Origin of the sequence: Nocardioides epinepheli (genome assembly GCF_037936805.1) — a bacterium.
Taxonomy (GTDB): Bacteria; Actinomycetota; Actinomycetes; order Propionibacteriales; family Nocardioidaceae; genus Nocardioides.
Genome location: NZ_JBBMMC010000009.1, coordinates 56,168 through 169,136 on the forward strand (window position 1 = coordinate 56,168; position 112,969 = coordinate 169,136).

Annotated in this window: 110 protein-coding genes and 2 tRNA genes (2 of these 112 cut by a window edge); 31 read left to right on the top strand and 81 right to left on the bottom strand. The window is 71.7% G+C overall.

Annotated elements, in window-relative coordinates:
• The 5 genes from WMR31_RS13525 to WMR31_RS13545 all read right to left on the bottom strand — a co-directional run.
• Positions 1-783, bottom strand: partial view of a M1 family metallopeptidase gene (locus tag WMR31_RS13525; protein WP_340539376.1) — the 5' portion only. 657 nt of this gene lie to the left of the window's left edge; the window shows 783 of its 1,440 coding nt (coding positions 1-783); it begins with the start codon at positions 781-783; the stop codon falls past the left edge of the window.
• A gap of 49 nt (positions 784-832) precedes the next feature.
• Positions 833-2,599 carry a hypothetical protein gene (locus tag WMR31_RS13530; protein ID WP_340539377.1) on the bottom strand — a complete coding sequence of 589 codons (1,767 nt, stop codon included), beginning with the start codon at positions 2,597-2,599 and terminating at the stop codon, positions 833-835.
• A gap of 632 nt (positions 2,600-3,231) precedes the next feature.
• Positions 3,232-4,491 (bottom strand): saccharopine dehydrogenase family protein, encoded by a 1,260-nt coding sequence (locus WMR31_RS13535; RefSeq protein ID WP_340539378.1) that lies wholly within the window; start codon positions 4,489-4,491, stop codon positions 3,232-3,234.
• On the bottom strand, positions 4,484-5,917 hold the full coding sequence (locus WMR31_RS13540) for a gamma-aminobutyraldehyde dehydrogenase (protein ID WP_340539379.1): 1,434 nt from the start codon (positions 5,915-5,917) through the stop codon (positions 4,484-4,486). The genes WMR31_RS13535 and WMR31_RS13540 overlap by 8 nt, the downstream gene beginning before the upstream one ends.
• Before the next feature lie 108 nt (positions 5,918-6,025).
• Positions 6,026-7,651 carry an amidohydrolase gene (locus tag WMR31_RS13545; RefSeq protein WP_340539380.1) on the bottom strand — a complete coding sequence of 542 codons (1,626 nt, stop codon included), beginning with the start codon at positions 7,649-7,651 and terminating at the stop codon, positions 6,026-6,028.
• 94 nt (positions 7,652-7,745) lie between these two features.
• Between WMR31_RS13545 and WMR31_RS13550 the strand changes: the two genes are divergently transcribed.
• On the top strand, positions 7,746-9,110 hold the full coding sequence (locus WMR31_RS13550) for an aspartate aminotransferase family protein (RefSeq protein ID WP_340539381.1): 1,365 nt from the start codon (positions 7,746-7,748) through the stop codon (positions 9,108-9,110).
• A gap of 365 nt (positions 9,111-9,475) precedes the next feature.
• On the opposite strand, the gene WMR31_RS13555 is transcribed toward WMR31_RS13550, so the two are convergent.
• Genes WMR31_RS13555 through WMR31_RS13575 form a run of 5 tightly spaced genes read right to left on the bottom strand, consistent with a single transcriptional unit; the run spans position 9,476 to position 15,025 of the window.
• Positions 9,476-10,882, bottom strand: coding sequence for an NAD(P)/FAD-dependent oxidoreductase (locus WMR31_RS13555; RefSeq protein ID WP_340539382.1), 1,407 nt, complete (start codon positions 10,880-10,882; stop codon positions 9,476-9,478).
• The gene (locus tag WMR31_RS13560) at positions 10,879-11,748 is read right to left on the bottom strand and encodes an ABC transporter permease (RefSeq protein ID WP_340539383.1); all 870 of its coding nucleotides are present in this window, start codon (positions 11,746-11,748) and stop codon (positions 10,879-10,881) included. The genes WMR31_RS13555 and WMR31_RS13560 overlap by 4 nt, the downstream gene beginning before the upstream one ends.
• Complete coding sequence (locus tag WMR31_RS13565; protein ID WP_340539384.1) at positions 11,745-12,605, bottom strand: ABC transporter permease; 861 nt, start codon at positions 12,603-12,605, stop codon at positions 11,745-11,747. The genes WMR31_RS13560 and WMR31_RS13565 overlap by 4 nt, the downstream gene beginning before the upstream one ends.
• Complete coding sequence (locus tag WMR31_RS13570; RefSeq protein ID WP_340539385.1) at positions 12,598-13,806, bottom strand: ABC transporter ATP-binding protein; 1,209 nt, start codon at positions 13,804-13,806, stop codon at positions 12,598-12,600. The genes WMR31_RS13565 and WMR31_RS13570 overlap by 8 nt, the downstream gene beginning before the upstream one ends.
• Positions 13,790-15,025, bottom strand: coding sequence for an ABC transporter substrate-binding protein (locus WMR31_RS13575; RefSeq protein WP_340539386.1), 1,236 nt, complete (start codon positions 15,023-15,025; stop codon positions 13,790-13,792). The genes WMR31_RS13570 and WMR31_RS13575 overlap by 17 nt, the downstream gene beginning before the upstream one ends.
• A gap of 171 nt (positions 15,026-15,196) precedes the next feature.
• Here WMR31_RS13575 and WMR31_RS13580 point away from each other — a divergent pair, with 171 nt between their 5' ends.
• The 6 genes from WMR31_RS13580 (at position 15,197) to WMR31_RS13605 (ending at position 20,353) form a co-directional block, all read left to right on the top strand.
• Positions 15,197-15,664: an Lrp/AsnC family transcriptional regulator gene (locus WMR31_RS13580; RefSeq protein ID WP_340539387.1), complete on the top strand. Its 468-nt coding sequence runs from the start codon at positions 15,197-15,199 to the stop codon at positions 15,662-15,664.
• 152 nt (positions 15,665-15,816) lie between these two features.
• Positions 15,817-17,184 carry a rhodanese-like domain-containing protein gene (locus tag WMR31_RS13585; RefSeq protein ID WP_340539388.1) on the top strand — a complete coding sequence of 456 codons (1,368 nt, stop codon included), beginning with the start codon at positions 15,817-15,819 and terminating at the stop codon, positions 17,182-17,184.
• A gap of 253 nt (positions 17,185-17,437) precedes the next feature.
• Positions 17,438-18,337: a serine protein kinase RIO gene (locus tag WMR31_RS13590; RefSeq protein ID WP_340539389.1), complete on the top strand. Its 900-nt coding sequence runs from the start codon at positions 17,438-17,440 to the stop codon at positions 18,335-18,337.
• Between the two features lie 72 nt (positions 18,338-18,409).
• Positions 18,410-19,018, top strand: a complete 609-nt coding sequence (locus WMR31_RS13595; RefSeq protein ID WP_340539390.1) for a DUF2975 domain-containing protein — start codon at positions 18,410-18,412, stop codon at positions 19,016-19,018.
• On the top strand, positions 19,018-19,242 hold the full coding sequence (locus tag WMR31_RS13600; protein WP_340539391.1) for a helix-turn-helix domain-containing protein: 225 nt from the start codon (positions 19,018-19,020) through the stop codon (positions 19,240-19,242). Before WMR31_RS13595 ends, WMR31_RS13600 begins: the two co-directional genes overlap by 1 nt.
• A gap of 25 nt (positions 19,243-19,267) precedes the next feature.
• Positions 19,268-20,353, top strand: a complete 1,086-nt coding sequence (locus tag WMR31_RS13605; protein WP_340539392.1) for an LOG family protein — start codon at positions 19,268-19,270, stop codon at positions 20,351-20,353.
• 10 nt (positions 20,354-20,363) lie between these two features.
• Here the strand turns inward: WMR31_RS13605 and WMR31_RS13610 are convergent, their stop codons facing one another.
• The 12 genes from WMR31_RS13610 to rpsB form a co-directional block, all read right to left on the bottom strand.
• Positions 20,364-21,506: a glycosyltransferase family 4 protein gene (locus WMR31_RS13610; protein WP_340539393.1), complete on the bottom strand. Its 1,143-nt coding sequence runs from the start codon at positions 21,504-21,506 to the stop codon at positions 20,364-20,366.
• An 86-nt stretch (positions 21,507-21,592) separates the two neighbouring features.
• Positions 21,593-22,192 (bottom strand): LysE family translocator, encoded by a 600-nt coding sequence (locus WMR31_RS13615; protein WP_340539394.1) that lies wholly within the window; start codon positions 22,190-22,192, stop codon positions 21,593-21,595.
• Between the two features lie 10 nt (positions 22,193-22,202).
• Positions 22,203-22,979 (bottom strand): GNAT family N-acetyltransferase, encoded by a 777-nt coding sequence (locus WMR31_RS13620; protein ID WP_340539395.1) that lies wholly within the window; start codon positions 22,977-22,979, stop codon positions 22,203-22,205.
• Positions 22,976-24,139, bottom strand: a complete 1,164-nt coding sequence (rlmN, locus tag WMR31_RS13625) for a dual-specificity RNA methyltransferase RlmN (RefSeq protein ID WP_340539396.1) — start codon at positions 24,137-24,139, stop codon at positions 22,976-22,978. The genes WMR31_RS13620 and rlmN overlap by 4 nt, the downstream gene beginning before the upstream one ends.
• Before the next feature lie 151 nt (positions 24,140-24,290).
• On the bottom strand, positions 24,291-26,009 hold the full coding sequence (locus tag WMR31_RS13630) for a glycerol-3-phosphate dehydrogenase/oxidase (RefSeq protein WP_340539397.1): 1,719 nt from the start codon (positions 26,007-26,009) through the stop codon (positions 24,291-24,293).
• Positions 26,010-26,036: 27 nt separating this feature from the next.
• Positions 26,037-27,554 carry a glycerol kinase GlpK gene (gene glpK / locus WMR31_RS13635; protein ID WP_340539398.1) on the bottom strand — a complete coding sequence of 506 codons (1,518 nt, stop codon included), beginning with the start codon at positions 27,552-27,554 and terminating at the stop codon, positions 26,037-26,039.
• A 56-nt stretch (positions 27,555-27,610) separates the two neighbouring features.
• Positions 27,611-28,093, bottom strand: coding sequence for a hypothetical protein (locus WMR31_RS13640; protein WP_340539399.1), 483 nt, complete (start codon positions 28,091-28,093; stop codon positions 27,611-27,613).
• Positions 28,094-28,172: 79 nt separating this feature from the next.
• The gene (locus WMR31_RS13645; protein WP_340539400.1) at positions 28,173-29,051 is read right to left on the bottom strand and encodes a phosphatidate cytidylyltransferase; all 879 of its coding nucleotides are present in this window, start codon (positions 29,049-29,051) and stop codon (positions 28,173-28,175) included.
• 21 nt (positions 29,052-29,072) lie between these two features.
• Positions 29,073-29,627, bottom strand: a complete 555-nt coding sequence (gene frr / locus WMR31_RS13650; protein ID WP_340539541.1) for a ribosome recycling factor — start codon at positions 29,625-29,627, stop codon at positions 29,073-29,075.
• A gap of 65 nt (positions 29,628-29,692) precedes the next feature.
• The gene (gene pyrH / locus WMR31_RS13655) at positions 29,693-30,406 is read right to left on the bottom strand and encodes a UMP kinase (protein WP_340539401.1); all 714 of its coding nucleotides are present in this window, start codon (positions 30,404-30,406) and stop codon (positions 29,693-29,695) included.
• Positions 30,407-30,683: 277 nt separating this feature from the next.
• Positions 30,684-31,493 carry a translation elongation factor Ts gene (gene tsf / locus WMR31_RS13660; protein WP_340539402.1) on the bottom strand — a complete coding sequence of 270 codons (810 nt, stop codon included), beginning with the start codon at positions 31,491-31,493 and terminating at the stop codon, positions 30,684-30,686.
• 64 nt (positions 31,494-31,557) lie between these two features.
• On the bottom strand, positions 31,558-32,568 hold the full coding sequence (rpsB, locus tag WMR31_RS13665) for a 30S ribosomal protein S2 (RefSeq protein ID WP_340539403.1): 1,011 nt from the start codon (positions 32,566-32,568) through the stop codon (positions 31,558-31,560).
• Positions 32,569-33,000: 432 nt separating this feature from the next.
• On the opposite strand from rpsB, the gene WMR31_RS13670 reads away from it, so the two are divergent.
• On the top strand, positions 33,001-33,684 hold the full coding sequence (locus WMR31_RS13670) for a murein hydrolase activator EnvC family protein (protein ID WP_340539404.1): 684 nt from the start codon (positions 33,001-33,003) through the stop codon (positions 33,682-33,684).
• A 56-nt stretch (positions 33,685-33,740) separates the two neighbouring features.
• Here the strand turns inward: WMR31_RS13670 and WMR31_RS13675 are convergent, their stop codons facing one another.
• From WMR31_RS13675 to rpsP, 14 genes are all read right to left on the bottom strand, one after another.
• On the bottom strand, positions 33,741-34,694 hold the full coding sequence (locus WMR31_RS13675) for a tyrosine recombinase XerC (protein ID WP_340539405.1): 954 nt from the start codon (positions 34,692-34,694) through the stop codon (positions 33,741-33,743).
• A gap of 28 nt (positions 34,695-34,722) precedes the next feature.
• Positions 34,723-35,901 (bottom strand): DNA-processing protein DprA, encoded by a 1,179-nt coding sequence (dprA, locus tag WMR31_RS13680; RefSeq protein ID WP_340539406.1) that lies wholly within the window; start codon positions 35,899-35,901, stop codon positions 34,723-34,725.
• Entirely contained in the window at positions 35,898-37,508 is a 1,611-nt protein-coding gene (locus tag WMR31_RS13685; protein ID WP_340539407.1) for a YifB family Mg chelatase-like AAA ATPase, read from the bottom strand. The genes dprA and WMR31_RS13685 overlap by 4 nt, the downstream gene beginning before the upstream one ends.
• Positions 37,508-37,891 carry a YraN family protein gene (locus WMR31_RS13690; RefSeq protein ID WP_340539408.1) on the bottom strand — a complete coding sequence of 128 codons (384 nt, stop codon included), beginning with the start codon at positions 37,889-37,891 and terminating at the stop codon, positions 37,508-37,510. Before WMR31_RS13690 ends, WMR31_RS13685 begins: the two co-directional genes overlap by 1 nt.
• A 107-nt stretch (positions 37,892-37,998) precedes the next feature.
• Positions 37,999-39,681 carry a pilus assembly protein TadG-related protein gene (locus tag WMR31_RS13695; RefSeq protein WP_340539409.1) on the bottom strand — a complete coding sequence of 561 codons (1,683 nt, stop codon included), beginning with the start codon at positions 39,679-39,681 and terminating at the stop codon, positions 37,999-38,001.
• A 1-nt stretch (position 39,682) separates the two neighbouring features.
• Positions 39,683-40,204 carry a TadE/TadG family type IV pilus assembly protein gene (locus tag WMR31_RS13700; RefSeq protein WP_340539410.1) on the bottom strand — a complete coding sequence of 174 codons (522 nt, stop codon included), beginning with the start codon at positions 40,202-40,204 and terminating at the stop codon, positions 39,683-39,685.
• Positions 40,205-40,341: 137 nt separating this feature from the next.
• Positions 40,342-40,650 carry a DUF2469 domain-containing protein gene (locus WMR31_RS13705; RefSeq protein ID WP_340539411.1) on the bottom strand — a complete coding sequence of 103 codons (309 nt, stop codon included), beginning with the start codon at positions 40,648-40,650 and terminating at the stop codon, positions 40,342-40,344.
• On the bottom strand, positions 40,647-41,351 hold the full coding sequence (locus WMR31_RS13710; protein ID WP_340539412.1) for a ribonuclease HII: 705 nt from the start codon (positions 41,349-41,351) through the stop codon (positions 40,647-40,649). Before WMR31_RS13710 ends, WMR31_RS13705 begins: the two co-directional genes overlap by 4 nt.
• A 10-nt stretch (positions 41,352-41,361) precedes the next feature.
• A complete protein-coding gene (gene lepB, locus WMR31_RS13715) occupies positions 41,362-42,129 on the bottom strand; it encodes a signal peptidase I (RefSeq protein ID WP_340539413.1) in 768 nt (255 codons plus the stop codon).
• Positions 42,130-42,163: 34 nt separating this feature from the next.
• Positions 42,164-42,514, bottom strand: a complete 351-nt coding sequence (rplS, locus tag WMR31_RS13720) for a 50S ribosomal protein L19 (protein ID WP_340539414.1) — start codon at positions 42,512-42,514, stop codon at positions 42,164-42,166.
• A 185-nt stretch (positions 42,515-42,699) separates the two neighbouring features.
• Positions 42,700-43,863 carry a tRNA (guanosine(37)-N1)-methyltransferase TrmD gene (gene trmD, locus WMR31_RS13725; RefSeq protein ID WP_340539415.1) on the bottom strand — a complete coding sequence of 388 codons (1,164 nt, stop codon included), beginning with the start codon at positions 43,861-43,863 and terminating at the stop codon, positions 42,700-42,702.
• A 10-nt stretch (positions 43,864-43,873) separates the two neighbouring features.
• The gene (gene rimM / locus WMR31_RS13730; RefSeq protein WP_340539416.1) at positions 43,874-44,413 is read right to left on the bottom strand and encodes a ribosome maturation factor RimM; all 540 of its coding nucleotides are present in this window, start codon (positions 44,411-44,413) and stop codon (positions 43,874-43,876) included.
• Between the two features lie 152 nt (positions 44,414-44,565).
• Complete coding sequence (locus tag WMR31_RS13735) at positions 44,566-44,808, bottom strand: RNA-binding protein (protein WP_340539417.1); 243 nt, start codon at positions 44,806-44,808, stop codon at positions 44,566-44,568.
• On the bottom strand, positions 44,808-45,362 hold the full coding sequence (rpsP, locus tag WMR31_RS13740; protein WP_340539418.1) for a 30S ribosomal protein S16: 555 nt from the start codon (positions 45,360-45,362) through the stop codon (positions 44,808-44,810). The genes WMR31_RS13735 and rpsP overlap by 1 nt, the downstream gene beginning before the upstream one ends.
• Positions 45,363-45,588: 226 nt before the next feature.
• Here rpsP and WMR31_RS13745 point away from each other — a divergent pair, with 226 nt between their 5' ends.
• Positions 45,589-46,464: a VanW family protein gene (locus WMR31_RS13745; RefSeq protein ID WP_340539419.1), complete on the top strand. Its 876-nt coding sequence runs from the start codon at positions 45,589-45,591 to the stop codon at positions 46,462-46,464.
• 5 nt (positions 46,465-46,469) lie between these two features.
• Here WMR31_RS13745 and WMR31_RS13750 read toward each other — a convergent pair whose 3' ends face one another.
• Positions 46,470-47,549 (bottom strand): amidohydrolase family protein, encoded by a 1,080-nt coding sequence (locus tag WMR31_RS13750; RefSeq protein WP_340539420.1) that lies wholly within the window; start codon positions 47,547-47,549, stop codon positions 46,470-46,472.
• A gap of 164 nt (positions 47,550-47,713) precedes the next feature.
• A complete protein-coding gene (locus WMR31_RS13755) occupies positions 47,714-48,094 on the bottom strand; it encodes an NYN domain-containing protein (protein WP_340539421.1) in 381 nt (126 codons plus the stop codon).
• Positions 48,095-48,156: 62 nt separating this feature from the next.
• Between WMR31_RS13755 and WMR31_RS13760 the strand changes: the two genes are divergently transcribed.
• Entirely contained in the window at positions 48,157-48,999 is an 843-nt protein-coding gene (locus WMR31_RS13760; protein ID WP_340539422.1) for a GH25 family lysozyme, read from the top strand.
• Positions 49,000-49,060: 61 nt separating this feature from the next.
• Here the strand turns inward: WMR31_RS13760 and WMR31_RS13765 are convergent, their stop codons facing one another.
• The 3 genes from WMR31_RS13765 to ffh all read right to left on the bottom strand — a co-directional run bounded on the left by WMR31_RS13765 (position 49,061) and on the right by ffh (position 51,507).
• Positions 49,061-49,414 (bottom strand): hypothetical protein, encoded by a 354-nt coding sequence (locus WMR31_RS13765; RefSeq protein WP_340539423.1) that lies wholly within the window; start codon positions 49,412-49,414, stop codon positions 49,061-49,063.
• Between the two features lie 145 nt (positions 49,415-49,559).
• Entirely contained in the window at positions 49,560-49,853 is a 294-nt protein-coding gene (locus WMR31_RS13770) for a hypothetical protein (protein ID WP_340539424.1), read from the bottom strand.
• A gap of 82 nt (positions 49,854-49,935) precedes the next feature.
• Complete coding sequence (gene ffh, locus WMR31_RS13775) at positions 49,936-51,507, bottom strand: signal recognition particle protein (protein ID WP_340539425.1); 1,572 nt, start codon at positions 51,505-51,507, stop codon at positions 49,936-49,938.
• A 90-nt stretch (positions 51,508-51,597) separates the two neighbouring features.
• Between ffh and WMR31_RS13780 the strand changes: the two genes are divergently transcribed.
• Positions 51,598-51,927 (top strand): hypothetical protein, encoded by a 330-nt coding sequence (locus tag WMR31_RS13780; RefSeq protein WP_340539426.1) that lies wholly within the window; start codon positions 51,598-51,600, stop codon positions 51,925-51,927.
• 11 nt (positions 51,928-51,938) lie between these two features.
• On the opposite strand, the gene WMR31_RS13785 is transcribed toward WMR31_RS13780, so the two are convergent.
• The 4 genes from WMR31_RS13785 to WMR31_RS13800 form a co-directional block, all read right to left on the bottom strand.
• On the bottom strand, positions 51,939-54,185 hold the full coding sequence (locus WMR31_RS13785; protein WP_340539427.1) for a [protein-PII] uridylyltransferase: 2,247 nt from the start codon (positions 54,183-54,185) through the stop codon (positions 51,939-51,941).
• Between the two features lies 1 nt (position 54,186).
• A complete protein-coding gene (locus WMR31_RS13790; RefSeq protein ID WP_340539428.1) occupies positions 54,187-54,525 on the bottom strand; it encodes a P-II family nitrogen regulator in 339 nt (112 codons plus the stop codon).
• The gene (locus WMR31_RS13795) at positions 54,522-55,820 is read right to left on the bottom strand and encodes an ammonium transporter (protein ID WP_340539430.1); all 1,299 of its coding nucleotides are present in this window, start codon (positions 55,818-55,820) and stop codon (positions 54,522-54,524) included. Before WMR31_RS13795 ends, WMR31_RS13790 begins: the two co-directional genes overlap by 4 nt.
• 150 nt (positions 55,821-55,970) lie before the next feature.
• Positions 55,971-58,085 (bottom strand): DUF6077 domain-containing protein, encoded by a 2,115-nt coding sequence (locus WMR31_RS13800; RefSeq protein ID WP_340539431.1) that lies wholly within the window; start codon positions 58,083-58,085, stop codon positions 55,971-55,973.
• A gap of 94 nt (positions 58,086-58,179) precedes the next feature.
• On the opposite strand from WMR31_RS13800, the gene WMR31_RS13805 reads away from it, so the two are divergent.
• Genes WMR31_RS13805 through WMR31_RS13830 form a run of 6 tightly spaced genes read left to right on the top strand, consistent with a single transcriptional unit; the run spans position 58,180 to position 66,305 of the window.
• Positions 58,180-59,010 (top strand): glycosyltransferase family 2 protein, encoded by an 831-nt coding sequence (locus WMR31_RS13805; RefSeq protein ID WP_340539432.1) that lies wholly within the window; start codon positions 58,180-58,182, stop codon positions 59,008-59,010.
• Positions 59,007-59,420, top strand: a complete 414-nt coding sequence (locus tag WMR31_RS13810) for a DUF2304 domain-containing protein (protein ID WP_340539433.1) — start codon at positions 59,007-59,009, stop codon at positions 59,418-59,420. Before WMR31_RS13805 ends, WMR31_RS13810 begins: the two co-directional genes overlap by 4 nt.
• 4 nt (positions 59,421-59,424) lie before the next feature.
• Complete coding sequence (locus WMR31_RS13815; protein WP_340539434.1) at positions 59,425-60,459, top strand: glycosyltransferase family 2 protein; 1,035 nt, start codon at positions 59,425-59,427, stop codon at positions 60,457-60,459.
• Positions 60,460-60,481: 22 nt separating this feature from the next.
• Positions 60,482-61,060: a hypothetical protein gene (locus WMR31_RS13820; RefSeq protein WP_340539435.1), complete on the top strand. Its 579-nt coding sequence runs from the start codon at positions 60,482-60,484 to the stop codon at positions 61,058-61,060.
• Entirely contained in the window at positions 61,057-63,753 is a 2,697-nt protein-coding gene (locus tag WMR31_RS13825) for a CDP-glycerol glycerophosphotransferase family protein (protein WP_340539436.1), read from the top strand. Before WMR31_RS13820 ends, WMR31_RS13825 begins: the two co-directional genes overlap by 4 nt.
• A complete protein-coding gene (locus WMR31_RS13830) occupies positions 63,750-66,305 on the top strand; it encodes a CDP-glycerol glycerophosphotransferase family protein (RefSeq protein WP_340539437.1) in 2,556 nt (851 codons plus the stop codon). Before WMR31_RS13825 ends, WMR31_RS13830 begins: the two co-directional genes overlap by 4 nt.
• A gap of 184 nt (positions 66,306-66,489) precedes the next feature.
• Here WMR31_RS13830 and WMR31_RS13835 read toward each other — a convergent pair whose 3' ends face one another.
• The 9 genes from WMR31_RS13835 to WMR31_RS13875 all read right to left on the bottom strand — a co-directional run bounded on the left by WMR31_RS13835 (position 66,490) and on the right by WMR31_RS13875 (position 77,522).
• Positions 66,490-67,089: a class I SAM-dependent methyltransferase gene (locus WMR31_RS13835; RefSeq protein ID WP_340539438.1), complete on the bottom strand. Its 600-nt coding sequence runs from the start codon at positions 67,087-67,089 to the stop codon at positions 66,490-66,492.
• A 47-nt stretch (positions 67,090-67,136) separates the two neighbouring features.
• On the bottom strand, positions 67,137-67,433 hold the full coding sequence (locus tag WMR31_RS13840) for a hypothetical protein (RefSeq protein ID WP_340539439.1): 297 nt from the start codon (positions 67,431-67,433) through the stop codon (positions 67,137-67,139).
• A gap of 18 nt (positions 67,434-67,451) precedes the next feature.
• Positions 67,452-70,565: a glycosyltransferase gene (locus tag WMR31_RS13845; RefSeq protein WP_340539440.1), complete on the bottom strand. Its 3,114-nt coding sequence runs from the start codon at positions 70,563-70,565 to the stop codon at positions 67,452-67,454.
• 19 nt (positions 70,566-70,584) lie between these two features.
• Entirely contained in the window at positions 70,585-71,772 is a 1,188-nt protein-coding gene (ftsY, locus tag WMR31_RS13850) for a signal recognition particle-docking protein FtsY (protein WP_340539441.1), read from the bottom strand.
• 161 nt (positions 71,773-71,933) lie between these two features.
• Positions 71,934-72,137 (bottom strand): hypothetical protein, encoded by a 204-nt coding sequence (locus tag WMR31_RS13855; protein ID WP_340539442.1) that lies wholly within the window; start codon positions 72,135-72,137, stop codon positions 71,934-71,936.
• An 80-nt stretch (positions 72,138-72,217) separates the two neighbouring features.
• Positions 72,218-72,697, bottom strand: coding sequence for an acyl-CoA thioesterase (locus WMR31_RS13860; RefSeq protein ID WP_340539443.1), 480 nt, complete (start codon positions 72,695-72,697; stop codon positions 72,218-72,220).
• Entirely contained in the window at positions 72,697-76,284 is a 3,588-nt protein-coding gene (smc, locus tag WMR31_RS13865; protein WP_340539444.1) for a chromosome segregation protein SMC, read from the bottom strand. Before smc ends, WMR31_RS13860 begins: the two co-directional genes overlap by 1 nt.
• A 74-nt stretch (positions 76,285-76,358) precedes the next feature.
• Positions 76,359-76,826 (bottom strand): VanZ family protein, encoded by a 468-nt coding sequence (locus tag WMR31_RS13870; RefSeq protein ID WP_340539445.1) that lies wholly within the window; start codon positions 76,824-76,826, stop codon positions 76,359-76,361.
• A 66-nt stretch (positions 76,827-76,892) separates the two neighbouring features.
• Positions 76,893-77,522: a DUF2867 domain-containing protein gene (locus WMR31_RS13875; protein ID WP_340539446.1), complete on the bottom strand. Its 630-nt coding sequence runs from the start codon at positions 77,520-77,522 to the stop codon at positions 76,893-76,895.
• Between the two features lie 6 nt (positions 77,523-77,528).
• Here WMR31_RS13875 and WMR31_RS13880 point away from each other — a divergent pair, with 6 nt between their 5' ends.
• A complete protein-coding gene (locus WMR31_RS13880; RefSeq protein ID WP_340539447.1) occupies positions 77,529-78,311 on the top strand; it encodes a helix-turn-helix domain-containing protein in 783 nt (260 codons plus the stop codon).
• Here the strand turns inward: WMR31_RS13880 and WMR31_RS13885 are convergent, their stop codons facing one another.
• From WMR31_RS13885 to fakA, 9 genes are all read right to left on the bottom strand, one after another.
• Positions 78,312-78,524, bottom strand: a complete 213-nt coding sequence (locus tag WMR31_RS13885) for a hypothetical protein (protein WP_340539448.1) — start codon at positions 78,522-78,524, stop codon at positions 78,312-78,314.
• A 267-nt stretch (positions 78,525-78,791) separates the two neighbouring features.
• A complete protein-coding gene (gene mutM, locus WMR31_RS13890; RefSeq protein WP_340539449.1) occupies positions 78,792-79,667 on the bottom strand; it encodes a bifunctional DNA-formamidopyrimidine glycosylase/DNA-(apurinic or apyrimidinic site) lyase in 876 nt (291 codons plus the stop codon).
• 14 nt (positions 79,668-79,681) lie between these two features.
• Entirely contained in the window at positions 79,682-80,317 is a 636-nt protein-coding gene (gene rnc / locus WMR31_RS13895; protein ID WP_445321633.1) for a ribonuclease III, read from the bottom strand.
• Positions 80,318-80,427: 110 nt separating this feature from the next.
• Positions 80,428-80,613: a 50S ribosomal protein L32 gene (rpmF, locus tag WMR31_RS13900; RefSeq protein ID WP_340539450.1), complete on the bottom strand. Its 186-nt coding sequence runs from the start codon at positions 80,611-80,613 to the stop codon at positions 80,428-80,430.
• A gap of 25 nt (positions 80,614-80,638) precedes the next feature.
• Positions 80,639-81,280: a YceD family protein gene (locus WMR31_RS13905; protein ID WP_340539451.1), complete on the bottom strand. Its 642-nt coding sequence runs from the start codon at positions 81,278-81,280 to the stop codon at positions 80,639-80,641.
• Between the two features lie 66 nt (positions 81,281-81,346).
• Positions 81,347-81,829: a pantetheine-phosphate adenylyltransferase gene (gene coaD, locus WMR31_RS13910; protein ID WP_340539452.1), complete on the bottom strand. Its 483-nt coding sequence runs from the start codon at positions 81,827-81,829 to the stop codon at positions 81,347-81,349.
• Complete coding sequence (gene rsmD, locus WMR31_RS13915; RefSeq protein ID WP_340539453.1) at positions 81,826-82,413, bottom strand: 16S rRNA (guanine(966)-N(2))-methyltransferase RsmD; 588 nt, start codon at positions 82,411-82,413, stop codon at positions 81,826-81,828. Before rsmD ends, coaD begins: the two co-directional genes overlap by 4 nt.
• A complete protein-coding gene (locus WMR31_RS13920) occupies positions 82,410-84,644 on the bottom strand; it encodes an ATP-dependent DNA helicase RecG (protein WP_340539454.1) in 2,235 nt (744 codons plus the stop codon). Before WMR31_RS13920 ends, rsmD begins: the two co-directional genes overlap by 4 nt.
• A 14-nt stretch (positions 84,645-84,658) precedes the next feature.
• Positions 84,659-86,341, bottom strand: a complete 1,683-nt coding sequence (gene fakA, locus WMR31_RS13925) for a fatty acid kinase ATP-binding subunit FakA (RefSeq protein ID WP_340539455.1) — start codon at positions 86,339-86,341, stop codon at positions 84,659-84,661.
• A 174-nt stretch (positions 86,342-86,515) separates the two neighbouring features.
• Here fakA and rpmB point away from each other — a divergent pair, with 174 nt between their 5' ends.
• A complete protein-coding gene (rpmB, locus tag WMR31_RS13930) occupies positions 86,516-86,701 on the top strand; it encodes a 50S ribosomal protein L28 (RefSeq protein ID WP_134767345.1) in 186 nt (61 codons plus the stop codon).
• A 93-nt stretch (positions 86,702-86,794) separates the two neighbouring features.
• Here rpmB and WMR31_RS13935 read toward each other — a convergent pair whose 3' ends face one another.
• Entirely contained in the window at positions 86,795-87,760 is a 966-nt protein-coding gene (locus WMR31_RS13935; RefSeq protein ID WP_340539456.1) for a thiamine-phosphate kinase, read from the bottom strand.
• Positions 87,761-87,901: 141 nt separating this feature from the next.
• Here WMR31_RS13935 and WMR31_RS13940 point away from each other — a divergent pair, with 141 nt between their 5' ends.
• Both WMR31_RS13940 and WMR31_RS13945 read left to right on the top strand, forming a co-directional pair.
• Positions 87,902-88,138 carry an Lrp/AsnC family transcriptional regulator gene (locus WMR31_RS13940; protein ID WP_340539457.1) on the top strand — a complete coding sequence of 79 codons (237 nt, stop codon included), beginning with the start codon at positions 87,902-87,904 and terminating at the stop codon, positions 88,136-88,138.
• 2 nt (positions 88,139-88,140) lie between these two features.
• Complete coding sequence (locus tag WMR31_RS13945) at positions 88,141-88,659, top strand: DUF3515 domain-containing protein (RefSeq protein ID WP_340539458.1); 519 nt, start codon at positions 88,141-88,143, stop codon at positions 88,657-88,659.
• Positions 88,660-88,914: 255 nt separating this feature from the next.
• Here the strand turns inward: WMR31_RS13945 and WMR31_RS13950 are convergent, their stop codons facing one another.
• Complete coding sequence (locus WMR31_RS13950; protein WP_340539459.1) at positions 88,915-90,030, bottom strand: D-alanine--D-alanine ligase family protein; 1,116 nt, start codon at positions 90,028-90,030, stop codon at positions 88,915-88,917.
• A 39-nt stretch (positions 90,031-90,069) separates the two neighbouring features.
• Here WMR31_RS13950 and WMR31_RS13955 point away from each other — a divergent pair, with 39 nt between their 5' ends.
• From WMR31_RS13955 to WMR31_RS13965, 3 genes are all read left to right on the top strand, one after another.
• Positions 90,070-91,146 carry a trans-sulfuration enzyme family protein gene (locus WMR31_RS13955; RefSeq protein ID WP_340539460.1) on the top strand — a complete coding sequence of 359 codons (1,077 nt, stop codon included), beginning with the start codon at positions 90,070-90,072 and terminating at the stop codon, positions 91,144-91,146.
• Between the two features lie 14 nt (positions 91,147-91,160).
• A complete protein-coding gene (locus WMR31_RS13960) occupies positions 91,161-92,735 on the top strand; it encodes a PucR family transcriptional regulator (RefSeq protein ID WP_340539461.1) in 1,575 nt (524 codons plus the stop codon).
• Positions 92,736-92,807: 72 nt separating this feature from the next.
• The gene (locus tag WMR31_RS13965; protein WP_340539462.1) at positions 92,808-94,043 is read left to right on the top strand and encodes an NAD(P)/FAD-dependent oxidoreductase; all 1,236 of its coding nucleotides are present in this window, start codon (positions 92,808-92,810) and stop codon (positions 94,041-94,043) included.
• A 103-nt stretch (positions 94,044-94,146) separates the two neighbouring features.
• Here WMR31_RS13965 and WMR31_RS13970 read toward each other — a convergent pair whose 3' ends face one another.
• Positions 94,147-95,172 carry an NAD(P)H-dependent glycerol-3-phosphate dehydrogenase gene (locus tag WMR31_RS13970; protein ID WP_340539463.1) on the bottom strand — a complete coding sequence of 342 codons (1,026 nt, stop codon included), beginning with the start codon at positions 95,170-95,172 and terminating at the stop codon, positions 94,147-94,149.
• Complete coding sequence (locus tag WMR31_RS13975; protein ID WP_340539464.1) at positions 95,172-95,939, bottom strand: lysophospholipid acyltransferase family protein; 768 nt, start codon at positions 95,937-95,939, stop codon at positions 95,172-95,174. The genes WMR31_RS13970 and WMR31_RS13975 overlap by 1 nt, the downstream gene beginning before the upstream one ends.
• An 82-nt stretch (positions 95,940-96,021) precedes the next feature.
• On the opposite strand from WMR31_RS13975, the gene cofC reads away from it, so the two are divergent.
• Complete coding sequence (cofC, locus tag WMR31_RS13980) at positions 96,022-96,699, top strand: 2-phospho-L-lactate guanylyltransferase (protein WP_340539465.1); 678 nt, start codon at positions 96,022-96,024, stop codon at positions 96,697-96,699.
• Between the two features lie 75 nt (positions 96,700-96,774).
• Here cofC and WMR31_RS13985 read toward each other — a convergent pair whose 3' ends face one another.
• The 3 genes from WMR31_RS13985 to leuC all read right to left on the bottom strand — a co-directional run bounded on the left by WMR31_RS13985 (position 96,775) and on the right by leuC (position 99,780).
• Positions 96,775-97,494, bottom strand: coding sequence for an HU family DNA-binding protein (locus tag WMR31_RS13985; protein ID WP_340539467.1), 720 nt, complete (start codon positions 97,492-97,494; stop codon positions 96,775-96,777).
• Between the two features lie 255 nt (positions 97,495-97,749).
• Complete coding sequence (leuD, locus tag WMR31_RS13990; protein ID WP_340539468.1) at positions 97,750-98,349, bottom strand: 3-isopropylmalate dehydratase small subunit; 600 nt, start codon at positions 98,347-98,349, stop codon at positions 97,750-97,752.
• Between the two features lie 3 nt (positions 98,350-98,352).
• Positions 98,353-99,780 (bottom strand): 3-isopropylmalate dehydratase large subunit, encoded by a 1,428-nt coding sequence (gene leuC, locus WMR31_RS13995; protein ID WP_340539469.1) that lies wholly within the window; start codon positions 99,778-99,780, stop codon positions 98,353-98,355.
• Between the two features lie 141 nt (positions 99,781-99,921).
• Here leuC and WMR31_RS14000 point away from each other — a divergent pair, with 141 nt between their 5' ends.
• A complete protein-coding gene (locus tag WMR31_RS14000; RefSeq protein ID WP_340539470.1) occupies positions 99,922-100,644 on the top strand; it encodes an IclR family transcriptional regulator in 723 nt (240 codons plus the stop codon).
• Positions 100,645-100,665: 21 nt separating this feature from the next.
• Here WMR31_RS14000 and WMR31_RS14005 read toward each other — a convergent pair whose 3' ends face one another.
• Positions 100,666-101,151, bottom strand: a complete 486-nt coding sequence (locus WMR31_RS14005; RefSeq protein WP_340539471.1) for a methylated-DNA--[protein]-cysteine S-methyltransferase — start codon at positions 101,149-101,151, stop codon at positions 100,666-100,668.
• Position 101,152: 1 nt separating this feature from the next.
• Positions 101,153-102,661 (bottom strand): AlkA N-terminal domain-containing protein, encoded by a 1,509-nt coding sequence (locus tag WMR31_RS14010; protein WP_340539472.1) that lies wholly within the window; start codon positions 102,659-102,661, stop codon positions 101,153-101,155.
• 103 nt (positions 102,662-102,764) lie between these two features.
• Here WMR31_RS14010 and WMR31_RS14015 point away from each other — a divergent pair, with 103 nt between their 5' ends.
• Positions 102,765-103,988, top strand: coding sequence for an LCP family protein (locus WMR31_RS14015; protein WP_340539473.1), 1,224 nt, complete (start codon positions 102,765-102,767; stop codon positions 103,986-103,988).
• 76 nt (positions 103,989-104,064) lie between these two features.
• On the opposite strand, the gene WMR31_RS14020 is transcribed toward WMR31_RS14015, so the two are convergent.
• The 5 genes from WMR31_RS14020 to WMR31_RS14040 form a co-directional block, all read right to left on the bottom strand.
• Positions 104,065-104,137 (bottom strand) — tRNA-Glu (locus WMR31_RS14020).
• Between the two features lie 89 nt (positions 104,138-104,226).
• Positions 104,227-104,298 (bottom strand) — tRNA-Gln (locus WMR31_RS14025).
• A gap of 242 nt (positions 104,299-104,540) precedes the next feature.
• A complete protein-coding gene (locus tag WMR31_RS14030; RefSeq protein ID WP_340539474.1) occupies positions 104,541-105,518 on the bottom strand; it encodes a CPBP family intramembrane glutamic endopeptidase in 978 nt (325 codons plus the stop codon).
• Positions 105,515-107,002 carry a glutamate--tRNA ligase gene (gene gltX, locus WMR31_RS14035; RefSeq protein WP_340539475.1) on the bottom strand — a complete coding sequence of 496 codons (1,488 nt, stop codon included), beginning with the start codon at positions 107,000-107,002 and terminating at the stop codon, positions 105,515-105,517. The genes WMR31_RS14030 and gltX overlap by 4 nt, the downstream gene beginning before the upstream one ends.
• Positions 106,999-107,808 carry a fumarylacetoacetate hydrolase family protein gene (locus WMR31_RS14040; RefSeq protein ID WP_340539476.1) on the bottom strand — a complete coding sequence of 270 codons (810 nt, stop codon included), beginning with the start codon at positions 107,806-107,808 and terminating at the stop codon, positions 106,999-107,001. Before WMR31_RS14040 ends, gltX begins: the two co-directional genes overlap by 4 nt.
• A 151-nt stretch (positions 107,809-107,959) precedes the next feature.
• Here WMR31_RS14040 and WMR31_RS14045 point away from each other — a divergent pair, with 151 nt between their 5' ends.
• Both WMR31_RS14045 and WMR31_RS14050 read left to right on the top strand, forming a co-directional pair.
• Positions 107,960-108,865 (top strand): 3-methyladenine DNA glycosylase, encoded by a 906-nt coding sequence (locus tag WMR31_RS14045; protein ID WP_340539477.1) that lies wholly within the window; start codon positions 107,960-107,962, stop codon positions 108,863-108,865.
• A 68-nt stretch (positions 108,866-108,933) separates the two neighbouring features.
• On the top strand, positions 108,934-109,578 hold the full coding sequence (locus WMR31_RS14050; protein WP_340539478.1) for a maleylpyruvate isomerase family mycothiol-dependent enzyme: 645 nt from the start codon (positions 108,934-108,936) through the stop codon (positions 109,576-109,578).
• A 10-nt stretch (positions 109,579-109,588) separates the two neighbouring features.
• On the opposite strand, the gene WMR31_RS14055 is transcribed toward WMR31_RS14050, so the two are convergent.
• Positions 109,589-109,945, bottom strand: a complete 357-nt coding sequence (locus WMR31_RS14055; RefSeq protein WP_340539479.1) for a hypothetical protein — start codon at positions 109,943-109,945, stop codon at positions 109,589-109,591.
• A gap of 163 nt (positions 109,946-110,108) precedes the next feature.
• Here WMR31_RS14055 and WMR31_RS14060 point away from each other — a divergent pair, with 163 nt between their 5' ends.
• On the top strand, positions 110,109-110,342 hold the full coding sequence (locus tag WMR31_RS14060) for a hypothetical protein (protein ID WP_340539480.1): 234 nt from the start codon (positions 110,109-110,111) through the stop codon (positions 110,340-110,342).
• Between the two features lie 51 nt (positions 110,343-110,393).
• On the opposite strand, the gene WMR31_RS14065 is transcribed toward WMR31_RS14060, so the two are convergent.
• Positions 110,394-111,398, bottom strand: a complete 1,005-nt coding sequence (locus tag WMR31_RS14065) for a cation diffusion facilitator family transporter (protein ID WP_340539481.1) — start codon at positions 111,396-111,398, stop codon at positions 110,394-110,396.
• A 64-nt stretch (positions 111,399-111,462) separates the two neighbouring features.
• On the opposite strand from WMR31_RS14065, the gene WMR31_RS14070 reads away from it, so the two are divergent.
• Positions 111,463-111,774, top strand: a complete 312-nt coding sequence (locus tag WMR31_RS14070; protein ID WP_340539482.1) for a hypothetical protein — start codon at positions 111,463-111,465, stop codon at positions 111,772-111,774.
• 10 nt (positions 111,775-111,784) lie between these two features.
• On the opposite strand, the gene WMR31_RS14075 is transcribed toward WMR31_RS14070, so the two are convergent.
• Both WMR31_RS14075 and WMR31_RS14080 read right to left on the bottom strand, forming a co-directional pair.
• Entirely contained in the window at positions 111,785-112,324 is a 540-nt protein-coding gene (locus tag WMR31_RS14075) for a GNAT family N-acetyltransferase (RefSeq protein ID WP_340539483.1), read from the bottom strand.
• Between the two features lie 8 nt (positions 112,325-112,332).
• Positions 112,333-112,969: the end of an amidase gene (locus WMR31_RS14080; RefSeq protein ID WP_340539484.1), read on the bottom strand. 788 nt of this gene lie beyond the right edge of the window; the window shows 637 of its 1,425 coding nt (coding positions 789-1,425); its start codon lies beyond the right edge, outside the window; it ends in the stop codon at positions 112,333-112,335.

The window sequence follows — 112,969 nt, forward strand, 5'->3', positions numbered from 1 at the left end:
GCGGTACTGCTTGGAGACCGCGACGTACCACGGCACGCCGGCGGTCTTGCCCTGGGCGATCCGGTAACGGCCCAGGGCGAAGAACGCCAGGTAGGTCGCCATCGGGTCCCGGGCGCTCCAGTGCGTGGTGGCCTGGTCGCCGGAGACGGTGCGGCTCTGCAGCAGCCCGTTGGAGACCACCTGGTGGGTCTTCGGACCGGTCACGGTGATGTCGAAGGTGGCCTTGTCGCTGGGGTGGTCGTTGGAGGGGAACCACCACGGCGCCATGTGCGGCTCGTTCATCGTGACGACCTCGACGCCGTCGGCGAGCCAGTTCCCCTCGCCGGCGTAGGTGTAGTCGCTCGGCTTGCCGCCGTACTCCACGACGACGTCGACGACGTCCCCCTTGGCGAGCGCCGTCGCGGGCTTGATCCGCAGCTCGTGCTTGTTCGGCTTCCCGAACGACGCCGGCTGTCCGTCGACGAGGACGCTGGACACCGGCAGCAGCAGATCGAGGTGGAAGAGCGGCAGGGACTTGGTCGCGCGCAGGGTGACGGTGGTGGCGCCCTCGAGCCGACCGGTGTCGAAGTCGTAGCGGTCGTGGATGTCGTAGTGCTTGACGTCGATGCCGCCGTTGCCGTCCAAGGGCCAGTACGGATCGCCGATCCCGGAGACGGTGGCACCCCGGTCGACGCCGGGCCCCGGTTGGGTGCCGGGGTCCGCCGACGCGGCCACCGGAAGACCGGAGAGGACGAGGGAGGCCAGGGCGACGGCTGAGACCGTGCGGATCCGCGAGTTCGACATGCCGGAACCGTAACCCGGCGCGGCATCCGGCGTCAGGGGGCAGGTCAGCTCAGCTCAACCACGTGGAGCGGTCGAGGACGACCCAGTTTCCCTCGGCGTCCCGGAACCGGAACCGCACCCACGCGTACGGGCGTGCGCCCGACCGGTCCCGGCGCCACTGACGCAGCTTCTTGAGCACGAAGGCGTTCCCGGCCTTGGTCTTCATGGTGACCCGAACCGAGGCCAGTCCGTCGCCGACCTTCACCGTCCGCGGCTCGAGCGCACGAGACCAGCGCGCGTTGCGGGTGGTCACACTGCCGGTGATCTGGACCGTGGTGCCCTTCTCTCGGGTCCCGGCCCACACCCGATACCGGACGGCGTCGCGCACCTTGACCTGCTGGGGCGCAGCCCGGGTGGGCCAGCAGACGCTGTCGGGCGCGGTCACGGCGGCGGGAGGGCTTCCCGGGCGAGCCACCGCGCGCCACCAGGCCAGCGGGCGATCGGGGCTGTCGGCGGTGAAGAACAGTCGCGAGCCGCCTGCGGCCAGCTCGTAGGGGCGGCTGCCTCGCGGTCCGGGCCAGGCGTCGACCACCGGCTGCGTGCCACGCGACGTCCCGTCGGTCATCCAGACCTCGGCCCCCAGGCCCGGGAACTGCTGGATGAAGGCCAGCCCGCCCGCGTACGGCAGGTAGCCCGGCCCGAAGTCGCTCGTCCTGGACCCCGACACGTCCAGGAGCTGGTGGTCACACGTCGAGACCGACGTGGCGCGGACGGCGCCGGGAGTCAGGGACCAGAGCCACTCGCGCATGGGGGCGTGCCCCGAGCGGGCGAAGTTGGGCTTCTGGAGCCGCTGCTTGAACAGCACCCGGCCGTCGACGGTCCCCATGATGGCGAGCCCCAGACCCGCGGCCGGGTCGAAGTCGGTCACCTGCCGCGTGCGACGGCCGTTGCTCACCCAAAGATTGGCCTGAGCGGTGGGCGTCCCCTTGACGGCGAAGGCGACCTGGTCGGCACCGAGGGAGACCAGCGAGCTCACCCGCTGCGGGGAGGGGAATCCGGGGGCCTTGCGGGTTCCGGCCCGGGTGCCGTCGCTGACCCAGAGGGCGCCCCTGGCCGGCCCGGGGAAGTAGGGCTCGTCGAGCCACCAGAGCCGGCGTCCCTCGGTCGCGAACTGCTGGACGCTGATCGGTCCGCACTTCCGGGCCGGCGAGACCCGGCGGGTACCCGAGGCAGTGCCGTCGGAGACCCAGATGTGGCAGGAGCCCACCCGGAACACGGCCCGGTCGCGCCAGACGCCCTTGAGCTCGATCTCGCGTGGTCCGTCGACGGTGTGGGCCCGTCTCGTGCCATCAGGGGTGCCGTCGGTGACCCAGAGGCCCTGCGCCCGGGAGGAGCGGTACGGAGAGCCCGAGAAGTACATCCGCTGGTTGCCGACGTAGACGTCGCGCAACAGGTTCGGGACGCTCGGAGCCAACACGACCTTGTCTCCCTGGGCGTCCAGGGTGAACAGCTCGCTGTCGTCGTCGACCACGAGCCGGTCGCCGACGGCGTACAGGCGTCCGGAGCTCGACTCGATCTCCATCAGCCGCACCGGCGTCTCGCCGTCCATCCGCCACAGAGTGCTCGGGGCGTTGAGCCGGTTGAGCACGTAGTAGAGCGTCCCGGCCACGACGACGGAGTCCCGAACGTTGACGTCGCCCTGCGGGTCCTGCACCGACGGCAGCGGGGTGACATCGACGTCGGTCGCCACCGCCGGCGTGCCCCCGGCCGCCAGGCACAGCACCAGCCCTACCGCGACGCCCATCGTCTGGACCCGCGCGCGCAACGATCTGCCCATATTCGTCTCCTCCGTGGGGATGCCACCGTGCCCGCTCGGGGCGACGACCCTCTACCCCATGACGGGTGAGGTGGCCCAGAAGGTTCCCCGTGCCTACGCACGCGTGCCCGTCGCGGGCACCAGCCCTTGGACGTTGAGCAAGCCGGGAGGGCGAGGAACGAGCCCGACCGGCGCCGACGAGACCTCACAACCGACCTCGCCAACGCTGGCAGCGACGGTCGCCGGGGTTCGATCAGTCAACGAGCGCCCGCTGACGCTCGCCTGCTCAACCTCCGGCCGCAGACACCAAGCCCTCGGAGGTTGAGCAAGCCGGGAGGGCGAGGAACGAGCCCGACCGGCGCCGACGAAACCTCACAACCGACCTCGCCAACGCTGGCAGCGACGGTCGCCGGGGTTTCGTCGGCGCTCGCTGACGCTCGCTTGCTCAACCTCCGGCGGTGGCAAGGACCCGTTGCCGGGGTTCGATCAGTCACCGAGCGCTCGCTGACGCTCGCTTGCTCAACCTCCGGCCGTGGCGAGGACCGTTGCCGGGGATTCGTCGGCGCTCGCTGACGCCCGCTTGCTCAACCTCCGGCGGTGGCAAGGACCCGTTGCCGAGGTTCGATCACGAGCGCCCGCTGACGCTCGCCTGCTCAACCTCCGGCGGCCGGCTGCTCGCGTATCCCCCAGGGGGAGCCGTAGGCGGTGAGCAGGTCGAGGAAGGGGACGGCGTCGAAGGCCTCGGGCCCGAGCACACCGGTGCCGCTCCACACGCCGGTCGCGAGCAGCTCGAGCGCGATCACCGGGTTCACCGCCGTCTGCCACACCACGCACTGGTGTCCGTACTCCGCCATCGTCCACTCGTTGTCGACGACGTGGTACAGGTACGTCGAGCGCGGGCCGGTGGGGTTGCCGTCGGCGTCCTTGCCGGTGCCGGTGACCCACAGCCCCGCGCAGGTCTTGCCGCGCATGCGCGGCCCGACCGTGGCCGGGTCGGGCAGCACCGCCGCGACCACGTCGCGCGGGCTGACCTCCAGGCCCTTCACCAGGACCTTCTCGGTGCGGTCGAGACCGAGGGTGTGCAGCACCTTGAGGATGGTGATGAACTCCTCCCCCAGGCCGTACTTGAACGTCGCGCGCCTGCAGTCGATCCAGCGCGGCATGAGGAGCACCTCCTCGTGCTCGACGTTGACGCACTCCACCGGCCCGATGCCCTCGGGGAAGTCGAAGACCTCCGGCTCGCTGAACGGCGCGGTGGTGTGCCACTCGCCGTCCTGCCACACGATCGGCGGGTTGAGGCACTCCTCGATCGTGGTCCACATCGAGAACGACGGCGCGAAGATCTCCACGCCGTCGTCGTCGGTGACCACGAGGTTGGCGCCGTCGCGGGTGCCGAGCTCGTCGATGTCGGCGAAGAGGTGGTCGGCGGCGTACCGGGCGAAGACGTCGGAGAGCCCCGGCTCGACGCCGATGCCGACGAGCGCGAGGCGCCCGGCCTCCTCCCACTCCCCCGCCACGGCGAACTGCTCGTCGCCCAGCTTGACGCCGGGTCTCTTGTACGGCGTCTGCGGATGCGGCTTCGACAGCGACATCGCCATGTCGAGGTAGTCGGCGCCGGCGGCCAGCGCGCCGTCGAAGATCGGCATGTTGAAGACCGGGTCGACGGCGTTCATCACGTGGGTGATGGCGTGCTCGCGGCACAGGGCCGCCACGGCATCGGCGTCGGAGGCGTCGATCCGGGTCGCGACGAAGCGGTCCCCGGCGGCGTCGGCGGCACGCTCGGCGCGGGCGAGGTCGTAGTCGGCGACCACGACCGTCTCGAAGAAGTCACGCCGCGCGGCGATCGCGGTGAACGCCCCGCCGACGCCGCCTGCGCCGACCAGCAGGATCCGCATCGGCTTGGCCTCAATCACCGTAATAGCTCATCACGTGCTTGATGCGCGTGTAGTCCTCCAAGCCGTACATCGACAGGTCCTTGCCGTAGCCGGAGTGCTTGAAGCCGCCATGCGGCATCTCGGAGACGAACGGGATGTGGGTGTTGATCCACACCACCCCGAAGTCGAGCTTGCGGCTCATCCGCAGCGCCCGGCCGTGGTCCTTGGTCCACACGCTCGAGGCCAGGCCGTACTGGACGCCGTTGGCCCACCGCAGCGCCTCGGCCTCGTCGGAGAAGCGCTGCACGGTCATCACCGGACCGAAGATCTCGGTCTGGATCTGCTCGTCGTCCTGCTGGAGGCCCGAGAGGACGGTCGGCTCGTAGAAGTAGCCGCGCTCGCCCTTGCGCAGGCCCCCGGTCTCGATGGCCGCATGGTCGGGCAGCCGGTCGACCATCGCGGACACACGGTCGAACTGGGCCTGGTTGTTCAGCGGGCCGAAGTAGGTGTTCTCGTCGTCGGGTGCGCCGGTGGGCATGTTGCGAGAGGCCTCGGCGAGCGCGGCCACGAACTCGTCGTGGATGCCGTCCTGCACCAGGACCCGGGTGGCGGCGGTGCAGTCCTGGCCGGCGTTGAAGAGACCGGCGCCGGCGATCCCCTCGGCAGCCTTGGCGACGTCGGCGTCGTCGAAGACCACGACCGGCGCCTTGCCGCCCAGCTCGAGGTGCACCCGCTTGAGGTCGCTGGCAGCCGACTCGGCCACCTCCATGCCGGCGCGGACCGATCCGGTGATCGCGACCATCTGTGGGGTCTTGTGCGCCACGATCGCGCGGCCGGTGTCGCGGTCGCCGCACACGAGGTTGAGGACGCCGGGCGGCAGGAACTCCTGGCAGATCTCGGCCAGCAGGCTCGAGCTGGCCGGCGTGGTGTCGCTCGGCTTGAGGACGATCGTGTTGCCGCCGGCCAGGGCCGGGGCGATCTTCCAGATCATCATCATCAGCGGGTAGTTCCAGGGGGTGACCTGGCCCACGACGCCCACCGGCTCCCGCCGGATCCACGAGGTGTGCTCGGCGAGGTACTCCCCGGCCGACTTGCCTTCGAGCAGGCGCGCGGCACCGGCGAAGAACTTGAAGTGGTCCGAGGCGTAGGGCATCTCCTCGGCCATCGTGACGCCCAGCGGCTTGCCGGTGTCCAGGCACTCGACGGAGTTGATCTCCTCGATGCGGTCCTCGATGGCGCCGGCGATCTGCAGCAGCGCGTTCGAGCGGTCCTGCGGCGTCGTGTCGCCCCAGGTCTCGAAGGCCTCGGCCGCGGCGGCGTAGGCGCGGTCGACGTCCTCGGCTCCGGAGAGCGGCGCGGAGGCGTAGATCTCTCCGGTGGTGGGATCGATGACGTCGTAGGTCTCCCCCGACAGGGAGTCGACGAGCTCACCGTTGACGACGTTCTTGAAGGTCTTGTCGGCCATGCGGGGAGCCTAGCCACAGCACAACCGAATCGGTAGTGCACTGTCGCTTCGTTCACCGATTTCGTTGTCGAACCACCGCATCACCGACGATCCGGCTATTGCCGAGGTTCAGCTGACGCGTTCGCCGGCGATCCAGGTGCTGGCCACCCCGGCCGAGCCGATCTCGCTCGGCTCGCCGGCGAAGGGATCGGCGTCCAGCACGACCAGGTCGGCCACCGCGCCCGGCTCGATCCGGCCGGCGCCGTCGAGCCTGTCGCGGTGGTTGATCCAGGCACTGCCGGAGGTGTAGGCGGCGAAGGCGGTCTCGAGGGCCAGGGCCTGCTCGGGCAGGAAGGCCTCCGAGCCGGCCGGACCGCTCTCGCCGTAGGCCCACCGGTTGACCGCGACATGGATCGCCTGAAGCGGGTCCGGGCTGCTCACCGGCCAGTCGGATCCGGCGGCCAGGTGGGCTCCGGCGCGGTGGAGGTCACCGAACGGGTACTGCCACCGGGCGCGCTCCTCGCCCAGGAAGGGCAGCGTGAGCTCGACCATCTGTTCATCCAGGCAGGCCCACAGGGCTTGGAGGTTGGCACTCACGCCGAGCTCGGCGAAGCGCGCGACGTCGTCGGGGTGGACGAGCTGGAGGTGCGCGATGTGGTGGCGGCGCGCGCCACGCCGAGCAGGGTCGGTGCCGGCGAAGGCGTCGAGCGCCTCGCGGACCCCGCGATCGCCGATCGCGTGGACGTGCACCTGGAATCCGGCGAGGTCCAGCGCGCGGACGGCCTCGCCCAGTGCGTCCGCGGCGAGGAAGGAGTGCCCGCTGTTGCCGGTGCTGTGACCGCACCGGTCGAGGTAGGGGGAGCCGAGCGCCGCCGTGCCGTTCTCGGCGACGCCGTCCTGCATGATCTTCACCGTCGTCGCCCGGAACCGGCCAAGACTCATCTCCTCACGCCGTGCGACGAGGTCGGCGACCTGCTCGACCCCACGCGCGCGGTCCCACCACAGCGCTCCGACCACGTCGGAGCGCAGCGCGCCGCTGCGGGCCGCCGCGGTGTAGGTGGAGGCGGTGTCGTCCATGCCGGAGTAGGCACCGACGATCGCGTCCTGCCATCCGGTGACGCCGAGGGAGTGCAGGTAGGCCTGCCCGGTCATGAGCGCGGCGGCGTAGTCGTCGTCGGTGGTGGGCGGCAGGTGCCGGCTGACCAGCGCGGTGGCGCCCTCGTGCAGCGTGCCGGTCGGGACGCCGTCGGCGTCCCGCTCGATCCGGCCGTCGGCCGGGTCCGCGGTGTGCTGATCGATTCCGGCGATCTCCAGGGCGCGGGAGTTGACCCATGCGCCGTGGTGGTCGCGGTTCGGGAGGAAGACCGGACGGTCGGGGACCACGGCGTCGAGCGCGGCCGCGGTGGGAGTTCCGCCGGGGAAGGCCGGCATCGCCCAGCCGCCGCCGAGGATCCACTCGGCGTCGGGATGCGCGGCCGCGTAGGCGGCCACTGCGGCGAGGTACTCCTCGGCCGTGTCGAGCTCGGAGAGGTCGCAGCGCATCCGCTCCAGACCGCCCTGCACGGGATGCACGTGGGCGTCGATGAAGCCCGGCGACACCAGGCCGCCGCCGGCGTCGACGACCTCGGCGCCCTCGGGAGCCTCGAGCTCCCGCCCGACCGCGACGACCCGCCCACCGCTCACCAGGACGTCGTGGCCGGGGCCGCGGTGGCGGTGGCCGTCGAACAGGGCAGCGTTGCGGAAGATCGTCGTCACGCCAGACAGTCTGGCACGACTGATTCCGCACCATCCAGGTCTCCACGCGACGGATTCACTTGCGAAACTCGGATCCGACCCTCAGGATGGACACATGGACGCCGCAGAACTCCAGCACGCAGCGAAGAACAACCTCTGGATGCACTTCACCCGGATGGGCACCTACGCCGACAACGACGTTCCGGTGATCACCCGCGGCGAGGGCGCCTACATCTACGACAGCTCCGGCAAGCGCTATCTCGACGCGCTCGCGGGCCTGTTCGTCTCCCAGCTCGGCCACGGACGCACCGAGCTCGCCGAGGCGGCCGCCGCGCAGGCCAAGGAGCTGGCGTTCATGCCGCTGTGGTCCTACGCGCACCCCTCGGCCATCGAGCTGGCCGCGAAGGTCGCCGACGCGGCACCGGGCGACCTGAACCGGGTGTTCTTCACCAGCGGCGGCGGCGAAGCCGTCGAGACCGCGTGGAAGCTGGCCAAGAACTACTTCAAGCTCGTCGGCAAGCCGATGAAGCACAAGGTGATGAGCCGCACCATCGCCTACCACGGCACCACGCAGGGCGCCCTGTCGATCACCGGGCTGCCCGCCCTCAAGCAGCAGTTCGAGCCGCTGGTGCCCTCGACGTTCCGAGTGCCGAACACCAACATCTACCGCGCCCCGATCCACGGCGACGACCCGGAGGCCTTCGGCCGATGGGCGGCCGACCAGATCGCCGTCGCCATCGAGAACGAGGGTCCCGACACCGTGGCCGCGGTGTTCCTCGAGCCGGTGCAGAACGCCGGCGGGTGCTTCCCGCCGCCCCCCGGCTACTTCCAGCGGGTCCGCGAGATCTGCGACGAGTACGACGTCCTGATGGTCTCCGACGAGGTCATCTGCGCCTTCGGCCGGCTCGGCCACCTCTTCGGCGCCGAGCGCTACGGCTACCAGCCCGACATCATCACCTGCGCCAAGGGCATCACCTCCGGCTACGCCCCGCTCGGCGCGATGATCGCCAGCGACAAGCTGATGGAGCCCTTCCTCGACCCCGACGCGATGTTCGCCCACGGCTACACCTTCGGCGGCCACCCCGTCTCCACGGCGGTCGGCCTACGCAACCTCCAGCTGTTCGAGGAGGAGAAGGTGCTGGAGAACGTCCGCGACAACGAGGGCGCCTTCCGCGCCACACTGGAGAAGCTCAAGGACCTGCCGATCGTCGGCGACGTCCGCGGCGACGGCTACTTCTACGGCATCGAGCTGGTGAAGGACAAGGCCACCAAGGAGACCTTCACCGAGGAGGAGTGCGAGCGCCTGCTCTTCGGCTTCGTGTCCAAGCAGCTCTACGCCGAGGGCCTCTACTGCCGCGCCGACGACCGCGGCGACCCGGTCGTCCAGCTCGCTCCCCCGCTGATCTGCGACCAGACCCACTTCGACGAGATGGAGCAGATCCTGCGCACCGTCTTGGAGAAGGCCGGCCAGATGATCTGAGGGGGGTACGGGGGCAGATCCTGGTCAACGACGCCGAGTCGGCTTTCGAGCCGGCTCGGCGTCGTCTCCTTTTCCTCCCGACGAGCCACCGCGTCGACTGGGCGGCCGAAACCTGAACTTGTCGGCCGGGGTATCGGCCGTCAAGTTCAGATTTCCCCGGTCGACCGGGGAAATCCCGGCGACGAACGGTGCACCAACCCACGCCGACAAGCAATCCGACTCACCCTCACCACGCGTCCCACTGGGCGGCCCAAACCTGAACTTGTCGACCGGGATATCGGCCCCCAAGTTCAGACTTCCCCGGTCGACCGGGGAAATCCCGCCCCCGCCGGCCCGCAGCCCCACGCGCGAGGCCGACCACCAGCTCAGCTGTCGAAGCCCAGCCCGGCCTTGTCGAGTGCGCGGAGCCACAGGTTGCGGCGGCCCTCGTTGCGGTCGGCCCGGGCCATCGCCCAGCGGGTGAGGTTGATGCCGATCGCGCGGGCGGGCTCCGGGGGGAAGGGCAGGGGCTTGCGGCGGACCATCTCCAGCTCGGTGCGCTCGGTGGGCTCGCCGGCCAGCAGGTCCAGGACGACGTCGGCGCCGAAGCGGGTCGCACCCACGCCGAGTCCGGTGTAGCCCAGGGCGTAGCCGAGGCGGCCGTGCAGGGCGGTGCCGTAGAAGGCGGTGAAGCGGGTGCTGGTGTCGATGACGCCGCCCCACCGGTTGCTGAAGCGCAGGCCCTCGAGCTGAGGGAAGGTCTCGAAGAACTGCTCGGCAAGCAGGTTATGGGTGCGCTCGGACTGCTCCAGCGAGCGGGCGATGTGCGAGCCGAAGTGGTAGACGGCGTCGTAGCCGCCCCACAGGATCCGATGGTCGCGGGTCTGGCGGTAGTAGTGGAACTGGTTGGCGGTGTCGGCGAGCCCCTCGCACCCCTCCCAGCCGATCGCCGCACGCTGCTCGGGCGAGAGCGGCTCGGTCATCAGCACGTGGTCGTAGACCGGGACCACCATCAGCCGCAGCCGCCGCAGCAGCGGACGGAACGCGTTCGTGGCGAGCGCGACCTGCCGCGCGCGCACGCTGCCGTGCGCGGTCCGCGCGCGGACGCCGTCGGGCTCGTCGTGGATCGAGAGCACCTGGGTGCCCTCGTAGACCGAGGCGCCGAGGTCGGTGCAGGCGTGCCGCAACCCCCACGCGAGCCGGGCCGGCTCGACCAGTGCCGTACCGGTCGAGTCGAGAAGTCCGGCGAGATAGGTCGGGCTGTTCACCTTGGCTCTGACCTCGTCGCGGTCGAGCAGCTCGACGTCGTGACCGGCCTCGCGCATCAGCGCGCCGAACTCGGTCAGCTCGCGCACCTGGTGCGGCGCGGTGGCCACCGACAGCTCGCCGGTCTCCTCCCAGTTGCAGTCGATGTCGTAACGGGCGATGGTGTCGGCGATGCCGCGCAGATTCTCAGCGCCCAGCCGGTCGAGCTCGGGGAGCTCGTCGGGCCAGCGCTCGAGTCCGTTGCCGAAGCCGTGGGTCAGCGACGACGAGGCGAACCCGCCGTTGCGCCCGCTGGCCTCGTTTCCGCAGCGGCCGGCCTCCAGCACCACCACACGACGTCCGGGCTCTCGTTCGAGCGCGCGCAGTGCCGTCCACAGACCGCTGTAGCCGCCGCCGATGACGAGCAGGTCGGCGTCGACGTCACCTCGTAGAGCCGGCAGCTGATCGGGGCGCATCGGATCCTCGAGCCAGTACACCGACGGCGAGGCGTCGGCCAGCGCGCGGGACGCTGCGTGAGCGGCGCTCACCGGACGGCGCGGCGCCGAGCACGGGACTGCCCGATCAGGACGATGGCGAGAGAGATCACGATCATCACCGTACCGACGACGTTGATCTGCATCGGCACCGTGCGGCGGCTCACACCCCATACGTACATGGGGAACGTCGTGGTGTTGCCGGAGTTCAGGTTGGTGATGATGAAGTCGTCGAAGGAGAGCGAGAAGCTCAGCATCGCCGCACCGAGGATGCCGGGGAAGACCAGCGGGAAGGTGACCTTCCAGAAGGTCTGCGACGGCGTCGCGTACAGATCGGAGGCGGCCTGCTCCAAGGCGTCGTCCATGCCGGCCAGGCGGGCACGCACCGTGACCACCACGAACGACAGGCAGAACATGATGTGGGCGATGAGGATCGTCCAGAAGCCGAGCTGACCGGCGAGACCGGCAGCCACGAACATCGCCAGGAGCGAGGAGCCCAGCACGATCTCGGGGGCGGCCATGGGCAGGAAGATCAGCAGGTTGCTCGTGGAGCGTCCCCAGAACTGGTGGCGCACCAGCGCGAAGGCGGCCAGGGTGCCGAGCAGGGTGGCGACCAGCGTGGCGAGCAGGCCGATCTGGACGCTGCGGCCCAGCGCCTCGCACATGCTGGGGTCCTTGCACGGGTTGAGCCAGTTGTCGAGGGTGAAGCCGTTGAACTTGTAGAGCTTCGACTGCTCGCTCAGCGGCTTGTTGAAGCTCATCAGCACCACGACCGCGATCGGCACGAACGTGTAGGCGAGCACCAGCAGACCGAGGATCAGGACCAGGTTCTCGCGCAGCCACGCCAGCGGGCTGCGCCGCGGCAGCTTCGTCGGACGGCGCCGCGGGCTGGTCGCGGGCGTGGCGGTCGAGGCGCTCACAGCAGCTCCTCCGTCCCGGCGCGGCGGACGTAGACCAGGACCATCACCAAGATCAGCAGCATCAGGATCACCGAGAGCGCACCGGCGGCCGGGTAGTCGTTGGCGTCGGTGAACAGGCTCTGGATGACGTTGCCGATCATCCGGGTGTTGGTGTTGCCGAGCAGCTCGGCGTTGATGTAGTCGCCGACCGCCGGGATGAACGTCAGCAGCGTGCCGGACACCACGCCGGGCAGCGACAGCGGCCACGTGACCTTGAAGAACGACACGATCGGGTTGCCGTACAGGTCGTTGGAGGCCTCGATCAGCCGGTAGTCGATCTTGTCGAGGCTGGCGAACAGCGGCAGCACCATGAAGGGCAGGAAGTTGTAGGTGAGGCCGGCGATCACCGCGAACGGGGTGGCGAGCAGCCGGCCGTCGCTGCCGAGGATGTGCAGGAACTGCAGGGTGTTCACGATGAAGCCGTCGTCGGCGAGCAGCAGCTTCCACGACAGGGTGCGCACCAGGAAGCTGGTGAGGAAGGGGGCGATCACCAAGACGAGCATGAGGGTCTTCCACTTGCCGGACTTGAAGGCGATCGCGTAGGCGAGCACGTAGCCCAGGATCAGGCACAGCAGGGTCGCGATCCCGCCGTAGGCCAGCGATCGCACCAGCGGCTTCCAGTACTCCTGGACCACGTCGACGTAGTTGCCGAAGGCGTACGTCATGTCGTAGCCGCGGAAGTCGGAGCCTGCGGGGTCGTAGAGGCTGGTCGCGATCAGGGAGTAGAACGGGAAGGCGAAGAAGACCAGCAGCCACAGCGCGGCCGGCAGGATGAGCAGGTAGCCGGTGCGTCCCCGCTTGCGCACCATCTCAGCCATCGGCGCCGACCTGCTCGGCACCGGCGTGGGCGTCCTGACTCGGGTCGAGCAGGAAGGCGTACTCGGGGCGCCACGACAGCTCGACGTCGTCACCCACCCGGAACATCTGGGCGCGACCGGTGTTCTGCTGGAACACCTGGAGCTCCTGGCCCCAGGGCATCTTCACCAGGTACTGGGTGCTCACTCCGACGAAGCTGACGTCGGTGACGACCCCGCCGGGCACGGTGTTGCCGGGCGCGTCGAGCTCCTCGCCGGGAGCGCCGATCAGCACCTTCTCCGGCCGGATGCCGATCCACCCGCGTTCGCTGTCGGTGTGGGCGCGGTCGGCGGGTACCGACACGGGGACACCGTGCATGTCGAGGTTCACGACGTCGCCCGAGCGGCCGGTGATGCGGCCCTCGACCAGGTTCGACTGGCCGAGGAAGTTGGCGACGAAGGTGCTCTGCGGATTCTCGTAGAGCTCGGCGGGCGCGCCCATCTGCTCGATGATGCCCTTGTTCATCACCGCCACCGTGTCGGCCATCGTCATGGCCTCCTCCTGGTCGTGGGTGACGTGGATGAAGGTGAGGCCGACCTCGGTCTGGATCCGCTTGAGCTCGATCTGCATGTTGCGGCGCAGCTTGAGGTCGAGCGCCCCGAGCGGCTCGTCGAGCAGCAGCACCTCGGGCTTGTTGATGAGCGCTCGGGCGAGAGCGACCCGCTGCTGCTGGCCGCCGGAGAGCTGGGCGGGCTTCTTGCGCGCCTGGCTGCCGAGCTCTACCAGGTCGAGCATCTCCTTGACCTGGGCGTCGACGTTCTTCTGCTTGCGGCGGCGTAGCCCGAAGGCCACGTTCTCGAAGATGTCCAGGTGCGGGAACAGCGCATAGCTCTGGAAGACGGTGTTGACCGGGCGCTGGTAGGGCTTGCTGCGGGTGATGTCCTTGCCCGCAAGCACGATCGAGCCGGAGGTGGGCGTCTCGAGACCGGCGACCATCCGCAGGGTCGTGGTCTTGCCGCAGCCGGAGGGTCCCAGCAGCGCGAAGAAGGAGCCGCGCGGCACGTCGAGGTCGAGGTCGTCGACGGCGGTGAACGTCGCGAACGACTTGGTGAGCCCACTGAGGCGCAGTCCGTCGAACTCGCCGTTCGCACGGGACCTGACGCCGCCTGCGCCGTCCTTGGCGAGTGCCGGCGTGGCCGGATCCTTCTCAGCCGCCTGTGACATTGGCCCAGTCCCTCTCGTAGTCGATGGTCTGCCGGTCATCGAGCGGCATGAAGTCGAAGGTGTCCTTGAGCATCGCTTCGTCGGGGAAGATCAACGGGTCGTCGACCAACGAGGGGTCGACCTTCTCCATGGCCTGGCGAGCCCCCTCGACCGGGCAGATGTACCAGACCCAGGCGGCGAGCTTGGCGGCCACTTCGGGCTCGTAGTAGTAGTTGATCCACTCCTCGGCGTTGGCCTGGTGGGTCGCCTTGTTCGGGATGAGCATGTTGTCGCTCCACAGCGACAGCCCCTCCTCCGGGGCGACGAACTTGATGTCGGGGTTGTCGGCAGCGACGGCGATGACGTCGCCGGACCATGCCTCGCAGGCCAGGGTGTTCCCTGCAGCCAGGTCGCTGAGGTAGTCGTTGCCGGTGAAGGAGCGGATCTGTCCGCTGTCGACGACCTTGCGCAGATGGTCGATGGCGTTGTCCCACTGGTCCTGGGTGAAGTTGTCGGGATCGGCGCCGTCGACCCGCAGCATGAACGCCATGGTGTCCCGCATCTCGCTGAGCAGGGTGACCCGGCCCTTGAGGTCGGACCTAGTGAGCAGCTCCTCGAACGAGCGGACCTCGCCGGTCAGCGAGGAGTTGTAGGCCAGTCCGGTCAGTCCCGACTGCCAGGGTGCGTGGTAGGTCAGGTCCGGATCCCACTGGACGCCGCGCAGCGGCTTGATGAGGTTCTTGTGCAGGTTCGGAACCGCCGCCTTGTCCAGCGGCTGGATCCACCCCAGCGAGATCATCCGCGCGGCCATCCAGTCGGTGAGCATGAACATGTCGGTGTTGATCGGCTGGCAGTCCGCCAGCTGGTTGCGGACCTTCGCGTAGTACTCCGCGTTGTCGTTGACGTCGTCGGTGTAGGTGACGTCGATGCCGGTGCGCTCCTCGAACACCGAAACGGTGGAGGTCTTCTTGCGCACGGGGTCGATGTAGGCCGGCCAGTTCGAGATCAGCAGTCGCTTGTCGCTGCTGGACACGTCGGCGGCCTTGCAGGTGGCGGGGTCCTGGGTCGCCCCCGCGGTGCCGAAGAAGGGCAGCTTGAGCGCCGCACCGCCGATGCCCAGGGCAGCCAGACCGCCCCCGGCCTGCAGCAGCCGGCGTCGGGTGAGCGCACCCCGCCCACTGTGCCCACTGTGCCCAGCGGCTGGCGTGCCGGCGGTCTCTCCTGACGGCTCTGGCGGCATCCGACCCCCTCGTCTGGCCTGGGCCCACACCTGTGGGTCCTGCCGGATCGTGTCATGTGACGTGCCCCACGACAAGGGATTCCTTCGATCGAATCGGCATCAACAACGGAATTCGTAGTTTTCGGCCCCTTTGGGGGTGCTTCCCAGCCCATACGTCGGTACCTTGCGGTCATGACCCGCTCCCCCTCGAACCCGGCGCTCGACGACGTCTCCAAGGCGATCATCGAGCAGCTCCAGCAGGACGGGCGGCGCTCCTACGCCGCGATCGGCAAGGTCGTGGGCCTGTCCGAGGCGGCCGTGCGGCAGCGGGTCCAGCGGCTGGTCGACAGCGGCACGATGCAGATCGTGGCGGTCACCGACCCCATGCAGCTCGGGTTCGCCCGGCAGGCCATGATCGGCATCACCACCAGCGGGCCGATGGAGCCGGTAGCCGACGCACTCGCCGACCTCGACGAGGTCGACTACGTCGTCATCACCGCCGGTCGCTACGACCTGCTCGCCGAGATCGTGTGCGAGAGCGACGACCGGCTGCTGGAGCTGATCTCGGCGAAGATCCGCACCATCCCCGGGGTGGCGAGCACCGAGACGTTCATGTACCTGCGCCTGGAGAAGCAGTCCTACTCGTGGGGCGTGCGCTGAGTTCGGATCCAGGCTGAGCTCACGCACGGCCGGCAGGAGGTGGCCGGGTCATCGGGCGTGCCGGCTTGGGTGGGACGCCGTCGTCGGATATAACTAGAGTAATTCACTCTACTTTAGTCCTCGACGCGCCTACTCACCCCCCGGGAGCCCCCATGCCGGTCCTCACCATCGACGTCCCCGCACTGGGCAACCGGTGTCATCTCGTGCACGACGGCCGGGTGGCGATCGTCGTCGACGCGCCGCGCGACCTGACCGCCGTCGAGGCCGCCGCCGAGGCCGCCGAGCTGGAGATCGTCGCGGTGGCCGACACCCACATCCACAACGACTACGTCTCAGGGGCGCTCGGGCTGGCTCGTCGGCACGGAGCCGACTACCTGCTCTCCGCGGACGAGAGCGTCGACTTCGAGCGGGTCGGTGTGCACGACCGGGACCGTCTCAGCTACGGCTCCATCGACCTCGAGGTGCTCTCGACGCCGGGCCATACCCGGCATCACCAGTCCTTCCTCGCGCGGATCGGCGCCGAGGCACCCGCGCTCCTCAGCGGCGGCAGCCTGCTCGTCGACACCGTCGGTCGTACCGACCTCGTCGACCACCGGCTGGCCGGGATGCTCGCCGGATCGCAATGGGAGAGCGCCCGGCGCCTGGGCGCCCTGTCGCCGTCGACCGTGCTGCTTCCGACCCACGGATTCGGCAGCTTCTGCTCGAGCGCGAGCGTCGATCCGGACGCCGCCGACGGCGTCGCGACGATCGGCGCTCAGCTCCTGCGCAATCCCGCACTGCTCCAGGACAAGGAGACCTTCGTGAACGACCTGCTCGCCGGCCTCGGCCCGATCCCGTCGTACTACCAGCACATGGATCCGCTCAACCGCGCCGGTCGGGGCGCCGTCACCCCTCCCCCGGCGCGCCCGGTCACCGCCGACGAGGTGAGCGATGCGATCCTCGGCGGCGCGTGGGTCATCGACCTCCGCTCGCGCGACGACTTCGCCGCCGGACACGTGGCCGGCACGGTCAGCGTGGAGTACAGCCACCAGTTCGCCACCTACGTCGGCTGGCTGGTGCCGTGGGGCGACGACATCGTGCTGCTCACCGACTCCGCCGACGTCCTCGACCCGGCGCTGCGGCAGCTCGCCGACATCGGCATCGACCGCGTGGACGCACACGTCGTCGACGCCGACGCGCCCCTCACCGCGCGCTACCGGCGTGCGGACTGGGCGGCCTTCCGCGATGCCGCGCGGATCGGCTCAGCGACCGGACGCCCGCCGGTGGTCATCGACGTCCGCCAGCTCGACGAGTGGCGCGCGGGCCACCTGGCCGGTGCCCTCCACATCCCGATCCAGGACGTGGAGGCCAGCGTGCGCCGGCTGCCGCCGGGCGAGCTGTGGGTCCACTGCCGCTCGGGCTATCGCGCCGGCATCGCCGCCAGCCTCCTGCACCGCGCCGGCCGCGACGTCGTCCACCTCGACGACGCCTGGGACCGCGTCGGCGACCTGCGCATCGAGACGTTCTCCACAGCCGCCTGACCCCCACCCCCGCTGACCCGTCCGCTATAGCTGACGGGTCAGCGCACATTTCACGCTGACCCGTCCGCTATGGCTGACGGGTCAGCGTCGATTTAAGGAGTTGCGGCGCGGGTGGGTGGTGCCGCAGCATGTGGGCGATCCAACAGCCATCGGGATCGGCCCGGTGCCCGTCGAGAGGAGCGTGACATGTCCATGACTGTCCTCGGCCTGTCCGCAGACCGCCCCTCATCTCTCGAAACGAGCACCGCTACCGATGACTTCGCAGGACTTCACTCCTGACTCCTCGCACCACCTCGCACCCGGCACCCCCGCCGGAATCCCCGACGACGTCGATCCGGCCTTCGCCTTCGACTGGACCACCTACGACGACGTCGACGACTCCCACCAGCGCTGGTCGACCTGGCTCAGCGTCGAGCCGCTCTCGCGGGGACCGGAGCCGCGTCCGGACTGGGTCGTGACCTCGCAGGGCGCGATCGACACCGAGCTGGGCATCCTCAAGACCGGCAAGGAGGCCGACGTCTTCCTCCTCGAGCGCGCCGATCCCCTCGACCCCGAGGGCGGCGTGGTGATGGCCGCCAAGCGCTACCGCACCCCCGACCACCGCAGCTTCCACCGCTCGGCGTCCTACACCGAGGGCCGTTCGATGAAGCGCTCGCGCGACGAGCGCGCGATCAAGCGCAAGTCGACCTTCGGCCGCCAGGTCGCCGCCGGCGAGTGGGCGGTCTCGGAGTGGGACGCGCTCAAGCGGTTCTGGTCCCTCGGCCTCCCCGTGCCCTACCCAGTGCAGATCGACGGCACCGAGATCCTGATGGAGTGGATCACCGTCGACGGCGACAGCGCACCTCGCTTGGCGCAGACCCGTCCGGACGCCGACCTGCTGGCCTCCTACTTCGACCAGCTGCGCGACGCCCTGGCCACGATGGTCCAGGCCGGCGTCGTCCACGGTGACCTGTCTGCCTACAACATCCTGGCCGCGGGCGAACGCCTCGTGATCATCGATCTCCCGCAGATCGTCGACCTCGTCGGCAACCTGAACGGCATGGACTTCCTCATGCGCGACTGCGCCAACATCTGTGCGTGGTTCCGCGGCAAGGGGCTGCCGACCGCCGACGAGCACGAGCTCTTCGGGGAGCTGATGGCCCACGCGTTCTGAGCCGACCCTGGACTTATCGACATTCGATGTTATCGTTCTTCGACAATCCGAGGAGAGGAAAAGGGGACGTCGATGAGCGTGCTGAGCTTCAACCGATGGGACTACCTGGCCACCAAGGTCCTGGTCGGCGGCGCGGTCCTGGTGACCGCAGCGACTGCGGTGATCGCGCCGCTGATCCAGTGGCTGCGTGACGAGCCGCTCCACTGGGACCTGACCGTCGCGCACGACGCACCCGTACCGCGTGGCGTCGAGGCCCAGTCCGGCGTCACGCTCAGCGGCACCGACGGGCTGCGCGTCACGCTGCCGCAGGCCGATGCGGGCCCCTGGATCGCCTCGTTGCTACCGGGGGCTCTCCTCGCCGTCGCCGTCGCCGTGGTCGGCTGGCTGCTGCTGCGACTCCTCCGGGCGACCGAGGCCGGGCAGCCCTTCACGCGTCAGACCGTCCGGTCGCTGCGAGTCATCGCGATCACCGTGTTCGTCGCCACGCTCGCGATCACCTTCGCCGAGGCCGTCGCCGACTCGGTCATCGCCGGCGCAGCCCTGCTCGACTCGGTCTCGACGGTCGGACTCACCTTCTCGATCCCCTTGGTCCCGCTCGCGTTCTGTGTGCTGCTGACCGCTCTGGCCGAGGCGTTCGCCCGCGGCGCGGTGCTGCAAGACGACGTCGAGGGCCTGGTCTGATGCCTGTCGAGGAGCCGCACCGCGTGGTGTGCCACCTCGACCGGATCCTCGCCGAGCGGGGACTCACGGTCACCGCGCTCGCCGAGCGGATCGGCGTCACGAACGTGAACCTCAGCGTCTTGAAGAACCAACGGGCCAAGGCGATCCGCTTCTCGACGCTCACCGCTCTGTGCGAGGTACTCGAGTGCCAACCCGGCGACCTCTTCTCGGTCGAGGAACTGTGAGGCGTGAGCCGGTAGGTTCGCGGCCGTGAAGCAGACTCACGGCCGCGTCGTCCACATCGAGACCCTCACCGAGCTCGACCGGCGCCTGGACGCCGGCGCCCGCCGCCTGGCCTCGTGGCGGGTGCACCGGCTCGACCTCACCGAGCGCGGCGGCCGGCTGCTGGAGTGCCGGGTGGCGGGTGCGGCCTTCCTCGGCTGCACCTTCGCCCCCGGCGACGACGATGCGCTAAGCACCATGGGCGCGCTCGTGCTGCCGGTGGTCGGCACCACCCCGCTCGACGTGTACCGCCCGGGGCTCTACACGGCCGACGAGCTGTACGACCAGACGCCCTACCTGCGCAGCCTCGACGCCCGCGCCTACGCCTGGGCGCAGCGGGTGCCGAGCCGTGACGACGCCCTGGCCGCTGCTCTGCACGACCACGCGGTCAGCGAGGCCCTCGACGCGTGGGTGCGCGATCGGCGCCTGGTCGGCGTGATGGGCGGGCACGCCGTCCAGCGCGGCGACGCCGCCTACGCCGGTGCGGCCCGGCTCGGCTGGCTGCTCGGGAGCGAGTACACCGTCGCGACCGGCGGCGGCCCGGGGGCGATGGAGGCTGCCAATCTCGGTGGCCGTCTTGCCGGCCAGGGCGAGGAGGTCCTCGACCGCGCGCTCGACGTGCTGGCCACGGTGCCGTCGTTCCGGCCGTCTATCGACGAATGGGTGCGCACCGCGCGCGAGGCGGTGGCCGGGCTTCCGGCTCGCGACAACCTCGGGGTGCCCACCTGGCACTACGGGCACGAGCCGCCGAACCTCTTCGCGACGGCCGTGGCCAAGTACGTCGACAACCCGACCCGTGAGGCCGTCCTGCTGGAGGTCTGCCGCTCGGGCATCGTGTTCCTTCCCGGTGCCGCCGGCACCGTGCAGGAGGTCTTCCAGGACGCCTGCGAGAACTACTACGCCGACGAGACGTCGGTCGCGCCGATGGTGCTGGTCGGCCGGGAGTACTGGACGAAGACTCTCCCGGCGTGGCCCCTGCTCCGGTCCCTCGCCCACGATCGCGCCATGGAGGACCAGGTGCACCTCGTCGACTCGGTCGAGGAGGCCGCGGCGCTGTTCGTGGCCGCGGGCTGACCGCTCCGCGTCAGGCGGCCGGGCGCGCCAGACCGTGCCGGGCGAGCTCGAGGTAGTGCCCCATCAGCGAGTCGTTGACCGAGGCCCAGTCGCGCCCGCGCACCGATCGCCGTGCCGCGAGCGCCATCCGGCGACGGAGCAGCGGGTTGCCGGCGAGCAGATCGACGTAGCCGGCCAGGTCGGCGGCGTCCCCTGGCCGATAGAGGAAGCCGGCCTCGCCGTCGGCGACGACGTCGATGGGACCGCCCGCGCGTGGCGCCACCACCGGCACCCCGGAGGCCAGAGCCTCCTGAGCGGACTGGCAGTAGGTCTCGTGGCGTCCGGTGTGCACGAAGACGTCGAGGCTCGCGTAGGCCGCGGCCAGGTCCTCGCCGTGCAGGACGCCGAGGAAACGCGCCCCGGGGAGCAGCGAGCGCAGCCGCTGCTCCTCGGGGCCACCGCCGACGACGACCAGTGCGTAACGAGGGTCGTCGGCGAGGATCGTGAGGAGCTCGAGCTCCTTCTCGGGGGCGAGGCGACCGACGTAGCCGACCAGCAGCCGGTCCTCGTGGGCGCCCGCGCCCAGCAGCCGCCGGCGGAGCGCGTCGTCCCGCTTCGAGGGGTGGTAGCGCTCCAGGTCGACGCCGCGAGGCCACAAGGCGGTCGCGGTGACCCCGAGTCCGCCCAGGAGCGCGAGGCTGGACGACGACGGCGCGAGGGTCCGGTCGACGCTGGTGTGGATGCGGCGGGTCAGACCGGCGGCCAGCCGGGCGGCGCCCGGGACGCCGTATCGCTCGGCGAATCCGATCAGGTCGGTCTGGAAGATCGCCAGCGCCGGGATGCCGAGCTCGCTCGCGGCGCGGGCCGCCTGATAGCCGAGGGTCGCCGGCGAGGCGATGTGGACGACGTCCGGGGCGAAGCGCAGCATCTCGGCGCGCAAGCGTCGTCGCGTCTCCAGGCCGAGGCGGAAGTCGCGGTAGAACGGCAGCGCCGCGCCGCGGGCGTGGTGCACCGGGAAGCCGGCGTAGGTCTCGGGACCGGTCGGGGCGACCACCGTGGCGTGGTGCCCCTCGGCAGCCAGGTGATCGAGGACCCGGCACACCGAGGTGGTGACCCCGTTGACCTGCGGGAGGAACGACTCGCTGACGATCATGACGCGGAGCGTTGCGGCCATGTCCGGGACGCTAGGGAGCGCCGGGCAACGCCGGCCGAGATCGGTGTGACCGTCGCGTGAACGGCGGGCGAGACCTCAGGTGTGGGTCAGCGGGACTCGAAGGCCAGCTTGGCGCCGAGTGCGGCGAAGGTGCCGGCGAAGACGCGTCGCAGCCAGTCCATCACCTTCGGCTGGCGCAGCACGCGGTCGCGCATCGCGGCGGCGAAGGCGCCGTAGGCGGCGAAGACGACGAAGGTCGCGGCCATGAACACCGCCGAGAGCGCCAGCATCTGCGGGACCGAGCCGGACGGGACGAACTGCGGCAGGAAGGCGAAGAAGAACAGCGTGAGCTTGGGGTTGAGCAGGTTCAGCGTGATGCCGCTGGCCAGCACCCGCCGCACCGGCACGGCCGGCTGCTCCTCGACCGTGAGCGTGCCGCGGTCGCGCCAGGTGCCCCACGCCATGTAGAGGAGGTAGGCGACGCCGAGCCACTTGATGACCGCGAACGCGACGCCGGAGGCGTGCAGGACGGCGGCGAGGCCGGTGATGGCGGCGACCAGGTGCGGCACGATCCCGAGCGTGCACGCGAACGCCGCGAGCATGCTCGCCCGGGCACCGCGGCCCAGGCCGGTGGCGATCGTGTAGAGCGCACCGGTGCCGGGAGTGGCGACGATGACCAGGGTGGTGAGGAGGAACGCCAGGCTCACCCGCGGCACGCTATCCCACCGGGACGAGGTAGGAGCGCTCCTGTCCGTACACGCCGAAGCCGGCCCGGCGCAGGATCGGGCCCGAGGTGTCGACCCGGCCCTTGACCAGGGCGAGCTGCGCACCACGCCTCCGGGCCAGGTCGAGGCGAGCTGCCAGGACGGCACGGTAGACGCCTCGGCCGCGTGCCGCTGGGATCACGCCGCCTCCCCACAGCCGGGCGACGCCGTCCTCGAAGGTCACGCCGCCGGAGCCGGCCGGTTCTCCCTCGAGGTAGCCCACCGCCTGACTCGCACGACCCGCGGCGTGGTCGGCGGCGGCCTGTGCGGCCAGCTCACGGACCCGCTCGGGCGGGGGGATGCTGCCCTCGTCGAACGCGGCCACGCCGATCTCCAGCGCTGCGCGGGTGGTCTCCTCGTCGTCCTGCCAGCGGATCTCGACGTCGCCGGGTGCCGCGAGGTCGGTGGCGGGTGCGGTCAGGTCGAGCGCGAAGACGTCGACGGTCTCGTGAGCGGTGCCGCCGTGCTCGGTCAGCGCCCGCTCCCACCCGTCGGGGGCGGCCAGGGGGACCCAGGCGAGCAGCGTCCGCGCACCCCAGGCCGCGCACCGCTCGCGCGCCCATGCGAGGACCGCGTCGGCGTCGGCGTCGGCGGAGACCCACAGGACGCTGGGCGGGGCCCGGAAGTAGTCGGGCCAGCCCACGAGCAGGGCGTCGTCGCTGCGGACGGCGTCGGCGTCGTCGGGGTACCAGAGCCAGGCCGCGGACGCGGCGGCGACGCGCTCGTTCACTCCGCTGCGGCCAGCTGCCCGCAGGCGGCGTCGATCTCGCTGCCGCGGGTGTCTCGCACCGTCACCGGGACGCCCTTGGCCTCCAGGCGGCGCACGAACTCCTCCATGTCGGCGTCGTGGGAGCGGGTGAAGCGCGACCCGGGCACCTCGTTGAGCGGGATCAGGTTGACGTGGACCCAGCCCCAGTCGCCGCGCGCCTGCAGGACGTCGGCGAGCAGGTCGGCGCGCCAGGCCTGGTCGTTGATGCCGCCCATCATGGCGTACTCGATGGAGACGCGACGCTTGGTCTTCTCGGCGTAGTGCCAGGCGGCGTCGACGGTCTCGTCGACGGAGAAGCGGGTGTTGATCGGGACCAGGTCGTTGCGCAGCTCGTCGTCGGGGGCGTGCAGGCTGAGCGCGAGGGTGACCGGGATCCCCTCGTCGGCGAGCTGGAGGATCCGGGGAACCAGCCCGACCGTGGAGACAGTGATGCCCCGCGCCGACATGCCGAGCCCGTCGGGCGTGGGGTCGGTGAGCCGGCGGACCGCACCGACCACGGCCTTGTAGTTGGCCAGCGGCTCGCCCATGCCCATGAACACGACGTTGGAGACGCGGCCGGGGCCGCCGGGCACCTCGCCGCGAGCCAGCGTCCGCGCGCCGGCGACGACCTGCTCGACGATCTCGGCGGTCGACATGTTGCGTTGGAGACCGCCCTGACCGGTGGCGCAGAACGGGCAGGCCATGCCGCAGCCGGCCTGGCTGGAGACGCACATCGTCGTGCGGTCCGGGTAGCGCATCAGCACCGACTCGACCAGGGCGCCGTCGAAGAGCCTCCACAGGGTCTTGCGGGTGGTTCCCTTGTCGGCCTCGGAGACCCGGATCGGGGTCATCAGGTCCGGCAGCAGCGCGCTCACCAGCTCGCCGCGCTGCGCGGCCGGGAGGTCGGTCATCTGCTCGGGGTCGTCGACCAGGCGGGAGAAGTAGTGCGTGGAGAGCTGCTTGGCGCGGAAGCCCGGCAGCCCGTGCTCCTCCAGCAGCGCCTTGCGCTCGGGGGCGGCGAGATCGGCGAGGTGCCGCGGCGGCTTACGGCGTCCGCGGGGCTCGTCGAAGACCAGCGGCAGCGAGGTCGCGCCTGCGGGTGCCTCGGCGGCGGCTTCGGGGGTGGGGGTGTTCTCGGCCATCAGGTGCCCCATTCTCCCATCCGCCCGACTCCCAGCCCAACCCTCGGCGTCGGAGTTGCCTGACAAGAGGGATAGTCCCTGGCGATCGGGTTGCTTGCGGCGCGTCCTGGCAACCGGAACGCCAGGGACTATCCCCTCCCCCGGCCGGGCTTCACGACAGCGGGACGACGTCGGCGGCACCCAGGCGGGCGGCGTCGGCGGTGGCGTCGTCGGGCATCTGCTGGCTCTCCAGCTCCGCCTCCACGCGCTTGAGGTAGTGGTCGATCTCCAGCTCGCGCTGCTCGGGGCTCCAGCCCAGCACCGGGCCGATCAGGTCGGCGACCTCCTCGGCTGCGCCGACGCCGCGGTCGAAGGTCTCGATGGAGATCCGCGTCCGGCGGGTCAGGACGTCGTCGAGGTGGCGGGCGGCCTCGTGACTGGCGGCGTAGACCGCCTCGACGCGCAGGTAGTCCGGGGCGCCCGCGAGCGGCTCGCCGAGCGAGGGGTCGGCGGCGACGAGGTCGAGCAGCTCCTGGATGAGCGAGCCGTAGCGGCCCAGAAGGTGGTCGATCCACACCTCGTGCAGGCCCGAGGCCTCCGCGAGGAGGTGCCGCGAGTTCACCACCGCCGGGTAGCCCTCGGCCCCCAGCAGCGGCACCGTGTCGGTGACCGACGGCCCGACCTTGCGGTCGAACATCGAGGAGAGCCCGAAGACCGCCTCGTCGACGGCGTCGGCGGCCATCACCCGGTAGGTCGTGTACTTGCCGCCGGCGACGACCACCAGCCCCGGCGCCGGGTGCCCCACGGCGTGCTCACGGGAGAGCTTGGACGTCGCCTCGGACTCCCCCTCCAGCAGCGGACGAAGGCCCGCGTAGACCCCCTGGACGTCGGCGTGGGTGAGCGGCGTCTCCAAGACGGTGTTGACGTGCTCGAGCAGGTAGTCGATGTCGGCCCGGCTGGCCGCCGGGTGGGACTTGTCGAGGGTCCACTCGGTGTCGGTGGTGCCGATGATCCAGTGCTGGTTCCACGGGATCACGAACAGCACCGACTTCTCGGTGCGCAGGATCAGCCCGGCCTCGGAGCGGATCCGGTCGCGCGGCACCACCAGGTGCACGCCCTTGCTGGCTCGCACGTGGAACAGGCCGCGCTGCCCGCCGAGGTCCTGGGTCTCGTCGGTCCACACCCCGGTGGCGTTGACGATCTGCCGGGCCCGGATCGTGACCGTCGTGTCGGTCTCCAGGTCGCGGACCACGGCACCGGTGACCCGCTCGCCCTCACGCAGCAGCTCCACCACGCGGGCGCGGGTCGCCACCCGCGCTCCGTACGCGGCGGCCGTGCGAGCGAGGAACATGGTGTGGCGGGCGTCGTCGACCTGGGCGTCGTAGTAGCTCAGGGCGCCGACCAGGGCGTCCTTGCGCAGCGACGGCGCCACCTTGCGGGCGCCGCGGCGGGTGAGGTGCCGGTGCATCGGGACGCCGGTACGGCCGGCGGCCCGCGCCATCACGTCGTAGAGGGCCACCCCGGAGCCGGCGTAGAACCGCTCCCACCCACGGTGTCGCAGCGGGTAGAGGAAGCGCACCGGGCGCACCAGGTGCGGCGCGAGCTTCTGCAGCAGCAGGCCACGCTCCTCCAGGGCCTCGGCGACCAGCCCGAAGTCGAGCATCTCCAGGTAGCGCAGACCGCCGTGGACGAGCTTGCTCGAACGGCTGGAGGTGCCCGACGCCAGGTCGCGGGCCTCGACCAGGCCGACCCGCAGGCCGCGGGTGGCGGCGTCCAGCGCGCTCCCGGCGCCCACGACGCCGCCGCCGATGACCAGGACGTCGAGCTGCTCCTCGGCCATGTCCTCCAGGGCCTGGGCGCGGTACTCGGGCGAGAGGGCGACGGGTCTCATGACCTCATGCTCTCTCGCGAGCGGGGCTCACTCGACGTCGACCCAGTCGAAGGTGCGCTCGACCGCCTTGCGCCAGCGGGCGTAGCCCTCCTCGCGGCGCTCCTCGTCCCACTCGGGACTCCACCGCTTGTCCTCTGCCCAGTTGGCGCGCAGCTCGTCGGTGTCGCGCCAGAAGCCGACCGCGAGCCCGGCCGCGTAGGCCGCACCGAGAGCAGTGGTCTCCGGGACGACCGGGCGCACGACGTCGACGCCGAGCACATCGGCCTGGATCTGCATGCAGAGCTCGTTGAGCGTGACGCCGCCGTCGACCTTGAGCACCTCGAGCTCGACCCCGGAGTCCTTGGCCATCGCCTCGGCAACGTCGCGGCTCTGGTAGCAGATCGCCTCCAGCGTGGCGCGGGCCAGGTGGGCGTTGGTGTTGTAGCGCGAGAGGCCGACGATCGCGCCGCGCGCGTCCGAACGCCAGTACGGGGCGAACAGGCCCGAGAACGCCGGCACGAAGTAGACCCCGCCGTTGTCGTCGACCTGCCGGGCCAGCGCCTCACTCTGCGCGGCTCCGCTGATGATGCCGAGCTGGTCGCGAAGCCACTGGACCGCCGATCCGGTGACCGCGATCGACCCCTCGAGTGCGTAGACCGGAGCGTCGTCGCCGAAGCGGTAGCAGACCGTGGTGAGCAGTCCGGACTCCGACCGGACCAGATCGGTGCCGGTGTTGAGCAGCATGAAGTTGCCGGTGCCGTAGGTGTTCTTGGCCTCCCCCGGCTCGAAGCAGACCTGACCCACGGTGGCTGCCTGCTGGTCGCCGAGGATGCCGGTGAGCGGCACCTCCCCCCGCAACGGCCCGTTCTTGCGGGTGACGCCGTAGGCGTCGGGCTCGCTGGAGGAGCGGATCTCGGGCAGCATCTCGCGCGGGATGTCGAACAGGGCCAGCAGCTCCTCGTCCCACTCGAGGGTCTCCAGGTCCATGAGCATGGTGCGGCTGGCGTTGGTGGGGTCGGTGACGTGGACGCCGCCGTCGGTGCCGCCGGTGAGGTTCCACAGCAGCCAGGAGTCGGTGGTCCCGAAGAGGGCGTCGCCTCGCTCGGCGGCCGCCCGGACGCCGTCGACGTTCTCCAGGATCCATCGGATCTTCCCGCCGGAGAAGTACGTCGCCGGCGGGAGCCCGGCGCGCTGCCGGATCAGGTCGCCGTGACCCTCGCGTTCCAGGCGGCTGGCGATCTTGTCGGTGCGGGTGTCCTGCCACACGATCGCGTTGTGCAGCGGGCGCCCGGTCGTGCGATCCCAGACCACGGTGGTCTCGCGCTGGTTGGTGATGCCGAGCGCGACCAGGTCGGAGGCGTCGAGGTCGGCCTTCCCGAGCCCGGAGAGGAGCACCGAGCTGGTGCGCTCCCAGATCTCCACGGGGTCGTGCTCCACCCATCCCGCTCGGGGCAGGATCTGCTCGTGCTCGAGCTGGTGGCGAGCCACCTCGCGCCCGTCGTGATCGAAGATCATGAAGCGGGTGCTGGTGGTGCCCTGGTCGACGGCTCCGACGAACTCGGCCATGCAGATCTGTCTCCTCTTCTCTCTCCCTCGGGCGCGCTCTGGGTCGGTATCAGTGCCTATCGGTCGCTCTTGAGCAGCAGATAGGTGGTCAGCGCCGCGGAGACGACGATGACCAACGGAGTGAGAAGCACCCCGAAGAGCATGTAGCGCGCGAACCGGCGCGAGCGCGGAAGCGCCACGAGCACCAGATTCACCACGAGCACGACGCCGACCGCCACGAGGAACACCCACGGGTGCTCGGAGATGTCGTAGCCGACCGTCGTGTCGAGGATCCAGCCCAGCGCGGCCAGCGCGATGAGGATCGCGACCAGGCCGGTGAAGAACCCCACGAGCGGGGTGAACACCGGGTGCTCGCGATGCCAGAACCGCGGCGCGTCGTCGGCTGTCCCGACCGCACCGTCGGTGGGCTCGGCGGGCGCCTCGTCGGGCGCCTGGTCGACTGGTCCGTCGGCAGTTCCGGCGGTCGGCTCGGAGCCGGCGTCGGCCGGCGTGGGGGGATCGACGTCCTTCTCGAGGCGGACGCCGTCGTCGGTGCTCATCACCGCGATCGTAGGCGCTGGCCCCTACCTGGCGGCTCACCCTCGCGCATTCGACCCGGCTGGTTCGATCTGCCGGGCGTCAGGTGAACACCAGATAGTGGAGCAGCAGCCAGATCGGAGCGATCGTGGCCAGGATCGAGTCGAGCCGGTCCATCAGGCCGCCGTGGCCGGGCACGACCTGGCTCATGTCCTTGATCCCGAGGTCCCGCTTGATCACCGACTCGCACAGGTCGCCGAGGGTCGCCATCACCACCGCGATCAGGCCGAGGCACAGGCCGACCCACCACTCGCCGTCGAGGAGGTAGACCACCAGGGCCCAGCCGGCGGCCAGGCAGAACACCATCGACCCGACGAAGCCCTCCCACGACTTCTTCGGGGAGATCACCGGTGCCATCGGGTGCTTGCCGAACAGCACGCCGGCGACGTAGCCGCCGATGTCGGAGGCGATCGTGACCAGGATGAACGCGAGGATGCCCTGGACGCCCTCGTTGTCCAGGCCGCCGCCGGTGCGGCCGCCCTCGGCGAGCATCAGCGCGACGAACGAGCCGAGGAAGGGGATGTAGATCAGGGTGAAGACCGAGGCGGTCGCGGTCTTCACGTAGCCGTCGATGCCGCGGTGGAGCAACCACAGCATCACCGCGAGCGCCGAGACCGCCGTCGCGGTGACCAGGGCGTCGGTGCCCCACACGTAGGCGACGACGACCATCACGATGCCGCCGGCCATCAGCGGCTGCTCGGGCAGGTCGATGCCCTTGGCGAGCATGCCCTGGCGCAGCTCCCAGATGGCCACGACCACGGCGATCGCGACGATCACCATGAAGGCCGGCTTCCAGAACGCCAACGACGCCGCCACGGCGCCGAGCAGCACCACCGCCGAGGCGACCGCGGCCTTCAGGTCGCGACCGGCACGGCCGTGGTCCTTCGCAGGCGGTGGGGTCTGGGAGATGGGTGCGGGCATCGGGGGCGAGCCGGGAGGTCCTCAGACCTCGAGCAGCTCGGCCTCCTTGTTCTTCAGCATCTCGTCGATCTCGTCGGTGTGCTTCTTGGTGACCGAGTCCAGGCGCTTCTCGGCGCCGGTGACGTCGTCCTTGCCGACCTCGCCGTCCTTCTCGAGCTTCTCCAGCGCCTGCTTGGCGTTGCGGCGCAGGTTGCGCACCGCGATGCGGCCGTCCTCGGCCTTGCTGCGGGCGAGCTTGATGAACTCTTTGCGGCGCTCCTCGGTGAGCTCGGGGAACACGCAGCGCAGCACCTTGCCGTCGTTGGCGGGGTTGACGCCGAGGTCGGAGTCGCGGATCGCCTTCTCGACGTTCGGCATGGCGCTGATGTCGAAGGGCTGGATCATGATGACCCGGGCCTCGGGCGCGGTGAACGACGCGAGCTGCTGCAGCGGGGTCGGGGTGCCGTAGTAGTCGACGAGGATCTTGCTGAACATCGCCGGGGTCGCTCGGCCGGCGCGGATGGCGGCGAACTCCTCACGGGTGGCCTCGACCGACTTGTCCATCTTGGAGTCGGCCTCGTTGAGGATGCTGTTGATCACGTCTGTCCTGCTTCCCTGGTTGCGGCTGCCTAGGTCGATCGCTGGGCGGACCGGCCGATCGCTCAGCCGACGCTGACGAGCGTCCCGATCTTCTCACCTTGCACCGCGCGAAGGATGTTGCCCTCCGGCTCCATCCCGAACACGATCATCGGCATCTGGTTCTCCATGCACAGCGCGAACGCCGTCGCGTCGGCCACCCGGATGCCGTCTTGGAGCGCGTCGGCGAAGGTGAGGCGGTCGAGCTTGGTGGCCTGCGGGTCGATCTTCGGGTCGGCGGTGTAGACGCCGTCGACGCCGTTCTTGCCCATCAGCACGACCTCGGCCTTGATCTCCAGGGCGCGCTGCGCGGCGACGGTGTCGGTGGAGAAGAACGGCATGCCCATGCCGGCGCCGAAGATGACCACGCGCCCCTTCTCCATGTGCCGGATCGCGCGCCGCGGGATGTAGGGCTCGGCGACCTGCCCCATGGTGATCGCGGTCTGCACCCGCGTCTCGACCCCCAGCTTCTCGAGGAAATCCTGGAGGGCCAGGCAGTTCATGACGATGCCGAGCATGCCCATGTAGTCGGCGCGGACCCGGTCGATGCCGCGCTGCTGGAGCTCTGCGCCGCGGAAGAAGTTGCCGCCGCCGGTCACGACGGCGATCTGGACGCCGGCATTGGCGACCGAGGCGATCTCGCGGGCGATCGTCTGGACGACGTCCGGGTCGACCCCGACCTTGCCGCCGCCGAACACCTCTCCCGAGAGCTTGAGCAGCACGCGCTTGTAGCCGGTCATCGGGTCCTTCCGTCGGTGCCCATCGCAGGCTGATCGGGCGATCGTTGATGAGTCGGAGCGAGGCTACCGCTCGACCCCGTGGTCTGCACTGCTCGGGTGGCTCGCTGACCCGTCAGCCATAGCGGACGGGTCACCCTCCCATTTGCGCTGACCCGTCAGCTATGGCTGACGGGTCAGCGTCCCTGGGCGGGTCGAGGCTGTGGAAAATGGCAGCAGCGCCGCGTCCCCGTGGTAGGGGTGCGGCGCTGCTGGCGGGTGAGGTGGGCCGAGCTGTGGCTCAGGCGCCGACCTCGAAGCGGGCGAACCGGGTGAGGGTCGTGCCCGCCTCGTCGAGGACGGCCTTGACCGTCTTCTTGTTCTCGGTGACCGAGGGCTGGTCGAGGAGGACGACCTCCTTGAAGAAGCCGTTGAGGCGGCCCTCGGTGATCTTGGCGATCGCCTGCTCCGGCTTGCCCTCCTCGCGCGAGGTCGCCTCGGCGATCTCGCGCTCCTTGGCGACGATGTCGGCGGGGACGTCGTCACGGGTGAGGTACTGCGGGCGCATCGCGGCGACCTGCATGGCAGCGGTGCGGGCGGCGTCGGCGTCGCCCTCGTACTGGACCAGCACCCCGACGGCGGGCGGCAGGTCGGCGGCACGCTTGTGCATGTAGGCGACCACGTTGCCGTCGAAGTAGACGTACTGGCCCAGCTCGATCTTCTCGCCGATGCCGACGGCCAGGGAGTCGACGAGCTCGCCGACGGTCTGGTCGCCGAGCGAGACGGCCTTGAGGGCCTCGACGTCGGCGGGCTTGGCCTCCGAGGCGGCGTCGGCGATGCGCTGGGCAGCAGCGACGAAGTCGGCGTTCTTGGCCACGAAGTCGGTCTCGCTCTTGAGCTCGATCAGGACGCCGGGGGCGTGGGCGACGAGGCCGGCGGAGGCCTCGCGCTCGGCGCCGCGCTTGGCGGCCTTGGCCTCGCCCTTGATGCGCAGCAGCTCGACGGCCTTGTCGAAGTCGCCGTCGGTCTCGTCGAGCGCCTTCTTGCAGTCCATCATCCCGGCGCCGGTGAGCTCACGGAGCTTCTTGACGTCGGCCGCGGTGAAAGCCATGGGTACTCCTTCGTACGGTTGCGGGGAATGCGCGGGAATGCCGCGGATGCGGTGGAGAGCCCGATCAGGACTCGGTGGACTCCTCGGTGAGGGTGGCCTCGACCTCGGCCGGGGTCTCCTCGACGGTCTCGGAGACCGACTCCTCGAGGGGCGCCTCGGTGGCGGCCTCGGCGGGGGCGTCCTCGACGACCACGGCAGTGGCGTCGGGGGCCACGACGACCTCGGTGTCGGCGGCGACGACGTCGGGGCTGGCGGTGGGCTCCTCGACGGCCACGGCGGTGGCGTCGGGGGCCACGACGACCTCGGTCTCGGCACCCAGGAGCTCACGCTCCCACTCGGCCAGAGGCTCCTCGGCGCTCGCGGCGGCGTCGCCGGACTTCGCGCCCGAACGGGCGATGAGGCCCTCGGCGACGGCGTCTGCGACCACACGGGTCAGCAGGCCGACCGCGCGGATGGCGTCGTCGTTGCCGGGGATCGGGAAGTCGACCTCGTCGGGGTCGCAGTTGGTGTCGAGGATGCCGATGATCGGGATCCGCAGCTTGCGGGCCTCCTCGACGGCCAGGTGCTCCTTCTTGGTGTCGACAACCCACACCGCGGCGGGGGTGCGGACCATCTCGCGGATGCCGCCGAGGGTCTTCTCGAGCTTGTCGCGCTCCCGCTTCATCTGCAGGAGCTCCTTCTTGGTGCGACCGGAGCCGGCGACGTTGTCGAAGTCGATCTCGTCGAGCTCCTTGAGCCGGTTGATCCGCTGGTGCACGGTCTGGAAGTTGGTGAGCATGCCGCCGAGCCAGCGCTGGTTCACATACGGCATCCCGACGCGGGTCGCCTGCTCGGCGATGGCCTCCTGGGCCTGCTTCTTGGTGCCGACGAACATGATCGTGCCGCCCTTGGCCACGGTGTCCTTGATGAAGGCGTAGCTGCGGTCGATGTAGGCCAGCGACTGCTGAAGGTCGATGATGTAGATGCCGTTGCGCTCGGTCATGATGAAGCGCTTCATCTTCGGGTTCCAGCGTCGGGTCTGGTGTCCGAAGTGGACGCCGCTCTCGAGGAGCTGGCGCATGGTCACGACTGCCATGAGGTTCTCTTCTCCTGTGGTGGAGGCACCGCCGTGTGCTCGCCCTTGCGGCAGGACGCGCCGGGGTGACTCCGGTTGGGTTTCAGTTCGTTGCCGCCGGCGGGTGCCGGTGGCCCTGACGCCCTCGCGGGATCCGACCTGCCGGAGTTGGTGCGGCCCGGCAGGACCGAGGGTCCTCGCCCGCGGGTGGTCGGCCGCCCGACAGGAGCCGGGGACCGTCGCGGTCTGAGAGCGTGCGAATTTCACTCCCGAGGGAGTGATGGGCCCAGCGTAGTCGAGGGGCGCATACCGCGGCGAATCCCGAGAGGACCCCCCGCGCCCGGCCCGTCCGGTCGGCGTCGGGTTGTCCACAGGCCGGCGACGGCGGGAGTTGTCCACAGGCCCGCGCCGAACAGGGACAGACTGTCGGTGCCGTGGTCCATCGTCGCAGGCATGACCACCTCTCCGATCACCCACGCCGCGGTGTCGCGGAGGATCCCGCGGCGCACCGGCCCGCGCACCCCCGGCCGGACGTGGGTGCTCACGGCGGTCGCGCTGATCGCCCTGGCGCTCGCGCTGCTCCTCGTCGGTGCACTGGCGCCGCCGTCGGCTGCGGGGGCCAGAGCGACGGCCGATCCGGTGGGCGTGTGGCCCCTGCGGCCGGAGCCGGAGGTCGTGGCGCCGTTCGATCCGCCCGACTCGCCCTACGGCCCCGGCCACCGCGGGGTCGACCTGCAGGGCTCTCCCGGGCAGGCCGTCCGCTCCGCGCTGCCAGGCACGGTGTCGTTCGCCGGACCGCTCGCCGGGCGCGGTGTCGTGGTGGTCGACCACGGCGGCACCCGCACCACCTACGAGCCGGTCGCCGCGACCGTCTCGGTCGGCGACCCGGTGGCCGCCGGCGACCGGATCGGCACGCTCCAGGTGCCCGGCTCCCACTGCTTCCCGGCCGCCTGCCTGCATTGGGGCTGGATCCAGGGAGCCTCCACCTACCTCGATCCGCTGCGCCTCGTGGGGCTCGGCCCGATCCGGCTGCTCCCACTGTGGCGCGACGCACCGGTGGCCCGCGTGCCTCCGGGCCCGGTCGCGGGGCGCGGCTCGGTGGTCGGCTGGACGATCCTGCTCGGGCTGTTCGACTGACCCCGACGACTCGCTCGGCGAGACACCGGACGGCTGTCGAACGACTGCCGAACGGCTCAGGCGCGCGGGTGCGCCTGCTGGTAGGCCCGCCGGAGCCGGTCGGTGGTCACGTGGGTGTAGCGCTGGGTGGTCGCCAGCGAGGCGTGACCGAGCAGCTCCTGGACCGAGCGCAGGTCGGCCCCGCCCTCGAGCAGATGGGTAGCGGCGGTGTGCCTCAGCCCGTGCGGCCCGATGTCGGGCGCCCCGGGCACGTCGGCGATCCGGCGGTGCACGAGCGTGCGGACGGCGCGTTGGTCGATCCGTCTCCCGCGGGCGCCGAGGAAGAGCGCGCCCCCGGCGCCGTCGGCCATCAGCGCCGGCCGGCCCCGGCGGACCCAGGCGTCCAAAGCGTGGGCTGCTGGATGGCCGAACGGCACCGTGCGCTCCTTGCGGCCCTTGCCGAGCACCCGGATCACGTTCCGGTCGCGATCGACGTCGTCGACGTCGAGGCCGACGAGCTCACCGACCCGGATCCCGGTGGCGTAGAGCAGCTCGAGCATGGCGACGTCGCGCAGCCCGACCGGGCTGCCGTCGTCGGCGGCCTCGACCGCGGCGGCGATCAGGTCGCCGGCCTCGTCGGCGCGCAGCACCGACGGCAGGGTGCGGTGCGGCTTGGGAGAGCCGAGGCTCGACCCGACGTCGGTCGGCGCGCGGCCGGTGCGGGCCAGCCAGGCGGTGAACACCCGGACCGCGGTCGCGCGCCGGGCCAGCGTCGTGCGGGAGCGTCCCATGCTCTGCTGCTTGGCCAGCCAGCTGCGCAGGGTACGAAGGTCGAGGTGGGCGACGTCGTCGCAGCCGAGCCGCGAGGCGTGCTCGAGCATGCCCGCCAGGTCGCCCAGATAGGCACGCACCGTGTGCGGGGTGAGGTCGCGCTCCAAGGTGAGGTGGCGCTCGTAGTCGCCGAGGACCCGCGCCAACGACTCCGGCAGCGCCTGTGTCGTCTCGTCGGATGTCGGGTCGGCCTCACTCACGCAGCGATCGTAGGCACCGCGACCCCGATCAGGCGCGAGCCAGCGCGGTGAGCCGCCAACCGGCGCCAGCGGCCTCGACCAGACCGGCGTCGCGTAGCCGCGTGAGAGCCGAGCGCACCTCGAGGAGTCCGAGACCGGCGACCCGGGCGATCGAGTCGGCGCCGGCGGCGCGCCCGACCGGCACCGCATCGAGCACCTGTCGCTGGCGAGTGGTGAGCCGGTCCCTCGCGTCGGGGGGAGCGCTCACCTCGGCTCGGAGGCATTCCCCGACAGCACCGACCAGCTCGAGGACGTCGGCGCCACCGGTCACCAGGGCCATCGCGCCGGTGTGAATCTGCTCGTGCACGCCGGCCGACCCGGCACTGGTGACCGGACCGGGCACTCCCATCAGCACCCGGTGCAGCCGGCCGGCCCAGTTGGCCGTGTTGAGCGCGCCGCTGCGGCGGGCGGCCTCGACGACCACCGTCCCGCGGGAGAGCGCGGCGATGAGGCGGTTGCGCGCGAGGAAGCGCACCCGCTGCGGTGCGCACCCCGGCGCGGCCTCCGACACCACCGCGCCGGTGCGCCCGAGGTGCTCGAGGATCTCGCGGTGTGCCTGGGGATAGACCCGGTCGGCACCGCAGGCGAGCACCGCGACGGTCGGACGATCCGCGCTCAGCGCGCCGCGGTGAGCAGCGATGTCGATCCCGAAGGCGCCGCCCGACACGATCGGGCGCCCGGAGCGGGCGACCACCGCGCCGATCTCGCGGGCGACGTCGGCGCCGTACTGGGTGGCGGCCCGTGAGCCGACCACAGCGACGGCGTCGGCCAGCTCGTCGAGCCGCAAGGGCCCCTTCACCCACAGCCCGACCGGGACGCCACCGCGGTCGTGCAGCGCGCCGGCGGCCGCGAGATCACCGAGCTGATCTGGCCACTCGGCGTCTCCGGGGATCACGAAGCGCAGCCCGAGCCGTGCCGCCTGCTCGAGCTCGCGCTCCGGGTCGAGCGCGGCGAGTCGGGCGCCGAGGTCGGTACGAAGTCCCTGGGGGTCGACCTCCCCGAGGAGCAGGTCGTGCAGCCGGACGGCACCGAGCTCGGCCGCAAGCGAGGTGAGCTTGACCTCGCCGGGCTCACCGAGCCGGTTGAGTGCGACCCGAGCAAGCCGCTCCCGCTCCCCTGCGATCCGGCCCGAACCCATCTGGCCCGAACCCATCTGGTGCGCACTCATCCCGCGCGCCGTTCGAGAGTGGAGACCAGCAGCGGCTCGCCTGCGCGGAGCCGGAGCGCGACGTCGACCTCGGCCACGCCCGGCGTGCTGTCGACAGCCGGGTCGGCCTGGCCGACCGCACCCAGGTCGGCGACCGTCCAGGCCAGGCGATGCACCCGGACCGCGCCGCGGCTACTCAGCTTGCCGGCATAGAGCCGGTCGTCGATCAGCCGCTGTGCGGCGGCCGGCAGCGGCCAGCGCTCGCGCAGCACAGGACCGGGGACCTGACCGTTCAGCCGCCAGCCACACTCGGCATAGCGCTCGGCCTGCCGCTGGCGCGCCGCCGTGACCCGCAGCCGGACCTCGGCGGAGGACTCACAGTGCGAGAACCGGTCGTGGTCGTGTGGCTGGAGGGGGCCGACGTAGCGGGAGATGTCGATGCGGTCGGCGATCGGGGCTCTCATCTTGCGGCGGTAGTCGCGCAGCTCGACCGGCCGGCAGGTGCACCGGTTCTTGCCGCGGTCCTCGGCGTAGTCGCCGCACGGGCACGGATTGCAGGCCAGGACGACGAGGGTGCGCGCCGGCAGCGTGGCCGACTCGTCGGTGCGGGCGATCGTGATCTCGCCGCTCTCGAGGGGCTGACGCAGGGCATCGATGATGTCGGCGCGGAAGAGCGGCCACTCGTCGAGAAGGAGCACCCCGGCGTGGGCACGGCTGATCTCGCCCGGGCGCACCTGGCCGGTGCCGCCGCCCACGATGCTCACCTTGCTCGCATCGTGATGCGGCGCCGAGAACGGCGGCCGGGTGATCAGCTCGTCGCCCGGTTCGAGGGCGCCGGCGAGCGAGTGCACCGCGGTGAGCTCCAGTGCCTCCTCGGCGCCGAGGTCGGGCAGGATCGTGGGGATCCGCTCGGCGATGCTGGTCTTGCCCGAGCCCTTGGGGCCGGACAGGTGCAGGGCGTGCCCGCCGGCCGCGGCGACCTCGATCGCGAAGCGGGCGTCGGTCATGCCGCGCAGGTCGGCCAGGTCGACCTCGTCGAGGCGGTCGTCGCCGCGCCACGACAGCAGCCGGGTGCCCGACATCGCGGCGACCGGCGGGGCGGCCGGCACCTCCTCGCCACGCAGCTCGGCGACGACCTGCAGCAGCGAACGCATGCCGAGCACGGTCATCGAGGGCACCATGGCGGCCTCCCGCGCCTGCGGCTCGGGCACGAAGACATGACGGACGCCGCGGTCCGCCGCGGCGAGCACCATCGGCAGCACGCCGGGGACCGAGCGCAGCCGTCCGTCGAGCGTCAGCTCACCGATGAAGGCGACGCCGGCCAGCGCCGCCGCCGGGATGCGGCCGTCCGCGGCCAGCACGGCCACGGCGATCGCGAGGTCGAAGTGCGGCCCGCGCTTGTGCAGGTCGGCCGGGGAGAGGAGCAGCGTGATCCGCTTGGTGGCCGGCCACTCGAGCTCGCTGTTGAGGATCGCCATCCGGCACCGATCGCCGGCCTCGCGCAGCGACAGGTCCAGCCGGCCGCCCATCACCAGGCCCGCCTGGCCGGGCGAGACGTCGGCCTGGACGTCGATGAGGTGACCCAGCGCACCGTGCAGGGCGACGGTATGGGTCGTGGCGAAGGGCATCAGCCGACACCCCGGACGTGCTCGACCACCGCGGGGCCGCGACGGGGTCGGAGGATCGCGACGAGGTCGACCCGCATCTCCGGCGGGTCCACCTGGTGGCTTCGCGCCCAGAGCACGCCGAGCCGTCGCAGCCGATCGCGCTTGGTGTCGGTGATCGCCTCATGCGGGGTGCCGTGTGCGGTGCTGCTGCGCGTCTTCACCTCACAGACGACCAGCACCGATCCCTCCCGCAGCACCAGGTCGATCTCGCCCTCGCGACAGCGCCAGTTCGCATCGAGCGGCACCATCCCCTGCGCGCTCAGGTATCGCTCGGCCACCCGCTCGCCGTAGGCACCGAGCGCCTGGCGCCGGGTGTCGCGCCCGGTCACATCACCTGTCGTCATCTGCCGACCTCCTCGGGTCAGCGTGGGCCAACCCGGGCCTGCGAGATCGAGGTGAGCTACGGCCTGTGCATAACTGGCAGGAGGCGCGGCCTGTGGATAGCGGCCGGTCAGCCGACCAGGGACGGCCCGGCGCACGACGGCGTCCGCACCGCCGTCAGGGTCACTCCGGAGACCCGGAGCCCGAGCGCCGGAGCGACCTGCTCGAAGGCGAGACCGTCGAGCGCCCGGACCAGCGGGTTCAGCGCTCCGCGCAGCACCGGGCCCTCCACCGCGGCGAGGTCGATCCCGAGAGCGTCCAGGTCGGCGGCGGTGACCTCCGGGAGCGAGCGGTTCGGCGACGCGGCGACCACCGCGCCGAGCGCGTAGGCCCGAGGCAGGTCGAGGAGGAAGTCGTGCTCGGTCACCCGCTGTGCGGCGGAGACGATCAGGCCCTCGAGGGGAGTCGTGGCGCCGCCGTCGCCCAGCTCGACGACGCGCAGTCCGCTCAGATCCGCATCGACCCGCGCGGGCGCGGCCTCGTCGACCGAGACGCTCATGGTCCGCGGTAGGCCGCGCTCGTCGCAGGTGACGGCCTGCAGCCCGGCCACGACGTCGGCGAGGGTGAGGCTCAGGCGGACCGGGCCCCGCACCCGCGCGACCGGGTCGGTCTCCGGCACCCGGACGTCGAGCCCCCCGGTCACCTCCAGTCGCACCCGGGAGGACTCGGCGGTCGCGGTACCGGGGCTGCACCCGACCTGAGTGCGCTGCCCCACCGACAACGTCGCCTCGACGTCGGTGAGGTCGGGAAGGCCGCTGGCTGCGGGGAACGCGAGGTCGAGACCCGGCACGGCGATCGGGTCGGTGCCGTGGACGGCGAAGGCGGCGCCGGCGAGCAGGTCGAGCACGTCGACGCGGAGGGTGCTCGTGGACCCGGCGCCCTGGCTGAGCCCGAGCAGTGCCGCGACGTCGATGCGCGCCGCGGCGACGTCGGGCGCGAGCTCGTTCGCGAGCTCATCGAGGAGGTCGCGGGCCGGGGACGTGGCGGGCAGCGCGCCTCGGAGCGCGACGACCAGACTGTCGAGCGGGACGGTGGCGAGGTCGGCGGCGCCGCCCGGGGCCAGCTCATCGAGTCCTCGATCGAGATCGCGAAGGGCGACCTCGGCGCCGACGAGCACGTGGAAGTCGAGCCGGTCGGTGCCCAGCGCCTCGCTCAGGACCGCGTCGACCGAGCCGGTCTCCCGGGCCAGGCCCAGGGCGAGAGTCCCGATGCGCAGGCAGGCGGACTCGCCGTTGGCGCCGACCGACTCGCGCGCCACTCCGCCCTCGCTGATGCCGAAGATCGGCGCGAAGCCGAACCCGACCGAGGCGTCGGCGACGACGACCACGGCGTCGGGTCGATCCAGCGCGCCCACCTGCAACGGCGCGCCGTCGGCGTCCCGCTCGAACTCACCGGCGTCGTCCAGCTTGACGAGGTAGGCACGCACCTCGAGGTCCTCCCCGACGACGTCGGCCGAGTTGCGCTCCACGCTCGCGTCGCGGGCGGACTCGAGCGGCGCGAAGCCTGGTGTGCCGCTGCGGATCTCCTGAGCGGTGCGGCCGTTGACCAGCCGGGCCAGGTCGAGAGATACGATGTCGGCGATCGCCTGCATGTCGCGCCGGCCGACGCGCTGCATGCCGGCGTCGACGGTGATGGCGGCGATGCCGAGGATCACCACGATCAGTGCGGCCGCGAGCAGTGCGATCGCACCCCGCTCCTCTGCCGACTCGGCGGGCCGTGGTGCGCACCGTCCCCGGGTGAGGAGGTGGCGCACCTCAGCTCACCTGCACTTCGGAGGCGAACTTCAGGTGGTCGGGCAGCACGATGCCGTAGCCGACGTCGGGCAGCAGGGGGTCGTCGGCGTAGGTGTAGTCGAGCTCTACGCGCATGCACTGGGCGCCGGTGGTCGATCCGGAGCAGGTGACGGGGCCGGTGATCTGGCAGGTGCCGGACTCCTCGTCGCCGTGCATCAGCAGCCCGGACGTCACCTCGCAGCTGACGTCGTAGCTCTCCAGGGCACCGTCGACGGCCTCGGCGGCGCGTTGGCGCAGATCGGCCTCGGGCAGGCCGGCCGGGGCGACGGCGGCGGCGCGCGCCCCCTCGGCGGCGGCCTGGCTGACCGACTGCCGGAAGGCGAGCATGTAGCCGTAGTTGATGATGCCGAAGACGAGATACAGCAGGGGGATGACGACGATGGCGAACTCGACCGCCGCCGCTCCGCGGTCCTCGCGACGGAAGGTCGGGGTCGTGTCCTGGGCACGCCGGGTCAGGGCGCGGCGCAGTCCGCCTACGACCATTGCTCCCCACCTCGTGCCCACACGCGGCCGCACGGCCACTGACTGGGCGTCAGGATACGACCTCCGGCGCGTTTCGACCGCCTCAACGACGAGATCCCGCGCACACGCAGACCCGTGCCGGATCGGCGGGCGATCGCTCAGCGCTTGGGTGGGTCGACGTCGGGCTGGACGAGCTCCTCGACGTTGACGTCCTTGAAGGTGAGCACCTTGACGTTCTTGGCGAACCGCGCCGGCCGGTACATGTCCCACACCCAGGCATCCGACATCGACACCTCGAAGAAGACGTCGTCGGCCTCGGTGCGGGCCTTCACGTCGACCTGGTTGCACAGGTAGAAGCGGCGATCGGTCTCGACGACGTACTTGAAGATGCCCACCACGTCGCGGTACTCGCGGTAGAGGGTGAGCTCCTGTTCGGTCTCGTACTTCTCGAGGTCCTCAGCGCTCATGCCTCAGACTCTAGAGCTTCGCTGGTGGTTCCTCCGACGTCTGGTGGTTCGATCCCGGCGGCCCGCCGGACGTTGACGAAGCGCATCCGGTGCACCTCCGAGGGTCCGTGCTCTCGCAGCGCGGCGCTGTGGTCCTCGGTGATGTAGCCCTTGTGGGTGGCGAAGTCGTAGGCGGGGTACTCGTGGTGCAGGTCGACCATGATCCGGTCGCGCGTCACCTTCGCCAGCACCGACGCCGCCGCCACGCACGCGGCCACCTTGTCGCCCTTCCACACCGCCAGGCCCGGGACGCCGAGGCCGTCGACGGGGAAGCCGTCGCTGAGCACGTAGTCGGGCCGGACGTCGAGGAGCGCGACCGCGCGGCGCAGGGCCTCGACGTTCGCGACGTGCATGCCGAGCCGGTCGCACTCCCCCGGCTCGATGACGACCACCGCCCAGGCGAGGGCCCGACGCACGATCTGGGCGTAGCAGCGCTCACGCGCCGCGGCGGTGAGCAGCTTGGAGTCGGCCAGTCCGGGCACGATCCCGGCCTTGCCCGCGGGCAGGATCGCCGCGCCGGCCACCAGCGGGCCGGCGCAGGCGCCTCGACCGGCCTCGTCGACGCCGGCGACCAGACCGACGCCGTGGCGGCGCAGGGCGCGTTCGAAGCCGTAGATCCCGGCGTCGCGGCGGACGGTCAGGCCGCGGGGCAGCGAGCTCATCGCACCGGCCTCACTGAGGGTCGGGGACGTCGGCGAAGCTGTCGGGACGGTGCAGGAAGGTCGCCCGGCTCGGCGGCCAGGCCACCGCGAACACCTTGCCCACGACGAGCCCGAGGTCGACGTAGGGGTCCTTGGCGCAGTCGACGGCGTCGGGCAGGCACATGTGCATGGTGGAGTCGGCGGAGTCGTCGCGGTGGTCGCCCATCACGAACACCGACCCTTCCGGCACCGGCCCGGCGCTCCACTCGCACCCGACCATCGGCCCGTTGCAGTCCGAGGCCGCCGAGGTGAGCTCGAGGTAGTCCTCGTCGAGCGGCTGGCCGTTGACCAGGATCCGGCCCTGGTCGTCGCAGCACTCGATGGTGTCGCCGGCGATGCCGACGACCCGCTTCACCAGGTGCCCGCCCTCCGGATAGAGCCCCACCTTCGCCAGGGCGCCCTGGACCGGGTTGGTGGACTCCTCGAAGTCGTCGAGCCAGCCGCCGGGATCCTCGAAGACGATCACGTCGCCGCGCTGCGGGCTGCCGCCGAACCAGTAGGACACCTTCTGCACCAGGATCCGGTCGTCCTTGACCAGGCCCGGCTCCATCGAGGCCGACGGGATGTAGAACGCCTGGAGGAAGAACGACTTCACGACCAGGGCGAGCACCATCGCGAGGACCAGCAGGAAGGCGGCCTCCTGCCACAGCGGACGCCGCGGGCGCTGCCGTGGACGACGTCGTCCGGGAACGACGGACGCCCCGTCCGCGGGGGACGGGGCGCTCTCGTCGGTGGTCACACCGGAAGTGTAGGAGGCTGTGGTGCGGGCGCACTCAGCTCTCGCGGCGCTCCTTGATCTTGGCGGCCTTGCCGCGCAGGTTGCGCAGGTAGTAGAGCTTGGCGCGGCGCACGTCACCGCGGGTGACGACCTCGATCTGGTCGAAGATCGGGGAGTTGAGCGGGAAGGTCCGCTCGACGCCGACGCCGAAGGAGACCTTGCGGACGGTGAAGGTCCGGCCGATGCCCGAGCCGTGGATGCGGATCACGACGCCCTGGAAGATCTGGACGCGGGAGCGGTTGCCCTCGACGACCTTGACGTGGACCTTGATCGTGTCGCCGGCGCGGAAGTCGGGGACGTCGTCGCGCTTGTGGACGTTGCCGAGCTCGGCAATGACGTTGCTCATGGTGTCTCCTCGCGAGTGCCACAGGTCAGCCGCGGAACGGATGGATGTTCAGGTGTCGAGTCGCGACCTGGTGGCCGGCGGCGTGAGGCGTCCCCTGTGGCAGGCGCCCGACGCAGTCCCCCCGTGCGTTCCTCGGAGCGGACCTTCGGCCGGTCGGACCGAGGCTCGAGTTTGCCACAGCGCGGTCAGGTGGAGGAAATCGGCTTGACGAGGACCGCAGGACCGGAGCGGCCGTCCAGCACCTCGCGCACGCGATAGCCCGCCTTGCGATACATCCGCAGGTTCGCGGTGCTGTGCTTTCCGGTGAGCAGGCGGTACGACGTCGCCCCGGCCGGCGCGGCCTGCTCGATGAACTCCAGGAGGACTCGCCCGTAGCCGCGACCGCGCAGGTCGGGGGCGATCATCAGGCGACCGATGTCCCACGCCCCGTCGTCGAGCCGGCCGCGGACCGAGCCGACCAGTCGGCCGGCGACGCGCACGACGTAGGTGTCCCAGGACTCGATGGTGGCGACGACGTCGTCGAGGGTCTCGTGGAGCGTCGGGATGCCGAGGTCGTCGTTGACGAGCGCCTCGGTGACCCAGCAGGCCAGTTGCAGGGTGTAGAGCTCCGCGGCGTCGCCGCGGGTGGCGCGCACGATCGGCCACTCCCCCGCCACGGCACTCGGGTGCAGCAGATCGGGTCGGCGCGCCGCCGTCCGGGTGCGCTGCTGCTCGTGGCGCCAGGCGGCGATCCGGCCGTGGTCGCCCGACCGGAGCACGTCGGGGACGTCGAGGCCACGCCAGGAGGCGGGCTTGGTGTAGACGGGGTACTCCAGCAGGCCGTCCTCGTGGGACTCCTCCACCAGGGACTCCGCGTTGCCCATGAAGCCGGGCAGCAGCCGGACGACGGCCTCGGTGATCGCCAGCGCGGCCACCTCTCCCCCGTTGAGCACGTAGTCGCCGAGGCTGACCTCGATCACCTCGGCGACCTCGGCGCGAGCAGCGGCGTGGTCGAGGACGCGCTGGTCGATGCCCTCGTAGCGACCGCAGGCGAAGACCAGCTGGTCGCGGGTGGCCAGGTCGCGGGCCAGCGCCTGGGTGAACGGCCGGCCGGACGGGCTCGGGACGACGAGCGTGGCGCCGGGCCGCACCACGGCGTCGAGGGCCTCGCCCCACGGCTCGGGCTTCATCACCATGCCGGCGCCGCCCCCGTAGGGGGTGTCGTCGACGGTGCGGTGCCGGTCGTGGGTCCACTCGCGCAGGTCGTGGACGGCGACGTCGAGGAGTCCGGACTCGATCGCCTTGCCCGGCAGCGAGAGCGTGAGCGGGGCGAACCAGTCGGGGAAGATGGTGAGGTAGTCCAGGCGCACGGGCCCGTCCTCAGTCCGGGAGGGGGCTGACGAGCCCGGGGCGGTCGGCGACCACGACGCGCCCGCCGGCGACGTCGACCTCGGGCACCAGGACGGCGACGAACGGCACCAGCGTGGCGCGGCCGTCGGTGGCCTTGACGGCCAGCAGGTCCTGGGCGCCGTGGACGACGCCGGTGACCTCGCCGATGACGGTGCCGTCGAGGTCGTGGACCGCGAGCCCGACCAGTTGGTGGTCGTAGAACTCCTCGGGGTCCTCGGGCACCTCGTCGGCGTCGACGCTCGCGTGCAGCACGACGCCGCGCGCGGTCTCGGCGGCGTTGCGGTCGGGGATCTCCTCGAAGGCCACCAGCAGCACCTGCTGGTGCCAGCGGGTCCGGGCCACGGTGAGCGTGGGGTGCGCGAACGCCGACCCGCGCGGCGCCTGTGCCCGCAGCACCGAGCCGTCGGCGAACCGCCGTTCGGGCTCGTCGCTGCGGACGTCGACGGTCACCTCGCCGCGGATGCCGTGGGGCTTGCCGATCCGGCCGACCACGACCTCGATGCTCTCCACGCTGGCGACTCCTGTGACTCGTGCGGTACTTGTGACTCCTGCGGCGTTGCCCGTCACCCATTTTCGCTGACCCGTCAGCTATAGCGGACGGGTCGGCGTGAAATCGACGCTGACCCGTCAGCTATGGCGGACGGGTCAGCGTGGGTGGTACGTCAGCGGCGGCGGTCGACGTCGACGAAGTCGATCTTCGCGCCGTCGCGGCCGGCGAGGGCCGAGATCACGGTGCGGAACGCGGACGCCGTGCGCCCGCCTCGGCCGATCACCTTGCCGAGGTCGTCGGGGTTGACCCGGACCTCGAGGATCGACCCGCGACGCAGCTGCTTGTCGCGGACGGTGACGTCGTCGGGGTTGTCGACGACGCCGCGCACCAGGTGCTCGAGCGCGTCGGCCAGCATCAGCTGTCCGACTCCGCGGACGCGTCGGCCTCAGCGGCCTTGTCGTCCGCCTTCTCGGCCTTCTCCTCGGCGTCGGCAGCCTTCTCGTCGGCCTTCTCGGCCTTCTCCTCGGCCTTCTCAGCCTTCTTGTCGGCCTCGGCAGCCTTCTCGTCGGCCTTCTCGGACTTCTTCGAGGCGGACTTCTTGGTCACCGCGGCGCCACCGGACTCGCCGCCGGCCTCCTTGAGGGCCTCGTTGAAGAGGTCCTGCTTGCTCGGCTTCGGCTCGGCGGTCTTCAGGGTGCCCTCGGTGCCGGCGATGCCCTTGTAGGTCTGCCAGTCGCCGGTGATCTTGAGGATCTTCTCGACGGCGTCGGAGGGCTGCGCCCCCACGCCGAGCCAGTACTGCGCCCGGTCGGAGACCACGCTGATGTAGCTGGGGTCCTCCTTCGGGTGGTACAGGCCGATCTCCTCGATGACCTTGCCGTCGCGCTTCTTGCGCGAGTCGACGACGACGATGCGGTACTGCGGCACCCGGACCTTGCCCAGGCGCTTCAAACGGATCTTGACGGCCACGGTTGTGGTGTCTCCTCAAGGATGTGGTGTGCGGGGTGAAGGCACCGGACACGGGTGGGGAACACCAGGTCGGAGCCTCCGAGGGGCCACGACGCGCCGGAGAGAGGGTCCGGGCACGCGGGACTCAACGCCGAAGTCTGCCAGACGAGGCGGTGGCTTACGAATCTGCGTCGGATCGAGCGCCTCGGCGCGGCAACCAACCGGGCTCGCCGATCATCTCAACGCCATGACCACCCTCGACGCCGTCTCCCCCGCCACCCGCGCCGGCGCACAGATCCCGCGGCGGCTGCGTCTCAGCCAGCGCTACCGCTGGCTCTTCCCGTGGGCGGTGCGGGCGCACCGCGTCCGCAGGCACCTGCAATGGCTGACGTCGTCGAACCGGTGGGCACGTGCTCGCTCGGTCGAGAGCCTGCCCCAGCGCGCCTTCAAGCACGGATCGCTGCTGATGCGCGAGCTGTCGGAGGAGGAGATGGTCCTGCAGCGCAACAAGGTGGTGAATCTGCGCCTCGCCGCGGCGCGCACCGACGGCGTCCTGATCGGTCCCGGAGAAACGTTCAGCTTCAACAAGGTGGTCGGGAACTGCACCCGGCGTCGCGGCTACGTCGAGGGCATGCGCCTCTCGAACGGCGAGGCGGTCGCCGGGGTCGGCGGCGGGATCTGTCAGCTGGCCAACCTGCTGCACTGGATGGTGCTGCACTCGCCGCTGACGGTGGTCGAGCGCAGCGAGCACTCCTTCGACCCCTTCCCCGACAAGGGCCGCGTGCTGCCCTGGGGCGTGGGCTGCTCGATCGTCTACAACTACGTCGACCTGGTGTTCCGCAACGACACCGAGCACACCTTCCAGCTGCGCACCTGGGTGGGCGAGCACCATCTGCGCGGCGAGCTCCGCGCCGACGGGCCGATCGCGACCAGCTACCACGTCGAGGCCCGCGCCGAGGAGTTCGTGGCGGTCGGCGAGGACGTCTACCGCTGCAACGAGATCTGGCGCACCACCGTCGACAAGCGCACCGGGACCACACTCGCCGACGAGTGCGTCAAGAAGAACTGTGCCCTGGTGAAGTACGTGCCCGACGAGAGCCTGGTGCGGCGTCTTCCCCTCTGAGTGACCTACCGGGAGGCGACGACGGCGCCGCGCAGCACCACGCACGCCGGGCGGGTCAGGGTCGTGAGGTCCTCGCGCGGGTCGGCGTCGAAGACCACGAAGTCGGCCGGGTCGCCCTCGTCGAGGCCGGCGTTCCAGCCGAGCCACTCACGCCCCTTCCACGACGCCGCGGCGACGACGTCGGCGGCCGGCAGGCCGAAGTCGATCATGGCCCGGATCTCCTCCGACAGGGCGCCGTGGCGACCCGAGCCGCCGCCGTCGGTGCCGACGTAGAGCGCGACGCCGGCCTCGTGCGCGGCGAGGAGCACGTCGCGGCGGCGTCGGTAGAGGTCCTCCATCGTCGCTGCGTAGTCGGGGAACTTCGCGCGGCCGGCGTCGGCGAACTCGGGGAACTTGGCGGTCTGGAGGACCGTCGGGACCAGTGCGACGTCGCCGGCGACCATCTGCTCGAGGTGGTCCTCGCTCAGGCCGGTGCCGTGCTCGAGGCAGTCGATGCCGGCGTCCAGGAGGCCGCTGAGCACGTCGGTGCCGAAGCAGTGGGCGGTCACCTTGGCGCCGTTCTCGTGGGCCGCCGCGATCGCCGCGGCGAAGTCCTCCGCCGGGAACGACGGCGCCAGGTCGCCGGTGTCGCGCGAGATCCAGTCGCCGACCAGCTTCACCCAGCCGTCGCCGGCTCGGGCCTCCCCCGCGACGGTCTCGACGAGTTCGTCCGGCTCGACCTCGTGGGCGTAGTTGCGGATGTAACGGCGGGTGCGCGCGACGTGCCGGCCGGCCCGGATGAGCCGGGGCAAGTCGTCGCGCTCGTGGACCCATCGGGTGTCGGCCGGCGAGCCGCAGTCGCGCAGCAGGAGCGCACCGCTGTCGCGGTCGGCGATCGCCTGCTGCTCGGTCTCGGCGTCGTCGACCGCGCCGTGGTCCTCCAGGCCGAGGTGGTTGTGCGCATCGACCAGGCCAGGCACGATCCAGCCCTGCGCGACCGTCTCGGCGCCGGTCTGCGGCTCGTAGGTGATCCGCCCCTCGATCACGTACACATCGCGTGCCTCGCCGTCGGGCAGCACCGTTCCGCGGAAGCGTGGAGCCGTCATGGCTCGACCCTAGAGGACCCCGGCCGCCGGTGGTCCGACCCGACGGGCGCTGCTCCGGGCGGTGGCTTGTTACTGACCGTTGTTACCTCTGACCTGCTCTTGCAAGCGCAGGTCAGAGGTAACAACGGTCAGTAACATGCCGGTTCGCTCGCCGACTCCCAGGTTCAGTCGATCTCGCCGAGCAGCCACGAGGGCGTCATGACCGACGCGCCGTAGTGCTCGACCCGGCCCATCAGGATCCGGTCGGCGGTGACGACGGTGACCCGGTCGCCGCGCTCGGCGGCCGACTTGGCCTCCGCGACGATGGTGTCGTCGCCGCTGCCCTTGGCGTGGACGGTGAGCACGTGCCCGTCGCGGCCGGCCCGCACGCCCGGCTTGGCCGCCCCCTCCAGCACGAGCACCACGAGGTCCTGCGGCAGGTCGGCGGTCATGAGTCGCTCGTGGAGCCGCTGCGCGGCGCCGGCGCGGTCCTTCCACCAGCCGTCGGGGCGCGAGCCCACGACGTTCGCTCCGTCGACGATCAGGACCGTGCTCGATGCTGGCATGGCGCCAACCTAACGCGAGACCAGGCCTTCGATGCGTCGCCGCTCCTGCCATCCTGGGCCCCATGACTCGGGCGAGGACGCGGCACGTCCTGACGACGACGGTGCTGCTGCTCGCGCTGACCGCCTGCGGTGACGACGAGCCCGGGTCCGTCGACACCGCGACGAGCAACAGCAGCTCGGCGGCACCGGCGACGCCGTCGACCACCGAGCCCCTGCCCACGTCGCCCACGCCCACATCGCTTACGCCGACACCGACGCCGACGCCGGATCCGACCACCCCCACGACAACCCCACCACTGCGCCCACCACCGCGCGAGGCGTGGGTGCGAGGCGTCGACGCCTCGCACCACCAAGGCGACATCGACTGGCCCCGAGTGGCGCGTGACGACATCGCCTTCGCCTATCTCAAGGCCAGCGAGGGCAGCACGTTCGCCGACCCGCGGTTCGCCGAGAACGCCGAGGGCGCCCGCGAGGCCGGCCTCCGCGTGGGGGGCTACCACTACTTCAGCCTCTGCTCCCCCGGCGCCGCGCAGGCCGACCACTTCGTCGAGGTGCTCCGCGAGGCCGGCGCCGATGCCGGGCCCGCGACGATGCCGCCCGCGGTCGACCTCGAGATCCAGGGGCAGTGCTCGACGCCGCCGGGCCGCGACGACCTGCTCGTGCAGGTGCGGACCTTCCTCGACGACGTCGAAGAAGCCACGGGCTCGAGGGTGGTGGTCTATGAGTACCCCGACTTCGAGGAGGAGTACCGCTTCGCCGACGAGCTCCAACGTCGTCAGTGGGTGCGCCGGCTCGGCGACACGCCACCGGACCGCGCCTGGTGGATCTGGCAGCGTGCCGACGACGCCAGCATCGACGGGATCGACGGCCCGGCCGACCTGAACCTGATCAGAGAGCTCCCGTGACGGCCGTGCGATACACCGGTCGGCTGCGTTGGTGCGCCACAGCCCACCCGCGCCCCGAAGTTCAGGACTCCTCGTCCCGCGCCGGCCGCAAGATCGGCGCTGCGAGTTCGCCGTCCGCGTGCATTGCGTGGATCTCGTCCACCGAGGCACGCAACGCCGACAGCGCACCGGCTCGCAGTCCGGCGCCGTATCTCACGTCGATGCTTCCTTGATGAAGCCGCTCGTAGGAACCGGCCGCGGGCCGATACGACTTGAGGACAAGCTCGTTGATACCCCACTCCTTCGCATGCCCGGTGCGACGACGCCGACCATGATGACGACTGGTGAACCGGTCGTCCGGGATCAGATCGGCACTGATCGCCTGGAGTGCGCGCAGATCGCTCCAGATCGGATCGACCAACAGCGCTGCCTTCACCAGGTGGTAGGCGCTGTAGAACCACGGCACCGCGGCCCATTCGTCACCAGCATCGGCAAGCAAGTCACCGATGCGTCGGTGCCGAGCCGAACGTCCCAGGTGCTCGGCCTCACGCAGTGGAGTGTCGGGCATGGGGCGACGCGGATCAGACCATGCTGAAGTCAGGCTGGCGAGCCGCTGTCGCCTCGGCGGACGAGCTGTCGGGTGTGACGAACCGATAGGAGATCGATACCTCGTCGAGGAACATCTCGCGGATCTCGATCAGCTTGTCGATCGCGTGCTGCTGGAACTCCCACGTGTTCTCCGCGAGACCCAGCTCGATCGCCGCAGCCATGTCGCCTGGATCACCGAACACGTACAGACTCTGCAGTCGGTCCTTCCCGACGTAGGTCACGACGCTCTCGCCGAGCGAAGAGATGAGCGCCTGGAAGTCGTCCATGCCTCGATTCTCCATCAGTCCACCAAGATGCGCGCGACCAGACCGGTGGCCTGTGGATGACCGAATCGCGGCGAGGCCAGCCTCACTTCAAGAACTTGGAGAAGTCCTTGGGCAGGTTGAGGTTGGCCGCGGCGGCCTCGTAGTCGATCTCCTCGTTCGGGACGCCGAAGGCGTTGCCCTTGGCTGCCTCGGCGCGCTCCTTGGCCGCGGCCGCCTCCTGCGCGGCCTTGGCGGGGTTGCCGGAGACGCGGCGGCCCTTGCCCTTCTTCGGCTGCTGCTTGGACTTGCCGCGCTTGCCGCCGCCCATGCCGGGCATCCCGGGCATGCCCGGCATCCCGGGCATCCCGCCACCGCGGGCCATCTGCTGCATCATCTTGCGCGCCTCGAAGAAGCGGTCGACGAGCTGGTTGACGTCGGAGACCTGGCGGCCCGAGCCCTTGGCGATCCGGGCCCGGCGGGAGCCGTCGATCATCTTCGGGTTGTTCCGCTCGGCCGGCGTCATCGACTGGATGATCGCCTGGATCCGGTCGATCTCGCGGTCGTCGAAGTTCTCCAGCTGCTCGCGCATCTGGCCCATGCCGGGCAGCATGCCGAGGATCTTCGACATCGAGCCCAGCTTGCGGACCTGCTGCATCTGGGCGAGGAAGTCGTCGAGGGTGAACTCGCCGCCCTGGCCGCTCAGCTTGGCGGCCGCCTTCATGGCCTCCTCCTGGTCGAAGGCCTTCTCGGCCTGCTCGATCAGGGTGAGGATGTCGCCCATGTCCAGGATGCGCGAGGCCATCCGGTCGGGGTAGAAGATGTCGAAGTCGGTCATCTTCTCCCCCGAGGAGGCGAACATGACCGGGCGTCCGGTGACCTGGCGGATGGAGAGCGCGGCACCACCGCGCGCGTCGCCGTCGAGCTTGGTGAGGACGACGCCGTCGTAGCCGACGCCCTCGAGGAAGGCCTGCGCGGTGGTGACGGCGTCCTGGCCGATCATCGCGTCGACGACGAAGAGCACCTCGTCGGGCTGCACGGCGTCGCGGATGTCGGAGGCCTGCTGCATCAGCTCGGCGTCGACGCCGAGGCGACCGGCGGTGTCGACGATCACGACGTCGTGCAGCTTGCGCTTGGCCTCCTCGATCGAGGCGCGGGCCACGGTGACGGGGTCGCCGGTGCCGTTGCCGGGCTCGGGGGCGAACACGGGGACGCCGACCCGCTCGCCGTTGACCTGGAGCTGGTTGACGGCGTTGGGTCGCTGGAGGTCGCAGGCGACCAGCATCGGGGTCTTGCCCTGCTCCTTGAGCCAGAGCGCGAGCTTGGCGGCGAGGGTGGTCTTACCGGCGCCCTGGAGACCGGCGAGCATGATGACGGTCGGGCCGGACTTGGCGAACCGCAGCCGGCGCTCCTCGCCGCCGAGGATCGTGACGAGCTCGTCGTGGACGATCTTGATGACCTGCTGGGCCGGGTTGAGGGCGGCGCTGACGTCCTCCTCGCGGGCGCGCTCCTTGACGGCGGCCACGAACTCCTTGACCACCGGCAGTGCGACGTCGGCCTCGAGCAGCGCGATGCGGATCTCGCGCGCGGTGGCGTCGATGTCGGCCTCGGAGAGCCGTCCCTTGCCGCGCAGGTTCTTGAAGGTGCTGGCGAGACGGTCGGAGAGAGTGGCGAACACAGAAGTCCTCAGGCAGTGGCTCTAGGCGGCGGCTCCGGCGGAGCACACGTCAAGACACCAGACTAACTGCGCTTGCCTTAGGTTGAGGACGTGACCGTGTTCCTCGCCATCGTCGGCGGCCTCGCCCTGGTCGTCCTCGCGGTGTGGTTCGGCCATCGCTCGCTCGGCTCGGCCGGCCCGACGAGCAGCGGCGGGAACGCGTTGGGCGGCTTCGACGTCTTCGATCCCGGCCGGGCCCGTGCTCGCGACGACCTCGACTCCAAGGAGCACGAGGGCGAGGCGCTTCCGGCCCCGAACGACGAGGACCTGCCGGTGCGGGTCGACCTGGGCTCGGGCACTGTGCGCATCCGTAAGCCCTCTCCCGCTCCGGGCTCCGAGCCCGACCCCGAGACCCCTGAGGACGCCGGCTCGGCCGAGTGAGCCCGGCCACCTCAGCCGCCCAGCGCCTCCCGGACGGCGTGCGCCGCCTCGGCCGCGCGGGTCTCCGAGAGCGCACCGGCGGCGTTCTCGCGCAGGTAGAACACGTCGACCGCCTGCGGCCCGAGTGTCTCCACGTGGGCCGAGGCGATCGTGACGTCGAGTCGCGCCAGCGCCGCGCAGACCAGGTGGACGACGCCGGGCCGATCGGCCGCGCGCACCTCCAGGACGGTGGAGCGTCGACTGGCCTCGGGCCGGACGACGACGCCGGGCTCGGGCTCGCCGGCCGGGCGCAGGCCGCCGAAGCGGGCCCCGGGGTCAACCCGGCCTGCCCGGACCGCGGCGTAGCGCCGCCGCACGAGCGCCGCGTCGACCGGGACCAGCGGGTCGGCTGCCAGCTCCCAGGTCGAGCTGCACCAGTGCCCGTGGGTCCACACGCGGGCCGACCGGATCGGCATCCGGAGCAGCGCGAACGTCGCGGCCAGGTCGGCGAGCAGGCCCACCTGGTCGGCGGCGGTGACGGTGACCCGGGTGCCGTCCTCGCCGGGCTCGACCGCGACCGCGACGGAGTCACGGTCCGGGTCGACGGGCACCGCCCGGAGGTCTCGGGGGTCGGGGTACGGCGGCGGGTCCCCCGACATGACGGCGCCGGCCCGAGCGGCGAGAGTGCGCACCAGACCGGCCCGCCACGACGTCCACGCCTGAGGGGCGGTGGCGCGCGCGTCGGCCTCGGTGAGGGCGAGGAGCAGGGCGAGCGCCTCGCGTGCCGGCACGGCCGGGGGGACGTGCTCGGTGATCAGGTCGACGGTCGCGGGGTCGTCCGGGTCGCGTGTCGTGGCGACCGAGGCGAGGAGCAGGTGCCGGCGCACCAGGAAGGCGACCAGGTCCACGCCCTCGGCGTCGAAGCCCATCCGGGTGGCGGCCGCGCGGGCGATCGGCTCGCCGGCGACGCTGTGCTCGAGGAGACCGCCCTTGCCGATGTCGTGCAGCAGCGCGGCGACGAGCAGGACGTCGGGGCGCCCCACCGTACGGATCAGCGCGGCAGCCTCGATGCAGGTCTCGACCAGATGGCGATCGACGGTGAACCGATGGATCGCAGAGGCGTGCGGCAGCAGGCGGACCCGCTCCCACTCCGGCAGGATGCGCCGCAGCGCGCCGGTCTCCTCCAGCGTCTCCCACACCTCCAGCAGGCCCGGCCCCGCGGCCAGGAGGCGCACGAGGAGACGACGGGCCTCCTCGGGCCAGGGGTCGGGCAGCGCAGCGCCGTCGCGGACCAGCCGGGCCGCGGTGGACGGCGCCAGCGCGACGCCCCGCTCGGCGGCCGCCGCGGCGGCGCGCAGCAGCAGCAGCGGGTCGGCGGCCGGGTCGGCCCGCCGGTCGAGCACCACCTCGCCACCGGACAGCGCCACGCCCGGGGCCAGCGACTCGAGCAGCGGACGACGGGCGCGCCCGGACGCCGGGCGCGCCAGGACGCCGTCGATGCGACGCCACGCGAGCCGGTTCAGGTGGGTGATCAGCCGTCCGGCCTCGCGGACCCGGCGCTGTGCGGCCGTGGCGGCGACCTCCCCCACCCCGAGCCCGAGCGCCTCGCCGAGCGGTTCCCAGGTCTCCGGGGCGATCCGGTCGGTGGCTCGCCCGGCGACCTCGTGGACGACGTCACGCACGTCGAGCAGCACCTGCCGCGCCCGCTCGAGATCGGTGTGCGGCACGTCGACCAGCCAGGTCGCCACCACCCCGCGCAGGGCGGTGGCATCGCGGAGCCCGCCGGCCGCCTCCTTGAGGTCGGGGACCGACCGGTGGGCCAGCTCCCCGATCACCCCGTGCCGCTCGCGCATCGCGCGCCGGCTCTCCGGGAGTCGCTCGCGGGCTCCGCGCCGCCATTCGGCGAGCATGGTGGTGCGCAGCCGCAGCGTGAGAGCTGGGTCGCCGGCCAGGTGCCGGGCGTCCAGCAGGCCGGAGGCGACCCGGTGGTCGGCCGCGGCGGCCTCGACCATCTCGGGCAGCGAGCGGACCGCATGGTCCAGACGCGCGCCGGCGTCCCAGATCGGGTACCAGACCTCCTCGGCCAGCGTCGCGAGCCCGACCCCGACGTCGTGGACGAGCACGACGTCGAGGTCGGAGTACGGCGCGAGCTCGCCGCGGCCGTAGCCGCCGACCGCCACCAGAGCCACTCCCGAGTCGGGCCCGGCGCACTTCTCGTAGGCGGCCGCGCACAGCGCGTCGGCGGCCTCGGTCCGGGCGGCGCGGTCGGCGGCGGTCACGTCACAGGGCGTCGACGTCGCGGTCGCCGGTGCGCACGCGCAGCACCGTCTCCACAGGGCTCACCCACACCTTCCCGTCACCGATCCGCCCGGTCTGGGCGGTCTTGGCGATGATCTCGACGACGTCGGCGGCATCGGCGTCGTCGACCACGATCTCGATGCGGATCTTGGGCACCAGGGCGATGTCGTACTCCGCGCCGCGGTAGACCTCGGTGTGACCCTTCTGACGGCCGTAGCCGCTCACCTCGCTGACCGTCATGCCGGCGACGCCGAAGGTCTCCAGCGCCTCGCGGACGTCCTCCCACTTGTGCGGCTTGATCACCGCGGTCACCAGCTTCATGCCTGGGCTCCTTCCTCGGTACGGGCGATGGGCGGGGCGGAGCGGGTCAGGACGCTGCCGGGGGTCCCCGACCGACTGCCGGCGTGCAGGTCGTAGGCGCTCTCGCCGTGCTCGGCGAGGTCGATCCCGCCGACCTCGTCCTCCTCGCTGATCCGCAGGCCGAGCGTGTACTTCAACGCCAGCCCGATGATCGTGGTGAGGACGCCGGAGTAGGCGACGGCGACGAGCACCCCGAGCACCTGGTCGGTCAGCGAGCCGAAGCCGCCGCCGTAGAGCAGGCCGTCGACGCCGCCCGCGCCCTCGGCGGTGGAGAAGATGCCGATCAGGACGGTGCCGACGATGCCGCCGACCAGGTGGACGCCGACGACGTCGAGCGAGTCGTCGTAGCCGAGCCTGAACTTCAGGCCGACCGCCCAGGCGCAGACCCCGCCGGCGATCGCGCCGATCGCGACCGCGCCGCTGAGGTCCACCGCTCCGGCGGCCGGGGTGATCGCGACCAGACCGGCGACGATCCCGGAGGCGGCACCGAGCGAGGTGGCCTTGCCGTGCAGGACCCGCTCGACCAGCAGCCAGCCGAGGATGGCCGCCATGGTGGCCAGGGTCGTGTTGGCGAACGTGCGCCCCATCTCGGCGGTGATGTCCTGGTCGCCGACCACGACGGAGCCGACGTTGAATCCGTACCAGCCGAACCACAGCAGGCCGGCGCCGAGCATCGTCAGGGTGAGGTTGTGCGGTCGCATCTTGTCCTTGGGCCATCCGTGCCGGCGGCCGAGCAGCAGCACCAGGACGAGCGCGGCGACACCGGCGTTGATGTGGACCGCGGTGCCGCCGGCGTAGTCCTGGGCGCCGATGCGGCCGCAGATCAGCGAGTCCTCGGTGCAGCTGAACACCATGTGCGCCATCGGGAAGTAGACGATGACCGCCCAGATCGGCACGAACAGCACCCAGGCCGAGAACTTCATCCGGTCGGCCACCGCGCCGCTGATGAGCGCGCAGGTGATGATCGCGAAGGTCATCTGGAACATGACGCCGATGTAGCCGGCGGTGCCGACGCCGTCGAGCCAGAACAGCTTGAACGGATCGGCGAAGAACGTGCCGTCGCCGCTGAAGCCCATCGACCAGCCGACCGCGACGTAGGCGATGCCGACGATCGCGGCGGCGACGTAGGACATCATCATCATGTTCAGCACGGACTTCGAGCGGGTCATCCCGCCGTAGAAGAGTGCGAGTGCGGGCACGGTCATCATCAGCACGAGCGCCGTCGCGACGATCATGAAGGCGGAGTAGCCGTCCACAGGACCTCCATCGGTGTGTCGGTGGGGCCGTGGAGGTGCGCGACGGCGTTGTCGACTCCGCTGCGGCCCGGATGCACCGAACCCTCGCGCCGGCACGTTTCGGTCGACGCCGCCGCGTGTTGCGGGCAGGTAACGGACTCCGGTGGGGTGTTACGAGTCGGTGTCCGGGTCGGTGTCCGGGTCGAGGGTCGGGCCCACGTGGCACAGCATCGGCCCGACCTGCTCCAGGTCGGCCTTCACGGCCTGCTCCAGCCGCTCGGTGAGCCCCTCGGCGTCGTCGGGCACGCAGGCCAGCCCGACGTCGAGTGCGATCAGGTCCGCGCGCAGCAGCTTCGGGGAGGGCCTGCGCTGGCCCGTCCACGTGCGGTAGAGCCGCACGCGCGACTCGGTCAGCTCGTCCGCCTCGGGCACGTTGCTCAGGTAGAACTGGCGCGGCACGACCGGGAACCGCTCGGTGGTGTAGATGTTCAGGGCGCTCATCAGCTCAGGTGGCAGCATCCACGGACCTGCGGCGGTCTCGTGCTCCATCCGATCCATCAGCAGGGCGACGTCGTCGAAGGCGTCGGGAGGTAGCTTCCACTGCGGCGATGCGGTCAGCCGGGCCCCCACCGACGCCGACCACTGCGGCGTCCCGACCAGCGCCAGAGCCGTCGCCGCACCGGCGACCACCGCGATACCGGCCATGGCCGCGCGAGAGGGACCGACCTCGCCGAGCCACGAGATCGCTCGTGCGCCGAGAAGGCCGACGAACGCGGCGAGCGGCGCGACGAGGAACAGCCGCCAGGCGACAGGCCCGGCGCCGGTGACCACGTTGACGAGATCGAAGACGCCGGGAAGCAGCGCCGCGAGCGCGGCGAGGGCACAGCATCCCGCGAGCAGTGCCACCTGGGCCCGCACCGCCAGGACCGCGCCGACCAGGGCGGCGATGCCGACCAGCGCGAAGGCCGTGTGCGGCCCCACCAGCACCGCGAACGCCTGTGCGCGCGGCATCGGGATCGGCGCCTCGCCACCCACGGCGGGACCGAGGGCGACCACGACGCCCGCGACCAGCGGACCGACCAGGAACGCCACTGCGCCGAGGGCCAGCCGAGCGGAGCGGGCGAGGGCGGCAGCGACGAGCGCGGCTCCGGCTACCGACATCGCCATCAACGGGGCGGCGCTGGTGAGGCCGACGAACGCGATGCCTGCGGCGAGCAGCAGCCCGTATCGGTACCGGTCGTGGTCGCGCCCCTCGAGGAGCCGTCCCAGGTGCACCAGGACGATCGGGATCAGCACGCACGTGGCGATGACCTTGCCCTGCCAGATGCGTCCGATGGAGTAGTTGCCGACGACGTGCTGGGCGCTGATCAGCAGGTATCCGACGGCGATCGCGAAAGCGGCCAGCGGCAGCGCCGGGGCCCAGGCCCGGATCAGTCGCCACAGCGCCCAGCCGAGGAGGAAGGCCAGGAAGGGCACCGCCCACAGGTAGGTGACCGCACCGTTGCGGACGCCCGCGAGGTCGGCCAGGGCGCCGAACAGGGTCTCGATCGAGGACAGCGGGAGTCCCCCGCCGTAGATCGAGTCGAGCGTCTCGGGGCCGAACATGGTGTCGCGCAGGGCCGGGACGCCGTGTTCGGCGACCCAGGTGCCGCGGTTGACGTAGAACACGTCGTCGGCATCCGGTCGCACCAGCAGGGACGCCAGCACCCCGAGCCCGAGGCAGATCGCGCCCGCGACGGCCTGCTCGACGCGCGCCCAGGAGCCGTCGGGGATCGGGTCCTGCGCGGTGACGGTCGTCGCAGCGGGCGTGCGCCGCCGGTTCCACAGGAGCAGGATCGACCCGGCGACGGCGAGCACCACGGCCGGCTCGACCCCGAGCGAACCGCGCGCGATCACCGCGATCGCCAGGACCGCGACGTAGACCCCCGCGAGCGCCGGCACCAGCCATCGCGGTCGTCCTGGCGTCGTCGCCGGCAGCGGGCCGTCGTCCTCGACGGGCTCCCGCGCCTCCGCGGCTGCGGCGACCCCGCCGGCGCGCGCCTCGCGCCGGGCGCCGAGGCCGATCGCTACGATCGCGACGCCGATCCACACCGCCGCCGGTACGAACGCCGAGCCGCGCGCGGCGAGCACCACCTCGTAGGTCAGCGTCCACAGCGCGAAGGCCACGATGAGCCCATCGCAGCCGCCGTCGACGAGGCGGGTCGCGAGCGGGGCGCGGGCCGCGGCCGCAGGCCTGGGCGGGTCCGAAGCGGCCGTCGCGTCGTCGTGCTCGGGGTCGGTGGTCATCGGCAGGTCATCGAGGGATGGTCCTCGACTCACTCCTCAGGTCGGCGGATCGGCGACTCCAGCACCACGGGAAGGTAACCGTAGACTGCGCGCCATGCCAGCCGAACCGCGGCCAGCGCCGAGGGTGCTGGTCATCGTGCCTGCATGGAACGAACACGAGACTGTGGGCGACACCGTCCGCGGCGTACGGGCCATGCACCCCGACTACGACATCCTCGTGGTCGACGACGGTTCCGGCGACGACACCGCGCACGTGGCACGTGACGCGGGAGCGATGGTGGCGCAGCTGCCGTTCAACCTCGGCGTCGGGGGCGCGATGCGCACCGGCTACCGGTACGCCGTGCGCCACGGCTACGACGTCGCCGCCCAGCTCGACGCCGACGGGCAGCACGACCCGGCCTATCTCGACAAGCTCATCGGTCGGCTCGAACTCAGTCCGGACCGCAGGCCCAGCCTGCTCCCGGTGAGCGAGCGCCCGGCCGGCAAGGACGACGGCAGCGCCGAGCGCGGCCCCGACATCGTCATCGGCGCTCGGTTCGCCGGCGTCGGCGACTACAAGGTCGGCCTCATGCGCGGCCTGGCGATGCGACTGCTCGCGCGGACCCTCAGCCGGCTCGGCCACACCCGGCTCACCGACGTCACCAGCGGTTTCCGGGTGGTCAACCGGCGCGCGATGGCGGTCTTCGCCACCCACTACCCCGCTGAGTATCTCGGCGACACGGTGGAGTCCCTGGTAATCGCGCTGCGGTTGGGCTGCCGGGTCGAGCAGGAGCCGGTGGCGATGCTGCCGCGGGCAGGCGGAGTCGCCAGCCAGAGCCCCGCCAAGGCAGCGATCTACCTGGTGCGCGCCGTGGTCGCCCTCGGTCTCGCGCTGGTACGCCGCTGGCCCGCCGCCCTGGAGACCCCGCCCCAGGAGGCGGTGTGAGCAGCAACTACCTGCTCGGCCTGATCGGCGCGCTGATCACGCTGGCGGTGCTCTTCGAGCTGCTGCGCCGGCGTCGGCTGCGCGAGAAGTACGCACTGCTGTGGGTCGTGGTGGCACTGCTCACCCTCGTCGTGGCGATCTTCCCCGCCACCTTGGAGTGGGCCGCGCGGCTGGTCGGCGTCGAGGTGCCGGCCAACCTGCTGTTCTTCCTGGCCAGCATGCTGCTGCTGCTGGTGAGCATCCAGCACAGTCAGGACCTCGGCCGGCTCGACGAGCGGACCCGCTCGCTGGCCGAGGAGGTCGCGCTATTGCGCATGCGGGTCGAGCGAGGCGACCTCGCACGCCCCGAGCCCTCCCGCGAGCCCTTCCACGAGTCGAGCCATGAGCCCGCCGCAGAGCCCGATGAGTGAGCCGGTGAGCACACGGGCGCCCCGTACTACCGCGCTGGTCCTGGCCTATGGCGACGAGCCCGTGCTCGTGGAGTGCGTGGAGGCGATCTTGTCCTCCGAGGACGTCGACGTCGACGTGGTGCTGGTCGACAACGGCTGCACCTCCGGCGCGGTCGACGAGCTCGCCGGACGGCCGGGGATCACCGTGGTGCGGCCCGGCGAGAACACCGGGTTCGCGGGCGGATGCAATCTCGCCGCTCGGCACGCACGCGGCGAGGTGCTGGTGCTGGTGAACGGCGACGCCGTCGTCCGACCGGGCGCGATCGCGGCCCTGTCCCGCGCCGCCTGCCTCCCCGGAGCCGGCCTGGCGACGTCCAGCCTGCGCCTGTACGAACGGCCCGACCACATGAACTCCGCCGGGAACCCGGTGCACTACCTCGGCCTGTCGTGGGCCGGCGGCCTCGGCGACCCGGCCACCGCGCACGCCGAGCCGCGCGACGTCGCCTCCGGCAGTGGCGCCGCACTCGCCGTCCGTCGCGACACCTGGGAGGCCCTGGACGGCTTCTGGGAGCCGATGTTCGCCTACTGCGAGGACGCCGAGCTGAGCCTGCGCTGCTGGCAGCGCGGCCTCAATGTCCGCTACGTGCCGGACGCCGTGGTGCTGCACCGCTACGAGTTCAGCCGCAACCCCACGAAGAACTATCTGCTCGAGCGCAACCGGCTGCTGCTGCTCCTGACGCTGCTGGAACGCCGCACCCTCCTTGCGATCCTCCCGCCGGTGGTCGGCCTCGAGCTCGCGATCTGGGCGATCGCGGCGCGTCAGGGGTGGGGCCGGGACAAGGTTCGCGGCTGGCGCTGGATCTGGCAGCACCGGCGCGAGGTCCGGGCGCGGCGCGCCGAGGTGCAGGCGGCACGGACCCGCACCGACGCCGACCTGCTCCCCGGACTCCTCACCGGCCGCGTCACCCCCGGGGAGGACACCGGGCTCAGCGTGCCGGGTCCGTTGAACGCGCTCGCAGCGACCTACTGGTCCCTGGTGCGTCGAGTCGTCCTGCGCTGACCCGGCGACCTACCATCTACCGGTGCCCGGCGCCGACGCCGGCGCCGAACAGCCCCCCACACCCGACGAGGAGGACTCAGTGGGCTCGGATGACCACTGTTCCCACCTCGACGAGCTCACCCTCGCTCGCGAGGAGCTGGCCCGCAGCCGCTCCGAGCTGGAGCGCACCGCCGAGGCCCTCGCCTCCTCGCGTGAGGAGCACGATCGTCTCCGTGCCCGGGCGCGCGACCTGGCCGAGTCGACCGACCGGCGGCTGCGCGAGCAGCCCCCGGCCCGCGCCGGGCTGACCCGGCGGGTCCGGAAGGCACCCGACGACGAGGCGGCGCAGGTGGAGCTGCTGCGGTCCTCCGACCTCTTCGACCCCGCGTGGTACCTCCTGGCGCACCCCGAGGTCGTCGACACCGGCCTGGACCCCGCCCGCCACTACCTGCGCCACGGTGCGGCCGACGGCTGGGACCCCTCGCCCGCCTTCAGCACCGACGGCTACCTCCGTGAGCACCCCGACGTCGCCGCGGCCGGCACCAACCCGCTGGTCGCACGGCTGCGACGGCAGGCCCGGAAGGGTCGGGGACGCCGCCGCGGCGGAGACTCCGGCGCATGACGGCGGCGACCGACGTCCCTCCGGCCGCACTGCCGCCCGCCGAGGTCGCCGTCCTCGACGACGCCACCCGCGCCCGCTTCGTCGTCGACTCCGGCTGGTTCGACGCCGAGTGGTACGCCGAGCGGCACCGCGACGACCCCGAGGCGGTCCGCGACCCGCTGGCCCACTGGCTCGGCGCCGGCTCGGCGAGCGGCGCGGCCCCCGGGCCGCGGATCGACGCCCTCGCGGCCCAGCGAGGCGAGCGGGTCACCGTCACCGGGATCGAGCGCGACGCCCCCTCGCCCGACGACCCGCAGCTGCGCCGCGACATCGCCGTCGTCGAGGCCAGCGGCCTGTTCGACGAGGCCTACTACCTCTCTCAGCTCGACGACGACGAGGACCTCGACGGGGCGACGCCGCTGGAGCACTTCTGCCGGCTCGGGTGGCGCGAGCTGCTCCGCCCGTGCCGCGGTTTCGACGTGTGGTGGTACTGGAGCACCCACCTCGACCCCGCCGGCGAGACGCTCGACCCGTTCGTCCACTACCTCGTCGCCGGACGCGCGGCCGGACTCACCGGTCGTCCGACGAGCCTGGCGACCACCGGCGGGTGGCGGCACCCCGACGACCAGCCGGTGCGCCGGATCTGCCTGTTCGCCGGGTTCGACGCCGGCGGCGTGCTCGACGAGACCGTGGTCGACTACGTGCGCGACCTGAGCCGGTTCGCCGACGTCTACTACCTGTGCGACAGCTATCTCCCGCCCGCGGAGCTTGCCAAGCTCGACGGGATCGTCCGCGGGGCCTGGGCGATCCGGCACGGCTGCTACGACTTCGGCTCCTACGCCATGCTCGCCCACGAGCTCGTCGGCTGGGACACCGTGTCGTCCTACGACGAGCTGCTGTTGGTCAACGACTCCTGCTACCTGCTCCGCCCGCTCGACGACGTCTTCGCGACCATGGACGCGCGCGCCGCCGACTGGTGGGGACTGCAGGCGACCAAGGGCATCGCCGCGACCCGCGACGCGCCGTCGAACGCCTTCACCGAGCCGATCCCGCTCGACGAGGCCCGCACCGACTACCTCCCGCGCTGGGAGGACGACGACGTCTACGACTTCCACGTCGGCAGCTACTTCCTCGCCTACCGGCGCCCGGTGCTGGACGATCCGCACTTCGCCCGGCTGCTGGAGTCGGTGCACCGGCAGCGCGGCAAGGCCGCGATCATCCACAAGTACGAGATCGGGCTGACCCACACCCTGCTCGCCGGCGGTCACGCGGTCGACACCTACCTCGACGCCGTCTACCCCTTCCACCCGCTGTTCACCGCGTGGCACTTCGAGCTCATCGCCGGGGGGTTCCCGCTCCTCAAGCGCTACCTGATCTACCAGAACCACTACGACGTGCCCGATCTGCATTCCTGGCGTGAGCGGGTCGCGGCGCTGGTGCCCGAGGCGGACCTCGACCCCGTGGAGGCCCACCTGCACCGGGCCGCCCCGCACGACCGGCTGACCCGCAGCTTCGCGATCCGGACCACGACCGACGGCTCGGTGAGCAAGCCGGAGCTGCTGGTCGACCGGGCGTTCCGCCGAGCCGACAAGCAGACGCCGAAGGACCCGACCTGGTGGGCGTTCCCGGTCTGCCCGATCGAGGGGACCCTGCCGGCCAACAGCCGCGCGATCCTCGAGGAGGTCCGGCACGACCCGGCGATCACCAAGGTGGTGCTCACCCGGGCCCATCGCATCGACCTCGACGGCGCCCATGTGCAGGTGCTCCCGCTGCTGAGTCCCGAGGGACAGGACGCCCTGCTGCGCTCGGGCTATGTGTTCATGAAGGGCCAGCCACGACGCACCGTCGGCGAGCGGCTCTCCCCCGACCACCGGCAGATCCTGGTCCGCGACGGCCTCAGCGTGGAGTCGGGACGCACGGTCTTGCCACGCACCCGGTCGATGGCCCGGCTCCCCGCGGCCCGCTGGCACGCCGCGCTCACCGCCTCGCCCCTCGACCAGCTCGTCGTCGTCGGCGCCAACTATCCGATCCGGTATCCGCAGGGGCTGCGCACCGGTGTGCCTGCCCACGACTTCCTGGTGCGCCCGACGGCGGAGCTTCCTCCGGAGATCGCCGACCAGGAGCAGCGGCTGCGGGCCGAGCTCGACGGCCGCCCGCTGGTCCTGCTCGCCGTAGCGTCGCGCGGGCGCGACCGGCCGGCGTACCGGTTCGCGGCCGAGGAGGTGACCTGGCTGGCTCAGCGGGCCGATCGCACCGGAGTGGTCCTCGGCGTCCGCGAGCACTCCCACGACCTCGACCGCCCCTACGCGGCGCAGCTGCCGTTCGCACTCGACCTCTCCCACCACCGCTATCCGCTGCTGCACGCGGTGCTGCGCGCCTCCGACGCGGTCCTCACCGACTACGCGAGCGCCGCGTTCGACCTGCGCGCGGCGACCGGCCGGCCGGTGGTGAGCTTCGTGCCCGACCTCGCCGACCTGCGGGTGCGTCTGGCGCTCGATCTCGAGCACGTCTTCCCCGGTCCGGTGTGCCGCACCTTCGCCGAGCTCGCGCCGGTCCTCGACGCGCTGCTCGAGCCACTTCCCGCCGCCGACGCCGAGCGGTACGAGCGGCGTGCCCGCCTGCTCGCCGACCCACCCGACGGTGCGAGCGCGGCGCGGGTCGTCGCCCTGCTCCGAGAAGAGATCGCCGCCGCCGAGACCGGAGCCGTGGCGTGACCAACGACGACTACCAGGTGCTGCTGAAGCGGCTGGCCGCCACCTGGCTCGACCTGCGCCGTGCCGACCCCGACGCCGCTGCGAGCCTCCTCGGCGAGGCCTTGGAGCACGGCGTCGAGTCGATCGACCCCGACACCCTGGCCCCGGAGCGCGCGCTGCCCGGTGCCCGGCGGCGTCGGTTCGAGGCGGCCGTGATGCGAGCCGCCGGCGCCTTCGACGCCGAGGGCTACCTCGCGCACGAGATCTCGGCGCTCGACCCCGGCACCGACGCCTACGACCACTTCTGCTCACGCGGCTGGCGTTCGATGGCCAACCCCAGCCTCGACTTCGACGTGTGGTGGTACCGCTTCGAGTACCTCGGCCTCGACGAGCAGCGGATCAACCCGCTGGTCCACTACCTCCTCCACGGCAGGCATCGCGGCGCTCTCCCACGGCCCGAGCAGCACGCGGAGCGAACCCCGGCGGCGGCTTCCTCACCACGCCGGATCTGCCTGTTCGCCGGCTACGACGTCGACGGCGTCGTCGACGACTACGTCGTGGCCTATCTGCGCGAGCTGAGCCGCTTCGCCGACGTCTACTACCTCGCCGACGGCCACCTCAGCGACGACCAGCTGGCGCGGCTCGCCCCGGTGACGCGCGGCGCGTGGGCCCGGCGCCACCGTGCCTACGACTTCGGGTCGATCGCCCTGCTCGCCGACGAGCTCGTCGGCTGGGACGTCATCGACACCTACGACGAACTGCTGATCGCCAACGACAGCGGCTACCTGCTCCGTCCCCTGGACGAGGTCTTCGCCCGGATGGACGCGACGCCGTGCGACTGGTGGGGCCTGCAGGCCACCAAGCGCGACGTCGAGGGACCGCCCGGCCACGGCCCGGCCCTGACCGACGACCAGACGCACGCCCTCGTGGGACGCCCCGAGTGGCACCAGGTGCACCAGCTCCACGTGAGCTCCTACCTGCTGTGCCTGCGCGCGCCGGCCTTCCGGGAGCCGGGAGTGCGCAGGCTGCTCGCCGCCGTGGTTCCCGAGAAGCTGAAGAGCCAGGTGATCCTCAAGTACGAGATCGGCCTGAGCCGGGTGCTGCTGGCCGCCGGGCACCGGTTCGCCACCCTCGTCGAGGGCCTGTACCCCTACCACCCGCTCTACACCGCGGACTTCTTCGATCTCGCCGCGGACGGCTTCCCGCTGCTCAAGCGCAACTTCATCTCCGACAACGCCCGCGACGCCCCCGACCTGGCGCGTTGGAAGGAGCGGGTGCTGGAGGCCGCGCCCGAGGCCGACGTCGAGATGTTCGAGCGCAACCTGCTGCGCGTCACCGCCGACGACCGGCTGCACCGAAGCCTGAGCATCACCACCCGACCCGACGGCACGGTCGAGGTGCCCACCCGGCTGACCGACGAGGAGGTGCTCGCGCTCGACGCCGCGACACCGACCTACGACCACTGGTGGGCCTTCCCGGTCTGCGCCTACGACCACACCTTCGCCGGCAACGAGCGCGCCGTCTTCGAGGAGATCCGCAACGATCCCTCGATCAAGAAGATCGTGCTCACCCGCTCGCGCCGGGTCGAGGTGAGCGGCGAGAACGTCGTCGTGGTGCCACTGCTGAGCCCCGAGGGCCAGTGGCACGCCGTCCGCTCCCGCTTCGTGTTCGTCAAGCACGCCCCGCGGATCAACCTGCCCTACCCGCTGGTGCCCGAGGCCCACGACTTCGTCAACCTGTGGCACGGCATCCCGCTCAAGCGGTTCGGGATGGCCTCCTTGGAGGCACCGGCCGTGGCCGACACGATCATCGAGCACCACCGCGCCTGTCGCAGCGTCATCACCTCCTCGGCCGCCGACACCCTCGCCATGGCCGCGGCGTTCTACCCGCTGACCACCTCCCACATGTGGCAGACCGGTCTGCCCCGCAACGACTTCGTGGTGCGCCCCACCGCCGACCTGCCCGCCGACCTGGCCGCGCAGCGCGAGCGGCTGATCGCCGAGGTCGACGGGCGCCGGCTGGTGATGTTCCTGCCGACGTTCAAGAAGGACCAGGCCGACGCCTACTACCGGTTCACGCCCGAGGACCTCGAGCGGCTCGAGGCATGGATGCGCCGTCACGACGCCGTCCTCGGGATCCGCGAGCACATGGCGGACCAGGCGCGCGTCTACTCCTCGATGCTCGCCCCGCTGAACCCGATCAACCTGTCCTCGCGGCGCTACCCCGACCTCGAGGTGCTCTACGCCGCCGCGGACGCGCTGATCAGCGACTACTCCAGCTGCCTGGTCGACTTCATGCTCACCGGCAAGCCGGTCCTCAGCTTCGCCTACGACCTCGAGCGCTACTCCGGGGAGGAGCGCGGGCTCTTCTACGACCTCGACGAGGTGCTCCCCGGCCCGGTCTGCCGGACCGCGGCCGAGCTCGCCGACGCCCTCGACGACGTCTTCACCCCGCTGACCGCGGCCCAGCGCGAGGAGTACGACTGGAAGCGGCGGCTCTTCTTCGAGCACCTCGACGACGGCAATGCCCGGCGCGTCGTCCGCCGGGTCAAGGAACTGGCCCTCGGCCGCTGACCCAACCGACCCGTCAGCCATAGCGGACGGCTCACCGCACATTCACGCCGACCCGTCAGCCATAGCGGACGGCTCACCGCACATTCACGCTGACCCGTCAGCCATAGCGGACGGCTCACCGCACATTCACGCTGACCCGTCAGCTATAGCGGACGGGTCAGCGCGGATGGCGGGTCGACGGCGGTCAGGAAGGGGTGACCCGTCGTGCGCGCACACAGAACTCGTTGTAGGGGAACACCTTCCCGGCGATCCGCGGGAACGGGAAGCTGTATGACTTCTCGACCTTCAGCCCGAGCTCGGCGGAGAGCCGACGCAGGCCGTCGAAGTCGACGAACTCCACGTGGGTGGCGTCGGTGGCGTAGCCGCGCTCCTGGGGGCAGATGAAGAAGACGGTGCCGCCCTTCTTGAGGTAGGGCAGGTAGCTGCCGACGACCTCGAGCGCGGTGTCGTGGTCCATGTGCTCGGCGACGTGGGCGAGCAGGATCGAGTCGAAGGACTCCGGTACCCGCAGCGGGCTCTGCTCCCACTCCTCGGTGGTGAGCGCCTCGTATCCCGCCTCGCGCGCGGCGGCGATGGAGGCCACATTGTGGTCGACGCCGATCGAGCCGGCCTGGAGTGCGCCCAGGTTGCGGCCGATCCCGCACCCGACGTCCAGGGTGCGGCCGAGGTCCTGCCGGCGCAGGTTCCACCGGTACGGCGCCTGCACGTCCAACACCTGCTTCCACCGGGCCCCGCTCTTGGTCTGGAGCCGCTCGGCGTAGGACTCGTCGCGTGTGTCGTTCACGCCCGCGACCCTAACCCGACCCGCCTCGGCGATCGGTCGAAGGGAGGTCAGAACTCGTTGCGTCGCCGGAAGCCGACCGCGGCGGCTGCGAACGCCGCGACGCCGGTGCCACCACTGACCGCACCGGCGGCGCGCTGGATCCGACGGTCGTGCAGGCACTCGGCGCGGATCTCCTCATAGCCCGGGGAGGTGAAGTAGTCGGGTGTGTCACCGAAGGCGGTCGGGCAGTCGACGACCAGAGGGCCGACGTCCTTGACGTCGTGCTCGGCCTGCGGCGTCCAGAGCCAGAGAACGGCGGTCACGATCCACGCGACGACGCCCCACGCGCCCAGGAAGCCCCACATGCCGACATCCTGACCGATCTACCGCCCCCGGGCGCTGACGGCGGCGTCGAGGAGGGTACGGGCGCGGGCCTCGAAGGAGTGCTCGCGCCGGATGCGGTGGGCGCGGCCGGTGCGCTCGGTGTCGGAACCGAAGACGGCGTCGGGGTCGGGGAGCGCGCTGAGGCGGGCGAGGTCGCCGGGGTCGCGGTAGACCTGCACGGAGGGGCCGAAGAGGTCGGCGAGGGTGTGGGAGCCCGCGACGTCGTCGCTGATCACCCGCGCGCCGGCGGCGACGGCGTCGAAGAGCCGGTTGGAGACGAAGCCACCGGCAGCCATGTCGGCCCAGTGGTCGTTGAGGACGACGCCGGCCGAGCGGTAGGCGCGCGCCAGCTCGGCGTTCGCGATCCCCGGGCCACGCCAGTGCTCGGGCGGCAGGAAGCGCTCCCACAGTCCCCCGTGGACGCCGACCGGCACCCCGGCCTCGACGGCGTCGCGGACGATCCGGCGGTACTCGCGCCGGGAGTTGCCGACGAACAGGACCGGCTCGCCGGCGGGGTCGAGGTCGGCGAAGTCGGGGGCGAACAGGTCCGGGTCGGTGGCCTGGAGCAACGGGGCGATCGGCACTCCCCACGCACGGGCGGCCGAGGCGGCCCATGCCGGTCCCGCCGCGAAGACGACGTCGAACGCGGCTGCCTCGGACCGCTCGACCAGGTCGGGGTGGGAGATCACCCACAGCAGCGAGGTCTGGCCGGGTTCAGGGTGGTAGCGCGCCAGGCCGCGCAGGGCGAGGACGACGTCGTCGTGGTGCCCCGACGAACGATGGTGCTCGGGCCGGCGGTCGACCACCACCTCCTGACCGCACGCCCGCAGGCCCGCCGCGAGCGAGTGGGCGAAGTGGGTGTCACCCCACACGTCGCCGGCCGCGCCCGCGGGCGAGGAGCTCTTGATCGCCCACCGCAGCCGCGGCGGGTGCTCGTGCACCGACTCCAGCGAGCGCAGCCGGGCGGGCCGCACCAGCACCGGGTCGAGGGGCAGCAGCCGCCGCTCCTCGACGCCGCGGGCCGGCGCCGGGACGTGGTCGACCACGGTGAAGCCGCAGCGGGCCCACAGGTCGGCGTCGTCGGCGGGGGTCGGCGCGTCCTGCCAGCGGTCGAGCCAGACGCGCCGGTTGTCGAGGTGGCGGGCGTAGCGACCGGGCGTGCGCGACTCGTGGTGCACGACCTCGACCTCCGGCACCAGGCGGAACTCCCCCGCGCGACCGTCCTGGGCCGCGGCGAGCCGCTGGCACAGGTCGACGTCCTCCATCCCGTTGGTGAACACCGGGTCGAAGCCGCGCATCGCCACGGCGTCCGCGCGCCGCATCACCAGCGCCGCGCCGGTGAGCGCGGCCAGCGGCGCACCGGCGAGGCCGGCGGCGTCCTCGACCGGGAAGCCGCGCAGCAGGGCGTGCGGCAGGGCCCCGGACGGCGGGAACGCGACGCCTGCGGACTGCACCGCACCGGTCGGGTAGACCAGCAGCGGCTGGACGCCGAGGACGCCCGGCTCGGCGAGCGTGTCGAGCAGCGGTGCGAGCCAGCCCGCCGGGACCGTGGTGTCGTTGTTGAGGAACACCACGAACTCGCCGTGGGCGTCGGCCAGCGCGAGGTCGTTGCCGAGCGCGAAGCCGTGGTTGGTGGCGCTGTGGTGCAGGCGCACGGCCGCGCCGTGCCGCTCGGCGAGCGCGTCCAGCCCCAGGGACGCCGTCGCCGAGGAGCCGTTGTCCCACACGAGGCACTCGACCTCGGGGCCGCCGAGGGCGGCCGCGGCCATGACCGAGTCGACGGCGGCGGCGGTCATCCGCCAGTCGTCGTAGGTCGGGACGATCACGCTGACCAGGCCGGGCACGTCGGCACGCGCGGCGAGCGCGTCCCAGTCGACGAGGCGCCGGCCGAGCACGACGTCGCGCCACGACGGCGTCCACTCGTGCTCCGGGCTCGGCCGATCGGCGTCCGGGCCGGCCAGTGCGGCGCGGCGTACGGCGTCCTCGCGCACGACGCCGACCTGCTCGACGACCATCGGCTCGTGCTCGGCGAGGAGCCGGACGACCAGGTCGAAGTCCCAGGCGCCGCGCAGGTCGGTGAGGGGCGGGGCCACGGAGTCGAGCAGGGTGCGGCGCACGAGGAGCTGCGCGAGCTCGGGCGCCTCGCGGGTGGTGACCGGTCCGTCTTGCGGGAGTCGCCAGTGCGAAGGCTCGCCGGCTGCCTCCAGGGCGTCCGCGGCCAGGTCGGCGCCGCTCGCCACCAGCGCGGCGAGCCGGCCCGGCTGCCAGCGCTCCCCCGCCGAGACGAACGCCACCCAGGTGCCGTCCGCGGCGGCCAGTGCGTCCTCGAAGGATGCTGCGGGTCGCTCGGGATCGAAGGGCACCACGACGACGTCGGCGCCGGGCAGCGCGGCCCGCACACGGTCGGCCGGGGAGCCGCCTCGATCGAGCACGACCACCTGGAGCTGCTCGGCACCTTGGCGGGCGAGGGAGTCGAGGGTCGCCTCGAGCGCATCGGGATCGAGGCCGGCGTCGAGGATCGCGGCAACGGAGTCGACCGGAGTCGAGGTCGGGGCGGGCACCGGCCAGCCGGGGTGCTGCTCGGTCGCGCCAGCGGCGAGCGCATCGTGCCGCGCCTGCCATTCGGCGGTCCGCGCGCGGATCCACACCGCCCGCTCGGCGACGACCGCGGGGTCGTGCTCGATCAGGTGCCCGAGTGGCCCCTCGGTGTGCTCGAGGGCGTCCGGATGGTCGGCGAGATAGCCACGCGCGTCGAACAGCGGGTGCGGCGCGAGACGCCAGGCGCGCTGGCGCAGGTAGGCCACCAAGGGGTCGCGTCCGGCGGGGAGGCGGTCGCCGAGAGCCTGCGCCAGGGTCGCCGGGTCGACGAGCGGGTGCGGGGTGAGGCCGGCCGCAGAGCCCTCGGCCAGGTAGTGGCGGATCAGCGCCAGCCGGCCGCTGACGGGCTCGTCGGGGCCGGCCGCCTCGGCGGCGTACCAGGCGTCGTCGAAGAGCGCCGAGTCGAGCAGCAGCTCCTCGGCGGGGGTCGCGGGTCCCTCGCGGTCAGGGGGCGTCGCGGCGTCCGGGACGTCGCGCGAGCGCGACCGCCCGAAGCGTCCCAGCCCGCGCGTCACAGCCCCGAACCGATCGGTCTCAGCCCAGGAGCGCGTCGACGAACGCGGCGGCGTCGAACGGCGCGAGGTCGTCGGGGCCCTCGCCCAGGCCGACCAGCTTGACCGGGACGCCGAGCTCACGCTGGACCGCGACGACGATGCCGCCCTTGGCCGAGCCGTCGAGCTTGGTGAGGACGATGCCGGTGACGTCGACGGCCTCGCGGAACACGCGGGCCTGGATGAGCCCGTTCTGGCCGGTGGTGGCGTCGAGCACGAGGAGCACCTCGGTGACCGGCGCCTGCTTCTCGATGACCCGCTTGACCTTGCCGAGCTCGTCCATGAGGCCCTGCTTGTTCTGGAGCCGGCCGGCGGTGTCGACGATGACGGTGTCGACGCCGTCCTCGACGCCCTCCTTGACGGCCTCGAAGGCGACGCTGGCCGGGTCGGTGCCCTCGGGCCCGCGCACGACCTCCACGCCGACCCGCTCGCCCCAGGTGGCCAGCTGCTCGACCGCGGCGGCCCGGAACGTGTCGGCGGCACCGAGAGTGACCGTGTGGTCCTCGGCGACCAGGATCCGGGCGATCTTGCCGACGGTGGTCGTCTTGCCGGCGCCGTTGACGCCGACCACCAGGACGACGCCGGGCTTGCCGTCGGCGCCGCTCACCTGGAGGCGGCGGTCCATGGTGGGGTCGACGAGCTTGATCAGCTCATCGCGCAGCACCGCCTTGGGGTCGCCGGCCTCCGCGCCGTCGACGCGCAGGCGCGTGCGCAGGTTGTCGACGACCTCCTGGGTCGGCGCCACGCCGATGTCGGCGGTGAGCAGTACGTCCTCGATCGACTCCCAGGTGTCCTCGTCGAGCCGGTCGCGGCTCAGCAGCGCCAGCAGCCCGCGCCCGAACCCGCCCTGCGACCCGGCCAGCCGCTCGCGCAGCCGGGCCAGCCGCGACTTGGTGCCCTCGGGCCGCTCGCGGACCGGCGCCTCGGGTTCCTCGACGAGCATCTCGTCGAGGACCGACTCCTCGGCCGGTGCGGCGGTACCGGGCCGTTCGACGACCTCGGTGTCGGACTCGAGGACGTCGGTCCCTGCCGCCCCGCCCGGCTCGACCCGCGGCGGCTCCGTGCGCGGCGGGACGCTCGGCGCTCCCCGGCGTCCGCGGGAGGTGACGAGGCCGACGACCGCGAGGACGCCGACGACCGCGATGCCGATGACGAGGTAGACCCACTCCATGGCGCTATCCAATCAGGCTGAACCGGCGGGCCCACATCGGGCGGGGCGGCATGTTACTGACCGTTGTGACCTCTGGCCTGCGCTTGCAAGAGCAGGCCAGAGGTCACAACGGTCAGTAACATGCCCTCGCCCGACCCGACCCGACCCGAGCGGGCGGGGACTCAGCGAGCGGCGGGCTCGTGCGTGCGGCGGTCGTCGATGTCGCCGTCGGAGATCACCGGGACGGCGTCGGCGGCCCGCTCGACCACGTCGCTGAGCCAGGGCGCGCCCGGAATCCGCTCCCCGCGGTGCGGGAAGGCGGCGTAGCCGAGGGCGAGAAGGGCGACGCCGAGGACGATGCCCATGGTCACGATGATCGCGAACACTGCGTGATACTCCGGTGTGTCTGGTGGGACGGATGAGACTGTGCTTCCACCGTCGCACACCGCCCAAGGCGACCCCGAATTCAGCCGACCAGAAGTGGCTCGATTGCGACACGAATCACGTCGGGCACTGGGGTCGAGGGCCTGGCGGAGCCGTCGCGCGGCCCGGGGTTGTCGACGTAGACGTGCACGAACCGGCCCTCGGCGTTGGCCGGTTGGTCCGGGGCGGCCGGGCCCTGGAACAGGCCGATGCGGTAGATGACCGACGACGTGCCGATCCGTTCGACGGCGAGGCCGAGGTCGATGTCGTCGGGGTAGCCGAGCTCGGCGAAGTAGCGGCACGACACTTCGGCGACCACGCCGACGGCGTCGAGGCTGCGGATGTCGAGACCGGTCGCGGAGGCCAGGTAGGCGTTCACCGCGGTGTCGATGAGGTCGAAGTAGCGGGCGTTGTTGAGGTGGCCGTACACGTCGTCGTCGGACCACCGCGTGGTGGCGGTGCGCCAGGCGACGTAGTCGGCGCGCGTCGGGCGCGGGGAGCGCTCTCCCGAGGAGGCAGCCATCACGCGGGCTCGGACTCGCGCAGGCGCTGGCTGATCACGGTGCTGACGCCGTCGCCGCGCATGGTGACGCCGTAGAGCGCGTCGCCGACCTCCATCGTCCGCTTCTGGTGGGTGATCACCAGGAGCTGGGAGTTCTCGCGCAGCTCCTCGTAGATCTCCAGCAGCCGGCCGAGGTTGGTGTCGTCGAGCGCGGCCTCGACCTCGTCGAGGATGTAGAACGGCGAGGGTCGGGCCTTGAACAGCGAGACCAGGAAGGCCACGGCCACCAGCGACCGCTCGCCGCCGGAGAGCAGTGAGAGCCGCTTGACCTTCTTGCCTGGTGGCCGGGCCTCCACCTCGATGCCGGTGGTGAGCATGTTGTCGGGGTCGGTGAGCACCAGCCGCCCCTCACCGCCGGGGAACAGCCGGGCGAAGGTGGCGTCGAAGGCCTTGGTGACGTCGGCGAAGGCCTCGGTGAACACCTGCTCGACGCGGGTGTCGACCTCGCGCACGATGTCGAGGAGGTCCTTGCGGGTGCTCTTGAGGTCCTCCAGCTGCTCGGTGAGGAACTTGTGGCGCTCCTCCATCGCGGAGAACTCCTCCAGCGCGAGCGGGTTGACCCGGCCGAGCATGCTCAGCTGGCGTTCGGCCGCCTTGAGCCGCTTGGCTTGCTCGTCGCGGTCGAACGGCGTGGGCTCGGGCGGCTCCTCGCCCTCGGGCACCTCGAGGGTCGCCGACGGCGGCACGAGCTGGTCGGGGCCGAAGTCGGCGACCAGGGCGTCGACGTCGAGACCCAGCTCGTCGATCGCGCGCTCCTCGAGCTGCTCGATCCGCATCCGCTGCTGGGCCCGGGCCATCTCGTCGCGGTGGACGGAGTTGACCAGCTCGTCGTGCTCCTTGCCGAGCTCGCGCAGGGCGCCGCGGATCTCGAGCAGCGCCCGCTCGCGGCCGGCGCGCGCCTGCTCTATCTCCTGCCGCGCGTCGGTCGCGGCGTCGATGGACAGCTCGAGTCGCGCCAGCACATAGGACGCCGCCACACCGACCGCCTCCGCGGCCGCACCCTCGCGCAGCAGCCGCTCTCGGCGCTCGGCCGCCTTGGCCCGCGCCTCGCGCTCGGTGCGGGCCTGGCGCAGCAGCCCGTCGACGCGCCCGTGGATGGCGCGGGCCCGCTCCTCGGCGGTGCGCAGCGCGAGCCGGGCGTCCATCTCGGCCTGGCGTGCCGCCCGGGCGGCCTCGACCAGCCGCTCCCGCTCGGCGGTGTCGGGCTCGTCGCCGTGCTCCTCCTCGCCCGCCTGCTCGGCTGCGGCGAGCCGCTCCTCGAGCTCGGCGAGGCCGGCCAGGTCGGTGTCGCGGGCACCCTCGGCCTTCTCGATGGCCTGGCTGAGTCGTTCGGCCTCACCCTTGGCGGCCCGCGCCTGCGAGCCGTACTGGCCGAGCTCCTCGGCGACGGCCGCCAAGGTGGCATCCGACTCGTGCAGCTTGGCCAGCGCGACGTCGGCCCGCTTCTGCGCCTCCAGGCGCTCGGCCTCGAGACGGCTCAGCTCGAAGCCGAGCCGCTCGCCCTCCGCGGTGGTCGCGACCAGCTGCTCGGCGGCCTCGTCGACCGCGCTCTGGATCTCGATGAGGCTCTGCTGGTGCTGGGAGCCGCCCGAGGCCACATGGGTGCCGAGCAGGTCGCCGTCGCTGGTGACGGCGACGACGGTGGGCTCGGCGCCGATCAGCTCGGCGGCCGCGTCGAGGTCGTCGACGACGGCGGTGCGCTCCAGTAGACGGTTCAGCGCCGGTCGCAGCCGGTCGGGGCACTCGATGACGTCGACGGCGTAGTCGACGCCGTCGGGAAGCGCCGGCCAGGAAGCGCTGGCGCCGTCGTCGGTGGGCGCTCCGGCGGGCGCGCCGAGGACGAGGCCGGCGCGGCCCAGGTCGCCCTCGCGCAGGTGGGCCAGGGCGGCGACGGCGGCCCCGGCGTCGGTGACGGCCACCGCGTCGGCGGCCGAGCCGAGCGCCGCGGCGACGGCGGCCTCGAAGCCCGAGCGGACGCCGAGCAGTGCCGCGACCGAGCCCATCAGGCCCTCGACGACGTCGGCGGCCGCGAGCAGCGCGCCGGCGCCGTCCTTGCGCGCCAGGCCCATCTCGAGGGCGTCCTTGCGGGCGGCGAGGGCCGAGCGGTCGCGGTCGGCCTGCTGCACGCCGGCGCGGACGGTGGCCAGCTGCTCCTCGATCTCGTCGAGGAGCGCGACGGCCGACTCGTGCTCGGCGTCGAGGCCCTCCTCCCCGGCGTCGAGTCCGGCGACCTTGGTCTCGAGGGCGGTGAAGTCCTTCTGGGCGCGCTCGCTGCGCGCGACGGCCTCCTCGCGGGCGAGGGTCAGGCGGCCCACCTCCTCGGTGGCGGCCGCGGCGCGCGACTTCAGGGCGTTGACCTGCCCGTGCAGCCGGGCCAGCCCCTCGCGACGGTCGGCGGCGGCGCGCTGGAGGGCGGCGATCCGGCGGTCCTCCTCGGCGGCGGCGTCCTCGGCGGCCCGGCGTGCGGCGACGGCCTGTTCGAGCCCGGTGCGATTGGTCTCGACCTGCGCGCCGATCTCCTGCTCCTGGGCCCGGACCCGCTCGGCTTCGGCCTCGATCTGCTCGGGGTCGCGGCCCTGCGGGGCCGCGCTCTCGGCGGCTCCCGCCGCGTTGCGGATGCGCTCGGCGGCCAGGCCCTCGGTGCCGCGGATCCGCTCGCGCAGGCCGCGCAGCGCGTACTGCACCTCCTGGGCATGGCTCAGTGCCGGCAGGTCCTCACGCAGCGCGGCCTCGATCTCGGCCTCGCGCTGGCGCGCATTGGCCAGGTCGGCCTCGACCTGCGCGCGCCGCTCGACCAGGATCGTCTCGTCGGCGAGCTCCTGCTCCAGCGCGGTCCGCGCGGTCACGAGGTCGTCGGCGAGCAGCCGGGCCCGCGCGTCGCGGGCGTCGGCCTGCACCCCCGCCGCCTTGCGGGCCACCTCGGCCTGGCGGCCCAGCGGCTTGAGCTGGCGGCGCAGCTCGTGCAGGAGGTCGCCGAGGCGGGTGAGGTTGCCCTCGGTGGCATCGAGCTTGCGAAGCGCCTTCTCCTTGCGCTTGCGGTGCTTGAGGACGCCGGCCGCCTCCTCGATGAACCCGCGCCGGTCCTCGGGCGTGGCGTGCAGGATCGTGTCGAGCTGCCCCTGCCCGACGATCACGTGCATCTCGCGGCCGATGCCGGAGTCGCTGAGCAGCTCCTGGACGTCGAGCAGCCGGCACGAGGTGCCGTTGATCGCGTACTCCGAGCCGCCGCTGCGGAACATCGTGCGGGTGATCGTCACCTCGGCGTACTCGATCGGCAGCGCACCGTCGGAGTTGTCGATCGTCAGGGCCACCTCGGCGCGACCCAACGGGGGGCGGCCCGAGGTGCCGGCGAAGATGACGTCGTCCATCTTGCCGCCGCGCAGAGACTTGGCGCTGGCCTCGCCCATCACCCACGCGAGCGCGTCGACGACGTTGGACTTGCCCGAGCCGTTGGGCCCGACGATGCAGGTGATGCCCGGCTCGAGCTGGAGCGTGGTCGCCGACGCGAAGGACTTGAAGCCCTTGAGGGTCAGGCTCTTGAGGTACAACGCGGGGCTCCATCGCGGGTCGGGTAGGTGTCAGTGGCGACGGCTGACGCGGGGGAAGCTCAGCGGCCCACACCCTACCGGTGGAGGCCCGTCGGTTCGGGGACCCGTGCGCGCCGTGCGGCAGCCCGGCGACGCGAGGCCGGCCAGGTGAGGATCAGGCCGACGACGATGCCGATCAACGCGCCGAGGGTGTTGGCGAGCAGGTCGCGGTCGTCCGGCACCCGGCCCGGGATCGAGTGCTGGAGGGACTCGATGGCCGAGGTGAGCGCGAACGCTCCCACCGCGGCCACCCACCACCAGCGGCTGCCGAACAGCAGCAGGAGGAACAGCCCGACCGGCACGAAGAGCGCGATGTTGGCCAGGAACTCCGCGCGGTCGTAGGTGAGCCACGACAGCTCGTCGTAGCGCTGGAGCCGGGCGAGCACCCGGGTCACCAGGTCGCTGCTGGTCGGCGCCGACGACGCCGGCGTGAGGGTCACCCAGCCGAGGAACCCCAGGTAGGCGAGGGTCACCAGGCTCAGGAACGGGTGGCGGTGGAGCATCGGCTCATCCTCCCAGGGCGCCCCAACCCTCGTAGAAACGCTGACCCGTCCGCTATAGCTGACGGGTCAGCGAGAATCGGGAGACATGGAGGCCCAGTCCTTGGCGAGACCACGGAACATCAACGGGTAGACGATCCACCGCCGCACCGGCTTGATCGCGAGCATGTAGAGCCGGCCCAGGCGGCCGTTCGGCTTGGTGAGGACCGCCATCTGGCCGCGATAGCCACCCTCCGCCGACCCCTCGCTCACCGGCACCCAGCCGAGGTGCATGAGGGCGTGCACCGTCTTGTTGCCCATCTCCGAGACCCATTCGCGGTCGGTGAGGTAGACCGAGGTCATCGGCAGGTCGCGCTGGTCGGGGCCGCGGTCGCCGGTCAGCAGGTCCTCGGGCAGGCGATCGCGCAGCGAGGCGATCCGAGCGCCGACGCCGTCGTCGTCGCGATCCCAGCCCACGACGGCCCCGATCCGCCAGCGCAGCGCCATGAGCGCGCGTACCGGCAGTGGCAGATCGCTGCTGCCGTCGGTGGTGAGGGCGACATAGCGGTCCAGCCCGTCCGGTCCGCTCGGTGTCGGCAGCAGCCACACGTCCTCCACCACGAAGTCCTCTGCCAGCTCGTGGATGCGCCACGGCTGGGCACGGAAGTCCTCGGGGGCGATCCGCGTCGCGTGGGTGTCGTCCTTGCCTCGTGTCACCATGCGGTCATGGTCGAGGGGGCGGGCGCGTGGCGTATTGAACGCAGCGGCAATGTCGTCTTCGCCGGGGTCGGGCGTGGCCTCACCTGGTTCGGGTCGTCGACCCCACCGCCGACGTCACCGGCGCCGGCACGGCCGGCGCCCGGGCTCGCGAGGCATCCAGCATGGCAGGTGGCGCTCGGCTGGGATGGACCCGTGCGGATCTCCACCGGACCCCGCGGCGCGCCGCTGGCCGCACCCGCGTGCCTCATCCCGCCGGGCCTCCCGCGCGGCCCCGACGACGACTCGACCCGCATCCTGATCTGGATCGACCCGCAGCTCGTCGCCGGGCTCCCCCTCACCGCACCGACCGCCCTGGACCGGCGGGCGGCCGACCGGCTCCGGACGGCGATCGGCGACGGCACCCCCGACGCCGACGACCTCGCCGCGGCCGTGACCGACACGCTCGGCCGCGCACCCGAGATCGATCCGCGCCTGCGGCACGCACTCGACGGACTCGGCCGCGCCGGGTCGATGGCCGAACTGGCCGAGGAGACGGGGGTCTCCACCCGGCGGCTGCGCCAGCTCGCCGCGACGGCGGTGCCGACCGGGCTGGCAGACCTGCGTCGATGGCACCGGCTGCGCCACGCGGGCCTGCGCTATCCGTTCCAGAGTGCGGCGGAGGTGGCGTACGACGTCGGCTTCGCCGACCAGGCACATCTCATCCGTACCTCGCGCGCCCTCACCGGCACGACGCTGGCCGCGGTGGGCGCACCAGTGCTCTCCGCGCGCCGAGCGCGCGGAGAGGGGTGATCAGGCGGGCTGCATCTCCTGCAGGGTGACCTCGTGCATCTGGGTGTCGAGCAGCTCGGCGGCCCGGGTGGCGACCAGACGGTCGTTCTCCTCCGAGAGCTGACGGACGAGGGTCTCGAGCTCGGCCACACGCTGACGCAGCCGCGCGTTGTCGGCAGTCAGGCGGGGGTCTCGCAGGTCGCTGGGCAGGTAGCCGATCAGCGCCTTGGCCATGTAGTGAGCCTTCCGGTGAGTGAGGGGATCCGCCCAGTGAGGTGGACCACTTACCAGAGTCCCACCCGATCGGGCGAGGGTCAATCTGACGACGACCTGCTAAGGAATCCCTGATCAATGTGGGTGGATGCCAGCGTCGTTCGGGTGGTGGCCTGGCAAGGCGCCGGCGCGCAGGCAGACTGGCCGTCTTTCAAGCGTCCGGCAACGCCGCCAGGGTGCCGCCCGGGCGGCGCTGGCGCCGTCCCGGCATTGATCAGTGGTTCCCTATCAGCCGGTGGCGCGCCGGCGGCGCGGCGCGGGCTGGCAGCGCGGGCAGTAGTACGACGAGCGGTTCATGAACGCGACCCGTCGGATCGTGGTGCCGCAGCGGTCGCACGGCTCGTCGGCGCGGCCGTAGGCGTGCAGCGCGCGGTCGAAGTAGCCGGACTCGCCGTTGACGTTGACGTAGAGCGCATCGAAGGAGGTGCCGCCCTGCGCCAGGGCCTCCCCCATCACCTCGCGCGCATGCCCGAGCAGGTCGCGGACCTCCCGCGCGCGGAGCCGGTCGCCGGCGCGCTCACCGTGCAGGCCGGCGCGCCACAGCGCCTCGTCGGCGTAGATGTTGCCGACCCCCGAGATCAGGCCCTGGTCGAGCAGCAGCCGCTTGATGCCCGACGTACGACGGCGGACCCGGGCGACGAACTCGTCGTCGTCGAACTCCGGGTCGAGCGGGTCGCGGGCGATATGGGCGATCTCGGCGGGCAGCTCGGCGCCACCGGCCGACACTGACAGCCCGCCGAACATCCGCTGGTCGACGAAGTGGACGTTGCGGCCCTCGGTGTTGCGGCCGGTGCCGTCGAGCACCAGGCGCACCCGCAGGTGTCGTTCCGGTTCGGCGTCGCGCGGCTGGACGAGGAGCTGGCCGCTCATGCCGAGGTGGCCGAGCAGCGCGTCGCCGTTGTCGAGCGGTAGCCACAGGTACTTGCCGCGGCGCCGGGCGGCCTCGATGCGGCGACCGGCGAGCGCTGCGGCGAAGCCCTCCGGGCCACGCGGGTCGCGGCGCACCGGGCGCGGGTGCAGGACGTCGACGCCGGTGATCCGAGCGCCCAGCACGTGGCGTTCGAGCCCGTCGCGGACGGTCTCGACCTCGGGCAGCTCGGGCACGGCGCTCCCCGGACTCAGCCGTCGTCGCCGGGACGCGGCCCGTGCAGGGCGACGAGCTCGCCGTACGCCGTCTCGGCGCAGGCCTGCTCGGCCTCCTTCTTCGACCGGCCGACGCCGTCGCCGTAGAGCTGGTCGCCCACGCGCACCTGGGCGTGGAAGGTCTTCATGTGGTCGGGGCCCTCGTCGGTGATGACGTAGGTCGGCACGCCGAGCCCGTGGACGGCCGAGAGCTCCTGGAGGGAGGTCTTCCAGTCCAGACCGGCGCCCATGGCCGAGGCCTCCTCGATGAGCGGGTCGAATAGGCGGTGGACCAGCGCGGAGGCCACCTCGATGCCGCCGCTGAGGTGGACCGCGCCGATGACCGCCTCGACGGTGTCGGAGAGGATCGAGGCCTTCTCCCGACCGCCGGTGGACTCCTCGCCGCGACCGAGCTTGACGTACTCGCCGAGCCGGATCCTCACCGCGACGCCGGCCAGGGCACGGGCATTGACGACGGCGGCGCGCAGCTTGGCCAGCCGCCCCTCGGAGAGGTCGGGGTGCATCCGGTAGAGCGTCTCGGTGACCACGACGCCGAGCACGGAGTCGCCGAGGAACTCCAGCCGCTCGTTGGTCGGCAGCCCACCGTTCTCGTAGGCGTAGGAGCGGTGCATGAGAGCGCGCTCGAGCAGCTCGGGGTCCAGGACCGGATCCCCGAGCGCCGAGCGCAGCTCGTCGTAGTTGTCTGGCGTCGCGTTGATGGGTACTGCTGGTGTCGCGGGTCTCAGAGGACCTGGCGGCGGCCGGCGCGGGCGCCGTACTGGCCGCACTCGCCGCACGCACGGTGCGGGAGGTGCTTGGCGCCGCACGCGGGGTTCGCGCAGGTGACGAGGGTCGGCGCGACGGCCTTCCACTGCGAGCGACGGTGCCGGGTGTTGCTCCGCGACATCTTCCGCTTCGGGACAGCCATGGTGTTCTCCTAGCTAGCTTCGGGGTTACTCGGGTGCTTCGGGGCTCTGGCCGGGCCCCGGGTCGGTCTCGGTCTCGAGCGTGGTGAGCGCCGCCCACCGGGGGTCGATCGGGGCCTCGTGCGTGTGGTCCGGGTCGTCCTTGAGCCTCACACCGCATTCGGTGCACAGCCCGGGACAGTCGTCCTCACACAGCGGCTGGAACGGTAGTGCGAGCACCACCGCGTCCCGCAGCAGGGGTTCGAGGTCGAGCAGGTCGTCCTCCAGCGTGCTGACACCGTCACCGTCGTCGCCGTCGTCGTCTTGACCGACTGCCCCACCGGCGCGGCCCCGGGACTCCCGCGAGTCGTCGTACACGAAGAGCTCCTGGAACCGCACGTCGATCTCGTCGGCGATCGGGTCCAGGCACCTCGCGCACTCGCCCTCGAGAGCGGCGGTTGCCGTCCCCGTGACCAGTACCCCCTCGACGACCGCCTCCAGGCGCAGGTCTATCTCGACCGGCGCACCTTCGGGGACACCGAGGACGTCGATGCCTAGATCTGCCGGTGCCGGAACCGTCAGTGTCACCTCACGTTGGGACCCCGGGCGGCGGCCGAGCTCGCGGGTGTCGAGCACGAGCGGCGCTCTCGGGTCCAGGCTGGTCAGGGGATCACTTCCGGGTCCGGGCACGAACAGATCAGCGAGAATCGTACTGCCCGTGTCTCGGCGTTCAAAAACGGTGGGCGGTCGGCCCACTCACTCGCGTCGCGGCAGCCGGGAGGTGAGCGCCTCGAGCACGAAGTCGGGCACGAACGCCGACACGTCGCCCCCGAACGCTGCGACCTCCTTGACCAGGCTCGAGGACACGAACGACTGACGGGTGCTGGTGGGCAGGAACACGGTCTCGACGCCGGTGAGGGCGGAGTTCATCTGCGCCATCGGCATCTCGTAGTCGAAGTCGCTGGCCGCGCGCAGGCCCTTCACGATCGCCTGGGCGTCCTGCTCGACACAGAAGTCGGTGACCAGGCCGGTGAAGCCGGCCACCCGCAGGTTGGGCAGGTCCGCGACGGCGCGCTCGAGCAGCGCGATCCGCTCCTCGGGACCGAACAGCCGGCTCTTGGACGGGTTGACCCCGACCGCGACGATGAGCTCGTCGAAGAGCCCCGCCGCCCGGCCGATGATGTCGAGGTGGCCGTGGGTCACCGGGTCGAAGGACCCGGGGCAGACCGCTCTATTCATGGCGCGTGACCGTACCAAAGCACGGTCTCGCCGTAGCGCTTGCTGCGCTCGCCCAGGATGGAGCGGCCGCGGGTGGCGTTGATCCCGGGACCGCCGGTGGGCCAGCGCGGCTCGGCGCTGCGCCGGGAGCGCTCGACGACCACGAGCGCGTCGGGGGCCAGCCACGGCACGAGGAGCTCGAGGTCCTCGGCGAGGCCGTCGTCGGAGAGCGGGTAGGGCGGGTCGCTGAACACGACGTCGAAGCGCCGGGCCGGCGTCCGGGCCAGCCAGGTGGCCACCCGCGACTGCTGGACGTCGGCGTGGGTGAACCCGAGGGTGCGCGCGTTCTGCTCGATCAGCCGGGCCGTGGCCCGGTCGGACTCGACGAAGGTGACCGCCTCGGCGCCGCGCGACCACGCCTCCAGGCCCACCGCGCCGCTGCCGGCGTAGAGGTCGAGGAAGACCAGCCCGCGCAGCGAGCCGCACCACGACTCGACTGCGCTGAACAGCGCCTCGCGGACGCGGTCGGTGGTGGGGCGGGTCTGGTCGCCGGGCGGCGTCTCGATCCGCCGTCCCTTGGCCTCGCCCGCGATGATCCGGGTCATGAGCGCTCGATGAAGTCGGCGTTGGCGGTGGCCTCGAGGTCCTCGACGGCGGCGGCGAGGAGCGGGGTGGCGGCCAGGGCGGCGTCGGCCTCGAGGAGTCCCTCGGCGGCCTCGCGAGCCTCCAGGATCGTCTGCTCGTCGCGCAGCACCCGCAGGTTCTCCAGCGTGGAGCGCCAGCCCGACTGCGAGCGGCCGAGGACATCGCCCTCGCGACGCTGCTCGAGGTCGACCCGGCTCAGCTCGAAGCCGTCTGTGGTGCCGGCGACGGCATCGAGGCGCTCGCGCGCGGGCGAGAGGTGGTCGGCCGAGGAGACCAGCAGGCACAGCCCGGGCAGGCCGCCGCGGCCGACCCGTCCGCGCAGCTGGTGCAGCTGGGAGACGCCGAACCGGTCGGCGTCGAGGATCACCATCGCGGTGGCGTTGTGGACGTCGACGCCCACCTCGATCACCGTGGTGGAGACCAGCACGTCGATCTCCCCGGCGGCGAAGGCGCGCATCGTGGCGTCCTTGGCGTCCGGAGCCATCTTCCCGTGGAGGACCGCGAGTCGCAGACCCTTCAGCGGACCCTCGTCGAGTGCGGTGACGACGTCCTCCACCGCGGCCAGCGGCGGCCGGTCGCCGCCCTTGGTCGGCACCGGCTCGCCGTCCTCGTCGAGCTCGGGAAGGTCGATCTCACCCTGCTCCAGCTCGTCGCCGACGATCCGCGGGCACACGACATAGGCCTGGTGACCCTTCTCGACCTCCTCACGGACCCGCTCCCACACCCGGTTGATCCAGCCGGGGTGGTCGAGGAGGTTGACGACATTGGTCTGGATCGGCGCACGCCCGGCGGGCAGCTCGCGCAGCGTAGAGGTCTCCAGGTCGCCGAAGACCGTCATCGCCACGGTGCGCGGGATCGGGGTGGCGGTCATGACAAGCACGTGCGGCGGCGCACCGGCCGCCTTGTCGGCGAGCGCTGCTCGCTGCTCGACGCCGAAGCGGTGCTGCTCGTCGACGACGACCAGTCCGAGGTCGGCGAACTGCACCTTCTCCTCCAGCAGCGCATGGGTGCCCACGACGATGCCGGCCTCGCCGCTGGCCAGCCGCGACATCGGGCCGGTGCGCTGGGCCTTGGTCATCGACCCGGTGAGCAGCTCGACGCTCGTGCCGCCGAACATGCCGCCGCCCACCAGGTCGCCCAACATGGCGGAGATCGAGCGGTGGTGCTGCTGGGCGAGCACCTCGGTGGGTGCCAGGAGCGCCGCCTGGCCGCCGGAGTCGACCACACGCAGCATCGCGCGCAACGCGACGAGGGTCTTTCCGGAGCCCACCTCGCCCTGCAGCAGGCGGTTCATCGGCCAGGTGCGCGCGAGCTCGGTGGCGATCTGCTCCCCCACCTCGCGCTGGCCCTCGGTGAGCTCGAAGGGCAGCCGTTCGTCGAACGCCGCCAGCAGGCTGCCGTCGCCGCCGTCGCGCGCCTGGGCGCCGAGCTCGCGGACCGCTCGTCGACGACGGGCGAGGACCAGCTGGGTGACCAGCGCCTCCTCGAACCGGTAGTGCCGCTGGGCCTGCTTGACCTGGTCGAAGCGCTCGGGCACGTGCACCCACTCCAGCGCGGTGGCGGCGTCGACGACCCCGTAGCGCTCCCGGACCGGAGCCGGGACGACGTCCGGGAGGTCGTCGATGACGGAGCGGGCGAAGGTGACCACGCGCGCGACGTCCCACGACTGGAGGCCCTTGGTGAGCGGGTAGATCGGGTAGAGCTCGCCGATCGCCTCGACGGTGGCGATGTCGTCGTCGGTGCCGTCGCCGGACGCGCCGAACAGGACCATCTGCGGGTGGGCCAGCTGCCAGGTGTCGGCGAAGCGCTTGACCTGCCCGATGAACAGCCCCGGCTGCCCGGGGGCCAGCATTCCGGCGCGCCACTCGGCCGTGTGCCGGTTCTTGGAGAAGAACGTGACCTCCAGGACCGGGCCGCCGGTGCGCACGCGGGTGACGACCCGGTACGCCGCCCGGCCGCTGCGGCGGTCCTGGTGCTGCTTGACCGAACTGCCGATGACCTCGCCGACCACGCTGATCATCTGGCCGGGCTGGAGGTCGCCGACCTCGGTGAGGGTGCCGGTCGGGACATAGCGGCGCGGGAAGTGGTGCAGCAGGTCGCCGACGGTGCGCAGGCGCAGGCCCTTGGAGAACTTCGAGGCCTTCTTCGACTCGCCGAGTACCGCAGCGATGGGTGAGTCGAGCGTGATCACGGGTCCAGGATCCCCTACTCCACCGACAGCAGCAGCGGGTACCGGTCCTGTCCGCCGTCGTAGACGACGACGTCGACGGTCGGGTGGTCGGACTCCACCCAGGCCGCCGCGCGGTCGGCGAGCTCGCGGGCGCCGTCTCCGGCGACCACGGTCACCAGCTCCCCGCCGCCGGCGACGAGCCGCTGGAGCACCTCGGTGGCGACGTCGTACTGGTCCTGGCCGATCACCACGAAGTCGCCCTCGATCACGCCGAGGATGTCGCCCGGCTCACACCAGCCGGCCATGGTGAGGGCCTTCTTGGACGCGACCGTGACAGCGCCGTGCCGGGCGTGCCGGGCCGTGGCGGTCATCTCCAGGACGTCCTGATCGAGACTGCGGCCGGGCTCGTGGACGGCCAGGGCGGCCAGCCCCTGTACCTGCGCCTGGGTCGGGATCACGACCACCCGCAGACCGAGGTCCGTCTCGGCGGCGCTCGCCGCGCTCCGCGCGGCCCGCACCGAGTCCGGGTCGTTGGGCAGGACGACGACCTCGGCCGCCTCGCATCCGGTGATCGCCTCGAGCAGCTCGCCCGTCGAGGGACGCCGGCCGGGTCCTCCGGACACCACCACCGCGCCGGCAGCCTCGAACAGCTCGGTGAGCCCGGGACCGGCCGACACGACGACGACACGTCGCCCGGTGGGCGTGGTGGCTCGCTCGGGCGCGTTCGCCGCGATCTGCTCGGCGAAGTGGGTGACCCGGACCCGGTGGGGCCGCCCGGCCTCGATGCCGGCCTCGATGGCCGCGCCGACGTCGTCGACGTGCACGTGGACGTTCCACAGTCCGTCGCCGCCGACCACGACGAGCGAGTCGCCCAGGCCGGCCAGGCGGGTGCGCAGCGCGTCGACCGCGGCGTCGTCGGCGTCGAGGAGGTACATCACCTCGTAGGAGGGTCCGTCGGGATCGAGATGATGGTCGCCTGAGGGGGCGCCGTGGGGACCGCCCGGCGACGCCGGCCGCGGCGGCTGGGGGTGCGCCTGGAGCCGGGGCCCGGTCGTCGGACTGGGCCGGCGCCCGGTGAGCACCCGCTCGGCGGCGTCGAGGATGACGTTGATGCCGCGACCGCCGGCGTCCACGACGCCGGCGTCGCGCAACACCCGGAGCTGCTCGGGGGTCCGGGCGAGCGCCGTGCGGGCTGCCGCGGCGGCGCTGGTGAAGATGTCGCGAGCCCGGACGCCGGCCTCGGCGGCCTGCTCGCGCGCGGCCTCGGCTGCGGCTCGGGCGACGGTGAGCATGGTGCCCTCGACCGGCTCCCCCACCGCCCGGTAGCTGGCCGCGACCGCCTCGGTCAGCGCTTCGGACATCACCTGTGCGTTCGGCTCGCCCTCGGTCGCGGTGGCGATCCGCCGGGCGATCGCGCCGAGCATCTCGCTGAGGATCACCCCCGAGTTCCCGCGCGCCCCGAGCAGGGCGCCGCGGGCGAAGGCGGCCAGCGCCTCCTCGCGGTCGGCGCCGTCGCGCTCGACCGCGCTGCGTACGGCATCGCGCGCCGCGGAGACGGTGAGGAACATGTTCGTGCCGGTGTCGCCGTCGGGCACGGGGTAGACGTTGAGCGCGTCGATCTCCTCGCGCGCGGCCGCGAGCGCGTCGGTGGCGACGTCGACGAAGCGCAGGACGATCGCCAGCCCGATCCGTCCGCTCGCGGGTGGTGTCGCCTCCATGGCTCTGAGACCCTAGTGGTCGCTACTGGCCGGCGGTGTCCGAGGGTGACCTGGACCACGTCCTGAGGTCCCGTCGCGGATTGGGCCGCGTGCCCCGGTGTCGGCTACGATTCTTCGGTTGCCTGCCCAGAGGGTGGGCGCCGACGATCATCGAACAACCTCAGGAGTCTCATCGTGGCCGCTGTCTGCGACATCTGCGCCAAGCGTCCCAGCTTCGGCAACAACCGTCCCTGGTCGCGCAAGATCACCAAGCGCCGGTTCGACCCCAACATCCAGCGCGTGCGGGCCACCGTGAACGGCACCCCGAAGCGTCTCAACGTCTGCACCGGCTGCCTCAAGGCCGGCAAGGTCAGCCGCTGACACACCGGTCGGCGCACGCCGATCGGCTCACAAGGCCGTCATCCCGCGGGGATGGCGGCCTTCGTGCTTGTCCGGCGCAGTCGGACCGACAGCTCAGAAGTGGGTCCAACCGGCGGGGCCGTCGTAGGGCGCCCCGTCGACGGTGACCACGGGCGTCTCCCCCTCGCGGGTCTGCGCGACCGAGCCGACCACGATCCATCCGGCGGGCACCGCGTCGGCGTCCGGGAAGGTCGCCAGCAGCGAGTGGTCCTCCCCTCCCCCGAGGATCAGGTGCATCGGGTCGCTGTTGAGCGCGGCGCCGACGGCCTGCAGCGGTTCGGGGATCTCGAACGCCGCGGGATAAAGGTCGATCGAGACGCCCGAGTCATTGGCCAGATGGGCGGCGTCGGCGAGCAGGCCGTCGGAGACGTCGATCATCGAGGTCGCGCCGGCCTCGGCGGCGACCAGCCCGGCGTCGTAGGGCGGCTCCGGGCGCCGGTAGGCCTCCACGAGCGCGCGCGGCGAGCGGAACCCGCGCCCGAGCACGGCGAGCCCGCCCGCGGCCCAGCCCTGCCGGCCCGTGATGGCCACGACGTCGCCGGGCGCGGCACCCGAGCGCAGCACCGGCGCCTGAGTGCACGCGCCGATCACGGTGACCGCGATGACGATGGTGTCGGCGCGGGTGAGGTCGCCGCCGACCACGGAGGCGCCCACGAGCCCGCACTCCTCGGCGAAGCCGCGGGCGAAGTCGAGTGCCCACGCGACCGGAAGGTCGGCCGGCGCGGCCAGTCCGATCGTGAGCGAGTGGGCCCGTCCGCCCATGGCGTTGATGTCGGAGAGGTTCTGCGCCGCGGCCCGGTGCCCGACGTCCTCGGCGCTGGCCCAGTCACGACGGAAGTGGTTGCCCTCGACGAGCAGATCGGTCGACACCACGACGTGCCCGGTGCGCACGCGCAGCACCGCGGCGTCGTCCCCCGGGCCGACCAGGACCTGCTCGCCCTGGGGGAACTGCGCCACCAGTTCGGCGATCAGTCCGAACTCGCCGGCATCGGACAGGGTCGCGTCAGGGGGCAGCGCCATGGGTCCATCCCACCAGAGGCTCCGGTGTCTCCCGACGTAGGGCGTCGCCGCCTATCGACACCGCTGCGCGCCGCGATAGGTTGGCCCCGCACGTCCCATCCGCAGACAGCAGCCCAGCGCCCGCACCAGAGGAGCAACCGCATGGTCGTCCAGGCCTACATCCTGATCCAGACCGACGTCGGCAAGGCCGCCGAGGTAGCCAAGGAGATCGCCCAGGTCAAGGGAGTCACCCTCGCCGAGGACGTCACCGGTCCCTACGACGTCATCGTCCGGGCCGAGGCCCGCAACGTCGACGAGCTCGGCAAGCTGGTCGTCTCGAAGGTCCAGAACCTCGAGGGCATCACCCGCACGCTGACCTGCCCGGTCGTGCACATCTGAGCGTGTCTCAACCCTCACGACGCCCCGCACCGGCTCTGGCGCGGGGCGTCCTGCTGTCCGCAGTGGTAGGCGTGGTCGCCTCGACCCTCGTCGCGTGCGGCGGACCTGTCGAGATCGAGTCCCACGACCTCGACGCCGCCGACAGGGAGCGATGTGAGGCGTTCGTGGCCGACCTGCCCGACACGATGGCCGGGGAGGAGCGGGTCGAGGTGAGCCCCGACGACGCCCTCGGCGCCGCCTACGGGGACCCGCCGCTCGTCGTCGCGTGCGGCGTCCCCGTGCCCGACGGCTTCGACCAGACCGCCCAGTGCCAGGTCGCCGACGGCGTGGGCTGGTACCTGGACCCGGAGATCCTCGACGACCAGGACGCCGACGCCACCCTCACCGCGGCCGGCAACCGCCCGATCGTCTCGGTCACCGTGCCCGGCGGCGAGGGCCGCGGCGACCGGGCCGCCGCCGCGATCGCCGTCCTGGCCGACGCGGTGAAGGCCCACCTGCCCGAGGAACTGCGCTGCGACTGAGCGATCCGGGATTTCCCCGGCCGACCGGGGATCCCTGAACTTGACGGGCAATATCCCGGCCGACAACTTCAGACTTCGGCCGCCCAGTTCAGGTTTCGGCCGCCCAGTTCATATTTCCCCGGTCGACCGGGGATCCCTGAACTTGACGGGCGAAATATCGGCCGCCCAGTTCATACTTCCCCGGTCGACCGGGGAAATCCCGCCCCCGGCCTGCCCGACGACCATCGATCGGAGCCTCGCTTCGCTCGGCTCCGATCACCGCAGCCCGACGTCGCGCTGGAGCGCGAGCGAGATGAGCCGGTCGACCAGCGCCGGGTAGTCCAGGCCCGAGGCGGCCCACATCTGGGGGTACATCGAAAGCGGGGTGAAGCCCGGCATCGTGTTGACCTCGTTGAGGACGAGCGAGCCGTCGGGGAGGTAGAAGAAGTCGACCCGCGCCAGCCCTTCCGCGCTCACTGCCTCGAAGGCCTGGACCGCCATCCCGCGCAGCTGCTCGGCGACGCCGTCGGGCAGGTCGGCCGGGATGTCGACCGCGGTCGCCTCCTCGGGCACGTACTTGGCCTCGAAGTCGTAGAACTCGTGCTCGCCGGTGACCCACAGCTCGGCGGGCAGGCTGGTCTCCGGAGTGCCGTCGAGGGCCTGGAGGACGCCGCACTCGATCTCGCGGCCGCCCTCGGCGGCGACCTCCACCAGCACCTTCGGGTCGTGCTCGAAGGCCGTGGCCAGGCACTGGTCGAGCTCGTCGGCGGCGTGCGCCTTGGAGATGCCGATGCTCGAGCCGCCGCGCGCGGGCTTGACGAACAGCGGATAGCCGAGGTCGTCGGCGCGGCGCCGGACGGCGTCGGGGTCGGCCTCCCAGGCACGCCGCGTGATCGTGAGGCCGGGCATCACCGGCAGGCCGGCGTCGGCGAGGACCACCTTCATGTAGGCCTTGTCCATGCTCACCGCCGAGGCGAGGACGCCGGCGCCGACGTAGCGCACGCCCGCCATCTCGAGCATCCCCTGGATCGTCCCGTCCTCGCCCCAGGGTCCGTGCAGGATCGGGAAGACGACGTCGACCTCTCCGAGGGTCTGCGGCGGGCTGGCCGGGTCGGAGACGACCAGGTCGGTGCCGCCGGTACCGCGGGCCAGAGCCACCGGAGCCCGGTCGCCGTCGACGCTCGGGAGCGTGCCGGCGGTGAGCGCGAGCCGCTCGGGATCGCCCGACTCCAGCACCCAGCGCCCGTCGCGCGCGATGCCGATCGGGACGACGTCGAAGCGGTCGCGGTCGATCGCGGACAGCACGCTGCCGGCCGACACGCACGAGATGGCGTGCTCGCTGGAGCGACCGCCGAAGACGACCGCGACTCTGGGCTTGCGGGTGCCGGTCACGGCGACGACCCTATCCTCGCCGGTCTTATCCTCGTCGGCATGTCGGATCCGTCAGGACTGAGCCCCGCCACCGTCACCGTCACCGCCGGGCGGCCCTCCCGCGAGCCGGACCAGCCGCTCAACACCCCGATCACGATGGCCTCCACCTATGTCGCCGGGGGCGACATCGACTACGGCCGCTACGGCAACCCAACCTGGTCGGCGTTCGAGGAGACCCTGGGCGCGCTGGAGGGCGGGCGCTGCCTGGCCTTCGCCACCGGCATGGCCGCGGTCACCACCGTGCTCGACCTCGTCGGCCAGGGGGCGACCGTCGTCGCGCCCGTGCACGCCTACCAGGGCAGCCTCATGGCGATCGGCGACCTCGAGGCCCGCGGCCGCCTGCAGAGCAGGCTGGTCGACATCTCCGACACCGAGGCCGTCGTCGCAGCCTGCGAGGGCGCCGCGCTGGTGTGGATCGAGTCGCCCACCAATCCCGCGCTGGAGGTCGCCGACATCGAGACGATCACCGCGGCCGCGCACGAGGCGGGCGCATACGTCGTGGTCGACAACACCTTCGCCACTCCCCTGCTCCAACGCCCCCTCACGCTCGGCGCCGACATCGTCGTCCACTCCGGCACCAAGTACCTCGCCGGCCACAGCGACGCCCTGATCGGCGCCCTCGTGGTCGACGACGACGAGCTCTACCAGGTCCTCCTCGGACGGCGCGGGCTGACCGGCTCGACGCCGGGCACCGTCGAGGCGTGGCTGGCCGCCCGCGGCCTGCGCACCCTGCACCTGCGCGTCGAGCGTGCGCAGGCCAACGCGCAGACCCTGGTCGAGCGCCTTCGCGAGCATCCCGCCGTCGCCGAGGTGCGCTACCCGGGCTTCGGCGCGATCGTCGCGATCGTGCTCGCCGAGGGCGAGCTGGCCGCCGATCTCCTGGTGCGCAAGACGAGGATCTGGGTCCACGCGACCTCGCTCGGCGGCGTCGAGTCCACCTTCGAGCGACGCCGCCGGTGGCGCACCGAGGCACCGACCATCCCGGTAGCGCTGGTGCGGATGTCGGTAGGCATCGAGGACGTCGAGGATCTCTGGGCCGACCTCGAGACGGCCCTCGACACGCTCGTGGTCCCCTGAGATCGGCGTCCGGCATGATCACCGCCCGCGACCTCGCCTCGGTCCTGACCACCAGCTTCCTCACCGAGGCCCACCTCGGCGCCGATCGTGCCGTGCTGGGGCTGGAGATCGTCGACCCCGACTCCCCCGCGGCGGGCGCGGGGGACCTCGCTCTTGGGGTCGGGGTCCTCGACGTCGACTCCGCGACGCTGCTGGTCCAGCGGGCCGCGCACGCGGCCGGGCTGGCCCTGCGGGAGCCGCTCGCGCAGGCACCGCAGGTGCGTGACGCCGCCCGCGACGCCGAGCTGACCGTGCTCGCCGTCCGGCCCGAGGTCGGCTGGTCGACCGTGATCAGCCTGCTCCAGGCGGCGCTGGGCCAGGGCGCCGCCGGCGAGTCGGCGCTGGGCCGGGAGGTGCGTGGCGTCGCGGGCGATCCGGTCTACCAGGACATGTTCGACCTGGCCGACACCGTGAGCCGGCTGCTGGGCGCGCCGGTCACGATCGAGGACGCCCAGTCCCGGGTGCTGGCCTACTCCACCGGCCAGGACGACACCGACAGCGCCCGGATGTCGACGATCTTCGGCCGCCAGGTGCCCACCACCGTCCGGCATCACTTCCGCGCCCGCGGCGTCTTCCGCAAGCTCGCGACGTCGAACGAGCCGATCTTCGTGCCGGCCACCGACGAGGGCATCAAGGCCCGCTACATCGTGCCGTTGAAGGTCGGCGGGGAGTGGCTGGGCTCGATCTGGGCGGTGACCGACGCCGCCGAGCCTCCCGACTACTCCAGCGAGCTGCGAGCAGCCGCGGAGCTGGTGACGCTGCAGCTGCGCCGCCTGCATGCCCAGCGTGAGATGCACCGGCAGGTGCAGCTGGACCAGGTCCGCGTCGCGATCCGGGGCTCTGGCCTCGCGTGGCCGGACTGGCTCGGCGCCGGTCCGTGGCGGGTCGCGGTCCTCGGCGGGCCCGACCCGGCTATGTCGCCCACCGCACGCAGCGAGCTGTGGACCGCACTGGCTCGACGGCACGGCTGGCGTGAGCCGCTCATCGCCGACCTCGGCGACGACGTCTGCGCCCTGCTCGAGGACGCACACCAGGACGCGGTGGCGGGCTCACGTGCCTGGTTCCTCGACGTCGCCGGCCAGGAGGCGCGGACCAACCCGCACATCGCCGTCGCGCTCGGACAGCCCGCGACGTCGAACGCCGGCCTGGCCGACTCCCTGGCCCAGGCCAGGGAGCTGCTCCTCGCGCGAGTGCCCGAGGACCCACCGGTCGTCTCGATCGAGGAGGCGTGGCCCCGGCTCGTGCTCGGCCGCGCGGTCGAGGGGCTGCGCGAGCACGCGCCGGTCTCACCGCTGACCCCGCTGCTCGTCCACGAGGCCGCCCACGGCGGTCATCTCGTCGAGACGCTCGAGGCGGTGCTCGACCACTGGGGCGAGGTGGCGCGCGCTGCCCGCGCGCTCGACGTCCACCCGAACACGATCCGCTACCGGCTCACCAAGCTCGACGGGCTCGACGGGCTCGACGGCTGGGGCGACGTCGACCTCGAGGATCCGGCCCAGCGGCTCGCCCTGCGCCTCGAGATCGCCCGGCATCGCGCCTTGGTGGGCTGACTACAAAACACGCCGTCACGACTGTGGCGCGACGACAACGACGTCCGCTGAGTTCTCGGCGACCCTGGAGGTATGGCCACCAACTCACCTCAGCGCGTCGCGGTCCTCGGAGCCGGCATGGTCGGACTCTCCACCGCCTGGTACCTCCAGGAGCACGGTGTGGAGGTGACCGTGCTGGATCGCGAGGGCGTCGCCGCCGGGTCGAGCTGGGGCAACGCCGGCTGGCTGACGCCGAGCATCGCCGTGCCGCTCCCCGAGCCGTCGGTGCTCAAATACGGCCTGCGAGCGGTGCTCAGCCCCTCCTCGCCGGTCTACGTGCCCCCGACGCTCTCCCCGCGGCTGATCCGCTTCCTCGTGCGCTTCGCCCGCAACTGCACCCCGAAGCAGTGGCAGCGCGCCATGGAGGTGCTGATCCCGCTCAACCGCCAGGCTCTGGCGGCCTTCGACGAGCTCGAGGTCGGCGGCGTGGCCGCCCGGACCCGGGCCGCAGAGCCGTTCACGGCGGCCTTCCGCACCGTCGAGGACAGCCAGGCGCTGCTCGAGGAGTTCAAGCACATCCAGGCCTCCGGCCAGGAGGTGAAGTTCGAGGTCATCGACGGCGACGCCGCCCGTGCCGCCGAGCCCGCGCTCTCCGGCGAGATCGGCACCGCCGTCCGCATCCACGAGGAGCGCTTCATCAACCCGGCCGCCTACGTCGAGGCGATCGCGACCTCGGTCCGCGAGCGCGGTGGCGTGATCCGCACCGGCGTCGACGTCGACGACGTCGTCAGCGGCCGCGACGGCGTCCGGGTGGCCGGCGAGCGCTACGACGCCGCCGTGCTCGCCACCGGCGCCCGGCTGAACCAGCTGGCCCGCGACTTCGGCGTCAAGCGACTGGTGCAGGCCGGCCGCGGCTACTCCTTCACGGTCAAGATCGACGAGCTCCCCCTCGGCCCGGTGTACTTCCCCACCCAGCGCGTGGCGTGCACGCCGGTCGGCGACCGCCTGCGCGTCGCCGGGATGATGGAGTTCCGCGACACCGACGCCCCCCTGGACCCGCGTCGGATCAAGGCGCTCACCGACGAGGCGCGTCGCCTGCTGCGCGGCGCCGACCTCGACGACCGCCAGGACGAGTGGGTCGGCGCGCGCCCCTGCACCGCCGACGGCCTGCCGCTCATCGGCGCCTCCAACGACCCGCGGGTCTTCATCGCCGGCGGACACGGCATGTGGGGCATCACCCTCGGTCCGGCCACCGGCAAGCTGCTCGCCGAGCAGATCGCCACCGGCCGCACCCCCGAGCCGCTGCGCGCCGTCAACCCCCTGCGCTGACCCACCACTCTCCGCTGACCCGTCCGCTATAGCTGACGGGTCAGCGTCAATTTCGCGGTGACCCGTCCGCTATGGCTGACGGGTCAGCGTGAACGCGGGACAGTCAGTCCATCTCCGACTTGGTGTCGCGGGCCAGGACGGCGTCCATCATCTCGGTGGCGGTCATCCGGCCGGCGACGACGTCGTCGACGTAGGTGGCGACGGGGGCGTCGCATTCGGAGCGTTCGGCCAGGGCCCGCAGGGACGCGCAGGACTTGGCGCCCTCGGCGACCTGCCGGGTGGAGCCGTAGATCTCCTCGCTGGTCAGCCCGCGGCCGAGCTTCTCGCCGAAGGTGCGATTGCGCGACAGCGGCGAGGAGCAGGTGGCGACCAGGTCGCCGAGCCCGGCGAGTCCCATCAGAGTGAGCGGGTTGGCGCCGAGCTTGGTCGCCAGGCGGGCCGTCTCGGCGAGGCCGCGGGTGATGAGCGAGGCGGTGGTGTTGTCCCCGAAGCCGAGTCCGACCGCCATCCCGACCGCGAGGCCCACGACGTTCTTGTAGGCGCCGCCCAGCTCGCAGCCGATGACGTCGTCACTGGTGTAGGGGCGGAAGGCCGGTGAGTGGGTGCGCGCCTGAAGCATCTTCGCCACCGACTCGTCCTCGCACGCGATCACCGACGCGGCCGGCTCTCGCCGGGCGATCTCCTTGGCCAGGTTGGGGCCGGACAGCACCGCGATCCGCTCCGGGCTCGCGTCGGTGACCTGCTGGATCACCTCGCTCATCCGATTGAGCGTGCCGAGCTCGACGCCCTTCATCAGCGAGACCATCACCGCGTCGGGCTCGATGAACGGCGCCCACTCCGTCAGGTTCCCCCGCAGGGTCTGCGACGGTGTCGCGAGCACCACCACGTCGGCACCGTGCAACGCCTTCTCGACGTCGTGGGTGGCGCCGACGTTCGACGGGAGCACGATCTCGGGCAGGTAGTCGGAGTTCTCACGACGCTCGTTGATGTCCTCGGCCACCTCCTCGCGCCGCGCCCACAAGGTGACGTCGTTGCCGGCGTCGGCCAGGACGATCGAGAACGCGGTGCCCCACGAGCCGGCGCCGAGCACCGCCACCTTGGGCAGCTTCGAGTTGTCTGCCTCGCCCATCAGTTCTCCTTCGGCTGGGTGGACTTGCGTGGGTTGCCGATCTCCGAGACGCCGGCCTTGCGCGGATCGAACCGCTCGAGTGGCGCACGCTCGTGGCGGATCTCCTCGACGAGCTCGGTGATCGCGGCCATGATCCGGCGGTTCGCCTCCGCGATCGCGGCCGCGTCGCGCGGGCGATCGGTGAGGTCGGAGAGGTCGACCGGGTCTCCGACGACGATGTGGATCTCCTTGCGGGGGAACAGATCGGGGCGCTTCGAGTAGGGCGGGAGCAGGTTCTGTGCGCCCCACTGCCCGACCGGGATGACCGGACAGCCCGTCTCCAGGGCGATCCGGGCCGCGCCAGACTTCCCGACCATCGGCCACAGATCGGGGTCGCGGGTGATGGTGCCCTCGGGGTACACCACGACGCACTCCCCCTCTCCGATCGCCTTCACCGCGGCGTCGTAGGCGCCGACCGCGCTGCGCGTGGCTCGCTCCACCGGGATCTGGCCGGCCGCACGGAGGAAGTAGCCGAGCACCCTGTTCTTGAAGAGTCCGGCCTTCGCGAGGTAGCGCGGCAGGCGGCCATGGTCGTAGCAGAAGTGCGCAGCGGTCAGGGGATCGACGTGCGAGAGGTGGTTCATCGCGATGACGCACCCACCGGTGGCCGGGATCTTGGTGCCGTCGACCCAACGCGGCTTGGTGGTGAAGAAGAACAGCGGTTTGAGGATGGCGGCACCCAGCAGGAACGGCCAGCCGCGGGGCTGTTGGAACTCACGCACTCTCACACTGAGGCAGGCTACTCGCCGGTCACGCGTCCAGGGGACCGTCCCGGGCGCGCTCTTATGTGTTGCCTGCTTAGATCGGGCGGTGGATCAGTCGAGGACCGCCGACGACGAGGCGGGCGAGTACGTCATCCTGCTTCCGGTCAAGCCACCGGGGCGCGGCAAGTCCCGTCTGCTCCGGCCGGACGACGTCACCTCGCTCTCCGACGCCGGACGCAGCGAGCTGGCCGAGGCGTTCGCGCTGGATGCGGCCGTCGCGTGCCTGTCGGCCGCGAGAGTCCATGCGGTGCTCGCAGTCACCGACGACGCTGCTTTCGCCGGGCGCCTGTCGACGCTGGGAGCTGCGGCGATCCCGGATGGCGGCACCGGCCTCAACGGAGTCCTCCGGCAGGCTGCGGCCGAGGCCGGACGGCGTTGGCCGGGCGCGCAGCCCGTGGCGCTGCTCGCCGATCTCCCTGCGCTGCGCCCCGGCGATCTGGACCAGGCACTCTCGGCCCTGGTGCCGGGAGGCGCCTCCTTCGTCGCGGACGCCGAGGGCACCGGCACCGTCCTCTACACAGCGCCCGCAGAGCTCTTCGACCCGGCGTTCGGGGCCGACTCGGCCCATGCCCACCAGGTGGGCGGCGCCCTCGCCGTCCGCGGCGACCTCGCCTCGCTGCGCCGTGACGTCGACGACCTCGACGACCTCGACGTCGCCCTCGAGCTCGGCGTCGGCGCGCACACGCAGCGGTGCGTCACCCGCCTGGGCCTCCGCCGGAGATAGCCGACGGGGTCGTCCCCCGGATGGAGGACGACCCCGTCGGCTGTCGAACTGGTCGAGCGCGACCGCGCTCGGCGATCAGGACTTCTTGGCGGTCTTCTTCGCCGTGGTCTTCTTGGCTGCGGCCTTCTTGGCCGGAGCCTTCTTCGCCGTGGTGGTCTTGGCTGCGGTCTTCTTGGCCGGAGCCTTCTTCGCCGTGGTGGTCTTGGCGGTCGTGGCCTTCTTGGCCGGGGCCGCCTTCTTCGCGGTCGTGGCCTTCTTGGCCGGGGCCGCCTTCTTCGCGGTCGTGGCCTTCTTGGCCGGGGCCGCCTTCTTCGCGGTCGTGGCCTTCTTGGCCGGGGCCGCCTTCTTCGCGGTCGTGGCCTTCTTGGCCGGGGCCGCCTTCTTCGCGGTCGTGGCCTTCTTGGCCGCGGTCTTCGACGCGGTGGACTTCGAGGCAGTGGCCTTGGTGGCCGCCGCGGCCTTCTTCGCCGGGGCAGCCGCCTTCTTGGCAGCCGGAGCCGCGAGCTTCGGCAGCTTCTTCGCGCCGGAGACCACGTTCTTCAGCTCCGCGCCCGCGGTGAACTTCGGAACCGAGGTCTTCTTGGCCTTGATCCGGTCGCCGGTCTGGGGGTTGCGCACCCAACGGGCCTCGCGGACCCGCTTCTCGAACGAGCCGAAGCCGGTGATCGCCACCTTCTCGCCCTTGACCACCTCGCGGGTGATCGTGTCGAGAACGGACTCCAGCGCGTGTGCGGCCTGCTTCCGGTTCCCCTCGAATCGCGCACTCAGCGCGTCGATGAGCTGTGTCTTGTTCACTGTCTTCCCTTCCAGAGAACACGTTTGCGCCGGACGTCTGCCCGACTTTCCCAAGGAACGCTAGGCATTCTGGGCGCGCGTCACAATCGCCACGCCGGGAAAGTGCGTGGTTTTTTCCCACGGTTGAGCGGGGATCGGGTCCGCAAGCAGGTGGTCGACGGGCCGTTCGTGGTGGTCGCTCGACCCGTTCGAGGCTCGTGCACGGACCTCAGATCCCTACCGTTGAGCGGGATTGCGTCGTTGTGCTCGCAGCTCTCAGAGCGTCGCGGGCTTCCAGCTCGGCCGTTCCGCCTCGTAGGCAGCGATGTCGTCGTCGTGGCCGAGGGTGATGCCGATGTCGTCGAGTCCTTCGAGCAGGCGCCAGCGCGTGTAGTCGTCGATGTCGAAGGAGTCCTCGACGGCGTCGGGACCCTCACCCGCGCGCACGGTGCGCGACTCGAGGTCGACGGTGATCTCGGCACCGGGCTGATCGGCGAGCAGGTCCCACAGCCGCTGGACGACCTTCTCGTCGACCTGCGCTGCCAGCAGGCCCGCCTTGCCGGAGTTCCCACGGAAGATGTCGGCGAACCGCGAGGAGATGACGACGCGGAAGCCGTAGTCCTGCAAGGCCCATACCGCGTGCTCGCGCGAGGACCCGGTGCCGAAGTCGGGTCCGGCGACGAGCACCGACCCACCCTCGTAGGCGGGATCGTTCAGCACGAACGACGGGTCGTTGCGCCAGGCCGAGAACAGGCCGTCCTCGAAGCCGTTACGGGTGACCCGCTTGAGGTAGACGGCCGGGATGATCTGGTCGGTGTCGACGTTGCTGCGCCGCAGCGGGACTCCGACACCGGTGTGGGTGGTGAACTTCTCCATGGCTCAGACTCCTGCGGTCGTGGCGCTGACGGGCTCGAGATCTGCCGGCGAGGACAGCTTTCCGCGGACGGCGGTGGCCGCGGCCACCGGCACCGACACCAGGTGGGTGCGACCGCCCTTGCCCTGCCGGCCTTCGAAGTTGCGGTTCGACGTGGAGGCGCTGCGCTCACCGGGTTCGAGGGTGTCGGGGTTCATGCCGAGACACATCGAGCATCCGGCGCCGCGCCATTCGGCACCGGCCTCCTTGAAGATCACGTCGAGTCCCTCCTCCTCGGCCTGGAGGCGCACGCGCACCGATCCGGGGACCACGAGCAGCCGGGTGTCGGCATCGACCTTGCGACCGTCCAGGATCGCCGCGGCAGCTCGCAGGTCCTCGATCCGGCCGTTGGTGCAGGACCCGACGAAGACGGTGTCGATGTCCACCTCGCGCATCGGCGTGCCTGCGGTGAGCGCCATGTACTCCAGCGCCTTCTCCGCCGCGGCGCGGTCCTGGTCGTCGTCGAAGCCGGCCGGGTCGGGCACCGAAGCGCCGAGCGGCACACCCTGCCCGGGGTTGGTGCCCCACGTGACGAACGGCGTCATCTGCGAGGCGTCGAGCACGATCTCCTTGTCGAACACGGCGTCCTCGTCGGTGACCAGCGACTTCCAGTGCTCGACGGCGGCGTCCCAGTCGGCGCCCGTGGGCGCCTCGGGTCGACCCGCGATGTAGTCGAAGGTGGTCTGGTCGGGCGCGATCATGCCGGCCTTGGCACCCCACTCGATGCTCATGTTGCACACCGTCATCCGGCCCTCCATGGAGAGTTCCTCGATGGCCGGCCCGCGGTACTCCACGATGTAGCCCTGGCCACCGCCGGTGCCGGTGTGGGCGATGAGCGTGAGGACGAGGTCCTTGGCCGTCACGCCCTCGGGAAGGCTCCCGTTGACCGTGACCGCCATCGTCTTGGGCTTGGCCTGGGTGAGCGTCTGGGTCGCGAGCACGTGCTCGACCTCGGAGGTGCCGATGCCGAAGGCGATCGCGCCGAACGCGCCGTGGGTGCTGGTGTGGCTGTCGCCGCACACGATCGTCATCCCCGGCTGGGTGAGGCCGAGCTGCGGACCCACCACGTGCACGATCCCCTGGTCGAGGTCACCGAGCGGATGCAGGCGCACGCCGAACTCCTCGGCGTTGCGACGCAGGGTCTCCACCTGGGTACGCGAGACGGGGTCGGCGATCGGCTTGTCCCAGTCGATGGTGGGGACGTTGTGGTCCTCGGTGGCCAAGGTCAGGTCGGGCCGGCGCACCGGACGGCCGGCGAGACGGAGTCCGTCGAAGGCCTGGGGGCTGGTGACCTCGTGAAGGAGGTGGAGATCGATGTAGAGCAGATCGGGCTCCCCCGGCGTCGACCGGACGACGTGCTCGTCCCATACCTTCTCCGACAGGGTCCTACCCATGTGTCTTGCTCCTTCGATCGCTGTGATCGACTCGGGGTGGCCCGGCGTCCGGATCGGGACGTGGACGGGCGCACTCGTACGCCGTTGAGGATGAAGAGACTACGCCTTGCATCCCATGTGGTGAGACGTTAATCTTGCTATATGGACAACTCAAGTGGCGTGGGCGTGCTCGACAAGGCCGCTCTCGTGCTCACCGCTCTCGAGTCCGGTCCGGCGACGCTCGCCGGCCTGGTCGCCGGCACGGGCCTGGCCCGGCCCACGGCGCACCGACTGGCCGTCGCTCTCGAGCACCACCGCCTGGTGGCCCGCGACATGCAGGGCCGCTTCGTGCTCGGCCCGCGGCTGGCCGAGTTGTCCGCCGCCGCCGGCGAGGACCGTCTCCTCGCGACCGCCGGTCCCGTGCTCGCGCGGCTGCGCGACATCACCGGGGAGTCGGCCCAGCTCTGGCGGCGCCAGGGCGACCACCGGGTGTGCGTCGCGGCCGCCGAGCGCCCCTCGGGCCTGCGCGACACCATCCCGGTCGGCTCGCAGCTCACGATGCGTGCGGGCTCGGCCGCCCAGGTGCTCTTGGCCTGGGAGGATCCCGAGCGGATGCATCGTGGCCTTCAGAACGCCGCCTACTCAGCCGCCGCGCTCTCGGGCATCCGTCGTCGCGGCTGGGCGCAGTCGGTCGGCGAGCGTGAGCAGGGAGTTGCGTCAGTGTCGGCGCCGGTCCGCTCCCCCGGCGGCAAGATCATCGCCGCGGTGTCGGTGTCGGGTCCGCTGGAGCGCCTGTCCCGTCAGCCCGGTCGGATGCACGCCCCCGCGGTCCTCGCCGCCGCCGAGCGGCTCTCGGAGTCGCTGCGTCGCGCGGCCGCCGAGTAGGCCGAGTAGGTCAGAACCCGGTCAGAACAAGGCGTCCTGCTCGAGCCCGAGCAGGATCTGCTTGCGCTCGAGTCCCCCGGCGTAGCCGGTGAGTGATCCGTTCGCCCCGATGACCCGGTGGCACGGGATGACGATCGGGATCGGGTTGCTGCCATTGGCGAGGCCGACCGCGCGCGAGGCGGCGTTGGTCCGACCGATGCGCTGGGCGATCTCGCCGTAGGTGGCCGTCTCGCCGTAGCCGACCCTGCGCAGCGCGCCCCACACCGTCTCTTGGAACGACGATCCGCCGGGCGCCAACGGCAGGTCGAACTCCTTGAGCTCGCGGTCGAAGTAGGCCGCCAGCTGTCCCGCGCACGCAAGCAGCACCGGGTGCGCGTCATCGCGGGTGCCGCGCGGACGACCGTTGGCGGCGGACACGGAGAACGGCGAGAACTCGATGGCGGTGATCGCGCCGCCGTGCTCCACCAGACGCAACGGCCCGACCGGCGAGTCGATCACGGTCCACATCTCAGCTCTCCTCGGTCGAGACAGCCGCCTTCACAGGCGGCATCAGGGTGTTCCACAGATGCATCAGCGCATACGAGCGCCACGGACGCCACTGCGGGATCAGGTCGGCCGAGCCCAGCACGGACGCCGGATCGTGTCCGAGACCGCGGAGGGCGTTCCGGACGCCGACGTCGGTCGGGAGGAAGACGTCGGGGTGGGCCAGGGCACGCATCGCGACGTAGTCGGCCGTCCAGGGGCCGATGCCCGGCAGTCCGATCATCGCCTCCCGGACGGCGTCGCGGTCGGTGCTGCGGTCGAGCGCGACGTCACCCGCGGCCAGCGCGGCCGCGAGCCCGACCAGTGCGCGGCCCCGAGCGCGTGGCATCGGCAGGGTCGCCGGGTCGAGCGCTGCGAGGGTCGCGGCGTCGGGGAACAGGTGGGTGAGCCCCGGGATCCTGGTCTCGACGGCGCGCCCATGGGCAGCCACCAGCCGACCTCCCACCGTGCGCGCACCGGTGACGCTCACCTGCTGACCGATCACGGTACGGATGGCGGTCTCGTCGCCGTCGACCTGTCCGGGAAGGCGCAGCCCCGGCGTCTCCCGGACGAGCGGACCGATCACGGGGTCGCCGGCGAAGTGCTCGTCGACGGCGATCGGGTCGCAGTCGGCGTCGAGGAGTCGGCGGGCCCGCTCGACGGCGGCGGCGGTGTCGCGCAGGTCGGCGAGATCGAATCCGGCCTCCACGAAGGCCGTCTGCCCGGCGACGAGCGCGTCGGCGAGATCGATCCGGACCGTGCCGGGACCGTGCGGCAGGTCGAGGGTGCGGGCGTACCAACCGTCGCCGGCGACCTCCACGCCCGGCACCAGGTGATAGGCGAGGAAGTCGAGGAGCGCGCGGCCGGCGAACGGCGTCCGGACCGCCAGGCGCATGGTCACCGCCCCAGGCGTGCGCGGACCTCGTCGGCGGCCCCGCAGCTCGGTGGGACTCGCGGCGTAGACCTCGCGCACGGTGTCGTTGAACTGGCGGACACTGGAGAAGCCGGCGGCGAAGGCGACGTCGGCATACCCGAGCTCGGTGGTCTCGATGAGCACGCGTGCGGTCTGCGCGCGTCGCGCCCGGGCGAGTGCGAGCGGACCGGCACCGAGTTCGGCTCTGAGCACCCTGCCCAGGTGCCGCGAGGTGTAGCCCACGCGCCGCGACAGGCCCTCCACGCCCTCGCGATCCACCACGCCGTCGGAGATCAGCCGCATCGCCCGACCCGCGACGTCGGCGGCCAGGTCCCAGTCGGGGCTACCGGGAGTCGCATCGGGGAGGCAGCGCTTGCAGGCCCGGTAGCCCGCGGCCTGGGCAGCGGCCGGGGTGAGATGGAAGCCGACGTTCGCGAAGGCCGGCGTCCGCGCCGGGCACGACGGACGACAGTAGATCCCGGTGGTGCGCACGGCGGTGTAGAAGACCCCGTCGAAGCGGCGGTCTCGGGACTTCACCGCGCGGTAGCAGGTCTCGGGGTCCAGCCGTCCGGAGGTGTTCATGGCACCAATCATCATCGCCCATCCACGCCACTTCCGGCGGAAATCGGACACTGTCGCAGGCGTTCTCCCTCGTGTTCTTGCCTCCCGGTGAGAGGATTCCCGCGTGACCGACGACACCACGGCCCCGCGGCGCAAGTCCCATCGACGGGCGGTGTGGACGACCATCGTCGCCACTCAGGTCGCGGTCGCGTTGGTGACCGCCGGCGGCGTCTTCCTGGTCCACAAGAACCTCAACGACAACATCGCCGCCGGAGACAAGGTCGACCACCGCGTCGACAAGGTGCTGCCCGAAGGTGCCGAGGAGGGTGACCGCGAGCCGCTGAACATCCTGGTGCTCGGGTCCGACTCCCGCGCCGGCGCGGGCAACGCGATCGACAAGGAGAACACCGACGGCTCCCAGCGGGCCGACCTCACGATCCTGCTGCACATCTCCCAGGACCGCACCAATGCCTACGGCGTCAGCCTGCCGCGCGATGCCATCGTGGACCGGCCCGACTGCCGCGTCGACGGGGAGACCGTCAAGGGCGAGGACGGCGTCCGGTTCAACACCGCCTTCGAGGTCGGCGGACCCACCTGCGCGGTGCAGACCGTGGAGGAGCTCACCAAGATCCACATCGATCACTTCCTGGCCCTCGACTTCAACGGCTTCAAGGACATGGTCGACGCCGTCGGCGGCGTCGAGGTCTGCATCCCCAAGGACGTCGACGACGACGAGCACAACATCCACTTCGACGCCGGCACCCAGGTGCTGGAGGGCCAGCAGGCTCTCAACTACGTGCGCGAGCGCTACCAGCTCTCGGTCACCGGTGACATCGGTCGGATGAAGCGGCAGCAGGCATTCATCGCCTCGATGATCAGCAAGGTCCGCTCGGCGGGCACGCTCTCCCAGCCGCAACGAGTGATCGACTTCCTCAATGCCTTCACCTCCTCGATCCAGGTCGACGAGGGGCTCGACACCGTCGGCAAGCTGGTCGACCTCGCGATGGAGGTCCAGCACACCGGCCTGGACAAGATCCGCTTCCTCACCGTGCCGATCGAGCCGGACCCGAACAATCCGATGGTCACCCTGGTGTGGGCACCGGCCGCCAAGGACCTGTGGGAGCGGATCCGCCAGGACCAGAAGCTCGGCCCCGACTTCAGCGCCGACAGCATCGGCGCAGACGAGTCGCCCACCGGCGGCACGAGTGGGGGCAACGGCAACGGCAACGGCAACGGTGGGGGCACTGGTGGCGGCAATGGCGGCGGGGACAACACCCCCGGCACCGACGGCGGCGGGGAGTCCGGCGACGACGCCGCCGCGCGCGAGGCCGCGGGCCTGTGCGTGTGACGCCGGCCCCGCTCGGCGCCCGGAGATCAGACGGAAATGACTCCGGCCCGCCAGCGAGGCTGGCGGGCCGGTGTTGTACCCCCGACCGGATTCGAACCGGCGCTAACGCCGTGAGAGGGCGCCGTGCTAGGCCGCTACACAACGGGGGCGTGTCCCGCTCCATCTCTGGAGGCGACTCGGAGAACCTTACAGATCCCCCTGTGGCCGGGACAAATCGGGGCCGATGACCCCGATCTCGCTGGGATACTAGGACTCGAACCTAGAATAACTGGACCAGAACCAGTCGTGTTGCCAATTACACCATATCCCACTGTCTTACTGGTGTTCGGCCCTCGGGCGCGAGGTCCGCAGGCCGAGTCGAAACCTTACACGCGGGTGTCTCGACGGGCCAACTCGGCCAGGGAATCACTGATCAGTGCGGGTGGATGCCAGCGTCGTTCGGGTGGCGGCCTGGCAAGGCGCCGGCGCGCCAGGCAGACTCGGCGTCTTTCAAGCGTCCGGCAACGCCGCCAGGGTGCCGCCCGGGAGGCGCTGGCGCCGTCCCGACATCGATCAGTGGCTCCCTGGGGCCTGACCCGACGTTCGCGTGGCCACTCCCAGCTTGCGCGCCACGAGGATCGAGAGCCCGACGAACATCACGGACTTGATCACGGTGATCAGCACTCCCCACCAGCTGCCGCCCTCGGGCGTCAGCACCGTGGTCATGTCGCCGAAGGCCAGGGCGACGCCGAAGGCGAGCAGGTTGTTCAGCACGTGGTAGGCGATCCCGGCCTCCAGTCCCCCGGTGGCGATCACCACGATCCCGGCCGAGATGCCGAAGGCGAACCGATCGGCGAACACCGCGAAGTCCTGGGCCCCGTGCGCCAGCGCGAAGAGCGTGGCCGGGACCAGCACCGCCACGATCCGAGAGGTCCACAGGCCTTCGAAGATCGAGCCCGTCGCCTGGGTCAGGTAGCCGCGGAACAGGTACTCCTCCGCGATCGCCTGGAGCGGGGTGAGCAGCACGATCACCAGGAGGAAGTCTCGGACCACCGGGGTGAACTCGTTGAGCTGCCCGGAGATCTGCTCGCCATCCGCACTGGTCGGCACGAGGGCACCGAGGAACAGGGTGAGGACGAACACCACGATCGCGATGCCGAAGGACGCCGCCAGCCAGCCCCAGCGGATCCGCGGCCGGACCGAGGCCAGCCACCGCGGGCGGAGTCCTTGGAAGAGCCGTACGCACAGCCAGGCGGTGGGGATGCCGAGCACCAGCACCAGGTTGACGAACAACAGCACCGACGGCGTCACGTGGTCGGTGTCGGTGATCGAGGCGAGGCGATCGGGCCAGTCGTCGGCGGGCACGCCGGTGACAGCCCACCACAGCTGGAAGGCGACCGCCACGACCAGGGCGTTGACCAGGAAGAACAGCGCCGCCGCCGTCAGGACGCCGCCGAGCGACCAGCCGAGCACCGGCTGCCGCCCGGCTCGGTAGATCTGGTGGTACTCCAGACCCTCCTCCGGCCGCGATTCCTGGGCCGAGGAGGTCACGAGAGCGCGCTGTCGAGTCGCGCGAGGCTGCGCTCGCGCCCGAGGAGCTCCATCGACTCGAACAGCGGCGGCGAGACCCGGCGACCGGTCACCGCGACCCGCACGGGACCGAAGGCGACGCGAGGCTTGAGGCCGCGCTCGTCGACCAGCGCGGTCTGCAGTGCGGCCTGGATGGCCTCGGTGGACCACACCGGCAGGTCGGCCACCGCGTCGCGCGCGGCGCGGACGACGTCGAGACCGGTGTCGTCGAGCAGCTTGGCGACGTCGGCCTCGTCACGGGTGAAGTCGGCCTCGTCGACGAACAGGAAGCCGAGCATGTCGACGGCCTCGGTGAGCTTGTTGATCCGCTCTGCCACCAGCGGCATCGCCCGCTCGAGGAGCTGGGCGTCGGCGTCCGAGACCGGTTCGGACACCACGCCCGCCTCCTTGAGGAAGGGCAGCGCACGGTGGGTGATCTCGTCGGTGCTGAGCATCCGCATGTGGGAGCTGTTGATGGCGTCGCACTTCTTGAGGTCGAAGCGGCCCGGGTTGGCGTTGACGTCGTGGATGTCGAACGCCTCCACCATCTCCTCGAGGGTGAACACGTCACGGTCGGCGGCGATCGCCCACCCGAGCAGGGCCATGTAGTTGAGCAGGCCCTCGGGGAGGTAGCCCTGGTCGCGGTAGGCCAATGCATTGGCCTCGGGGTCGCGCTTGGACAGCTTCTTGTTGCCCTGGCCCATCACGTAGGGCAGGTGCCCGAACTCGGGGGTCGCCTCGGCCACCCCGATCTCGCGCAGGGCGTCGAAGAGCGCGATCTGCCGCGGGGTGCTCGAGAGCAGGTCCTCGCCGCGCAGCACGTGGGTGATCCGCATCGTGGCGTCGTCGACCGGTGCGGTGAGCGTGTAGAGCGGATCGCCGTTGGCGCGGCACAGCGCGAAGTCTGGCACGTGCTCGGTGTCGAAGGACACCTCGCCGCGCACGAGGTCGGTCCAGGCGATCGTGCCCTCCGGCATCCGGAACCGGACGATCGAGGTGCGGCCCTCGGCCTCGAAGACCGCGCGCTGCTCGTCGGTGAGGGTGCGGCAGAAGCCGTCGTAGCCCTGGAGCTTGGAGCCGGCCGCCTTGCGTCGTGCGGCGACCTCCTCGTTGGTGCAGAAGCAGTCGTAGGTGTACGACGACGCCGCGAGCCGGCCCAGCACGTCGCGGTAGAGGTCGCCGCGCTCGGACTGGCGGTAGGGACCGTACTCGCCGCCGACCTCGACGCCCTCGTCCCAGTCGAGCTTGAGCCAGCGAAAGAGCTCGAGCAGCGCGGCGTAGGACTCCTCGGTGTTGCGGGCGGCGTCGGTGTCCTCGATGCGGAACACGAACGTGCCGCCGTGGTGACGCGCGAACGCCCAGTTGTAGAGGGCGGTGCGGACCAGGCCGACGTGCGGGCTCCCGGTCGGGCTGGGCGCCATCCGGACACGTACTGCGGGGCCGGTCGGGACTGCGGGGGTGCTCATCGCTGGGCGATCCTGTTCGTGAGAGAGCCGAGTCCGGCGATCGAGACCTCGACCTCGTCGCCGAGCTGCATGGGACCGACACCCTCGGGGGTGCCGGTGAGGATGACGTCGCCGGGCAGCAGGGTCATCACGCTGGACACGTGCGACACCAGGGCCGGGACGTCGAAGATCATGTCGGCGGTCGAGCCGTCCTGCACGACGTCGCCGTTGAGGAAGGTCTGGATGCGCACGCCGTCGGTGAAGACCTGCGGGTCGAGGTCGGTCTCGATCCAGGGGCCGAGCGGGCAGAAGGAGTCGAAGCCCTTGGCGCGGGTGAACTGGCCGTCCTTGCGCTGCAGGTCGCGCGCGGTGACGTCGTTGCCGATCGTGTAGCCGTAGATGACGTCGGTGGCCTGCTCGGGCGGGACGTCGCGGCAGATCCGCCCGATGACGACGGCGAGCTCGCCCTCGTACTGCAGGTCCTGGGTCTGCGGCGGGTAGAACACCGGGTCGCCGGGACCCACCACGCTGGTGTTGGGCTTGAGGAACATCATCGGCTCCTCGGGCACCTCGTTGCCCAGCTCCGCGGCGTGGGCGGCGTAGTTGCGCCCGATGCCGACCACCTTGCTGCGCGGCAGCACCGGCGCCAGCAGCCGGACGTCCTCGAGCGGACGCTCGTCGTCGAGCAGCTTGACGCCGACGTAGAGCGGGTCGCCGGCCAGCGCGACGATGCTCGCCCCCTCCTCGGGCTGGCCGAACTGGTCGACCTCCCCCGTCACGACGCCGTACTGCGGCTCCTCGCCCGTGGTGAACCTCGCGATACGCACGGCGCGAGCCTATCGACCCCCCACCGCCGCACAAACTGCGGATCTTCGCGATAGTCCCGGGCGTTCGGGTTGTCATTTCCGCGATCCGGCAACCCGAACGCCCGGGACTATCCCGGCGCCGACGTGGGCACGCCTCGTAGGCTTGCGGCCCGTGGAGGTGCTGGCGCGAGAGGTGTGGGAGACGCGCGCGGCGGCGCATGCCGATCGGGTCGAGGAGTTCGTCGGACCGCACCTGGAACGGCGCCGCGACCAGGTGAAGCACCCGGTGCACGACTTCCTGTTCACCTACTACTCCTACCGCCCCGCGCAACTTCGACGCTGGCATCCCGGCGTCGGGGTGCGGCTGGTCGACGGCGCGGCGGCCTACGGCGGTCTGAAGGGCTACCGCACCGAGGGAGCCGACGCCGTCGTCGATCCCGGCTTCGTGGTCGCACAGCGGCCGCTAGTTCAGTCCCTGCATCGGCTGCTGGCCGCGACCGCCGCGAGGCCCGCCCACTTCGGCTGCTTCGGCCTGCACGAGTGGGCGATGGTCTACCGGCTCGACGGCGACGAGACCCGCCACGACTGGCCCTTGCGCCTGGGCTCTGCCGGCACCGACGAGGTGGTGGAGTCGCACCGGATCGCCTGCTCGCACTTCGACGCCTTCCGGTTCTTCACGCCCGCGGCCCGGCCGCTCAACACCCTCACCCCACGCACCGACGACCGCCCCGACTTCGAGCAGCCGGGTTGCCTGCACGCGGGCATGGACCTCTACAAGCACGCCTTCCGGCTCTCGCCGATGGTCTCCTCCGACCTCGTCGCGGACGCGTTCGAGCTGGCCCGCGACATCAGGATCATGGACATGCGTGCGGCGCCGTACGACCTGTCGGGCCTCGACCTGGGCGACGGACGCCGGTGGTCGCCGATCCCGATCGAGACGGCCGAGGGCAAGCGGGAGTACGCAGACGCCCAGCGCGGCTTCGCCGAGCGTGGCGCGCCGCTGCGCGCGCGACTGGTCGGCGAGTGCGAACGGCTGCTTGCGCCCGGTCCGAACTCCCGCGTGGCGATAGCTCGCTGAGCCCGGCGCACCGAGCTCGACGACGACCGATGACTCCCCCACGCCCGCGCGGTCGGAAGGGCATGGTGATGACCGTCGAACCCGGCCAGGTGGCCGCGGCCGTGAGCGCGGAGCGGCTGGCCGTGGCCGACCTCATGGCCCAGCTGAGCGAGGAGGAGCTGGCGACCCCGTCCCTGTGCGCGGCGTGGAGCGTGCGCGACGTCCTCGCCCACCTGACGACGACCACCCGGCTGCGAATCCCCATGCTGGCCAGGGCGATCCTCCGCGCGCGCGGCAGCTTCGACCGGATGGAGGTCGACCTCGCCGCCGACCGCGCGGCCCGGTTCAGCACCGCCGAGCTCATCGACCAGCTGCGCGAGAGTGCTCAGTCCAGCAGGCGGTTCCCGGGGAGCTCGGCGATGGATCCGCTGATGGATCTCGTCGTCCACGCCCAGGACGTCGCCCGCCCGCTCGGCCGCGTCCACGAGACGCCGGCGCCGGTGCGCGCCGCGGTCCTGAGCTATCTCACCACCAACCGGCTCATGGGCGGACGCAAGCGAATCGCCGGCCTGCGCCTGGAGTCCACGGACTCCTCGTGGGCGGCGGGCACCGGGCCTCTCGTCCGTGGCTCGGACGCCGAACTCCTGCTCGCCCTCGCGGGTCGTCCGGCCGCCTTGGACCGGCTCTCGGGACCCGGCGTCACCACCCTGTGGGCGCGGCTCGACGCTCGCTGACCTCCAGCGGTCAGCAGTACTCGTCGACCTGGACGACCCGGTAGGTGCCGCGCGCCGCGGTCCCGATGGTCAACCGTCGGACCAGTCGGCCCGCCGGATCCTCGACGTAGGCCGATCCACCGCTCACCCGGAGCCTCTCACCGGGGTGGACGTAGGCAGAGGCCGCCCGGCGGATCGAGTGGTAGGCGCCGGGCCCGTTCGCGTGGTCCAGGAACATCGTCGTCGTCGACGCCTCGTCGCAGTCCGGCACCGCGGACGGGCGGTCGGCCCCGGCGGCGGCATCGAGCGTCGCAGTGGGCTGCCCGCCACATCCGGCGGACAGCCAGAGGCCGGTGATGGCACACCACGTCACGAGGAACCGCTTCATGAGGGTCCGACGCTAGGGCGCACGAGCGAGTTCCGAAGGCGCGGCGCCGAGGGACAAGATCGACGTCGAAGCCTCGAAGGCCAGGTACGCGAAGCTGGTCGACGTCGTCGGGGCCGACAGGCCGGGTTTCAAGGTCACCCGGGTCCAGTTCGCCCCCGACTCGATGACCGTCGAGGCGAGCCTCTTCCCGGCCGACACCGTGGGACCCGAGGTCGCTGCCGAGGCCGCCGAGGACGCCCTCGAGCGCGTCGACTTCAAGGCCGAGACGGTGGCGGTGGCGGTCGAACGCGACCAGTTCGACAACGGCAAGGTCCGCATCCTGGTGCTGGTCGACAGCGCTCGCGACAGCGCCTCGGTCACCTACGACGCTGCCGGCCGGTTCAAGGCGGTCAACTGACGTGCCACCGCCGCCCGGGCTCTCGCCCGGGCGGCGCTCCTTGCCGCAGGATCAGTGGTTCCCTAGATACCAGTCGGGCAGCTTGCCCGGTCGCAGGTCGGTGGGGTCGCCGGGCCGGGTGAGCGAGAGCACGGCCTGCTGGATCTCGGGCCTGGCGTTGAGGGAGTCCTCGACGGCCTGGAGCCGCGCAGCGAGCTCGGTCTCGCGCGCATCGCCGACGACGTCGACCGCGGCGACCACGAAGATCCGGTCGGCGCCGACCCACTCCATGTGCACGAAGCTGACCCGCTCGATCTCGGGATGCTCCAGCAAGGCGGTCAGGACCACGTTGCGGGCCAGCGGGGTCACCGCCTCGCCGGCGAGGAAGTCCATGTTGCGCCGGATAAGGAACACCGCGACGAAGCCGAGCAGGACGCCCACCGCGATCGAGCCGACGGCGTCCCACACCGGGTCGCCGGTGATCTGGTGCAGGCCCATCGCGCCGGCGGCGATGACGATGCCGATCAGGGCGGAGAGATCCTCGGCGACGACCGCGCGCAGCATCGGGTTCGAGGTGATCCGGACGTAGCGGAACGGGCTGATCCGCCGGCGCGCCGCACCCGTACGGGTCTGCCGCCACGCCTGGAAGAACGAGGTGCCCTCCAGGACGAAGGCGATCGCGAGCACCGCGTACCCCCACCCGTAGGACGTCTCCTCCTCCGGCGCGTTGAGCGAGGTGATGCCGTGCCACACCGAGACCGCCGCGCCGACGGTGAAGAGGCCGAAGGCCGCGAACATCGACCAGATGTAGCCCTCCCGGCCGTAGCCGATCGGATGGGAGGGGTCGGCGGGCTTGGCCGCCCGGCGCTCCCCCACCAGCAGGAAGACCTCGTTGCCGGTGTCGGCCCAGGAGTGCGCGGCCTCGGCGAGCATCGCCGCCGACCCGGTGATCGCAGCCGCTACGGACTTGGCGAGGGCGACGAAGAGGTTGGCGGCGAAGGCGACGATCACCGTCAGCATCGACTCGCTCTTGGCGCCGGCATCACCGGTGGTGGTGGTCTCGGGACTGCTGCTCACCCTCCGACCCTACGGTCGTTCGGCTCGGCCAGGCGACCGCCCGGTCGATCGCTACGCTCGGGGCATGGACGACGTCGAGGATCCGGCTGTCGAGGATCCGGCCGGCGGCTACTACACCGTGGCCGTCGAGGCGCCCGTGCGTGGGCGGGTGCGCCGGCTGGTCGCGAGCCTGGCCGGCGCGATCGGTACCGGTCTCGGCATCTACGACCAGTCGGCCGGCGACCTGGTCATCCGGCGCCGCGCGGACGGCGCCGAGGCGTCCCGGATCGACGGCGGACCGCCCGAGGAGCTGGCACTCACACTCCAGACGATGCGCGAGCAGCTCGAGAACCTGACCGCTGCCGACTTCGAGGACCGCTGGAGCATCGAGGCCTGATCGCCGGCGTTCACCAGACGTCGCCGTCGCGCCAGTCGCAGGTGATCGGCGCGTCGAGGTCGAGGGGGTGGTCGTCGGGCCCGCCGTAGACGTGGATCGCCCCGTCATCCTCGGGCGTGGGCTCGATCCGGTCGGGCCCGTACGGCGTCAGCACCGACGACGGTCCGCGCCAGACCCGCCAGCCGCGCGTCCGATAGAACGCCGTGGCGTCCCGGGTCGAGCTCAACGCGAGGACGTCGTAGCCCGGGCCCAGCGCCTCCAGTTCGGCCATCACCTGGCCACCGAGGCCCTCGCGTCGCCGTTCTGGGGCCACCGCGACCGCCTCGACGTAGCCGCAGCGCAGCGAGCGCCCCTCGACGAGGAGGCGACGCAACACGATCGATCCGTGGGCCACCACGTCGTCGCCCTCCCTGACGACCGCGTGCAGGCCGCCCAGGGCATGCGACCAGTCGTGGTCGGTGAAGTCCTCGAAGGCCGCGCCCATCAGGTCGCGGATGCGCGCGTGGTCCTCGCCGCTGAGGTGGGCGGTCGCGATCAGCTCGGTACTCACCCGTGGACTCACCATCGGGGCGGCCGCCGGTCCTGCCAGGGAGCGGCGCTCTCGACCTGGGCGGCGAGCGCAAGGAGCACCTGCTCCTCGGCCGGCCGGGCGGCGAGCATCACGCCGATCGGCAGCGGCTGCGGATCGGCGGTCCAGTGCAACGGCAGCGAGATCGCGGGCATCCCGGTGACGTTCCACGCCGACGTCCAGGGGGTGAATGCCTTCTGGTTCTCGAAGTCGCGTGCCGGGTCGGCGTCGTCGCGCAGTGCCCCCACCGGGAGCGGTGGCTGAGCCAGGGTCGGGGTGAGGACGGCGTCGTAGGGAGCGAGGGCCTGGAGGGCCTGGGCCGCGTAGCGACGCATCGCCCCGATGGCCAGGCCGAAGTCGGGGCCGCTGACCGCTCGACCACGCTCGCCCAGCCAGCGCGTGAGCGGACGCAGGAGCGGCTCGCGCTCGGCGGGCACGACGGAGAGCGCGGTGAGCACCGCCCAGCAGGTCTCGAAGACCGGCACCGCTTCGGCCGGGAGCGGCACCGGCACGTCGACGACGTCGTGGCCGAGCTCCTCCAGCAGCACGGAGGCGGCCTCGTAGGCGGCACCGACCTCGCTGTGGATGGAGTCGACCGGAATGTCGGCGATGACTGGTTGGCTGAAT

Bases quoted from the DNA above. Each gene is read 5' to 3' on its own strand.
- WMR31_RS13530 (WP_340539377.1), bottom strand. From the start codon at position 2,599: ATGGGCAGATCGTTGCGCGCGCGGGTCCAGACGATGGGCGTCGCGGTA.
- WMR31_RS13540 (WP_340539379.1), bottom strand. From the start codon at position 5,917: ATGGCCGACAAGACCTTCAAGAACGTCGTCAACGGTGAGCTCGTCGAC.
- WMR31_RS13550 (WP_340539381.1), top strand. From the start codon at position 7,746: ATGGACGCCGCAGAACTCCAGCACGCAGCGAAGAACAACCTCTGGATG.
- WMR31_RS13565 (WP_340539384.1), bottom strand. From the start codon at position 12,605: ATGGCTGAGATGGTGCGCAAGCGGGGACGCACCGGCTACCTGCTCATC.
- WMR31_RS13570 (WP_340539385.1), bottom strand. From the start codon at position 13,806: ATGTCACAGGCGGCTGAGAAGGATCCGGCCACGCCGGCACTCGCCAAG.
- WMR31_RS13575 (WP_340539386.1), bottom strand. From the start codon at position 15,025: ATGCCGCCAGAGCCGTCAGGAGAGACCGCCGGCACGCCAGCCGCTGGG.
- WMR31_RS13580 (WP_340539387.1), top strand. From the start codon at position 15,197: ATGACCCGCTCCCCCTCGAACCCGGCGCTCGACGACGTCTCCAAGGCG.
- WMR31_RS13585 (WP_340539388.1), top strand. From the start codon at position 15,817: ATGCCGGTCCTCACCATCGACGTCCCCGCACTGGGCAACCGGTGTCAT.
- WMR31_RS13590 (WP_340539389.1), top strand. From the start codon at position 17,438: ATGACTTCGCAGGACTTCACTCCTGACTCCTCGCACCACCTCGCACCC.
- WMR31_RS13595 (WP_340539390.1), top strand. From the start codon at position 18,410: ATGAGCGTGCTGAGCTTCAACCGATGGGACTACCTGGCCACCAAGGTC.
- WMR31_RS13600 (WP_340539391.1), top strand. From the start codon at position 19,018: ATGCCTGTCGAGGAGCCGCACCGCGTGGTGTGCCACCTCGACCGGATC.
- WMR31_RS13610 (WP_340539393.1), bottom strand. From the start codon at position 21,506: ATGGCCGCAACGCTCCGCGTCATGATCGTCAGCGAGTCGTTCCTCCCG.
- rlmN (WP_340539396.1), bottom strand. From the start codon at position 24,139: ATGGCCGAGAACACCCCCACCCCCGAAGCCGCCGCCGAGGCACCCGCA.
- WMR31_RS13630 (WP_340539397.1), bottom strand. From the start codon at position 26,009: ATGAGACCCGTCGCCCTCTCGCCCGAGTACCGCGCCCAGGCCCTGGAG.
- glpK (WP_340539398.1), bottom strand. From the start codon at position 27,554: ATGGCCGAGTTCGTCGGAGCCGTCGACCAGGGCACCACCAGCACCCGC.
- WMR31_RS13640 (WP_340539399.1), bottom strand. From the start codon at position 28,093: ATGAGCACCGACGACGGCGTCCGCCTCGAGAAGGACGTCGATCCCCCC.
- WMR31_RS13645 (WP_340539400.1), bottom strand. From the start codon at position 29,051: ATGCCCGCACCCATCTCCCAGACCCCACCGCCTGCGAAGGACCACGGC.
- pyrH (WP_340539401.1), bottom strand. From the start codon at position 30,406: ATGACCGGCTACAAGCGCGTGCTGCTCAAGCTCTCGGGAGAGGTGTTC.
- tsf (WP_340539402.1), bottom strand. From the start codon at position 31,493: ATGGCTTTCACCGCGGCCGACGTCAAGAAGCTCCGTGAGCTCACCGGC.
- rpsB (WP_340539403.1), bottom strand. From the start codon at position 32,568: ATGGCAGTCGTGACCATGCGCCAGCTCCTCGAGAGCGGCGTCCACTTC.
- WMR31_RS13670 (WP_340539404.1), top strand. From the start codon at position 33,001: ATGACCACCTCTCCGATCACCCACGCCGCGGTGTCGCGGAGGATCCCG.
- dprA (WP_340539406.1), bottom strand. From the start codon at position 35,901: ATGAGTGCGCACCAGATGGGTTCGGGCCAGATGGGTTCGGGCCGGATC.
- WMR31_RS13685 (WP_340539407.1), bottom strand. From the start codon at position 37,508: ATGCCCTTCGCCACGACCCATACCGTCGCCCTGCACGGTGCGCTGGGT.
- WMR31_RS13690 (WP_340539408.1), bottom strand. From the start codon at position 37,891: ATGACGACAGGTGATGTGACCGGGCGCGACACCCGGCGCCAGGCGCTC.
- WMR31_RS13700 (WP_340539410.1), bottom strand. From the start codon at position 40,204: ATGGTCGTAGGCGGACTGCGCCGCGCCCTGACCCGGCGTGCCCAGGAC.
- WMR31_RS13705 (WP_340539411.1), bottom strand. From the start codon at position 40,650: ATGAGCGCTGAGGACCTCGAGAAGTACGAGACCGAACAGGAGCTCACC.
- WMR31_RS13710 (WP_340539412.1), bottom strand. From the start codon at position 41,351: ATGAGCTCGCTGCCCCGCGGCCTGACCGTCCGCCGCGACGCCGGGATC.
- rplS (WP_340539414.1), bottom strand. From the start codon at position 42,514: ATGAGCAACGTCATTGCCGAGCTCGGCAACGTCCACAAGCGCGACGAC.
- WMR31_RS13735 (WP_340539417.1), bottom strand. From the start codon at position 44,808: ATGCTGGCCGACGCGCTCGAGCACCTGGTGCGCGGCGTCGTCGACAAC.
- WMR31_RS13745 (WP_340539419.1), top strand. From the start codon at position 45,589: ATGACCACCCTCGACGCCGTCTCCCCCGCCACCCGCGCCGGCGCACAG.
- WMR31_RS13750 (WP_340539420.1), bottom strand. From the start codon at position 47,549: ATGACGGCTCCACGCTTCCGCGGAACGGTGCTGCCCGACGGCGAGGCA.
- WMR31_RS13755 (WP_340539421.1), bottom strand. From the start codon at position 48,094: ATGCCAGCATCGAGCACGGTCCTGATCGTCGACGGAGCGAACGTCGTG.
- WMR31_RS13760 (WP_340539422.1), top strand. From the start codon at position 48,157: ATGACTCGGGCGAGGACGCGGCACGTCCTGACGACGACGGTGCTGCTG.
- WMR31_RS13770 (WP_340539424.1), bottom strand. From the start codon at position 49,853: ATGGACGACTTCCAGGCGCTCATCTCTTCGCTCGGCGAGAGCGTCGTG.
- WMR31_RS13790 (WP_340539428.1), bottom strand. From the start codon at position 54,525: ATGAAGCTGGTGACCGCGGTGATCAAGCCGCACAAGTGGGAGGACGTC.
- WMR31_RS13800 (WP_340539431.1), bottom strand. From the start codon at position 58,085: ATGACCACCGACCCCGAGCACGACGACGCGACGGCCGCTTCGGACCCG.
- WMR31_RS13805 (WP_340539432.1), top strand. From the start codon at position 58,180: ATGCCAGCCGAACCGCGGCCAGCGCCGAGGGTGCTGGTCATCGTGCCT.
- WMR31_RS13825 (WP_340539436.1), top strand. From the start codon at position 61,057: ATGACGGCGGCGACCGACGTCCCTCCGGCCGCACTGCCGCCCGCCGAG.
- WMR31_RS13840 (WP_340539439.1), bottom strand. From the start codon at position 67,433: ATGTGGGGCTTCCTGGGCGCGTGGGGCGTCGTCGCGTGGATCGTGACC.
- ftsY (WP_340539441.1), bottom strand. From the start codon at position 71,772: ATGGAGTGGGTCTACCTCGTCATCGGCATCGCGGTCGTCGGCGTCCTC.
- WMR31_RS13860 (WP_340539443.1), bottom strand. From the start codon at position 72,697: ATGGCTGCCTCCTCGGGAGAGCGCTCCCCGCGCCCGACGCGCGCCGAC.
- WMR31_RS13870 (WP_340539445.1), bottom strand. From the start codon at position 76,826: ATGCTCCACCGCCACCCGTTCCTGAGCCTGGTGACCCTCGCCTACCTG.
- WMR31_RS13875 (WP_340539446.1), bottom strand. From the start codon at position 77,522: ATGGTGACACGAGGCAAGGACGACACCCACGCGACGCGGATCGCCCCC.
- WMR31_RS13880 (WP_340539447.1), top strand. From the start codon at position 77,529: ATGGTCGAGGGGGCGGGCGCGTGGCGTATTGAACGCAGCGGCAATGTC.
- WMR31_RS13885 (WP_340539448.1), bottom strand. From the start codon at position 78,524: ATGGCCAAGGCGCTGATCGGCTACCTGCCCAGCGACCTGCGAGACCCC.
- rnc (WP_445321633.1), bottom strand. From the start codon at position 80,317: ATGCACCGCTCCTACGCCTACGAGAACGGTGGGCTGCCGACCAACGAG.
- rpmF (WP_340539450.1), bottom strand. From the start codon at position 80,613: ATGGCTGTCCCGAAGCGGAAGATGTCGCGGAGCAACACCCGGCACCGT.
- coaD (WP_340539452.1), bottom strand. From the start codon at position 81,829: ATGAATAGAGCGGTCTGCCCCGGGTCCTTCGACCCGGTGACCCACGGC.
- rsmD (WP_340539453.1), bottom strand. From the start codon at position 82,413: ATGACCCGGATCATCGCGGGCGAGGCCAAGGGACGGCGGATCGAGACG.
- fakA (WP_340539455.1), bottom strand. From the start codon at position 86,341: ATGGAGGCGACACCACCCGCGAGCGGACGGATCGGGCTGGCGATCGTC.
- WMR31_RS13935 (WP_340539456.1), bottom strand. From the start codon at position 87,760: ATGGCGCTGCCCCCTGACGCGACCCTGTCCGATGCCGGCGAGTTCGGA.
- WMR31_RS13940 (WP_340539457.1), top strand. From the start codon at position 87,902: ATGGTCGTCCAGGCCTACATCCTGATCCAGACCGACGTCGGCAAGGCC.
- WMR31_RS13955 (WP_340539460.1), top strand. From the start codon at position 90,070: ATGTCGGATCCGTCAGGACTGAGCCCCGCCACCGTCACCGTCACCGCC.
- WMR31_RS13960 (WP_340539461.1), top strand. From the start codon at position 91,161: ATGATCACCGCCCGCGACCTCGCCTCGGTCCTGACCACCAGCTTCCTC.
- WMR31_RS13965 (WP_340539462.1), top strand. From the start codon at position 92,808: ATGGCCACCAACTCACCTCAGCGCGTCGCGGTCCTCGGAGCCGGCATG.
- WMR31_RS13970 (WP_340539463.1), bottom strand. From the start codon at position 95,172: ATGGGCGAGGCAGACAACTCGAAGCTGCCCAAGGTGGCGGTGCTCGGC.
- leuD (WP_340539468.1), bottom strand. From the start codon at position 98,349: ATGGAGAAGTTCACCACCCACACCGGTGTCGGAGTCCCGCTGCGGCGC.
- leuC (WP_340539469.1), bottom strand. From the start codon at position 99,780: ATGGGTAGGACCCTGTCGGAGAAGGTATGGGACGAGCACGTCGTCCGG.
- WMR31_RS14000 (WP_340539470.1), top strand. From the start codon at position 99,922: ATGGACAACTCAAGTGGCGTGGGCGTGCTCGACAAGGCCGCTCTCGTG.
- WMR31_RS14005 (WP_340539471.1), bottom strand. From the start codon at position 101,151: ATGTGGACCGTGATCGACTCGCCGGTCGGGCCGTTGCGTCTGGTGGAG.
- WMR31_RS14010 (WP_340539472.1), bottom strand. From the start codon at position 102,661: ATGAACACCTCCGGACGGCTGGACCCCGAGACCTGCTACCGCGCGGTG.
- gltX (WP_340539475.1), bottom strand. From the start codon at position 107,002: ATGAGCACCCCCGCAGTCCCGACCGGCCCCGCAGTACGTGTCCGGATG.
- WMR31_RS14050 (WP_340539478.1), top strand. From the start codon at position 108,934: ATGACCGTCGAACCCGGCCAGGTGGCCGCGGCCGTGAGCGCGGAGCGG.
- WMR31_RS14055 (WP_340539479.1), bottom strand. From the start codon at position 109,945: ATGAAGCGGTTCCTCGTGACGTGGTGTGCCATCACCGGCCTCTGGCTG.
- WMR31_RS14060 (WP_340539480.1), top strand. From the start codon at position 110,109: ATGACCGTCGAGGCGAGCCTCTTCCCGGCCGACACCGTGGGACCCGAG.
- WMR31_RS14070 (WP_340539482.1), top strand. From the start codon at position 111,463: ATGGACGACGTCGAGGATCCGGCTGTCGAGGATCCGGCCGGCGGCTAC.